The organism is Streptomyces sp. NPDC096310 (genome assembly GCF_044763125.1).
GTDB lineage: Bacteria > Actinomycetota > Actinomycetes > Streptomycetales > Streptomycetaceae > Streptomyces.
Genome location: NZ_JBIWFO010000018.1, coordinates 1 through 111,976 on the forward strand (window position 1 = coordinate 1; position 111,976 = coordinate 111,976).

Here is a 111,976-nt window from a genome sequence, read left to right on the forward strand (position 1 = left end):
CCGGCACCGGCGACGAGGACGCAGCCGTACGGGCATTCATGGACGAGATCGACGCCCAGTTCGGCACCACCCCCGAACCGCCCACGGCCGATCCGAGCACCCCGAACGATCCGCAGCACAAGCCCCCGACGCAGCGAGGGACGGGGCTGAACCTCTCCGCACTGCACGACGGCAACGGCGAGACCGGGAACGCGGGTGCCGAGGGAGGGGTGGAGTCGGGACCGGCGTGGCTGGCGGAAGCGGTCGACGCGATCGAGTCGGCCGGCGCCATGGGCATGAAGCCCTCCGCGATCGCGGACATGGTCGGCAAGGACCGCAAAACCGTCCGCGCCGCCCTGCGCGCCGCCGCCGAACGCGGCCAACTCGTCTACCGGGACAACGGACCGCACTCCGTCTACGTCCACCCCGACCACGCCTGAAACAGCCACACACAGCTACTGGGTAGTGGGTACTGGGGCCACACCCCACTAACCGCCAGAACACCCCAGTAGGCCCGCACAGGGCTTCACAGGCGGTTTTCTACTGGTGACCCCACTACCCACTACCCAGTAGCCACACCCCACTACAACCACACACCGTCACCACCAGACCCCCGCCCGGACATCCCCGGGCGGGGGTCCTCGCGTCCCGGAACGACCGGAAGGAGCACACCCATGCACCACCGCGAACCGCCCGGGAACACCCACGGGCCGACCACCCCGCACATACCCGCCGACCTCTACGACCGCGCCCGGGCCACCGGCCAGCCGATCGTCGTCATCCACACCACCGCCCCGACCGGACGCCCGGCCCGCGCCTACCTGTTCCCCATCGTCGTCATCACCACCGGCGCCATCGGCATCCTCGGCACCGTCGCCGCGATCATCGCGCTCATCGACTTCGCCGCCCGCACCGCCGCCCTCATCGCCACCACCGCAGGCCCCATCGGCATCGGCGGACTCACCCTCAAACTCGCCCGCCCCAAGAAGTAACCCCCGAGAAAGAGACCACCGTGGCCCTGACCGTCTCCCTCGTCGTCCTGCTCGGAATCATCCTCCTGCTCCTCCTCCGCTCCCGCGCCCTCGGATGGGGCTCCGCCACCGTCGCCACCATGTTCGGATTCTCCCTCGCCTCCACCGGCGCCGCCGACCCCATCAACACCCTCACCACCACACTCATCGCCGCACTCCCCAACCTGTAGAGGAGCGGATTTGCTGTTCTACCTGACGACGCACAAGCGGCATTGGGTGAGGCTCACCGACGTGCCGCTGTTCCTGAAGTCGGAGCATTTCGCCGTGGCCCGCACCTTGCCGGTCGCGATCGGCCGGTACGCGGTCGACTCCGGCGGCTTCTCAGAGCTCCAGGAACACGGCCGCTGGACCCGCACCCCGCGCCAGTACATCGATGACCTGTACCGCATCTGGGAAGGGGTCGGCCCGTTCGACTGGGCCGCCCCGCAGGACTGGATGTGTGAACCCCTCATCATCCACGGCGGGCAGGCCGGGCCCCTCACCTTCGCCGGAACCGGCCTCAGCGTCGCCGAGCATCAGCACCGGACGGTGGCCAACTACCTCGAACTGAGGGAACTCGCCCCCGACCTCCCCATCATCCCCGTGCTACAAGGCTGGGAAATCCAGGACTACGAACACTGCGTAGCCCTGTACGAGCGCGCAGGGATCGACCTCACGGCCGAACCGCTGGTGGGACTGGGCTCGGTCTGCCGACGCCAGTCCACCCGCGAAGGCGCCGCAATCGTCACCACCCTCGCCTCACACGGGCTCAAACTCCACGGGTTCGGCTTCAAAACCCTCGGCCTGGAAAAAGTCGGCCACCTCATGGCCACCGCCGACTCCCTCGCCTGGAGCTCCCACGCACGCCGCCGCCCGCCCATCACTGGCCACACCCACAAGAACTGCGCCAACTGCCTCCCCTACGCGCTCCAGTGGCGCACCCGCGTCCTGAACGCACTACCCCCGTGGCAGCAACCCGCACTCGCTTCCTGAACACGGCTGGGGCGGCCGTCTCTCACCAAAGTCACGGCCGCCCCGGTCTCCAGTCCCTACAGACCCTTGGAGGTCTCCAGCATGACATCTGAACCCCTGTCCGCGCTGCTGTGGGCAGCGCTCGACGCCGCCGAACGCGGCTGGCCCGTCTTCCCGCTCCGCCCCGGCGACAAGCGCCCCGCCCTCCACGGCGAGACCGCCTGCCCCGGCACCGGGCACTGCGCGGCCGGCCACCGCAAGTGGGAAGACCGGGCGACCACCGACCCGAACCGCATCCGCCGGGCCTGGGCCGACATCCCGTTCAACATCGGCATCGCGACCGGCCCCGCCGGCCTGGTCGTCATCGACCTGGACATGCCCAAAACCAAGAACAAGGCCAGGACCAACAGCAGTACGGACACGCCTTCCGGCGTGACGACCTTCAAGGCGCTCTGCGAGCGCACCGCCAACACCGTCCCCACCACCTACCGCACCCGGACAGCAAGCGGCGGACAGCACCTCTACTTCACCGCACCGCCCGGCATCCGTCTCGGCAACAGCGCGGGCAGGCTCGGCAAGCTGATCGACACCCGCGCGTCGGGCGGATACGTCGTCGCCGCCGGGAGTACCACCCCTGCCGGTCCCTACGCGGTCATCGACCCCACCCCGCCCGCCCCGCTCCCTGAGTGGCTGTACGTCCGCCTGACGACCCGTCAGGCAATACAGGTAACAGTCGTCGCACCGCCGTCCGGGACCTCTCGCTACGCCACGGCGGCCCTCAGGGCCGAACTGGCGAACGTCGCGGGGGCCGGTGAAGGCGTACGGAACTGGACGCTCACCAGGGCCGCGCGCGCCCTGGGACGGTTCGTCGCGTCCGGCGCCCTCACCCGCAGCGAGGTTGAAGAGCCTCTTAAGCAAGCGGGATTGGCGGCCGGCCTGCGGGAAAGCGAGTGCACGCCGGTCATCACCAGCGCCCTGAACTGGTCGATTGCCCACAATCCCAGCGGCACGGCGTCATGAGCGCGCCCCCCAATCCCCCCATTAAGAGGCAGTTCTCCCACCCCACTGACCAGCCCAGCCCCGCCGAACCGACCCCGGCCCCCTCCGGCCGTAGCGCGCCGAAAGTCGTCGCCGAAGGCGTCCTTTCTGCTGTTCGCCCTGGCCCGCAGACCGGCGGCGGACGGTACCCGGTCGCCTGGCTCCGCATCACCGCACCCAAGGGCGCCGCCCCGACCGCCGGATCGTGGTGCCGCTGCGGACGCGACCTCTTCGCCGCCGGCCACCGCCAGGTACTCGCCCTGATCGAAGACCACACCGCCCACCGCGACACCTGCCCGCTCCGGGCCCCCCAGGAAGAGAGGAACGCCGCATGACCGGCACCACCATTGACGGCGCGGCCCTGCTCAACGAGGTGGAAGCCTTCCACCGCCGCTTCAACATCTTCCCCAGGGAAGCCGCCTACGTCGCGGTCGCCCTGTGGGACGCACACGCACACCTGTTGGACTGCTTCGACTCCACCCCCCGGATCGCGTTTCTTTCCCCCGAACCGGGGTCGGGGAAGTCGAGGGCGCTGGAGGTGATGGAAACCCTCGTACCCAACCGCATGGTGGCAGCCCAGGCATCCGCCAGCGCAATGTTCCGGGCCGTGGCCGGCAACGCGCGGCCCACCATCCTCTTCGACGAGGTCGACACCGTGTTCGGCCCCAAAGCAGGGGACAACGAACCGCTGCGCGGATTCCTCAACGCCGGACACCGGCGCGGCGTGGGCATGTGGCGGTGCGTCGGTGACGGCGCCAACCAGACCGTGCAGGAATTCCCCTCATACTGCGCGGTCGCCATGGCGGGACTCGGCTCCCTGCCGGACACGATCCTCACCCGCTCCGTCATCATCCGCATGCGCAAGCGCGCCCCCAACGAAGATGTGGAGCCCTGGCGCCTACGCCTTCACGAGAAGCAGGGCAACGCCCTGCGGGACCGCCTCGCACGCTGGGCAGACAGCGTCCGAGACAATGTCGCGGGCGCCTGGCCCACCATGCCGGACGGCGTCACCGACCGGCCGGCCGACGTATGGGAACCCCTGCTGGCCGTCGCAGAGGCGGCCGGCGGGGACTGGCCCAAGCGCGCCCGCGCCGCCTGCCTCGAACTCGTCAAGGCCGCCAAGGAGAACGACAAGGCGTCGCTGGGTATCCAGTTGCTCACCGATCTCCGAGACGTAGTGTTCTGCGGCGCCGACAGGATGCCCACCGCCGTCATCCTCGAATTCCTCAACGCCATGGACGACGCGCCCTGGGGCGACATGGACGGCAAGCCCCTCTCCTCCCGCGCCCTCTCCCGGATGCTCGGGGAGTACGTCACCGGGGCCAACAAGCCCGTCAAACCCCGCCCGATCCGCACCGCCAACGGTGTGCCCAGGGGCTACTACGCCGATGACCTCACCGACGCCTGGACCCGGTACTGCCCCCCGCCCCCTCCAGAAACCGCTACATCCGCTACATCCGCTACACCCCAGGTCAACCAGGGTGCAGATGTAGCGGAAGAGCTACCCGGCATCCGCTACATCGCCAGCGAAGCCGCTACATCAGCGCCTGCCAGCCGCACCGCGTAGCGGAACCTAACCGCTACATCCCACACATCCGCTACAAAAAACAGGCCCCTGACCTGCAAAGTAGCGGATGTAGCGGATGTAGCGGACTCCTGAGAGGGGGCCAGGCCCGGCCCCGAACGGAGAGATCCCGTATGGCAACGGCGTCCGCCACGACCACGCTCCGGTCTGGCCTCCCGGACCGCTACCTCACCCCCGACGACATCGCCGCCATGTTCGACGTCCCGCTGGAGACCGTCTACGCCTGGCGCAAGAAACGCACCGGCCCACCCGGCTTCCGCATCGGCAAACACGTCCGCTACGACCCCGCCGCCGTACACGCCTGGGTCAACGACCGCATGGCCGAGACCGCCGCATAACCACCTCATCTGACGGCCGGTGGCGAGCGCCCCTCGCCACCGGCCGCCGCCATTCCCAAGGGAGCACTCACCGCATGGCCGGCCACATCCAAGACCGCTGGTACAAGACCGAGACCAGCCCCACCGGCAAGACCACCCGCGTCAAAACCGACCGCCACGGCACCGGCATGCGCTACCGCGCCCGCTACATCGGCCCCGACGGCACCGAGAAGTCCAAGAGCTTCCCCGACCGACAGAAGCGCCTCGCCGAACAGTGGCTCTCCCACATTGAGGCGGACATGTCGCGCGGGCAGTACATCGACCCTGCGGCCGGCCGGACCACGTTCCGGCAGTACGGCGAGAAGTGGATTGCCGCACAGACCACCGATATGACCACGCGCGTCCCCGTGGCGGTACAACTCCGGCTCCACGCCTTCCCGTACATGGGATCCCGCCCTCTGGATTCATTCCAGCCTGGGCACATCCGGGAATGGCTTGCGGAGTTGGAGCGTGCGGTCCCAGCGTCGTCCTATCGGCGCGTCATCTTCGCAAGCGTGTCGTCCGTGATGAGTGCCGCCGTCGATGACACCTTGCTCGCCAAGAACCCGTGCCGAGCGCGGTCGGTCCGCGCACCCGAGCGGGGAGCGCCGCGCGTGCGTCCCTGGTCGGCGGATCGCGTCTTCGCCGTACGGGCCGCCCTTCCCGAGCGCTACCAGGCCATGACGGATATCGGCGGTGGCTGTGGTCTGAGGCAGGGCGAAATTTTCGGTCTGCCGGACGACGAGGTGAATTACGAGACGGAATGGGTGCACGTCGCCAATCAAGTGAAGGTGGTGAACGGTCACCTCGTATTCGCGCCGCCAAAGCGCGGGAAGGAAAGGGATGTCCCGTTGCCTGATCGGGTAGCTCACGTTCTGAAACAGCATCGGAAGGACTTTCCGCCGGTAAAGGTGACACTCCCTTGGCTCCGCCCCGACGGACCGCCCGTAACCAAGCTTCTGTTGTTCTCCCTCACCGGGGGCGGCGCCGTTCGCCGCACCGACTTCAATACGCGACTGTGGAAACCCGCCCTCGCGACCGCAGGCGTCATCCCCCAAGCGGAGGCCGGTCAGCGGCACGAAGCGGCGCGCGAACACGGCATGCACGCGCTGAGGCACTTCTACGCGTCGGTTCTGCTGGACGCCGGAGAGAACATCAAGGCCCTGAGTACGTACCTGGGACACAGTGATCCCGGATTCACCCTCCGGACCTATACGCACCTCATGCCGAGCAGCGAGGGGCGGACCCGTAGGGCGGTGGACCGCATGTACGAAGTGGCCGACTCGACGCCCGACGGCCCACAGACGGCCCAGGGTGAGTGAGACGACGTCGGGCCCGCACCATCACGGTGCGGGCCCGGCGTGCCGCTCATTCGGAAAACTACCGCTGACCTGCGGTTACAGCACCGGCAGGTTCTTCTTCAGCTCGAACGCGGTGACCTCGGAGCGGTACTCCTCCCACTCCTGCTTCTTGTTGCGCAGGAAGAAGTCGAAGACATGCTCCCCCAGCGTCTGGGCCACCAGCTCGCTGCGCTCCATCAGGGAGATCGCCTCGCCCAGGTTCTGCGGCAGGGGCTCGATGCCCATCGCACGGCGTTCGGCGTCGGAGAGTGCCCAGACGTCGTCGTCCGCGCCCGCCGGGAGTTCGTAGCCCTCCTCGATGCCCTTGAGGCCGGCGGCGAGCAGGACCGCGTAGGTCAGGTACGGGTTGGCGCCGGAGTCGATGGAGCGGACCTCGACGCGGGCGGAGCCGGTCTTGCCGGGCTTGTACATCGGGACGCGGATCAGCGCGGAGCGGTTGTTGTGGCCCCAGCAGATGTACGAGGGGGCCTCGCCGCCCGAGCCCGCGGTGCGGGTGGAGCCGCCCCAGATGCGCTTGTAGGAGTTGACCCACTGGTTGGTGACGGCCGAGATCTCCGCCGCGTGCTTGAGCAGCCCGGCGATGAAGGAGCGGCCGACCTTCGAGAGCTGGTACTCCGCGCCGGACTCGTAGAACGCGTTCCGGTCGCCCTCGAAGAGGGAGAGGTGGGTGTGCATGCCCGAGCCCGGGTACTCCGAGAACGGCTTGGGCATGAACGTCGCCTGTACGCCCTGCTCCAGCGCGACCTGCTTCATGACCAGGCGGAAGGTCATGATGTTGTCCGCCGTGGAGAGCGCGTCCGCGTACCGCAGATCGATCTCCTGCTGGCCGGGGGCGCCCTCGTGGTGGCTGAACTCCACCGAGATGCCCATGGATTCCAGCATCGTGATCGCCTGGCGCCGGAAGTCCATCCCCACGTTCTGCGGGGTGTGGTCGAAGTAGCCGGAGCTGTCGGCCGGGGTGGGCCGGGTGCCGTCGACCGGCTTGTCCTTCAGCAGGAAGAACTCGATCTCGGGGTGGGTGTAGAAGGTGAACCCCAGATCCGAGGTCTTGGCGAGCATCCGCTTGAGGACGTACCGCGGGTCCGCGAAGGACGGCGAGCCGTCGGGCATGAGGATGTCGCAGAACATCCGGGCCGTGCCCGGGGCCTCGGCGCGCCAGGGGAGGATCTGGAAGGTGCCCGGATCGGGCTTGGCGATCATGTCGGACTCGTAGACACGGGCGAAGCCCTCGATCGCGGAGCCGTCGAAGCCCATGCCTTCGTCGAAGGCCTGCTCCAGCTCCGCGGGTGCGACGGCGACCGACTTCAGGAAGCCGAGGACATCGGTGAACCAGAGCCGCACGAAGCGGATGTCGCGCTCCTCCAGCGTACGGAGCACGAATTCCTGCTGCTTATCCATATCCTACCCATCCTTGCTGGTCAGGCCACCTGCTCCCATGTCGCGGGGCACGTTGGGGCACACGAGCATCCCACCACACGATTTCCGGCGCGTTGCGAACGCCCGTCCAACGATCCGGAACGTGCGCGTGTACGGGCACACGCCCATAGTGCCTGCCCAGGTGGTGCCCATGAAACAGGTGAGCGCAATCCCCGACGGCGAAGATCACTTCTGGCGACTGTCAGCCATCGGTTGAGCCTTCATCCGTCACGGACGGCTCCGTCGGCGCCCTCCTCGGCTCCTCCGTCCGCTCCGGGTACCGCGTATGGGTGTCGGTCCAGCCCAGCGGGTACGGCTCCCCCTCGTCGCCCGGGACGGCCGGCTCCCCGCCCGCCTCCGTGAACGCCGTCAGCGCCTCGACCAGGGCCGAGCGCTGCCCGGGGGTGAGCCGCTCGACGATCGCCGAGATCTCCCGGTGGCGTACGGCGGTGACCCGCTCGACCAGGGAGTGGCCCTCGGAGGTGAGGCGCAGCACCGTCTCGCGGCGGTTGCCGGGGTTGCTCTCGCGGGTCGCCAGGCCCGCCGCGATCAGCCGGTCGAGCATGCGCATGGCGGTGGACGGGTTCACGCCGAGCCGCTCGGCGACCGAGACGAGCTTGGCGTCGCCGTGGGTGGAGAGAACCACCAGAAGACGGAACTGGGGCAGCGTGACCCGCTCCCCCATCGCGGCGAGGGAACGGGCGGAGATGGCGACCAGCAGCCGGGACGCGGTCAGTACCGCGTGGGTCACCGCGTCGACATCGGCGGGGGGACGCCCGGACCCGCCTCTCTGTTCGGCCATGCCTCTTTGTATCGCGCCGGTGCCTGTTTCAGCGGGACCGTTTCATACCGTACCGGCGGCGGTACACACCCAGGACACAGCGGCCGGAGCGGCGGTACGCGGCGCCTTTGCCGACGCCCGGACTGCTGCTCCGGCGCGTCACGCACTACGATCTGGCCCCATGGGGGGACAGCCGCGCGGCCGCATCGGCCACATACGCACCACGCGCCCCACGGCTCTGGTCAGCGCCGTGGCGACGCTGCTGGCCGCGCTGTTCCTCTGTCTGGGCACCGACACCGAGACGGCGACGGGCCACCACCGGGACGCCGCCGCCGTCACCATCTCGGTGGCGGACACCTCCGAGGCGGGCACCTCCGCCGCCGGCGCGGCCGAAGCGCCGTACACCGGCGACTCGCGGTACGTGTGCCCGTACCGCGACGGCGACTGCGGACTCATCCCGCACCTGGGCGCGGCCGTACTCACCGTGCCGGCGCCCGCCGCGGCGCCCGATGTCGCCCTACAGCAGCCGTACCTCGAACCGCCGCGCCCGGCCGGCCGGGCGCCCCGTTCCGGAGTGTTCCCGCGCGCGCCGGACCTTCACGTCCTTCAAGTACTGCGGACGTAGCCGGGCCCGTACCCCGCACCGTGTTCCACGCTTCGCGTTCAGCATGCAGCGTTCCGTGATTCCGCAGCCATCCTCAGAAGCCAGAAGGACGAAAACATCATGGGTTCGAAGTCCCAGTCAGCCGACCGCAAGGCCCGAATAGAGGAGATGCGCCGTGCCGAGCGGGCCCGCGAGCGGCGCAGCCGCATCATCACGATCACGGTGAGCGCCGTCGTGGTGGTCGGGCTCGTCGGCTTCGGCGCATACGCGCTCAACCAGGAGTCCGACAAGAAGGAGGCGGAGAAGGCCGCCGCCGCGGCGCCGGTCAAGGAGGAGAAGTCCTGGGACGCCAAGAAGCTGGGGCGCAACCATGTCACCGAGGCCGTCACGTACCCGATGACGCCGCCGGTGGGCGGTGACCACAACCAGGTCTGGATGAACTGCGACGGTGACGTCTACAAGGAGGAGATCCCCGACGTCAACGCGGTGCACTCGCTGGAGCACGGCGCGGTGTGGGTCACGTACAACGACAAGGCGTCCGACGACGACGTGAAGACGCTCGCCGACAAGGTCGGCAAGACCCCGTACACGCTGATGAGCCCGGTCAAGGACCAGGCCGGCGCGATCATGCTGAGCGCCTGGGGCAAGCAGGTGGCGGTGGACAGCGCGTCGGACTCCCGCGTCAACCAGTTCTTCACCAAGTACGTGCAGGGTCAGCAGACCCCCGAGCCGGGCGCCGCCTGCACGGGCGGAATGGGCGCGCAGTGAGCGGGGCGGACCCGGACGGGACCCCCCGGCGGTCCATGACACGTACGCAGTGGGCGGCGCTCACCGCTGTCGTGCTGGCGCTGGTCTTCGCCGGTACGGCCACGGTCGCCTCCGCCGCGCGGGACGACGGCACGGCGGCGGCGTCCGCCGCTGCGCCGTCCTCGGACTCCGCGGACGCGGGCTTCGCCCGGGACATGGCCGTCCACCACCAGCAGGCCGTGGAGATGTCCTTCATCGTGCGGGACGGCACGGACGACGAGGACGTGCGCCGGCTGGCGTACGACATCGCCAACACCCAGGCGAACCAGCGCGGCATGCTCATGGGGTGGCTGGATCTGTGGGGGCTGCCCAAGGTCGAGGCCGGTACGGAGCCCATGGCCTGGATGGCGCAGACGGACGGCATGAAGGGGATGGAGGGCATGGACCACGGCGACGCGGGCCATGAGGCCCACGACGGTTCGCTGATGCCGGGCATGGCCACCAGGACGGAGCTGGACCAGCTCCGTAAGGCCCGCGGCAAGGCGGCCGAGATCCTCTACCTCCAGCTCATGACCGACCATCACAAGGGCGGCGTCTCCATGGCCCAGGGCTGTGTCCGGCTCTGCTCCAACGGTACGGAGAAGAGCCTCGCCGAGGGGATGGTCGCCGCGCAGCAGTCGGAGCTGTCCCTGATGGCGGACCTGCTCGCGGAGCGCGGCGCGAAGGCGCGTACCTGACGCCGGTCCGAGGGACACCTGCCGTCAGGCCGCACCGTACGGCCTGGCGGCGGGGCCACCGGCTCCCCCGTTCGGGTGACTGCGGTCGCGTCACCCGAACGTACGCACGATGATGGTTCTGGCTCGGGGTGGACAGGCAACAGCACCGTACTCAGGAGGCTGAGCACCCATGACCATGGCCAAGGACATCATGCATACCGGCGCCCGGTGGATCCCGGCGCACGAGACCCTGGACCGCGCCGCACAGCTCATGCGCGAGCTGGACGTGGGCGCGCTGCCCATCGCCGACTCCCAGGAGCGGCTGACCGGCATTCTCACGGACCGGGACATCGTGGTCGGCTGTGTGGCGCGCGGCCATGACCCCGCGCAGACCACCGCGGGCGAGATGGCGCACGGCACACCGCGCTGGATCGACTCGGACGCGGATGTGGAGGAGGTCCTGAGCGAGATGCAGAGCCACCGGATCCGCCGGCTGCCGGTGATCGAGGACAAGCGCCTCGTCGGGATGATCAGCGAGGCCGATCTGGCCCGGCATCTCACCGAGATCCAGATCGCCGCGTGGGCGGAACAGGTCTACGCGCACCGCTGACCACGGCTTTCCCTCTCCGTGAACACCGGGACGGCCACACCGGGGTGAACACCCGGGGGAACGCCCGAGTGGCCCGGCCGAGTGGCCCGCCCCACACGCGCGCCCGGGGTATCGCGTCAGACAGACGATTACACTGGGCCGCGTGCCTCAACTACGCCTCGCTCTGAATCAGATCGACTCGACCGTCGGCGATCTCGCCGCGAACGCCGAGGCGATCGTGCACTGGACCCGGCACGCCGCCGAGCAGGGAGCGCATCTCGTCGCGTTCCCCGAGATGGCGCTGACCGGCTACCCCGTCGAGGACCTGGCCCTGCGGTCGTCCTTCGTCGAGGCGTCCCGGGCCGCCGTGCGCGCGCTCGCCGGGCGCCTCGCCGAGGAGGGCTTCGGGGAGGTGCCCGTCGTCGTCGGCTATCTCGACCGCTCGGAGTCGGCGCAGCCGCGGTACGGGCAGCCCGCGGGCGCCCCGCGCAACGCCGCCGCCGTACTGCACCGAGGTGAGGTCGTACTCAACTTCGCCAAGCACCATCTGCCCAACTACGGCGTCTTCGACGAGTTCCGGTACTTCGTGCCGGGCGACACGATGCCCGTCCTCCGGGTGCACGGCGTGGATGTCGCGCTCGCCATCTGCGAGGACCTGTGGCAGGAGGGCGGGCGCGTGCCGGCCGCCCGGTCCGCCGGGGCGGGGCTGCTGCTGTCGATCAACGCCTCGCCGTACGAGCGCGAGAAGGACGACACCCGCCTGGAGCTGGTCCGCAAGCGCGCCCAGGAGGCCGGCTGCACCACCGCGTACCTCGCGATGATCGGCGGCCAGGACGAGCTGGTCTTCGACGGCGACTCGATCGTCGTCGACAAGGACGGCGAGGTCGTGGCCCGCGCCCCGCAGTTCGCGGAGGGCTCGGTGATCCTGGACCTCGATCTGCCGGCCGCCGCGGCGGAGCCGGTGGAGGGCGGCGGCGCGGCCGCTCAGGGAAGCATCGTGGGCGACGGGCTGCGGATCGACCGGGTCGTCCTCTCCGAGGACCCGCTCCCGGCGTACGAGCCGGAGCTGACCGGCGGTTACGCGGACCGTCTGGACGACGACGAGGAGGTGTACTCGGCGCTGGTGGTGGGGCTCCGCGCGTACGCCGCCAAGAACGGCTTCCGCTCCGTCCTGATCGGGCTCTCCGGCGGGATCGACTCGGCGCTGGTGGCCGCCGTCGCGTGCGACGCGCTCGGCGCGCAGCACGTGTACGGGGTGTCCATGCCGTCCAAGTACTCCTCGGACCACTCCAGGGGCGACGCGGCCGAGCTGGCGCGCCGTACCGGACTCAACTTCCGTACGCACCCGATCGAGCCGATGTTCGATGCCTACATGGGGTCGCTCGGGCTCACCGGGCTCGCGGAGGAGAACCTTCAGGCGCGGCTGCGCGGCACGATGCTGATGGCCCTCTCCAACCAGGAGGGGCACATCGTGCTCGCGCCGGGCAACAAGTCCGAGCTGGCGGTGGGGTACTCGACGCTGTACGGCGACGCGGTCGGCGCGTACGGCCCGATCAAGGACGTCTACAAGACGTCGGTCTTCCGGCTCGCCCGGTGGCGCAACCGCGCCGCCGAGGAGCGCGGCCAGACCCCGCCGATCCCCGAGGCGTCCATCTCGAAGCCGCCCAGCGCCGAGCTGCGGCCGGGCCAGGTCGACACGGACTCGCTGCCCGACTACGACGTACTGGACCGGATCCTGGAGCTCTACGTCGACCGCGACCAGGGCATGGACGCGATCGTCGCGGCGGGCTTCGACGCGGAGCTGGTGGCGAAGACGCTGCGGATGGTGGACACGGCGGAGTACAAGCGGCGCCAGTACCCGCCGGGCACCAAGATCTCGGCCAAGGGCTTCGGCAAGGACCGACGGCTGCCGATCACGAACCACTGGCGCGAGCAGGTCTGACGCCACGCACCGGGCCGCGGCCGGCCGATTCGCCGGCCGGCGGGCCCGGTGCCGGCGGGCTCGGGGCCGGCGGGCTCGGGGCCGTCAGACGCGTTCGGCCGCCTCGGCGCCGGCCGGCTCGGTCTGCGCGCCGCCCGAGGCGACGACGCGGGAGACCTCCGGCGCCGGGTCGCGGTCGCCCCGGCCGCCCCGGTCGAGGAGCCCCGCCGTGACCGCGACCGCCAGGCCGAGGACCGCGAGAACCGCGCCGACCAGCGTCGGGGACATCCAGCCCCAGCCCGCCGCGATCGCCATACCGCCGAGCCAGGCGCCGCCCGCGTTGGCGAGGTTGAACGCCGAGTGGTTCGAGGCCGAGGCGAGGGTGGGGGCGTGCTTGGCCTTCCGCATGACCAGCATCTGGAGCGGCGTGGTCGTCATGAAGCCGACCGCGCCCAGGACGACGACGGTCACCAGCGCCGCCCACTGCACATGGACGGTGAAGCGGAACGCGACCAGCACCAGGGCGAGGGTGGCGAGCGAGCCGTACAGCGTGGGGCGCAGCGCCCGGTCGGTGAGCGGCCCGGCCGCCAGCGCGCCGAGCGTCATACCGATGCCGAAGAGGGCGAGGACGAGGGTGACGGAGGACTCTCCGAAGCCCATGACCTCGGTCGTCATCGAGGCGAGGTACGAGTAGACGGCGAAGACACCGCCGAAGCCGAGGACGGCGGTGGCGAGGCCGAGCAGCACCTGCCGGTTGCCGAGGGCGCGCACCTCGCGGCGCACGCTCTGCTGCTCGTCCACGGGTACGTACGGGACGAGCCGGGCCAGCGCCGCGAGCGCGACCAGGCCGATGACGGTGACCACGAGGAAGGTGGCGCGCCAGCCGAGGTGCTGGCCGAGCAGGGTGGCGGCGGGGACACCGACGATGTTCGCGACGGTCAGGCCGAGGAACATGGTGGCCACGGCGCGTGCCTGCCGGCCCTCGTGGACCAGCCGGGCGGCGACGACCGCGCCGACGCCGAAGAACGCGCCGTGCGGCAGCCCCGCGAGGACCCGGCCCGCCAGCAGCCAGCCGAAGCCGGGGGCGAGCGCGGAGGCGAGGTTGCCGACGATGAAGAGCCCCATCAGGAGCAGGAGCATCCGCTTGCGCGGGATGCGGGAGCCGACGGCGGTGAGCAGCGGGGCGCCGATGACGACGCCGATCGCGTAGGCCGACACGAGATAGCCGGCGGTGGGCACGGACGTTCCCAGATCGGCCGCGACATTGGGCAGGAGGCCCATCATGACGAACTCGGTGGTGCCGATGCCGAAGGCGCTCACAGCGAGGGCGAGCAGAGCCAGGGGCATGAGAGGGACAACCTTTCGAAGGGGGTTACGCGGGGTACCGGAGGATCAGTTAGTACCCCTGCGGAACAAAGTCTCTCAGGCCCGGTATTCCGGCAGGTGAACGGAGCGTTGCGTGCGATGCATCACTCGGGCATCACTCGGCCGCCGGACGGGCGGGCGCCCGGACGGCGCCCGGCTGTCCCTCCCGCCCGGCTCAGCGCAGTTCGACCCGTGCCGCTATCGGCAGATGGTCGCTGTCCGTCCTGGGCAGGGTCCACGACGAGGTCGGCTCGACGTCCTTGACCATGATCTGGTCGATCCTGGCCAGCGGGAACGCCGCAGGCCAGGAGAAGCCGTACCCGTCCCCCGCGGCGCCCTGGGTCGAGCGCATCTGGGCGGTGACGGCCTTGAGGGAGCGGTCGTTCATGGTGCCGTTGAGGTCGCCGAGCAGGATCACCTGCTTCAGCGGCTCGTGGGAGATGGCCTCGCCCAGCGCGTCGGCGCTCTTGTCACGCTGGTTGGCGGTGAACCCGGCGTGCAGTTTGACCCGTACGGACGGCAGGTGGGCCACGTAGAAGGCCACCGGGCCGTGCGGCGTGGTGACGGTGGAGCGCATCGCGCGGACCCAGCCGAGCCGGATGCCGACCGGCTTGGTGTCGGACATCGGGTACTTGCTCCAGAGCCCGACCGTGCCCTGCACCGAGTGGTACTTGTACGTGCCGGCCAGCGCCTTCACATAGGTCTTGACGGCGCCCGCCTTCAGCTCCTCCAGCGCGAGGACGTCCGCCCCCGACTGCGCGAGCGAGGCGGCGGTGCCCTCCGGGTCGGGGTTGTCCGCGTTGACGTTGTGCGTGGCGACCGTGAGGTCACCGCCGCCGCCCGACTTGTCGGTGATGAGGCCGCCGAAGAGATTGAGCCAGACTATGGCGGGCAGGAGCAGGGCGATCAGCGCGGTGGCGGAGCGGCGCACCAGGCCGAGGACGAGGACCAGCGGGACGACCAGCCCCAGCCAGGGCAGGAACGTCTCGGTGAGGCTGCCGAGGTTGCCGATGGTGTTGGGGATCTGCGCGTGAAGGATCATCAGCAGGGCGGCCAGCAGGGCGAGCAGAGCCAGCACGATGCCCCGCCGCCAGATGCCGCGGTCCCGGCGCAAGCGGTCGAGCAGGTCCCTGACGCGGGATCGGGGGCGGTGGTCCTCGCCCTCCGCCGTCACCGACTGCGCCGTGTACTCCTGCGTCATGTCCGCCCTCGCTGCCTTGCCCCGTGCACGCCCGCCCCTGACCGTAGGGCCTGTTCCGTGCCTCGCCGCGGCGTCACGACGCCGGGCACGCACGCTCGCCACAGACCCTAGGCGATGAACGGGCCCTTTCCGCGCCGTCCCGCGACGACCGTACGGAGACAGGGACGAAGGAGCCGTCGCCGTGAGTTCCTGCCGCGGACGAATGACCGGGAGCTGTGACAGAACGCTCATGGAGCGCGGCGGAGAGCAGCGGGCGGAACAGGCGCCGGAACGGGTGTGACAGGTCTCACGGCCCGGGCGTTTCGCGCCCCGGCGAGGGCGCCGCCGGCCGGGCGGAAGGGTTGAGGGAGCCGCACTTCCCGTGCGGGGCCGGGGATGCCACCATGGAGGCGGTCCGGGGACACCGTCAGGGTGCCTCGAGATGACGAAAGGGCCTTCGGCCATGACCGCTCAACTGGCGCTCTACGGCGGCAAGATCTCCCGCCGTATCTCCGTCCACGACATCACCGCTTCCAAGGAACGCGGCGAGAAGTGGCCCATGCTCACCGCGTACGACGCGACGACCGCGTCCGTCTTCGACGAGGCCGGCATCCCGGTCATGCTCGTGGGCGACTCGATGGGCAACTGCCACCTCGGGTACGAGACCACCGTGCCCGTCACCCTCGACGAGATGGCGATGCTCTCCGCCGCCGTCGTACGGGGCACCAAGCGCGCCCTGATCGTCGGCGACCTCCCGTTCGGCTCGTACCAGGAAGGCCCCGTACAGGCGCTGCGCAGCGCCACCCGGCTGGTGAAGGAGGCGGGGGTCGGCGCGGTCAAGCTGGAGGGCGGCGAGCGCTCGCACGACCAGATCGAGCTGCTGGTGCGGTCGGGCATCCCGGTGATGGGACACATCGGGCTCACCCCGCAGTCCGTCAACACCCTCGGCTACCGGGTCCAGGGCCGCGGCGAGGAGGCCGCGCAGCAGTTGCTGCGCGACGCGAAGGCCGTGCAGGACGCGGGCGCCTTCGCGGTCGTGCTGGAGCTGGTGCCGGCCGAGCTGGCCGCCGAGGTCACGCGGGTCCTGCACATCCCGACGGTCGGGATCGGCGCCGGGGCCGAGACGGACGCGCAGGTGCTCGTCTACACCGACATGGCCGGACTGACCAGCGGGAAGATGCCGCGCTTCTCGAAGCAGTACGTGAACCTGCGCAAGGCCCTCGGGGACGCGGCGAAGGAGTTTGCCGAGGAAGTCGTTGGAGGAACGTTCCCTCAGGAGGAGCACACCTTCCACTAGGCCGGTTCGGCCGGGCCGGGCCGGCCCGGCTCCGCCCCCCAGACCACTGCCCGCACGACGACAGCCCGCCGATCTTCCCCCGTCGGCGGGCTGTCGAGCGCTCGGCACCTGGTTGTCGACGAGTTATCCACAGGCTGTCGGCGGCTTGTCGGCGCGTTGTCGGTGGCGGCTGGTCTGATGGGGCACATGACGAAATTCGGCAAGAACCCCAACGGCGGCCGGGCCGGTCACGCCGTCGAGGTACGGGGGCTGGTCAAGCAGTACGGCGGACCGCAGGGCACCCGGGCCCTCGACGGCGTCGACCTCGATGTGCGCGAGGGCACCGTGCTCGGCGTGCTCGGGCCCAACGGCGCGGGCAAGACCACCCTCGTCCGCATCCTCTCCACGCTCGTCGAGCCCGACGCGGGCACGGCCATGGTCGCGGGGTACGACGTGCTGCGCCAGCCGCGCCAGTTGCGCCGCAGGATCGGCCTCACGGGCCAGTACGCCTCGGTCGACGAGAAGCTCTCCGGCTGGGAGAACCTGTACATGATCGGGCGGCTGCTGGACCTCTCCCGGTCCGACGCCCGGCGCCGCGCCGACGAGCTGCTGGAGCGCTTCTCGCTCACCGAGGCGGCGAAGAAGGCCACGATGCAGTATTCGGGCGGAATGCGGCGCAGGCTCGACCTGGCCGCGTCGATGATCGGCCGGCCCTCGGTGCTCTACCTGGACGAGCCCACGACGGGGCTCGACCCCCGTACGCGTAACGAGGTCTGGGACGAGGTGCGGCGGATGGTCGACGAGGGCGCCACCGTCCTGCTCACCACCCAGTACATGGAGGAGGCCGAGCAGCTCGCCGACGAGCTGACGGTCATCGACCGGGGCCGGGTCATCGCCAACGGCGGGGTGGACGAGCTGAAGGCGAAGGTCGGCGGCCGTACGCTCCAGATCAGGCCGGCGGATCCGGCGCAGCTCCCCGCCATGGCGCGGGCGGTCACCGAGAGCGGCCTCGACGGGATCGCCGGCGCGCAGGCCGTCGCCGACGAGGGGCTGCTGTATGTGCCGATCCTCAGCGACGGCCAACTGACCGCGGTCATCGGCCTGCTGGCCGAGCGCGGCTTCGCCATCGCCCACATAGGGACCCATCTGCCCAGCCTGGACGAGGTGTTCCTGGCCATCACCGGCCAGAAGACCTCGTCCGCGACCCCGTCCGACACCACGCCCGAGGAGGTCGCGGCATGAGCACGACCGACACCACCACCACACCCGCCGTGCCCGAGGCCGCGAAGGCCGCCCCGGCGGCCCCCGCGGGCTCCGGCGGCCCCGGCTCCCGGGCCGTTCCGCCCGCCGGTACGGACGAGGGCCGGATCGGACTGCGCTCCAATCTGCGCCACATCGGTGCGCTGGTGCGCCGCAACGCCCTACAGATCAAGCAGGACCCGGAGTCGATGTTCGACGTCCTGCTGATGCCGATCATCTTCACGCTGCTGTTCGTGTACGTCTTCGGCGGTTCCGTGGGAGCGAGCCTCGGCGGCAGCCGCGAGGACTATGTGAACTACGTGGTCCCCGGCCTGATGGCGATGATGGGCATGAACATCTCCATGGCGGTCGGCACGGGGGTGAACGACGACTTCCGCAAGGGGGTCATGGACCGCTTCCGTACGATGCCGATCGCCCGCTCCTCCGTGCTGATCGCGAAGATAGTCGTGGAGATCGGCCGGATGCTGGTCGCCATAGCGATTCTGCTCGGCATGGGTTTCCTGCTCGGCATGGAGATCAAGACGTCGGTGCTCGACCTGGGCGCCGCCATCGGTCTCTCCCTGGCGTTCGGCGCCTCGCTGATGTGGATCTTCATTCTGCTGGGACTCACCATGAAGACGGCGCAGGCCGTCCAGGGGGTGGCCATGCTCGTGCTGATGCCGATGCAGTTCGGTTCGTCGATCTTCGCCCCGCCCTCGACGATGCCCGGCTGGCTCCAGACGTTCACCGACTACAACCCGCTCTCCAACCTGGCGGACGCCGCGCGCAATCTGATCAACGGGGGCCCGGTGGCGCACTCCGTGTGGATGACGCTCGCGTGGGCGGCGGCGATCACGGTGATAACGGCTCCGCTGGCGGTGGCCAAGTTCCGCAAGAAGTCGTGACGTGCGGACGCGGCACGGATCAGACGAGGGCGGCGGCCTCCTTCAGGGAGAGGCCGGCGCCCTCGGCCCGCGCCGCGTCGTACGCGGGCCCGTCGAGCACGGCCCGGGTGGCGGCCTCGGCGGCGGCGAACTGCTCCCGCTCCAGGGTGTTCCGGAAGTGCCCGGCGGGGAGCAGCGCCTCGTACGCGCCGATCAGCCGGGCAGCGTCCCGGCCCCGGCGCCCTTCGGCGGCGGGGAGTCCGCTCAGCGCCCAGGCCGCCGTCAGCAGATGCCCCGCGCCCATGTCGGGCGCGATCACCAGCGACAGCGGGGTCAGCGCTGTCTCCAGGGCGGCGCGCACGCCCGCCAGCGCTTCCGCGAAGCGGCCTTCCTGGCAGTCCAGCCAGGCCATGCCGCTGCGTACGAACCCCTCGAAGGTGTCCAGGGACTCGTTGCGGAACGTACCGAGCAGCACCTTCATCTGTTCCCTGGCCTCGTCGCGGCGTCCGGTACGGCCCAGCCGCAGCGCGAGGAAGAGCCGGGCCGCGGCCATCACCTCCTGCCCGCCGTCCCGCTCACCGAGCAGCACCTCGCGCAGGATCCGCTCGCCCTCGTCGCCCGGGCCCGTCTCGAACATCGTCCCGGCCAGCCGGGTGCGCAGCAGGGCCACCTGGCTGAGCGCGCCGAGCCGCTCGGCATGGCCGACGGCCGCCGCGTAGTCCTCGGCGGCGAGGGCGTACTCGCCGCGTTTCTCCCGGGCCTCGCCCCGGGCGGACAGGGCCTCGGCGGTGCCCCAGCGGTCACCGAGCCGGTCGTAGATCTCCAGGCTGCGGTCGGCGTCCTCGCGCGCGTCGCCCGTCCATTCGGCGCGGTTGGAGAGCACGTTGGCCCGCATGTGCAGCACGCCGGCCAGCTCCCACTCGTATCCGGACTCCTCGCAGGCGCGCACGGTCTCGTCGAGCGCGACCCGCAGGCCATCGGAGTCCCCGGTGAGCATGATCGCAAGGAACAGGAGGTTGGCCGGGTAGCGGCAGGTCTGCGGGAGTCCCGGCCGGTAGACGGTGGCCACCACACGGAGCCAGCCGAGCCGTTCCGGGGAGAGCCAGTCGCCGTCGTCGTGGTCCATGTTGGCCATCTCGATCAACCGCACCTGGCGCCGCGCCTCCTGGAGCAGTTCGGGGGACATCGGCGGCGGCGCGTCCGTGCAGCGCGGCAGGATCGGCGGGGCGGGCTCCCCGGGCGGGGCGAACGGATCGGGCCCGAGGGCCGAGGCTGCCTGCGTCCACTGGCGCGCGTCGGAGCGCAGATCCAGCATCTGCCAGAACCAGACCAGGGAGAGGATGAGACAGAGCGCCTCCTGCTCGTCGGCGGCGGCCAGGGCGCGGCGCAGGGCGGTGCGCAGGTTCTCGTACTCCTGCTGGAGCAGCCGGATCGCGGCGCCCTGGCCGGGCCCGCGCAGCGCGACGTCCGTGGTGCGGGCCAGCTCCCGGAAGTGGACGAGATGGCGGCGCTCGGTCGCGACGCGCTCGGTGACCGCGCGCCCGGCGCCGCCACGGGCACCCTCGGGCCGGCCGGAGTCGCCCGGGGCACCGGGCCGGTCCGCCTGGTCGAGGCGTTCGGCGGTGTACTCCGCGACGGTCTCCAGCAGCCGGTAGCGCATGGTGCCGTCCGGCGTGGGGCCCGCGACGACGAGGGACTTGTCGATGAGGGAGCCGAGCAGCCCGGCGACGTCCCGGGCATCGACGACAGCCACCGCCGGGTGCCCTCCGGGGCCGGGGCCGGTGGCGGGGCCGGCCTCCGTACCGGCGCCGGGTTCCGGGCCGGTGTCGTCGGAGCAGACCGCCTCCGCGGCCGTGAGGTCGCAGCCGCCCGCGAAGACCGACAGCCGCCGCAGCACCGCGCGTTCCTGGGCGTCCAGCAGGTCCCAGGACCAGTCCACGACGGCGCGCAGGGTCTGCTGGCGGGGCAGTACGGTTCTGCTCCCGCTGGTCAGCAGCCGGAAGCGGTCGTCGAGCCGGTCCGCCACCTGACGCGGCGTCAGCATCCGCAGCCGCGCCGCCGCCAGCTCGATCGCCAGTGGCAGCCCGTCCAGCCGGCGGCAGATCTCCGCCACCGCCCCCGGGTCGTCCGCCGGGTCGAACGACGGCCGTGCCGCGCGCCCGCGCTCCGCGAACAGCCGGTGCGCCGGGTCAGGCGGCAGCGGCTCCACCGGGCGGACCACCTCTCCCGGCACCCCCAGCGCCTCCCTGCTGGTCGCCAGGATGGTCAACCCGGGGCAGTACGCGAGCAGTTCGTCGGCGAGCGAGGCCGCCGCGTCGATCACATGCTCGCAGTTGTCGAGCAGGAGCAGCATCCGGCGGCGCGCACAGTGCTCGGTCAGCCGTACGAGCGGATCGCCGGCGTGCCGGTCGGCCGCGCGCAGCTCCTCGGCCCCGGCGCCGCGCAGCACGGCCTCGCGCGCCCCGAGGGCGGTGAGTACGGTCTCGGGGACGGTCGCCGGATCGTCGACGGGGGCCAGCTCGGCCAGCCAGACCCCGTCGGGCCAGTCCCCGCCGGGCCGGTCCCCGGTCATCAGCTCGGCGGCCTCCTGCGAGAGCCGGGTCTTCCCGGCCCCGCCGGGCCCCAGCAGGGTGACGAGCCGGGCGCCGCCGAGGTCGCTCCGTATCGCCTCTATGTCCGCCTCGCGCCCGACAAAGCTGGTCAGGCGGGCGCGGAGGTTCCCGGGGCGTACGGGCCGGGGCGCGAGCGGCGGAGCGGGGGTGTCGGTGGACTCGGTGGTCCCGGTGGTGTCGGTGGACTCGGTGGGGTCAGTGGTCCCGGTGGGGCCGGTGGTGAGGGGGCCGGTGGATATCTCCGGGGGACGCGGGGCGCCGTTCGCCCGTACATCCGCGCCGCTCCCCCAGGCGCCGCCCGGCTCACCGCTCCCGCCGCGCAGCAACTCCCCGTGCAGGGCGCGCAGCTCCGGGCCCGGGTCGGTGCCCAGCCGGTCACCGAGGGCGCGCCGTACCTGCTCGTAGGCGGCCAGCGCCGCCGCCGGGCGCGCCGCGTCGCGCAGGGCCCGGATCCGGAGCGCCTGGAGGGGTTCGTCGAGCGGGAACTCACCGCAGAGCGCGGCCAGTTCGGGCAGGGCCTCGTCCGCCCTGCCCAGGGCGAGCGCGGCCGTCAGCCGGGTCCTGCGGGCCTCCATGCGGCGGGTCTCCCAGCGGGCCGCCTCCGTCCTACGGTCGGGGAGGTCGGCCAGCGCGGGCCCCCGCCAGAGCGCGAGCGCGTCGTCCAGCAGACTGGCGGCCTTGGCCGCGTCGCCCACCTCCAGCGCCCGCGCGCCCTCGCGGGCGAGGGAGCCGAAACGGTGGAGGTCCACGTCGTCCTCGTCCGCACAGAGCCGGTAGCCGCCGCTCTCCGAGGCCACGGCCGAGGCGCCGAGGGTCCGCCGCAACCGCCCGACCAGCGCCTGGAGCGCGCCGACCGCGTCGGCGGGCGGCTCGCCGTCCCAGACCTCGGCGACGAGCACACCGACCGGGACGGTACGGCCGGGCCGCAGCGCCAGCACGGTCAGCAGCGCGCGCAGCCGGGCGCCGCCGAGGGCGGCGGGGGTGCCGTCGGCGTGCTGGGCGAGGGTGGGGCCGAGGATGCGATAGCGCGGACGCATGGGCCCATTGTCAGGGACGGCACTCAGTGGGACCGCCCCGCATCCGGTGGCGTCGGACGGCGGAGGGCGGGCCGCAGAGCGGCCCGGGACTTCCGGGACTTCCGGGGCTTACGAGGCTTCCGGAGCGGGTGACGGGGCACGCACATACCGTCACCAACCCCCGCGTAGTCGGCCCCGGCCCCGGCCTTTGTCACGGCCCCGCCCCCGGGCTCCGCCCCGGGGCCGTCCTGCCACCCGTCGTCGTGCGGGATCGTCCACAGCGCCATACGCCCAGCCTCCCCGGAACCGTGCCCGGGGGCGAGACGTTTTCCGCGTGTCGGACGTTCGGTAAGAGTCGGCTGTACGGTCGGGCAGGTCTCCCGCCGAACGGTCCCGCCCTGCCCGGCCCGCCGGATCCGCCCTCCCGGGGTGCCCCACCCACGACCACGGAGCCCCACCATGAGCAGCGTCACTACCCGCAACAGCGACCGCCGGATCTCCCCCGTCTTCCTGGGCATCGTCGCCGTCACGGCGGTCGCCGGCTGGGCGGTGTGGACGGGCTTCGCCGCGGACATCAGGGTCGGCGTCTTCCTGTTCGTCACGGGCGCCTGGATCACCTCGCTCTGTCTGCACGAGTACGCGCACGCCCGCACCGCGCTGCACAGCGGTGACATCTCGATCGGCGCGAAGGGCTATCTGACGCTCAACCCGCTCAAGTACACGCACGCGCTGCTGAGCATCGTGCTGCCCGTCATCTTCGTGATCATGGGCGGGATCGGGCTGCCGGGCGGGGCGGTCTTCATCGAGCGGGGCCGTATCCAGGGCCGGTGGAAGCACAGCCTGATCTCGGCGGCGGGCCCGCTGACGAACGTGCTGTTCGCGATCGTCTGCACGGCGCCGTTCTGGCTGGACGCCCTCTCCGGTGTCCCGCTGGGCTTCCGTTACGCGCTCGGCTTCCTCGCCCTGCTCCAGGTCACTGCGGCGCTGCTGAACTTCCTGCCGGTGCCCGGCCTGGACGGATACGGGATCATCGAGCCCTGGCTTTCGTACAAGATCCGCCGCCAGGTGGAGCCGTTCGCGCCGTTCGGGCTGCTCGCCGTCTTCATCATTCTCTTCATCCCCGAGGTGAACGGCGCGTTCTTCGACGGGATCGACGCGCTGCTGCGCACGCTGGGCGTCTCGGAGCTGGAGACGTACTGTGGTCGCAACCTCTACAGCTTCTGGACGAGCCGGCAGGAATTCGTCTGCGGATCCGCCGGATAGCGCACCCGGGACGCTACGGCCGTGCCGGCGCCGCCCGGTCCGCCCTCGCCTTGCGGAGGTAGTACCAGGCCATGTTGGACGAGAGCCCCGCGAGCAGCACCCATACGACACCGAGCCAGTTGCCCTGGACGAAGGAGACCACGGCCGCGACCACGGTCAGGACACAGACGGCGAGGGCGTAGAGAGCGAGGCGGGGCATGCGGGTCGGCTCCTGTCGGGGGGGGCGTTCCCGGCCCCGGTGGGGCCAGGAGGGGCGTACGGACACCCTCGGCCCCCGTGCGGAGGGAACGGAAGGCAGAGTCCGTGGTCCTCGCGGGCAGCATACTTCGCCCCCGCGCTACCTGACGGGCGTCCCGGCACCCGCTAACGTCAGCGCGTGAGCCTCTGGACTTCTCTTGAGCCCGCGTCCACCACGGTGGCCCCTGGCGACACGACCACCGTGCGGTTGCGCCTGCGCAACACCGGTGATGTCGTCGACGAATACCACTTCGTTCCCGTCGGTGATGTTGCCCCGTACATCACCCTCGAACCCTCGTCCATCCGGCTTTTCCCGGGGACCACGGGCCTCCTCCAGCTCACCGTCGCGCCGCCCCGCACCCCGGACGCGACCGCGGGGCCGCATCCGTACGGGGTCCAGGTCGTCCCGACCGAGCAGACCGACTCGGCAACGGTCGCCGAAGGCAACGTCAGTTTCACCCCGTTCACGGAGGTACGGACCGAACTGGTCCCGCCGACCGTGAAGGGACGGTTCCGCGGCCGGCCCAAGCTGGCCATCGACAACCTCGGCAACACCCCTCTCACCGTCTCCCTCTCCGGCAACGACAACGGCGACGCGCTCTCGTACGAACTGCTGCCCGCCAGCGTGCAGATCCAGCCGGGCCGCGCCGCCTTCGTGAAGGCGAAGCTCAAGCCCCGGCAGATCATCTGGCTCGGCCAGAAACAGGAACGGCCGTACGCACTGGCTCTCCAGCGGTCGGGAACGACTCCGCTCGACACCGAGGGAACCTATGTACAGCGGGGCTTCCTGCCGCTGTGGCTCGCCACCCTGATGAGCATCCTCCTCGCGCTGGCGATCACCTTCGCCGTGCTCTGGTTCGCCTATCAGCCCTCGCTGCGCTCCCTCGCCCGCGAGCAGCCCCAGTCGGTCGCCGCCCGTGCGATACCCACGGTGGAGCCGTCGAAGCCGCCGGCGCTGCCCTCGGAACCGGCCGCGCCGGTACCCAGCGCGCCCGTGGGGGAGTCGCCGGCCGGGTCCGAGGAGGAGGGCGGCGGGGGTTCGGACGGTGAGAAGGAGAAGAAGGAGGAGGAGCCGGCCGAGCCCGTGGAGAACACCGCGGCAGTCGCCGTGACCAAGCTGAACGAGCGGTCCCCGGGCCGGCACATCTGCTACCGGGCGTATGTACGGGGCACCGGCTGGCAGGACCCGGTCTGCGACGGCATCACGTCGGGTACGGAGGGCCAGGACCGGCCCGTCGAGAGCATCAACATCGCCGTGTCCGGCACGGCCCGGGTGAGCGCCAACGGGTTCATCGAGAACACGGACTGGGAGCCGGCCTGGAAGAGCGTCGAGAACCTGAAGGACCTGTACATCGGCACCCCGGACAAGGACGTGTTCATGCGGGGCATGGCGATCAGCGTCGGTGAGGGCAGCGTCTGTGTGACCGCGCGGGTCCACAGCCAGGAGTGGCTGGAGAAGGCGTGCTCCGAGCCGGGCGGCTACAAGTTCGGCGGCACTCTGAGCAAGGATCTGGCGCTGGAAGCGTTCAAGCTCATCGTGTGACGGCGGGAAGCCGCCGCCGGCGCTCCGCCTGACGGCCCGTAGGAGCCTCACGAGAACCGAGGGCCTGGGGCCCGGCCCACCACGAGGCCGGGCACCAGGCCCTCGGTCCGTGTCCGAAGCTACGCCTCCGACTGGACGTCCGTGATCCGCAGCCCCGCGTGGGCCTTGTAACGGCGGTTCACCGAGATGAGGTTGGCCACCAGCGACTCCACCTGGTGGGCGTTGCGCAGCCGGCCCGCGAAGACCCCGCGCATCCCCGGGATCCGGCCCGCCAGCGCCTGGACCAGGTCGGTGTCCGCGCGTACCTCGCCCAGCACCATCACATCCGTCTCGATCCGCTCGACCTCCGCGTCCTGGAGGAGCACCGCGGAGAGGTGGTGGAAGGCGGCGGTCACCCGCGAGTCGGGCAGCAGGGCGGCGGCCTGCTCGGCGGCGCTGCCCTCCTCGGGCTTGAGGGCGTACGCGCCCTTCTTGTCGAAGCCCAGCGGGTTGACGCAGTCGACGACCAGCTTGCCCGCCAGCTCCTCGCGCAGCGACTCCAGCGTCTTGGCGTGCCCGTCCCACGGCACGGCGACGATGACGACGTCGCTGCGGCGCGCGCAGCCGGCGTTGTCCGCGCCCTCGATGCCGTTGCCGAGTTCGGCCGCGGCGGCCTCGGCCCGCTCGGCGGCCCGGGACCCGATGATCACTTTCTGTCCGGCGCGCGCCAGCCGGTAGGCGAGCCCCTTGCCCTGCGGCCCCGTACCGCCCAGCACGCCGACGACCAGCCCGGAGACGTCGGGGAGGTCCCACGGGTCCTTGGCGGCGGGCTTGGCCGACGGCGCGGCGCCGGGCTCGGCGCCGGGCTGTCCGGCGGGCTGGGCGGGCTGGTTCGGCGTGCTGCCACTGTCCGTTGAAGTCATGGTCAGACTCTACGGGGCGGTAACCGGGCGTCCGGCAGCCCCGTTCGGGTGAGAAGCGCCGGTACCGGCCACGCCAGGCGCCCTCCTGCGGCAGGATGCGGGCCCATGGATGCCGTACGCGTCGCACTGCTGCGCGAAGTCCTGACCGGTACGGAGTGGCCGTCGGCGACCCGGCGGTTCGCGGGGGCGCTGCGCTCCTCCGTCGTACCGCACGGCGGCGGGCTGCTGCTCGTCGGGACCGAGGCGTACGAACCGTGGCATCTCGCCGCGCACCTGGTGGACGAGGCGGCCTGGTCCGGCCAGCCCGAGCTGAACCCCACCCTCGTACGCCACCGGGTGCGGCCCGGCGATCCGGCGCATCTCGCCGTCGGGCTGGGCCGTCTGGAGACGGCGGGCCGGGGCGAGACGCTGCTCGTCGTGGCGCCGGAACGCCCCGACGGCGGGCTGCTGGAGCGGGTGCACGACGCGCGGCGCGCCGGGGCGACGGTGCTGTCGCTGGACGGCGGCGACGCGGAGGTACAGGGGCTCGCGCACGACGCGCTGACGGTGGCCGCGGCGGACGCGGCACAGGGTGTGGACCTGGACACCGTGCAGCATCTCGTGGCCGCCGCCACCGGCGAGAACACCCTCCCGGCGCCACGCGGCCGGCGCCGCTTCCGGGACCGGTTGTCGCGGCTGGCGGACCAGTTGACGGCGCCGCCGCCAGCCCGCTGGTGAGCCGCGCGGGGCTGCCCGATGACGGGGTACGGCCTGCCCGGTGGCGGGGTACGGCCTGCCCGGTGAACAGGTTCCGGCCTCCGCACAGTCGGCTTGCCGTGACGCCCCCGCGCCACGCAGCATGGCCTCTCGTGACCACAGGCCCCCTCCGTTCGACGCACTCGATCCTGCCGGATCTCTCCCCGCTCCGCTCCTCCCGGGATTTCCGGCTGCTCTGGGTGCAGGGGCTGGTGACGACCTTCGGCAGCTTCATGGCGATGATCGCGCTGCCGCTCCAGATCAAGGACCTCACCGGATCCCCGCTCGCCGTCGGCGCGATGGGGGCCGTGGAGCTGGTGCCGCTGATCGTCTTCGGGCTGTACGGCGGGGCCCTCGCCGACGCCGTCGACCGGCGCCGCGTCATCCTGCTCACCGAGGCGGGGCTCGGTCTGCTGGCCGCCGTCCTGCTGCTGAACGCCCTGCTGCCGCGGCCCCTGCTCTGGCCGCTGTACGTGGTGGCGGCCGGGGTCTCCGCGCTCGCCGGGCTCCAACGGCCCGCGCTGGACTCGCTGATGGCCCGTATCGTCCCGCACGACCAGCTCACCGCGGCGGCGGCGCTCAACGCGGCACGCTGGCAGCTCGGGGTGCGCAGGGCGGGGCCGAGCGGGGCGACGGGACAGCGGGAGCGAGGCCCGTATGCGGTCCGGTCACCCCCGCCGCCGGCCCGTCAGGCCGGTTCGGAGCCGTCCGATCCGCTCTTCCCGCTCTTCGACGGGTCGTGCCAGCGCGGGTCCGTCTCCCACTCCAGATTGCGCTCCCGGGCCGTCTGCATCGCGTGTTCCGCCTCCTGGCGGGTGGCGTAAGGACCGAAGCGGTCCTTGGCGGGACAGTCCGGCCCTTCCTCGACCTTCTGGTGCCGCAGGCAGTAGAACCACTCGCCGGGCTTGCCGACCGTACGCTTCTTGAACAGGGCCATCATCGGCTCCTTCCTCTGGCGCCTGGCGCCTCACGCCCGACGCCTCTCCCGTCATGCTGCCCCACCTGGGCCGGTTGAGCCCTGCCATAGACTCGCCGGTATGTCTGGCCAGTCGCTGCTCGTACCAGGGGAGATCTCTCCCGCCCGTTCCGTCCCCGGAAAGATCCGGCGCCCCGAGTACGTCGGGAAGCCCGCTCCCACCCCGTACACCGGGCCGGAAGCGCAGACCGCCGAAACGATCGAGCTGATGCGGATCGCCGGGCGCATCGCCGCCCAGGCGATGGAGGAGGCCGCGAAACTCATCGCGCCGGGCGTGACCACGGACGAGCTGGACCGGGTCGCGCACGAGTTCATGTGCGACCACGGGGCCTACCCCTCGACGCTCGGTTACCGGGGGTTCCCCAAGTCGCTGTGCACCTCCGTGAACGAGGTCATCTGCCACGGGATCCCGGACTCGACCGTGCTCCAGGACGGCGACATCGTCAACCTCGACGTCACGGCGTACATCAACGGGGTGCACGGCGACAACAACGCCACCTATCTGTGCGGGAACGTCGACGAGGAGTCGAAGCTCCTGGTGGAGCGGACGCGCGAGGCGCTGAACCGCGCCATCAAGGCGGTTCGGCCGGGGCGCAGGATCAATGTGATCGGGCGGGTCATCGAGTCGTACGCCAAACGGTTCGGCTACGGCGTGGTCCGGGACTTCACCGGGCACGGGATCAACTCGTCCTTCCACTCCGGGCTGATCATCCCGCACTACGACAGCCCGCACGCCACCACGCTCATCGAGCGGGGCATGACGTTCACGATCGAGCCGATGCTCACCCTCGGCACGTACGAGCACGACATGTGGGCCGACGGCTGGACCGTCGTGACGAAGGACCACAAGCGGACCGCGCAGTTCGAGCACACGCTCGTGGTGACGGAGACGGGCGCGGAGATCCTGACGCTGCCGTGACCCTCGCGGGCGGCTGACCACGCGAAACCCCGGGATTGCCATCTGGCGGTCCCGGGGTAACGTTTTTACCGACAGGAAGTCGGGAACCATTGACTTAGGTAAGCCTAAGTAAGAGTATCGATCAGGGCGGCCGTACGTGTGTACGCCCGCATCCGCTGCTGTACGCCCGTATCCGCCGCCAGTCCGTCCTTCCCGTCCCCCTCGGTCTCCGGAGGCCCGCCTTGGACGCATCCGCCACCACCGCCACCCCCTTCTCCACGCTGATCCGGGTCGCCTCGCACGAGAAGCACGACGAGGCGAACGCGGCTCCGTTCATGAGCAACCTGCTCGGCGGCCGGCTCGGTGTGGAGGCGTACACGCGCTACACGGAGCAGCTCTGGTTCGTGTACCGCACGATGGAGGACGCGTCGGAGACACTGAGAGAGGACCCGGTCGCCGGACCCTTCCTCCGGGGCGAGCTGGCCCGCACCCCGGAGCTGGAGCGCGATCTGGCGCATCTGCGGGGCGCCGACTGGCGTACGGGGCTCGCACCGCTGCCCGCGACGGCCGCGTACGCCGCGCGGGTGGAGGAGTGCGCGCGCGAGTGGCCCGGCGGGTTCGTGGCGCACCACTACACGCGGTACATGGGGGACCTCTCCGGCGGCCAGATAGTCCGCGACAAGGCGGAGAAGACCTACGGCTTCGCGCGCAAGAGCGACGGCGTACGGTTCTACGTCTTCGAGGGGATCGCCAACCCGGCGGCCTTCAAGCGCGGCTACCGGGAGCTGCTGGACACGATCGCGGCGGACGACCTGGAGAAGCAGCGGATCATCGACGAGTGCAAGCGCGCCTTCGACTTCAACGCGGCGGTGTTCGAGGAGCTGAGCACGGAGTTCCCGCTGAGCGCGTAGGGGTACGGGCGGGGCCGGGCCCGGACCCAGGGGCTCAGGACCGAGGGCTCGGCGCCCAGGGCTCAGGGCTCAGCGGGCGTGCTCCGTGATCAGCCGCACGCGCCCGCCGAGCTCGATCGAGCCGTCGGGTCCGGGGGCGGTGATGAGCTGCGAACCCCGGCCCTGCGTGATGTTGAGCGCCCGGCCGAGCCGCGCCGTGAGCAGCAGCGCGGCGGCCCCGGTCGCCTCGTCCTCCACGATGCCGTCGCCTCGGCGCGGAAAGGCCCGCGCCCTGACCCGTCCCGCCGCCTCGTCCTCCCAGGCCCACGCGTACAGCCACCCCTCGCCGGGCGGTGGCGCGGGCAGCGCGTCGACCTCGGCGGCGGAGGCGTACTGCTCCAGCGTGCGCGGCGGAGCCCACTCGGGGCGCGCGGTGATCCAGGTGAACTCGCCGTCCTGACGCACCCAGACCTCCCCGGCGGGCGGGTTCACGGCCTCCAGATCGAGCAGCCAGGCCGCGCCGACGAGCGGATGCCCGGCGAACGGCAGCCGCAGCCCGGGGGTGTAGATGTCGACCACGCCCCGGTCGGGGTCGTCCACGAACACGGTCTCGCTGTAACCGAACTTCGCGGCGATGGCCTGCCGGTCCGCCCGGTCGGGGTGATGCCGCCCCTCGCGGACGACACCGAGCAGATTGCCGTGCCGGCCGTCGGCGCCGCAGAAGACGCTGAGTACGTCGATGTCAGTCACGTTCACCCGGGCATTCAAACATCACTCACCTTTCACGACGGTCACCACGGCGAGAGCGAGAATCCCGAGGACGGCTCCCAGGGTGACGGCGAGCGCTTCGAGCCACGAGGGTCCCCCTTTCCCCGCCCTCGTACGCGCGTGCCGCCCACCGGAGCGGTGGACCCGCCGAAAGGGCCACCACCAACGGCGCCGGGGCGCCCCGCTGTGCCGCTGGACGGCGGAGGCGGCCGGTTGGGCGGTGAGCGTGTACCGCCCCGAGTCGTCGGCCGCACCGATCACCACCCGCTCACCGGTGACGAGCCGCCCCAGGGCGAGGGACTGCTGCCGGTGGTCGTCGCACCAGGAGCGCAGCGCCGTGGGCACGTCCGGTACGTACGAGGCCACCGGCACCAGCACACCCCGCCCCGGCCCGGGTGCGGGCAACCAGGCGGCGGCCGGGTCGGGGTCGAGCCCGTCCGCCACCCGGTGGGCCTGATCCCGTAACCAACTCAGGGCGCCCTCGGACGTGTACATCCGCCGGGCACCGAGTACGACGCGTACCCGGGCCCCGTTCACCGGCCCCTCCGCGACGACGGTCACCACGTACACCGTCACCCCTGCCCGCAACACGGCGGCCCGAGCCGCCTGCGGTGCGGGTGCGCGGCGATCTGCCGGTCGCACTCCTCGACGGTCGCCTCCCCGATCCCCCGCCGGGCGTTCTCCCGGCGCTTCGCCCACCAGCCGCACACATCGCAGCCGACTACGGGCAGTGGCGTGGGGGCCCGGCGGGGCGGGGCGGCCCCCGGAGGCACGTACAACAATGCCGCAGGAACCTCCTGGTTACGCGTCATCGGACACCTGTCTACTTGTCGCCATCCACCTGTTGCGGAGGCGGAGGGTGGATTACCGTGCGTACTCGGACAGCTACGAGAATGCACCCGGAAACTGGCTCAAATGCCGCTGGCGGGAGGTAAGTCGCCGCCACATTCCGGTAATTCCACACCTTCGACGAGAGGTCGGTGCGATGCCCCCCAGGCGGATCATCACGGGACGAAGCCAGGAGCCGCGCAAGCGGTTCGTGGAGGAACTCACTCGACTACGCGCGGAGAAGGGCCACAGCCTGCGCAAACTCGGCGACACGCTGGGCTGGGACCCGTCCCTGTTCGGCAAGATGGAGAGCGGCGACACCCTCGGCGGCCCGGAGGTCGCCCAGGCGCTGGACCACCACTACAAGACACCGGGCCTGCTACTGACCCTGTGGGAACTGGCCATGGCGGATCCAGGACAGTTCAAGGAGCGCTACCGCAGGTACATGACCCTGGAGGCGGACGCGGTGAGCCTCTGGCACTTCGGAGTCAGCCTCCTGCCCGGGCTGCTCCAGACGGAGGGGTACGCGCGTGAAGTGCTCGCGGTGGGCGGCATCGAGGGCGAGTTGGAGATGGAGCGGCAGGTCATGGCGCGCATAGGGCGTCGTGTTCTGCTGGAGGGCGAGAATCCGCCGCGCTTCCGCACGATCCTCTCCGAAGCGGTGCTGCGCACCCCGCTGCTGGATGCCGAGGAGTGGCGGAAGCAGCTTCAGTATCTGATCGAGATGACCGAACTCCCGCACATCGCACTCCAGGTCCTTCCGTTCACCGTCGGACCGCACGGCTTGAACAGCACCCACGTAATGTTCCTGCGGGCGCCGAACGGCTCCACCGTGGCCTACACGGAGAACGCGCTGCGAGGCGATCTGATCGAGGAACCGAAACCGGTTGAGCAGCTTCAACTCGCGTACGATGCGATGCGCGACCACGCGCTGTCCCCGGTCGAGTCACGGAAGCTGATCACGCAGATGTTGGAGGAGGTCTCGTGGGACCCAATGACCTGAGCCCCGTTGTCTGGCGCAAGAGTTCGTACAGCAACCCGGACGGCGGCCAGTGCGTCGTAGCCGCAGCCGCGTGGCGCAAGAGTTCCTACAGCAACTCGGACGGCGGCGAGTGCGTCGAAGCCGCCCTCAACCTCCCCGGCACCGTTCCCGTACGCGACTCCAAGAACCCAGAAGGCCCCGCGCTCCTCTTCCCGGCGACGGCCTTCACCTCGTTCGTCCAGGCGCTCCGCTCGGACACGCTCGACGCGCGCTGAACAGCCCCGGGCAGGAGCCCGCACGGGTGAAAAAGTGGTGCCCCATGGGTCCCGCCCTGCCGCCCTCAGGAGGCACAGTGAAGTTCATGATCCGCCCGGCCCGTGCGGAGGACGCCGGGGCGGTCAGTGAGATCGTGCTCGCCCGGTCTGCCTGGCTGGTAGAGCGTGGACTGCCCAGTTGGCGCGCGGACGTGGAGAGCGTCAGCGTGCAGGCGGAGAACCCCGATGGGGCCATGTACGTACTGGAAGCGGACGGCAGGCCGATCGGGTGCACGACCGTGACGGAATCGACTCCACCCATGGCCTGGACCGACGAGGAACTGGCCGAACCGGCGCTCTACCTCTACACCACGGTCACTCACCCCGAGACCGTCCCGTGGAAGCCGGGAACCCTCATCGCGCTGTGGGCGGTGGACCGGGCAGCGAAGGAGGAAAAGCTGTGGGTACGCCGTGGATGTAGGTTCCCGGGACTTGTGTCGTACTACCAGCGACAGAAATTCACCGTGATCCACGAGCTGCAAAAAACTCACGGCCCGATGTATCTGATGGGCCGCCGCGCTGAGCGCATCACGGACTTGGAGGACCGCTTCAACGGGCTCTTCAAGCCTTCCGCATAGCCGACCGGTGCCTGCGCTCTCCCCGGTAACGAGTCACAAGTACGCCGCCGTGGCCAGGTGCAGGTGAATAACCTCAATGAGTTGCGAGTGCCGCATTTCGTCGTACCCAACATGATTCAACTCCTCCAGCCCCGCGCGCAGGCCGTCCGGGTCGACCAGGCCGGCTTCGAAAAGGGCCGAACCTGACCTCAACATGCCACGCATCAGCCCTGTGCCGTGCCCGATCAGGGCATGTTCGACGACTTCGGCAAAGCTCTCCCGTTCTGTCGGCAGCGTCACGTCGTTGCTCATGCCCAGCGACGCAAGACGTCGTCGCTGAAGCTGCTTGAGTTCACGCCAGTCCATGGGCAGGGCCTCGCCAAAAGCCACCATGTCGGCATCCGCAAACGGATGCAGTGGCCAGAGGCCCGCCCGCAGCAGAACCGGCGCGGCGCTCTCCAAGGAGAGCAGCGTCATGCTGTTCACAGCGGCCGGCGGCGCGATCCCGTCGTCGCCGAACTCGGAGAGCCACCTGACCTGATGGCCTGTCCACGGCAAGGATTCGGCGTCCTCCATCGATCCTGCCGCACGGTGCGGATACTCCTCCTGTGTCAGCGCGACCATCTCATCACCGCCAAGCCCGGTGACCACGGTGTGGGCGCCTACGGCTGCGATCCGGGCCGTCAGAAGAGCGAAGGGATAATGGAGCGGGTCCTCATACGGGCTGATCGCCGCGCCCTTCACCCGCAGACAGGCAGGGTGCAGAGGAAGGCTGGTCATGGCATCGACCAACTCGTCCACAGCTCCGAACGGCACTGCGGCTCGCAACTCCGCGCGACGCCGGATCTGCTGCTCCCTGCCGGCCCCACCGATCAACAGAGCGGCGGTATTGAGGCGCCCAGGGAAGCGTTCGGCGGCTCGTGTCGCCACGGTGCCCGAGTCGAAACCCGCCCGTGAGGTGGAACAGAGTACGGTCCGGGTCTATGGGGCGCGAGTCCAAAGCGTCGTCGAGCACCCGGATAAATGCGCCCAGCACGTCGGCCCCCGGCACAAGCTCACGGGAACCAGTGTGGAGTGCCGGCGTGGGATAGCGGACAAAAAGATGGCCACCGAAATAGGCACAGGACCGCTCCGTGAGCCGGTGGATTCCGGTGAACAGGGTGTCGGTGGTGTAGCGCGGCCGGTACAACAAGAGCCGCGCCGCCTCCCTGAGGTTGACGCCGTGCGCGTAGGACCGAAGGTCCGCCATGTCCCAGGGACCATGGAGGCTGTCAGCATCATGACTGAGGTACAGCGGGGTGGTGCGACAGGCTCCCGCAGTGACCTGCACCGGCTCGTCCGGGGCGGTTTCCACCAGGATGTAGTCCCCCTGCCGCTGATCGGCCAACTCTCGGGCGCGATCGTACTCGCGGGCGGAAGCCTCCCGAACCGCCGACTCACAACGAGGCCGACCGGCAGCGCGTTCCCGCACCACCAGCAATGAGCGTTCCCCATCGGTCACCGCCAGGTGCTCAACCATCGGGTGCCGATAGGGGGTTACCTCACTCCGTCGATCTCCGGTCCGGTACCGATCCCCGACCCACTGCCACTTGGTTTCCGCGTACGGAGTGAGACGCAGTTTGAGCACGATCTCTCCAGCCAATGGGATCGGGGGGCAACGCCAGACTGCGGGAGCTCCGTTCGATCAAACCTTGGTCGTGTCGTAGGTGTGTCCACCATCCGAGGAGCCTTGCTCCTTCTTGTATTCGTGAGTCTCGGCCGGACTCTGGACGCGGCGCACCGCTTTTGTGGCAAACAGATCCTCGAACGTCCGACGTCGTCGCGGAGGAGGAGTGAAATCACGGGTCATCTCGGTCACTCTTTCGGCACCATTGAAACATAACCCCACAGCAATCAAGAGACTACTGAAGGTAGCCAAGGCTGACCAGAGGGCCTGTCTGGACGCAGGCTTGTCGGCTCGGCCGAATAACGTCGGCAGACGGGGCCGGCGGCACCCCCGTCTCCGAGGTGGCCCGGGCGTATGTGGAGGCGGTCGAAGGCACCGCGCGCGGCCGGACCGTACGTCCGTAACCGCCGGACGCGGGGTCCGACGGGCTGAGCAGCGTTGTCCGGCGCGGGAGTTCGTACGGCCACCGCGCCGCGCGGCCCGTCCCGGGTGCTTCTCCCCCGGCGCCGCCCGGCGTCAGCTCCGGAGCGTGGCGACCGCTTCGTCGAAGAGGCGCACGGGATCTCTCTCCCCGCCCGAGCGGTACCACTCGTCGACGGCCGCGTCGAGACAGGCGAGCGCCGCCGCGACGAACGCGCGGGCCCGGGGGTCGGGGACGCGGGGAGGCCTAGGCGGCGCTGCGCCTCGGGGGCGAGCAGTTCCTGCCAGTGGAGGTGTTTCTCCAGGTGCCGGGCGCGCAGGGAGGGCGCCTCGTGGTGCAGCCGGGCGAGGGTGAACTGCTCCGCCTGCGTGCCACCGACCGTTGGGAGCGTCAGGAAGGCGCCCCGGATGGCCTCCCAGGCCGACTCCTCGGCCGGACGGGCCTCCCTACCCGTACCGAATTCTTCGACGCTCTCCCGGGCGGGGCTACCAGGGCAATTACCAGACCGCGCGGCCCGCCACCGGATGCCGATGGTGGAGCTCGACGGGACGGTCGAGTCGTCGGAGCCGACGGCCCGGTCCCGTTCACCGACCTGTTTCAGGGCCGCGACGAGCTGATGGTCTACCAGCACATGTGGTACGACGGCGCACCGCACCAGGGGCAGTGCGAGGGCTGCACCACCACGGCCTGGCATCTGAGGGACGCCGTCTATCTCAACGCCCGCGGCGTCTCGTTCGCCATCCTGACGACGGGACGCTGGGACGAGGTGGCCTCATACGTCGCGTTCATGGGCTGCACGCAGCCCTGGTACTCGGTGCGCGATGTGGCGGCGCCGATCGGCGGCACCATGGGCCACCTCGCCTGCTTCCTGCGTGACGGCGACCGCGTGTTCCTCACGTACGCGACAACGAGCCGCGGCAACGAGCGGGTCAACGGCTCACTCGGCCTGCTGGACAGGACCCCCTACGGGCGCGGCGAGGCGTGGGAGGACAACCCGGAGGGCCGGCCCGCGGGGCGCGACGCGTGCTGGTACTGGCGCTCAGACGCGAACGGGAACGCCACCTGGGGCCCGACCAGCCGCCCCGTACCGCAGTGGACCCGCCCCGGCGCGGCCCCGGTGGAGACCCTCAGCCGGCACGGCCACCACCACTGAGGGGCCCGGCGGCGCCAGGAGAGCATGGCCGGTCCGAAGAACCGGACGCGCCGAAGGAGGGCGCGGGCCGCGAAGGGGGGCTGCCGGGTGGGGTGGGCCGGTGGTGGTTCATGGCGGGCCCGCCCCCTCCCAGGGTCGATGTTCGCGGTTCCGGGCCGTGCGTCAAGGGCGCTCCTTCGTCGCGTCGCTGCGCGATGGCCTGCGGCCACCCCTGACCCACGTCCCTCCACCGCTGGTAAAGCAGTGGGGAGGGGGCGGGGGGAAGGGTCCCCTGGAAAGCCTGTTTGTTGCGGAGGCCGGACCCAGGCTGCCGGGTCGGTTCGCCCTGCGGGGCACGCGGTCGTGGAGTGGGGTGGCCCGGCTCTCGTCAAGCGGCTCTCCACCGGGTGTGGGTGGGGGGTACATGCCCCGCTGGTCACTGACGGTGGGTGGGGACGGTGGCGATCGGACCGGGTGAGGAATGATCGGGCAGGAAGGGCGGCGCGGGGGGCCGGTCAGGGGCAGGGCGGCCCTGAATCTCCCCGTCGGTGCCAAAAACTGCCCAGGACGGGACTTCCGGTACACGACTCTCCCGAAAGACGCCCCCCACGTCACACCAGTTCACACACGTCACTCCGCTTACGCCTTACGCCACCGGACCCCGCCCGACATCCCTTCCACCCACCATGAGTGACCAGCGGGGCATGAAGCCCGGCCAACAACCGGTCGGCAGACGCTTGACGAGAGCCCAGCCACCCCACACGACAACCGCGCACCCCCACGGCGAGTGACCAGCGGGGCATGTACCCCCCACCCACACCCGGTGGAGAGCCGCTTGACGAGAGCCCAGCTACCCCACTGCACGACCGCGTGCCCCGCAGGGCGAACCGACCCGGCAGCCTGGGTCCGGCCTCGACAACAAACAGGCTTTCCAGGGGACCCTTCCCCCCCCCCGCCCCCTCCCCACTGCTTTACCAGCGGTGGAGGGACGTGGGTCAGGGGTGGCCGCAGGCCATCGCGCAGCGACGCGACGAAGGAGCGCCCTTGACGCACGGCCCGGAACCGCGAACATCGACCCTGGGAGGGGGCGGGCCCGCCATGAACCACCACCGGCCCACCCCACCCGGCAGCCCCCCTTCGCCCGGCGGCCGCACCCCGCACCCCCGCACCCCCGGCCCCGCACCCCGGCCCCGGCGCAGGGCGCGGGCGTCAGGCTTGGCGGGAGTCGTAGGCGTCGTGGCTGCGTTCGATGTCGGGGTTGTGCTCGACGGCCCATTCGGCCAGGGTCACGGCGGGTTCGATCAGCGTGCGGCCCATCGGGGTGAGTTCGTACTCGACCCGTGGCGGCACCTCGGCGAAGACCGTGCGTCCGATGAGGCCGTCACGTTCCAGGTGCCGCAGCGTCAGCGTCAGCATCCGTTGCGAGATGCCGGGGATGCGGCGCAGCAGTTCGGTGAAGCGCATGCGCTCCCCGTGGAGGGTCGCCACCACGAGGAGCGTCCACTTGTCGCCGATGCGGTCGAGGATGCCCCGGATGGCGCGTCCGCCGTCGCCCCGGATCAAACAGGTCTTCTCGTACTGCGACATGGTGCTCCCGGTGCCGGCAGGGCGGTCAGGGCGGTCAGGCACAGGGATGTGCCTTTTGTAAGCCCTTCGACGGTGACTCATCATGGCTCTACTCACAAGTGGTAACCATGGGAGGTTGCGTCGTGATCATCGCGTACTGGATCGTCGCCGGGCTGCTGGGTCTGCTGTATCTCTTCGCCGGCGGTAAGAAGCTCACCCAGAGCCAGGAGCAGTTGGCGCCGATGATGGGGTGGGTCGACACGGTCCCCATGCCGGCCGTACGGCTCATCGGCGCCGTGGAGATACTCGGGGCGGCCGGACTGATCCTGCCGCCCCTGACCGGCATCGCGCCGGTCCTCGCGATCGCGGCAGCGGCCGGTTTCGCGGTCCTCCAGATCCTGGCGGCGGCTCTTCATCTGTCGCGCGGGGAGGTCAAGGAGACCGGCATGAACGTACCGCTGATCATCCTCGCCGTGGTCGCGGCCTGGCTGGCCACCGCCTTCTGACACGATGTTCAGGCCAGGGCCTCTCCTGTCATCGTGACGACGACCTTTCCGGCCCTGGCGCTGCCCTTCTCGACGTACTCCAACGCCTCCCGGGTCTGATCGAACGGGAAGACACGATCGACGACGGGACGGATCGTTCCGGCGTCGATGAGCGGGGTGAGTGCGCGCAGTTGGTCGCCGTCCGCCTTCATGAACAGGAACGAGTACGTCACGCCACGGCGTGCGGCGTGGCGCCGGGTCCGGAAACTCAGCGCGCTCATCGCCAGCCGGAGGAAGGCGTTGGCACCGAGCTCGCGGGCGAAGGCCGCGTCGGGAGGGCCTGCGACGCTGATGACCTTCCCGCCGGGCTTGAGCACCCGCAGGGACTTCTCCAGCGTTTCGCCGCCGAGGGTGTCCAGGACGACGTCGTAGCCGTCGAGGACCGACTCGAAGGTCTGCTTCGTGTAGTCCACCACCTCGTCCGCGCCCAGGTCCTTCACCACACTGGTCTTGGCCGTGCTCGCGGTGGTGGCCACGTACGCGCCCAGGTGCTTCGCGAGCTGGATGGCGATGGTGCCGACGCCGCCGGAGCCCGCGTGGATGAGGACCTTCTGCCCTGGCCGCACCTGCGCCCGTTCGACCAGGGCCTGCCATGCGGTCAGGGCGACCAGGGGAAGGGACGCGGCCTCCGCCATGGTGAGCGTGGCCGGTTTGAGCGCGATGTCGTCCTGGTGGACGGCGATGAGTTCGGCGAAGGTGCCGATGCGGTCCTTGCCGGGCCGCGCGTAGACCTCGTCGCCCACCGCGAACCGGGTCACGGCCGAACCGACTTCGATCACGACCCCGGCGAGGTCGTTGCCCAGGATGAGCGGGAGACGGTACGGGAGGATCGCCTTGAACTCTCCGTCGCTGATCTTGTGGTCGAGCGGGTTGACGCCCGCCGCGTGGATCCGGACCAGCACATCGTCGGCGCCCACCCGTGGATCCGGAGTCTCGGTGTGGTGTCCGCCGCCCTTGTCTCCGTACCGCTCGATGGTGAAGGCTCTCATCGCCGTCTCCTCCAACCATCCCGTCCGCGACGGGGTTTCTTGTTCATCCTCAGGCCACCGGTGGGGCCGGGGCGATGACGCGGCCGGGATCGCCGCCCTGGATGTTGGGCAGGGAGTCGGCGACCTTTTCGTGCGGAGCGCCGAGCGGTACCGCGCTGACCTCGGAGAGGCGGGCGAACTGCTCGGGCTCCAGCCGGATGTCGAGAGCGCCCAGGTAGCCGTCGAGCTGGGTGAGGCTGCGCGGTCCGATGATCGGGACGAGCGGGGTCGCGGAGCGTGCGGCACGCTCCCGTACCCAGGCCACCGCCACCTGGGCGGGCGTCACGCCGGTCTCCTCCGCGATGGCCAGGACGGTGTCGACGACGGCGGTCTTCTGGCCGGTGCTCTCCGTGTGGACGACCCTGCCCCAGTCATTCAGCCGTCCCTCGGCGCTGCGCCGGTACTTTCCGGTGAGCAGTCCGCCGCCGAGCGGGGACCACAGGGCGGCGCCGAGTCCGAGGCTTTCGGCCATCGGCAGCAGCTCACGGTCGGCGGTCCGCTCGACGAGGCTGTACTCGTGCTGGATGCCCACGACGGGCGCCCAGTTCCTCAGCTCCGTGAGCGTCACGGCGCGGGAGACGCGCCAGGCGGGGAAGTTGGACAGACCGGCGTGGTGGATCTTGCCCGCGCTCACCAGGTCGTCGAGCCCGCGCAGGATCTCCTCGATGGGGGTGAGTTCGTCGGGGAAGTGCACCCAGAGCAGGTCGATGGAGTCGGTGCCCAGGCGCTTCAGGCTCGCCTCCACCGAGGCGACCATGTTCTTGCGGCTGTTGCCCGTCGTGGAGATGCCCGGCTGCGGCGCGGCCCCCAGGGTGAACTTGGTGGCCAGGACGAAGTGGTCCCGGTCGGCGGCGATGAACTTCCCCGTCAGCTCCTCCGACTCGCCGAACTGGTAGGCGTCCGCGGTGTCCAGGAAGGTGCCGCCGGCCTCGGCGAAGCGGTCGAAGATACGGCGCGCCTCGTCGGGCTCGGCCCCGGCGCCCCAGCGGGTGCCGAAGTTCCCCGCGCCGAGCGCGTACTCGGACACGCGCAGTCCGGTCCGGTGCCCGAAGGTGGTGTAACGCATCAGATCTCCTCATTCATGAAATCAACAGGCAGACACATTGGCGCATCGCGGGGTGTTCCTCACGCCGCGTTCGGTGAGGCGGCCAGGCTCTGCTTGACGGTCCGGCTGACCTCGTCGGCGAGGATCTCCGGCAGGCCCTTCTCGACGCCGTACAGGGCCTGGGCCGCGACATCGGCCGGGTCGGCCTTCTGATCGGCGGGAACGCCCTCGGCCATGTCGGTGTCCATCCATCCGACGTGCAGCGCCGAGACCGTGATGCCGCGCGGGGCCAGTTCCTCGCGGGCCGCGTCGGTCAGCGCCCAGGCCGCCGCCTTGGCCGCGGCGTAGGAGCCGAGGCCCGCCGGGTGCAGCCAGGACAGGGCGGACAGGACGTTGAGCACGGCGCCGCCGCCGTTGCCCTCGATGACGGGGGCGAAGGCCCGCGTCACATGGAGCGGCCCGAAGTAGTTCGTCTCCATCTCCAGCCGCACCGCGTCCAGGGCGCCCGCGATCAGCGGCGTGGCGGTGGAGATCCCCGCGTTGTTCACCAGCAGTGTCGCGTCGGACGCGATGCGTGCGGCGGCCCGTATCGACTCCTCGTCCGTCACGTCCAGCCGCAGCGGGGTGACGCCCGGCAGATCCACCGTCTCGGGCCGGCGGGCCGCCGCGTACACGCGCGCTCCGTGCTCCACGAGCTGGGCGGCGAGATGGCGGCCCAGTCCCCGGTTGGCTCCGGTGACCACGGCGACCGCGTCCTTCAGTTCCATGTCCCTCTCCTTTTTGGATTACGGTCACAATCTAAACACGGGCGTACGATAGATGCCAGCCGACATCCAAAGAAGGGGGTGGCCGATGGGCCGCGTATCGCAGGCGCAGGCGCGGGAGAACCGCAGACGGGTCGTGGAAACCGCCTCCCGGCTGTTCCGGGAGCGAGGAACCCATGTCAGCGTCGCCGATCTGATGAAGGCGTCCGGCCTGACCCACGGCGGCTTCTACAAGCAGTTCGCCTCGAAGGAGGCACTCATCGACGAAGCCACCGCCCACGCGTTCGACGAACTCCGCCAGCTCTACACCGCCGGCCTCGAACAGCAGGCCGGGCAGCGGGACGCCGCCCGGCAGGCGCTGATCGACTCGTATCTCTCCGTCCGGCACCGCGACACCCCCGGGGACGGCTGCCCCGTCGCGGGGCTCGTCACCGACATGGCGAGGGAACCGGGCGATCACGAGGCCCACCGCGTCTTCGCCCAGGGGGTGAGCGACTTCGCCGAACGACTCGGCACCGAGGACCAGGACGGCATCGCCCGGCTGTGCACCATGGTCGGCGCACTCGTCCTGGCCCGCGCCACCAGGGACTCCGCCCTCTCCGAGGAAATCCTCGACGCCGCGCACGCGGCCGTGAGGTAGCCCTCGGATCCCGATGTCAGTGGGACGATTAATAGGTCCGATGTGTCGAGGTGAGTTTCGATCCGGGCAACCCCAGAGTGCCACCGTATCCATTGACAGGTACAGACCTAGACCGTAACTTCCCGCAATACACCCGATGTATTGACGGTCTATCAGGCATGGAGGGCACACGCATGACCTCACAGCCGAGAAAGGTCTTATCGACGCGCAGAGCCGTACTGGGCTCCGCGCTGGGCGGCGCCGCGCTCGCGTCGCTGCCCGGGGTCGCCCGGGCGGAGGAGCAGCCCGCCGGGGGCGCCACGGGGGCGGAGGCGGTGCGGGCGCGGCCGTGGAAGTTGACCAACCGTATGTCCGGCAGCGGCGACTGGGCCGATTTCCTGCGCAAGCAGGACCTGGTCTGGAACCGGCTGCCCGCACTGTGGCACGAGGGGCCGTTCCTGGGCGACGGGCTGCTGGGCAGCATGGTCTACCAGGAGCCGGACGCCAACAAGATCCGCTTCACCGTCCAGCACGGGCGGGTGCAGGATCACCGTCCCGCGCTCGGCAGCGGCTGGGGCACCTGCCGGCTGCCGGTGGGGCATCTGACGCTCGACCCGGTCGGCACCATCACGGCGGTCGACTGGCGGCTGAGCCTGTGGAACGCGGAGCTGAGCGGTACGGTCACCACCTCGTCCGGCACGCTGACACTCACCGCCTTCATCCACGACGAGACCCTTGTCGCCCGGGCGCGGGCGGGCGGCGGCGAGCGGGTCCGCTGGACGTTCCACCCCGAGGAGGCCATGAGCCCCCGGCAGATCAGCGAGGAGCCGCCCGCCGACTACGTCGCCAACCCCGCCTGGTCCACCCGTACCACCAGCGGGGTCGAGCAGGTGCTCCAGCCGCTCACCGGTGGCGGTCAGACCGCGACGGCCTACCGCCGGACCGGTGACGTGTTCCTGCTCAGCGTCGCGCACAGCTACCCGTCCACGAGCGAGGCGGCGGCCGTCTCGCTCCGGAAGATCCAGCGGGCCGAGGCGTACGGAACCCTCCGCGACCGGCATACCCGCTGGTGGCACGAGTTCTACCGGAAGAGCTTCGTCTCCCTCCCCGACGAGCGGTTGCAGAGCTTCTACTGGATCCAGCTCTACAAGGTCGCCTGCGCCACCCGGGCGGGTGCCCCGGTGATGGCCACCTCGGGGCCGTGGCTGGAGCCCACCCCCTGGCCGGCGGTGTGGTGGAACCTCAACGTCCAGTTGGAGTACTGGCTCATCCACGGCTCCAACCACCTGGAACTCGACTCGCTGACCGCCACCCTCCGCCAGAACCAGGAGCGGCTGACCGCCAATGTGCCGGCCGCGTACCGCTCCGACAGCGCGGGGGTGGGCCGCAGTTCGGACATGTTCGCCACCCGGAGCGTCGGAACCCCGGGCAGCGGCGCCGAAGTCGGGGACCTCACCTGGGCGTTGCACAACGTGTGGCTGAGCTACCGCCACACCATGGACGAGACACTGCTGCGGGACACACTCTTCCCGCTGCTGCGCCGCGCGATCAACTACTACCTGCACTTCCTCACACCGGGCAGCGACGGCAAGCTCCATCTGCCCAGCACGCTCTCCCCCGAGTATCCGGTCGTGCCGCCGCAGGACACCAACTACGATCTCGCGCTGATCCGTTGGGGCTGCCAGACCCTCCTCGACGCCTCCGCGCACCTCGGCGTCGACGATCCGCTGAAGGCGCGGTGGCAGGAGGTGCTGGCGCGGCTCACGCCGTACCCGACCGACAAGAACGGCTTCATGATCGGCGCGGACACACCGTACGCCCAGTCGCACCGGCACTACTCGCACCTGCTGATGGTGTACCCCCTCTACCTGGTCAACTGGGACCAGCCGGAGAACCGTGAGCTGATCGAGAAGTCGCTCGTCCACTGGCACGCACTGACCGGCGCACACCGGGGGTACAGCTACACCGGCGCCGCCTCGCTGTACGCGATGGCGGGACGGGGGAACACCGCGCTCGACTATCTGAAGCTGTTCTTCGACCCCACCACCCGGTTCCCCTGCCGCGCCAACACCCACTACACCGAGGCAGGACCGGTCATCGAGACGCCGCTGTCGGCCTCGCAGTCGGTGCACGACATGGTCTGCCAGAGCTGGGGCGGCACCGTCCGGGTCTTCCCCGCCGTCCCGGACGCCTGGCAGGACGTCACCCTGCACGACTTCCGGACCCAGGGCGCGTTCCTCGTCAGCGCGGTGCGCAAGGGGGGCGTCACCCGGTTCATCCGGGTCAGGAGCCTGGCGGGCGAACCGCTCAGGCTCAAGCACGGGCTGACCGGCACCCTCACCGTACTGCTCGACGACGGTACGCCGGCCAGGACGGAGGACCTGGGCAACGGCACGCTGGCCATCACCGTGCCCAAGGGCCGTGAGGTACTGGTCCACTCCGGGGCACGGCCGGACCTGGTCGTCGCACCGGTCGCCGTCTCGGAACCGGGCGCCGCCTGGGGACTCCCGTAGCCGCGGACAGGAGCAGGCGGCAAGCAGGGAGTCGGGAGTAGCACGTAGCGGTACGCGGGAAACACCGGGCACGGCTCGGGCCCCCGGGACGCAAGGCCGGTCCCGGGGGCCTTTCCCTGTGCGGCCCTTCTTGACCCCGGCTTTGCCCTGTCGTGGGGCGGCCGAGGGGCGGCTGTGACCTGCCTGTGTCCGGGCGTCACTCCGGGGCGGGAGTGAGAGCTGAATCACTGGACGAAGGGGTACCACTCAGGTAAGCCTAAGTTAAGTTGATCCCGCCGCATTCTCCTGTCATGTCTCCAATACCGCCCCGCATCCCCTTTGCTCCCTTGCCTGTTGGCGTTACCCGTTGCCCGCTGCCGCTGCCGTTGTCCTGTTCGGATCCCATCCGTTTCCCGCCCCTCGTGGAGCCCCGTATGCGACCTGCCCGTCTCTCCGTCGTCACCGCCACCGCCGCGGTGGTGGCCCTGACCGCCGTCACGGGGTGCGCCGAGAAAAGCGAGTCCAAGGGCGGCGCGGGCGCCGTCCAGGTCACCGCGAAGGACGACGCCTGCGAGGTCTCCACCAAGGAGTTCCCGGCCGGCCATCTCGAACTGGCCGTCGAGAACAAGGGGTCCAAGGTCACCGAGGTCTACCTCCTCTTCCCCGACGACCGGATCGTCACCGAGCGCGAGAACATCGGCCCCGGCACGAAGGCGAAGATCACCGCCGAGGTGAAGTCCGGTTCGTACGAGATCGCCTGCAAGCCCGGCATGAAGGGTGACGGCATCCGGCAGAAGGTCACCGTGACCGGCGGGACCGCCGCCGGGCGCAGCCCGGAGATGGACGCCGCGGTCGCCGCGTACCGGAAGTACGTCCAGGCCCAGGCCGACGGAACGCTGCCGAAGGTGAAGGTCTTCACCGACGCCGTGCGCGCCGGTGACCTGGAGGCCGCGAAGAAGGCGTACGCCCCGTCGCGGATCGGCTGGGAGCGTACGGAGCCGGTCGCCGAGTCCTTCGGGGACATCGACCCGAAGGTGGACGTGCGCGCCGACGGCCTGGAGCCGGGCCAGAAGTGGACGGGCTGGCACCGGCTGGAGAAGGAGCTCTGGCAGGACAGGAAGCTCGGCCCGGACGCGAAGTCCCTCGCCGACGCCCTCGACAAGGACCTGCTGGACTGGCAGAAGCGGGTGGGCCGCGCCGAGATCACCCCGACGTCCATGGCCAACGGCGCGAAGGAACTTCTCGACGAGGTCGCCTCCGGCAAGGTGACCGGCGAGGAGGAGCGGTACAGCCATACCGACCTCGTCGACTTCAAGGCCAATGTCGAGGGCGCGGAGCACTCCTACGAGCTGCTGAAGCCGGTGGCCGCGAAGAACGACCCGGCACTGGTGACGGAGCTGGACAAGCGGTTCGCCGCGCTCAACACGCTGCTGGACACGTACCGGGAGGGCGCGGACGCGACCGGCTCGACGGACGCGACCGGTTCGCCGGACTCGTACGCGTTCACGTCGTACGAGAAGGTCGGCAAGGCGGAGCGCAAGGAGCTGTCGGACGGCGTCAACGCACTGGCAGAGCCGCTCTCGAAGCTCGCCGCCGCCGTGGTCAAGTAGGAACGCGCGCGATGTCAGCCATCGAGGAGACGAACGAAGCGAAGGGCGGGGCCCCGGCCGTCCCGTCCCGGCGCGCCCTGCTCGGCTGGGGCGGTGCCGGGCTCGCGCTCGGGGCCGCCGCGACCGGCGGCGCCGTGGCCGCGGTCCGGGGCGGGGACACCGCCGGGCCGCCCGCCGACAGCGGCGCGGCAGTGCCCTTCCGGGGCGCGCACCAGGCGGGTATCGCCACGCCCGTCCAGGACCGGCTGCACTTCGCGGCGTTCGACGTGACGACCGACGACCGTGCGGAACTGGTCCAGTTGCTCAAGGACTGGACGCGGGCCGCCGAGCGGATGACGGCGGGGCACGCGGTCGGGGAGGGCGCGTACGGCGGTCTCGCCGAGGCGCCGCCGGACGACACGGGCGAGGCGCTGGGGCTCAGGCCCTCCCGGCTCACCCTGACCGTGGGCTTCGGCCCCGGGCTCTTCGCGCACGGCACGGCGCGCGAGGACCGGTTCGGGCTGGCGGCGCACCGGCCCGACGCCCTGGTCGACCTGCCGAAGTTCCCCGGCGACAACCTCGACCCGGCGCGCGGCGGCGGCGATCTCTGCGTCCAGGCATGTGCGGACGATCCGCAGGTCGCGGTGCACGCGATCCGCAATCTGGCCAGGATCGGCTTCGGGAAGGTCGCGGTGCGCTGGTCGCAGCTCGGCTTCGGCAAGACGTCGTCGACGACGCCCGGCGCGCAGACCCCGCGCAATCTGTTCGGCTTCAAGGACGGCACCAGCAACATCGCCGTCACCGAGACCGACGCGCTGGACCGGTATGTCTGGGTGGGCTCGAAGGAGGGCCCCGGCTGGCTCGCGGGCGGCTCGTATCTCGTCGCCCGCAGGATCTCGATGCGGATCGAGAGCTGGGACCGCACCTCGCTCAAGGAGCAGGAGGACGTCTTCGGCCGGGACAAGGGCGAGGGCGCGGCGGTCGGCAGGGCGCGCGAGCACGACAAGCCCCGCCTCGCGGCGATGCTGCCGACCTCGCATGTACGGCTGGCCCATCCGGAGTCGCATCACGGGGTACGGATGCTGCGCCGCGGCTACTCCTTCACCGACGGTACGGACGGGCTCGGCCGGCTCGACGCGGGGCTGTTCTTCCTGGCGTACCAGCGGGACGTGCGGGACGCGTTCATCCCCGTACAGCGGTCACTGGCGCGATCCGACGCGCTCAACGAGTACATCCAGCACGTGGGTTCAGCGGTCTTCGCGATCCCGCCGGGCGTCCGGGACAAGGACGACTGGTGGGGCCGGGCCCTGCTCACCTGACCCGTGCACCATCGCAAAGGAGTTCCGACATGTTCGGAAACTATCTGATCGGCCTGCGCGAGGGGCTGGAGGCGAGCCTTGTCGTCTGCATCCTGATCGCGTATCTGGTCAAGACGGAGCGGCGCGACGCGCTGCGGCCCATCTGGACCGGTATCGGGGTCGCCGCCGTGCTCGCGCTGGGCTTCGGCTTCGGGCTCGAATTCGGCTCGCAGGAGCTGACGTTCGAGGCGCAGGAGGCGCTGGGCGGCTCCCTGTCGATCCTCGCGGTGGGGCTGGTGACCTGGATGGTCTTCTGGATGCGCCGTACGGCGCGCCATCTCAAGGCCGAGCTGCACGGGAGGCTGGACGCGGCGCTGCGGATGGGGACGGGCGCGCTGGTCGCGACGGCGTTCCTGGCGGTGGGCCGGGAGGGGCTGGAGACGGCGCTGTTCGTGTGGGCGTCGGTGCGCGCCTCGTCGGACGGTACGCACGCCCCGCTGATCGGAGTGCTGCTCGGGATCGCCACCGCGGTCCTCCTGGGGTGGCTCTTCTACCGGGGCGCGCTGCGGATCGATCTGGCCCGGTTCTTCACCTGGACCGGCGGGATGCTGGTGGTCGTGGCGGCGGGGGTGCTCGCGTACGGCGTCCACGACCTCCAGGAGGCGCGCTTCCTGGGCGGGCTGTCGGACAAGGCCTTCGACATCAGTACGACGATCCCGCCGGACAGTTGGTACGGCACGCTGCTGAAGGGCGTCCTCAACTTCCAGCCGGACCCGACGGTCCTTCAGGTCACCGTCTGGTTCCTGTATCTGGTCCCGACGCTCGCGCTCTTCCTGGCCCCGGTAGGGTGGCGATCCGTTCGTACGGGTCTTGGTAGGCGTCAAGGAGCAGAGGCGGCCGATGAGCAGGCGGGGAAGGCCGATGCGGGGAACGGGCCGGACGGCGGGACGCACGACGCGCCGTACGGTGGCGGCCCTCGCGGCGGTGACGGTGCTGTCGCTGACGGCGAGCGGGTGCGTGACGGTGCACGGGGAGCTGGCGGTCCTGCCGTCGGCGGACCGGAGTGAGGCCGAGCGGGCCCTGAAGGATTTCACCGACGCGTACAACGCGGCGGACAAGGCGTACGATCCGGCGCTCGACGCGGACCGGGTCACCGGCGCGCTCGGCGCGATCAACCAGGCCGGTCTGAAGGCGCGTTCCATCACCTCCCCGAACGGGAACCCCCAGCACCAGCCGCTGGAGCTGGCGGACGCGAAGTTCACGATCCCGAAGAAGGCCGGCTGGCCGCGCTGGTTCGTGGCGGACACCGACAGCAACCGGGACCAGGACAACGGCGGTGAGCAGGACACCCGCTGGGTGCTGGTGTTCCTGCGCAACGGGCCCGGCCAGAGGTGGGAGGTCCCGTATCTGACGATCCTCGCGGCGGACGCGGTCCCGGAGTTCCGGACGGACGGCGAAGGCTGGGGCGAGGCGGTGGAGCCGGGCAGCAAGGGGCTCTCGGTGGCGCCGAAGGATCTGAGCGCGGAGTACGCCTCGTATCTGGAGGACGGCGAACCGGACCGCTTCGCGGACGGACCGCACACCAGCGGATGGCGGGAGACCCGCAGGCAGAAGGAGCGGCTGCCGGGTCTGACGACGCAGTACATCGACCAGGCGGCCAGCAGCGGCGACTTCGATCCGCTGGGGCTCGCGACGGAGGACGGCGGCGCGCTGGTCTTCTTCGCCACGCGCTACTTCGAGCGGCTGACGGGCGCGAAGGGCGTCAAGCCGCAGGTGAACGCGGACGTGAAGGCGCTGACGACGGGCGAGGTGACCAGCACCCTCACCAAGGAGTGGATCTCCAGCCAGGCCGTCCTGGTCCCGCCGGCCGACGCGGGCGACCCGAAGGTGACGGTGGCGGGACGGCTCCAGGGCGTCATCGCGGCGAAGGGCTCGTAGGCGGGGGGCGTAGGCGGGGCTCCGTAGGGCTCGTAGGCGCGGGGCCGCAGGCGCGGTGGTCGCAGGCGCGGCAGTCGTGGGCAGGGGTTCGCGCGGGGCTCGCGGGCGCGGGCCATCCGGGCGAGGCGCCGGGACCGTACGGCATGGTGCCCGGGGGCGCGGCGCCCCGCGGCGGATGCTGGGGCCTCCCCCCGCAGGAGAGCCCCGTGAGAGATCCCCGCCCGCGCCCGGCCCCGAGGCCGGTATCCGCCGGGGCACACGACCTCCCCGTCCCCGGGGTCATCGGTATCGGACTCGCCGCGGTGCTGACCTTCGCGCTCGCCCAGGGTTCGTGGCAGTGGTTCGCCACGTTCATCGGGGTGACGCTCCTCGCGGTGATGTTCGCCTTCCAGCAGCGCGCGGCGTGGACACCGGGCCTCCGCTCGGCCTACACGCGCGGCCTGATCGCGTACGCGCTGGTCGCCGGGTTGTGCGTGGCGATCGCGCTGGCTCCCCTGCTGCAACGCGAGGCCTGGCTGTTCCCCATGCCGGGCACGCGCGGCGAGTGCGAACTGGCGGGACGGTACGCGGCGCTCCAGACGAGGGCCGCGCTGGGGAACCTGGCCGGCGGCGACGGTGCCGCCCTGGCCTTCGCGCAGCAGGTCGAGGCCCGCAAGGCCGTCGCCGAGTGCCTGTCCGCCACGACGACGTTGTGGCTGCCCGTGTACGGGCTGGGAGCGGCGCTGCTGGTGGGGGCGGTCGTGTGGTGCGGCGACCGGGCCGGGGCGCGGCGACAGCGGCCCTAACGACCCAGGGGCCAGGCCACGGCGTGCGGGTCCAGTTCGCCGTTCTCGCCCGCGTACCGCGCGCACGCGTCGGTCAGCGTCTCCAGGAGGGTCAGCGGGTCGGGGAGCGGCTGCTCGGGGCCGCGCAGCCAGCGGACCGCCAGCTCACCGGGGAGCCGCGCCGGGGGTACGAGGACGTAGCTGCCCCGGCAGTGCCAGCGCAGCCCGGGGTGTTCGTCCATCGTCTCGGGGTGGCAGTCCAGTTCGCAGGGCCACCACTCGTCCTCGTCCTCCGGGGTGCCGCGCGTCGCGGTGAAGAAGAGCATGCGGTCGCCGCCGGAGTCGGCCACGGGGCCGACGTCGATGCCCTGCTCCAGCAGGCGTTCCAGGGCGCGGCTGCCCGCTTCGAGGGGGACGTCGAGGACGTCGTGGACCATGCCCGTCGCGGTGATGAAGTTCGCCTCGGGCTGGTTGCGCGCCCAGCGCTCGATCTGCGCCGGGTCGGTGGTGGACTGGGTCTGCCAGGCGAAGGAGAGGGGGTGTCTGGCCGGGGTGGGACAGCCGATGCGTTCGCACGAACACCGGTAGCCGACCGGGTGGGCGGCGGGCGAGACGGGCATTCCCGCTTCGGCCACGGCGAGCAGCAGCGCCTCACGGCCCGCCGTGTCCCCTTCGAGCGTGGAATCGCCGACGCTCTTCCTGGGTCGCCTGCGCAGCCACTGGGGAATCCTGCTCTCCGTGCCGCGGTAGCGGCCGAAATCGTCGCCCATCTATCCCCTCACCCTCAAGCTCGTCCCTGTGGACTTCTTTCCATGGTCGCACCATCCTGCGCCTCGGGTGGCCGCGCTCCCGCACCGGGGGCGGAGGGCTCATCCCTCACAAGCGGGAGAATCGCGGCTTATGTGGCGTTACGAGGGGGTGATCGGCGGCTCCGGGGCGGCTCAGGCGCCCGGTGGTCTTCACCACACCCGCCCCAGATGCCTCCACGCGCCCCCGCGCGCCCCCGGGGCGCCGGTCCTCGCCCGCGGCCGGTTCAGCTCCGGGGGGCCAGTCCGTGGAGCGCGTACTCGACGATCGTGTCCGCGTACTCGTGCGTCAGCGGGAGCGTCCGCAGCAGCCAGCGGTGGGCGACCGGTCCGACCAGCAGCTCCAGCGCGATCCGCAGGTCGAGGTCGCGCCGTACGGCACCGGCGTCCTGCCCGGCGGCCAGGCGCCGTACGTAGAGCCTGAGTTGCGGTTCGAGCAGCTTGCGCGCGAACTCGGCGCCCAGCTCCGCGTCGATGACCCCCTCGGCGGCGAGCGCCCTGGACGGCACGTCGTAGACGGGGGTGTTCATCTGGTCCACCGTGGCACGCAGCACCAGCTTGAGGTCGGTCTCCAGGTCACCGGTGTCGGGGATCTCGTACTCCGCCCCGTCCCCGCCGCCCGCCTCGCGCGCCGCCTGCTCGCCGAGGTCGAGGAAGGCCTCCATCAGGACGGCGGCCTTGGAGGGCCACCAGCGGTAGATCGTCTGCTTGCCGACGCCCGCGCGGGCCGCGATGCCCTCGATGGTGGTCCGCGCGTAGCCGGCCTCCGTGACCAGGGCGAGAGCGGCGTCGTAGATGGCGCGGCGCGACCGCTCGCTGCGGCGGGAGGGGTCGGGTGCCTTGCTCTCAGCCATGGCGGTCAATGTAGCAACCAGGCCGTGCGCCGGGAGGGGCGCGGGGAGGTTGGGCGAGGCGGTACGTACCGTCTCGTACACCCGTCTGACGTGCGCGAAGAACCACCCGAACGGTGCACAGCGCGAAGACCGCGCGCGGCGGACCATGACTCTCACGCACACATCGTGCGCACCGCCGCTCGTGAGGAGCCTCCGTTGCCTCGTGACGCCTCGCCCCGCAGCTATCTCATGTGTCCGCCGGAGCACTTCCGGGTGACGTACTCGATCAACCCCTGGATGGACCCGACCAAGCCCGTGGACCAGGCCCTGGCGCTCGTCCAGTGGGAGGATCTGCGCGACCGCTACCGGGCGCTCGGCCACACCGTCTCCGTACTCGCCCCGGAGCCCGACCTGCCCGACATGGTGTTCGCGGCGAACGGCGCGACGGTGGTCGACGGCCGGGTCCTGGGGGCGCGTTTCGCGCACGAGGAGCGGTACGGGGAGGCGGAGGCGCATCGGGACTGGTTCCGGACCCATGGCTACCCGGACATCAGCGAGCCCGTGCACATCAACGAGGGCGAGGGCGACTTCGCGGTCACCGCCTCGTATCTGCTGGCCGGGCGCGGCTTCCGGTCGAGCCCGCTCTCCCACGGCGAGGCGCAGGAGTTCTTCGGCCGGCCGGTGGTCGGCCTGGACCTGGTCGACCCGCGCTTCTACCACCTGGACACGGCGCTCTGCGTACTGGACGACACGGCCGACGAGATCATGTATTACCCGGACGCGTTCTCCCCCGGCAGCCGCTCCGTCCTCGGCCGCCTCTTCCCCGGCGCCCTGATCGCCGACATCGCCGACGCCGCCAGGCTCGGCCTGAACGCGGTGAGCGACGGGCTCCACGTCCTGCTGCCGCAGTCCGCCACAGGACTCTTCGAGCCGCTGCGGGAGCGGGGGTTCGAGCCGATCGGCATGGACCTCGGGGAACTGCTCAAGGGCGGCGGCAGCGTGAAGTGCTGCACGCAGGAGCTGCGCGGCCCGCGCGGCTCCTGAACGCGGGCGCGCGGCCCAAAGGTCCAAAGGCCCCGAGGCGGCGGCCAGAAGCGGCGGCCCACGGCAAAGGCGAGGAGATTCACTCTCCTCGCCACTTTCAAGGTATAGCGCAGTAGGGGGCTTGCGGCAAGACCCCGGGGGTGACGCAAAATCGTCGGCCGAGGCCATCACCTGCTGATTTTGGGGGCACGACGTGCGTGTGTTGTCGACGTATGGGGGACGCGGTGACGTCGGACCATCGAGGGACTACGTGTGGGATCTGAGCGAGGCCGACGAGACGCGGGGCGCGGTCGTCGGCGGTAAGGGCGCGCATCTGGGCGGGCTGGCGCGGATCGAGGGCGTCCGTGTGCCCGAAGGCTTCTGTGTGACGACGGATGCCTTCCGGCGGATCATGGCGGAGGCGCCGTCGCTCGACGAACCGCTCGACCGACTGGCGCGGCTGGACCCGGACGACCGGGAGGCGATCCGTACGCTCAGCGCGCGGATCCGCCGGACCATCGAGGAGATCACCGTGCCCGCCGATCTCGCGGCGGCGATCACCGGCGCGTACGCGCGGCTCGGCGAGGGGGCCGCCTGCGCCGTCCGGTCCAGCGCGACGGCGGAGGACCTGCCGACGGCCTCCTTCGCCGGGCAGCAGGACACGTACCTGAACGTGGTGGGGGCGGAGGCGGTCCTCCGGCACATCAGCCGGTGCTGGGCCTCACTGTTCACCGAGCGGGCCGTGACCTACCGCCGGCGGGGCGGCATCGACCACCGTACGGTCCACATGGCCGTGGTCGTACAGCGGATGGTCCTCCCCCACGCGGCCGGTGTCCTGTTCACGGCCGACCCCGTCACGGGCAACCGGAAGGCCGCCACCGTGGACGCCGGCTTCGGCCTCGGTGAGGCGCTGGTCTCCGGGCTGGTGAACCCGGACGTCTTCACGGTGCGGCAGGGTGAGGTCGTCGCCAGGACGATCGCCGTCAAACAGCGTGCCCTGCACGCCCTGCCGGCCGGCGGTACGCGGGAGGTGGCGATCGACCCGCGGCGGCAGGAGCAGCCGTCACTGACGGATGCGCAGGTGATACGGCTCGTGGGGCTCGGGCGGCGGATCGAGGCGCACTTCGGCAGCCCGCAGGACATCGAATGGTGTCTGGACGACGAGGGTTTCCAGATCGTCCAGAGCCGGCCGATCACCACGCTGTTCCCCATCCCGGACGCCGGTGACCAGGAGAATCACGTCTATGTCTCCGTCGGTCACGGGCAGATGATGACCGACCCCATGAAGCCCCTGGGGCTCTCCATGTGGCGGCTGACGGCCATGGTGCCGATGCACGAGGCCGGCGGGAGGCTGTTCGTCGATGTCACCCGGCGCCTGGCCGCGCCCACGAGCCGCGCCGCCCTCCTGGACGCCATGGGCCGAGGCGATCCGCTGGTCAGGGACGCGCTGGAGACCGTACTCGACAGCGAGGGTTTCGTCCCGTCGCTCCCGGACGCGGGTCCCGGCGGCCCGCCGCCGGGCGGGCGCTCCACCCCGGCCGAGATCGATCCGGCCCTCGTCCCCGGACTGATCGAGCGCGGCCGGGCGTCCGTCGCCGCCCTGGAGCGCGAGATCCGGACGAAGACCGGACCGGCGCTGTTCGACTTCCTGCTGGAGGCTTTCGAGGAGCACAAACGGGTCCTCGGTGATCCGCGGAGCATTCAGGCGATCATGGCGGGAATGGAAGCCACATGGTGGCTGGGCGACGCGCTGTGGGAGTGGCTGGGCGAGAAGAACGCGGCGGACACGCTCACACTGTCCGCCCCCGACAACATCACGTCGGAGATGGGGCTGGCGCTGCTCGACGTCGCGGACGTGATCCGTCCGTGGCCGGAGGTGGTGGCGTTCCTGCGAGGAACCGAGGACGACGGCTTCCTGGACGAACTGGCGGAACTCCCGGGCGGGAGCGAGGCGCGTGACGCCATCGAGGGCTATCTCGACCGGTACGGCATGCGCTGCGTCGGCGAGATCGACATCACCAGGCCGCGGTGGCGCGAGCGCCCCACCACGCTTCTCCCCCTGATCCTCGACAACGTCAGGAACTTCGAACCGGGCGGGGCCGAACGGCGCTTCGAGGAAGGGCGGCGGAAGGCGCGGGAGAAGGAACAGGACGTGCTGTCGCGCCTGCGGGCCCTGCCGGACGGGGAGCGGAAGGCCGACGAGACCAAGCGGATGATCGACCAGGTACGGGCCTTCATCGGGTACCGGGAGTACCCCAAGTACATCATCGTCAGCCGCTACTTCGTCTACAAGCGGGCGCTGCTGGCGGAGGGCGAGCGGCTGGTGCGGGCCGGCGTGGTCCCTGAGAAGGAGGACATCTTCTACCTCACGTTCCAGGAGCTGCACCAGGCCGTGCGCTCGAACCAGGTGGACGACCAGCTCGTCCGGCAGCGGAAGGACGCGTTCCGCTCGTACCACGCGCTCACCCCGCCCCGGGTCCTCACCTCGGACGGCGAGGCCGTCACCGGGGCGTACCGGCGCGACGACGTACCGGCCGGTGCCCTGGTCGGTCTGCCGGTCTCCGCCGGGACCGTCGAGGGGAGGGCCCGCGTCATCCTCGACCTGGCGGAGGCCGACCTTGAGGCGGGCGACATCCTTGTCACGACCTATACGGACCCGAGCTGGTCGCCGCTGTTCGTCGGTATCGCGGGCCTGGTCACGGAGGTGGGCGGCCTGATGACCCATGGCTCGGTGATCGCCCGGGAGTACGGTCTGCCGGCCGTCGTGGGCGTGGACCGGGCCACTCGGCTGATCCGGGACGGGCAGCGGATCCGTGTGCACGGAACCGACGGATACGTCGAGATCCTGCCATGACCGGCCGCACCGGGAACGCGCGGCGGAAGGCTTCGTGAGCGCCCGGCCCCGGCTCCTGACCGTCGCAACGGCGTCGGTCGGGGGCCGGGGCGGCCCAGAACGACCCGGAGCTGCTCGACACGGTGACCACGGTCGGGTTCGAGGACTGCCGATCAGGGGCAGCGCCGCCTCCGTGACGCGTACGATTCCCACCGCGTTGGTGTCGAAGACGCGGAGGGCCGTTGACCCGCGCTTGGTGCCCGTGATCGGCGTCCGGTGCCCGGAGGTCAGCCGGTCAGCTGCCGGAGCAGTTCCGCGGCGTCGTGCAGGGCCGTCATATGGACGAACCGCCCCTCGCGGACCTGGTAGATGGCGTACTCGGTGATCTCGAACGAGGCGCCGGTGGGAGCCACCCCCGGCCACTCCCGGGAGCGGTTCCAGCGGGCCGTCGACGAGGGCGGCCTGCCGGCGGCGACCGATCCGGGGCTACTGGCACGCTACGTCACCACCTTCGCGTTCGGCCTCGCCGTGCAGGCCGCGACCGGTGTCTGCCGCGATGAACTCCAGGCGCTGGCGGACGCCGCGCCGCGCAACCGGCCGTTTCCCTGAGAACCGCCGGTCAGCGACGGGCCACCGAGGGGCCGATGGCCTGCCAGGCCGCCTCGATCATCCGGAAGATCTCGGCGACGGCGCCCTCGTCGACCTGTTCAGCGGAACAGCCGGGCGCCGAGCGGGTGCCGCTGGTCGAAGCCGGGGAGGATGAGGAAGGTCGCGCCTGCGGTGGTGGTGGTGAATCGCAGCAGTGCGTCGGAACCATCCATATGGGCAAGGGTGTTGGTGAAGGTGCGCAGGTCGTTCTGGAAGCTGATGAAGAGCAGGCCGGGCGTGGGCTCGTCGGTGCTGTAGGAGCGGCGGAGCATGAGGCCGACGCCGACCACGTTGGGGTGGGCCCGGCGGAGGTGGGCGTCTGCCGGTATGAGGTAGCGCCCGTCCGGTGTTTTGGCGCCGAGGTTCGGGTCCGAGGCTATGGTGCCGCCGGAGAGAGGCACGCCGGTGGATCGGCGTCGGCCGAAGACCGCCTCCTGGTCGGCGACGGAGAGCGCGGCGAACCGCGGCAGGTCGAGTTCCATGCGCCGTAGTACGGCAAGGGTGCCGCCGGCGACCGGAGCCGGCCCGGCCAGCCACAGGTGGCGCTGTTCTTCGGCCGTCGTGTGCGGTCCCACGATGCCGTCGATGAAACCGAGCGGGTTTCGTGGCGCGGAAAGGCCCTGATCCACGGGGATGTTCGCGCCGCGGCGCCCGGACTGGCGCCAGCGTACGCGGAGCCGGTCACCGGCCTGCGCCAGGAGCGCGGCGGTGACGACCGGTAGCAGCAGGGCATCGCCGGCGCAGATCTGTATCAACAGGTCGCCGCCGCGCGCCTGGGAGGCGATCCGCTCGCGGGAGAACCGGGGGAGGTCCGCCGCGCCCGGCAGAGAGGGATCGGCCATGCGCACCAGGCGGGGGCCCACTCCGATCGTCACGGTGAGATCGCCCGGCGGCAGGCCCAGCAGCCGTGGATCGGTCCCCGCGGTGAGCGTGTCAATGGCCTTACCGAGTTCGGCCAGCAGCGGGCCGACGGCGACGGCGTCGCCGAGGTCGGCGACCACCGCCAGGAGGTTCGGCTGGGCCGGTTGCGGGAGCGTGATGCCGGCCTGGTGACGACCGGTCGGCGACACCCGTGCGGTTGACGCGGGGGAAGGGGGCCGGCTCGGCTGTGCGGGCGATTCGCACCCGGCGGTGAGCCCGGTGGCCGCCACGGCCCCGGTGGCGCCGATGAACGCGCGGCGTGACGGACGGGGTTCGGCTCGGCTCACGGTGCGAAGAATGCCATATCCCCTCCGGCGGCGGCGAATTGGGCAGCTTCCGCGCCGGGGATGACTTCATGCCAGGATGAGGCCATGCCTCGTCCCCGTCTTCGCGTGATGGCCGCGTCATTGAGCACCCTGGCCTGTGTACTGGCGGGCTGCGGGTCCGGCGATGACGGGTCGGGCGACGGCCGGCGACCGTCCGGCACGCAGGTGACGATCAGAGTGCCGGCCGACGCCCCGAGTATCTCGGACGCGGTGTCTCTCGCTCGCCCCGGCGATCTGGTGCTGGTCGCGCCGGGCACGTACCACGAGTCGGTGAAGGTCTCCACGCCTCGCGTGACTCTTCGTGGTGAGTCCCGGGACAAGGTGGTCATCGACGGGCGGTTGCGGCAGCCGAACGGCGTCGTCGTCTCGGCGCCCGGGGTGGCCGTGGAGAACCTGACCGTGGAGAACAACACGCAGAACGGGGTCCTGGTCACCGGTTCGGCGAAGGCGGCCGCCGGTCTGCCGGGGGGAAGCGGTGGCTACGACACCGGCGACGAGCCCGTCACCTTCCTGAAGTCGTTCCTGGTTTCCCACGTGACCGCGACCCGCAACGGTCTGTACGGCATCTACGCGTTCTCCGCCCAGAACGGTGTCATCGCGCACTCGTACGCGTCGGGCGGCGCCGACTCGGGGATCTATGTCGGCCAGTGCAAGCCCTGCAACATCGTGGTGCGGGACAACGTCGCCGAACTCAACGCGGTCGGTTACGAAGGCACCAACGCCAGCGAGAACATGTACGTGGTCGGCAACCGCCTGGTCGGCAACCGGGTCGGACTCACCACCAACTCCAACCACCAGGAGAAACTGCTCCCGCAGAAGGGCTCCGTCATCGCGGGCAATCTGATCGCCGCCAACCAGCAGACGGCCACCCCGGAGCAGGCCGACGGCGGGTGGGGCATCGGCGTCGGCATCGACGGCGGCAGCGACAACCGGTTCCTCCGCAACCGCGTCGCCGACAACCGCAACGCCGGGCTGGTGATCACCGCGACCGTCGACATACCTCCGGTCGGCAACCAGATCGTGGACAACACCTTCACCGGCAACGGAGTTGACGTCGGCTGGACCTTCCCCACCGCCGCACGAGGACGGGGCAACTGCCTGCGGGGCAACGATCTGCGTACCACCGTGCCGGACCGGCTCGCGACGACTTCGGCCTGCCCTCTTCCGGCCGGGTCGTCCTCGCCCGCCGGTACGTGGTCGGCGCCGACGGCACCCGGTGGCATCCCGTTCACCGACGTCGCGGCGCCTGCTCCGCAGCCGCAGTTCCCCGACGCCGCCACCGCGGGCGCCACCACTGTCCCGACCGTCCCGGCTCTGCCGAGGACGGAGGGCATCCGGCTGCCGCCGACGACCCTGCTCGCCGCGAACGCCCGGGTGCGGACGCCCTGAACAGCGGCTACCCGTTCGGGGTGGTTCCGGGCACCGGCTGGACCGGAACGTACGTGTGGGTGGCGAAATCGATGACCACCGGCTCGGGCTGCGAATCCACGCTGACCCGGACCCGGTACATGGTGCCGTCGGAGCCGACCCAGTAGCGCACGTTGCCCGCCGTACCGGAGCGGCCGGGGGAGGAAGGCCCGGTCATGACGTCCACCCGGCGCCCGTCCACCTGCTCCCGCCCCCACCAGGCGGCGCCGTTCTGCGGCAGCAGTTCGGCGTTGTCCGGCCGGTTGCCGCCGAGACCGAGCGCGATGGACAGTGAGGTGTCCAGCGCGCTGCCGGAGGACAGCAGCGGACGGTCGTGCCAGCCAGAAGAGGGCGGCGACGCGGGTGCGTGCGCCGGGGCGTCCGTCATCGGGCGGACGTGCACCGAGGTGGGCGTCCACTGGATCAGCCCGTCGCTGGACTTGGCGCGCCCGGTGCCGTGCACCACGCCGTAACCCACCTTGCGCCGATAGTCGACGGATCCGGTGACGGTCAGCTCGCCGGCGGTGCCCGGCACGGTGATCGTCACCGCGCGGCCCTGCGCCTGGTAGTTACGGAATCGCGTGATCGCCAGCCGGTTCGCCTCATCCGACGTCAGCGGGCGCGGGCCGCCGTCGCCGGAGCCGTCGCCGGCGATCAGGAACGCGGCCACCGCGACCACCCCGGCGGCCGCGATGCCGATGACGGCCGCGGCCCGGCGCGACCGCGGCCATCGGCGCCGGTCAGCCGGACGACCCGGTGGGGCTTGCCGGATTCTCACGCTCCGCACGCGGTTCGACGCTGACACTCTCCGGTTCATCCTTTCGATCGCCACACCGGCCGGCCGCCGCGGGCTCGCGACGGCGCTCGGCAGTCCGGTGGCAGACGACACCAAGGCCGGCCCTTGTGGACCGGCCGAGAGGTGAACTGCCCGTCCGCGCCGTACGGATCGCGGACGGGCAGATCACCGTTGTGCGGTTCCGTCAGTGTTGCCCGGCGCGACGATTCCGGGTCACGAACGCGATGACCAGGCCCGCACCCACCAGCAGACCGACGAGGCCGATCATCTCCGCCAGCCCGGACGTACCGGTGTGCGCCAGCGAACCCCCGCCTCCACCGGCCGGGGCCGGGTGGTTGGCAGGCGGCGCGTGCGGCGACGGCGGCGTGGAGGCCGCGGGCGGCGTCGGAGTCGGGGTCGGGGTCGGGGTGGGAGTCGGCGTCGGGGTCGGCGATTCCTTCGGGATGTACACCCCGGCGTCGATCGTGTGATCGACCCCGCCCGGCTTGTCCGGCGCCGTGACCGGCGCGTAGCCGTTGCACAACGGTCCGGTGGTCGGCGGGGTCACATTGGAGTCGTGCGCATGGTGGGCACCGGCACGTGGGAGCGTGAACCTCAGCTCGCTCGCCGCGGGCTGCTCGGGCACCTGGCTGGTGTCCGCGGTGCACACGTCGAACTGCACCGTGTACTTCGCGCCCCGCGTGAGCTCGTACTCGGCGCCGACACCGCCGAAGTAGTACTCGCCGGCGGCATCGGTCGTGGTCGTGGCGACCTGTTCGCCGTCCGCGTCCAGCAGGTTGATCGTCGCCCCCGGCAGCAGCACGTGCCCCGGGTCCTGGATCCCGTTGTGGTCGCCGTCGAACCACACGACGTTGCCGATCTGGATCGGCGCGTTCGCCGCAGCGTACGCGATGTCACCGAGCCCGCCGGCCTTGCCGAACCCGCCCTGTTGCCGGCTGACGAACTGGAACCCGTTGGCCTTCGGGTTGTTGCCCGGTCCCTCACCGGTCTCGATGTGGTGGTACCCGGTCCCTGAGGCCGCGACGTCGACGACCGGGTCGAACTCCGTGCTGACGACCCACTGCTGCTGCGGGATATAGGCCACCGACCCCAGCGCGGTCTCCTGGTGCGCGTTGGCGTAGGAGTCGCCCGGGAAGTATTCGACGACATCGGCGTCCTGGCCACCGTTGTTGGCGGGGGTGGCGTTGTTGGGGCAGCTCCCGGTTCCTTCCCACTGGTATTCACCGGTGGGAGTGGCGCAGACCATGGTGATGTCACCACCGGACATGCCGTTTTCCGGCGTGTCGTTCCCCGGGCGGGGGTCCAGCCCTCCCCAACTGAGCACGTCCATGAACCGGTCGCGGAAACCGAGGATCATCGAGCCGTCGCGGCCGAAGGCGAGAGAGGACAACTCCGGCTGCGGATCGATGAAGACGTTGCCCGTATTGCGGTCGTCCCACGTGTCCAGGCTGGTGTTCCACGGGTTCCAGTGGGTGGCCTTGTCGCCGGAACCGAAGACGCTGCCGCGTTTGTCCGTGAGCGGCTGGCTCAGCACCGTGGTGAACCGCTTGCCGTCGTAGGTGGAGACGAAGGCCTTCAGGTCCGCGCGCTGCTGGGTGCTCTCCGCGCTGCACACGCCGCCGACGTACAGCGTGTTGTTGTGGGACTGGAGACCGAACGGCCGCCAGTCGTCGGGGCTCGCGCACCCCGGGTCCGGGATCCGGACGGTCGACCTGGGCGCCGCGGCGGTGTCCCCTGTCGCGTCGAAGCTCACCAGGCTGCGGGTCCGCAGGTTCACCGCGTACAGCGTGGAGCCGTCCCCCGAGAGGGCCAGGCCTCCTATGCTCTCCTTGCCCGGTGCGTCGGTGAACCCGGGATCCTTGATCATGTTGGCGGTGTCGTGTCGCGTCACCGCGGCGTCCGGCACCCGCGCGAACAGCTCCGGCGCGGCCGAGCCGTCGACCGGCACCGTGTAGATCGCGCCCCCGCCCTGCGGCCCGTACGGGGCGTACCGGCGGGCGAACGCGCTCTGGAACAGCCGGGTCCGGTCCTTGTCGTACGCCAGCCCGAACGTCGTGCCCACCTGGTCCTGTGTGGCCAGCGTGGTCGGGCACGCCACATCGGTGGGACACGTGCCCCGGGTCTGCGTCCCGAAGGCCACCAAGGCCCGGTTGTCGGTCCCGTTGGCGCCGTTGTGGATCGGTACGAAGTACCGCGAGTCCGGCAGCGTGTAGTCGGCCGGGTCCCACACCCCCGTCACCACCGAGTCGTTCTTTCCCTCCGACACGTCCACGAACGACGTGAAGCTGTCGAAGTGGTTCCCCTCCGTCGACGCGGGCGCCGCCCGCAGATAGTCGCCGTACGGTGCCGGGATGCTGACGTCGACGCGGTACTGGCCGCCGCTCAGCACGGTCGACTGCGACACCACGACCTTTCCGGTGGCATCCGTGACGCCGGTGACCTTGTGCCCGGTGGGGTCGGAGACCTCCACCTTCATGCCCCGCTGCGGCACGTCCATCGCCGCGTTGATCACGCCGGTGCCGAAGAAGTCACGCAGCACCTCAACCGTCAGCGTGCCATCGGCGGTCGAAGCGGCGGCTGGTCCGGCCGTCGCCCCGATGGCACCGCCTGCCAGCAAAAGACCGGCCAACCCCATGCGCGCCAGCGGCTCCACAAAGCCTAAAGCCGACCGGCGCGCGTCTCTGCCGACTCGGTTCATGGCATCACACTCCACACTTCTCTTGTCATGAAAACGAAGCACCCGCTTCTCTCTGTACGTCCACTTCGTGGCCCCGGCGAGGATGCCGACCGCGAACACCCACGGAAATGCGAAAGGGTCCACTGCTCTCGCGTGGACCGCTTTGTGGTGATCGCTTGAGGAAATTGTGGTCGAGTTGTAAGCGTCGCAGGTCAGGAAAAGCGAACGCGCGTTCAGAACCTCGGGCGGGACAGCCCCGGGTTACCTGTTTCTGGAACTCGATCACAGCGTTTTCGCCCCCACCGCCGACCTCGCCGACCGCCGTCGCGAGCCATACTCTATCCGCTGGATTCTCGCCTTCACCAGCCGAACCCCTGGTATCCATCGGGATACGCGACAGCCCCCTCGACGAGCACCAAAATAGTGACCGGTGGGAAACGCGTCAGGGGCCGGGCGGCGGCCAGGGGTCGCCCCAGTCCGTGTCCCTCGCCGCTCGGTAGAGGGGGCCGTGGCGCTTGGTGACGGTTTCGCGGCGGAGGGCGTCGTCCGCCGTGCACAGTTCCAGGAGTACCTGGCCCTTGCGGATCTGCGGTCTGCGGGTCACACGTGCCCGGACCGGGTCCGGGGTGAAGCGGACCGCCGCGACATAGCTGAACTTCTCGTCCTCGTACGGGAGTGAGCCGCCCTTCACCTGGCGGTGCAGGGACGATCTGCTGACCCGGGCCGAGAAGTGGCACCAGTCCGTGCCCGGGATGATCGGGCAGGCGCGGTCGTGGGGGCAGGGGGCCGCCACGTGGAAGCCCGCGCCGATCAGCACGTCCCGGGCCTCGATGACGCGCAGATAGCCGTCGGGGGTGCCCGGTTCCACGACCACCACGGCCTGGGCGGCGCGTGCCGCCTCCGTGACCAGTGCCGTGCGGTCCCGAGCGGCCAGTTCCTTCAGGACGTACGAGACCGTCACGAGGTCGCTCCCGGCCAGCTTCAGGGCCTCCTCGATCCGGCCGCCGCGCCATTCGGCGGCGCGCAGCGCGGGGATGCCCGAGGACAGGGCCAGTTCGCGGCCGAGGGCGAGCGCCGGTTCGGCCCAGTCCAGGACCGTGGTGGCGCGCGGCGCGTCCGGGGCGTCGTCCCAGACCGCGTCCGCCGCCCACACCGCCGCGCCCGTCCCGCCGCCCACGTCGAGATGGCTGCCCGGCGTCCAGCCGGGCGCCGCGTCCGCCAGGGCCTCCAGCGCGCACCGTACGGCCTCGAAGGTCGCGGGCATCCGGTACGCGGCGTACGCGGCGACGTCGGAGCGGTCCCGGAGTACGGGCGCGTCCGTCGGGGTGGTCCCGCGGTAGTTGGCGATCAGCCGGTCGACGGCCTGAGTGGCCTGCTTGGGCGGCAGCCCGTCGAGCAGGCGGCCGAGCTGGGCGCGCAGGGTTTCCGCGGTGGAGAGGGTGGCGTTCACCGGCCGAATTGTAGGCAACCGGGGCAACCCGCGGCGTCGCCCCCTGTCACCCCGGAGCGAACGCCGATGGCCCGATGGCCTGTTGCTACGCTGACGGCCTTGTCAGGCGGGGCGGGGGCTCTCACGGGAGGACCACGGGGACCATGGGGACCATGTGGCAGCGGATCCGGCTCAAAGCCTTCGGGCCCACAGGGACCTTCAGGCCCATGCGGCGCATGCGGCCCCTGGGGGAAGTCCCGACCAGGAGGGAGCGGATCGTCCGCGCGGCCCTGGTGGCCGGAGTGATCGTACTCGCGCTGCTGCTTCTGCTCGCCACCTGCGGCGGACCGGCGGCCAAGACCGGGAGCGGCCGGGAAGGCAAGGCCACGACCACCACCGGCACCAAGGCCACGGTGCCGTCGGCGAGCAGTGCGCCACGGCTCCCGCAGCTCCCCGTGCCGGCCACGTACGACACGGCGCGCGGCTGGGACATCATCGACGGCTCCCCGGGCTACGCGGTCGCCGAGGACACCGGGCTCGTCGCCTATCTGGACCGGACCGACGACGACCGGTATCTGATCCGTACGGTCGATCCCGCCACCGGGAAGCCCGGCTGGAGCGGTGAGCCCCGGCGCACCCTGTTCCCGCCCGACCGCTTCCCCCGGCTGCTCCCCGTGACGACCGGCGACAACCGGGAGTACTTCGTCACCTGGTCGTACGGGCGGATCAACCGGGGTCCGGGGCAGCCCTCGGACGCCATCGTCTCCCTGGACATCTACAGCGCGACCGACGGCTCCGCGCGCCGGGTCGAACTCCCCTGGGCCGACGCGCCGAAGGTCACCACGTGGGGGCCCGGCGTGCTGATCAGCGACGGCAAGGCCACGAGCACCGTGGTGGACCCGGTGAGCGGGGACGTGGTCAGTGTTCCGCCGGGCGCGCTCGGCTACCCCAAGGGGTGTACGGAGTGCCGCAAGCTGACACAGGTGCGCGGGACGACCGACAAGGGCCTGCTCGTCAGCGGTGCCAAGGAGTTCTGGGTGCGCGGCGGCTGGTACAGCAGGAAGGTCGCGCCGAAGGACACGGACGCGGCGTCCGGGGTGCCGGCCTCGATGGCGGGCGGGTACATCCTCGCCACGTGGCAGAAGAAGAAGGGTGCGAAGGACGCCCGTACGCATGAGGTGTGGGCGCTGCACGACGCGGCGACGGGCAAGGCGGTGCTCCAGGTCGGCTGCCGCAAGCCCGCGATCACCCCGGCGGACGAGCCGCAGCTCGTCGTCTCGCCGAAGGGTGACCATCTGGTCGCCGGGCGGCTCGCCTTCGACCTGGCGGGCAAGCGCGCGTACTGCTTCGAGGAGGAGGACGGTACGCGCCCGCTGACGCTGGCCACGGTCGCGGACGACGGCACGGCGTACGGGGCGCGCAGCGCCCGCAACGCGGCGGACGCGCTGGCGGGCGGGGGCAGCGCCCCGGTCACCGTGGATCTGACGACGGCGACGCCGGAGACGCTGGCCCTCAATGTCCGGCTGCCCGGCGCGGAGATCGCCGGAGTCGGACTCTTCCGCTGGACGGACGGCAGGGACCGGTCCCATCTGACCGGGTATCCGCACCGCGACGACTGGAGCTGACGGGGCGAGCGGGCCGAGGAGCCTCAGGCCGCCGGACGGTCCATGGGGCGCTGGTGGCGCCACGGCCGTACGAGCGCCACGAACGCGATCAGCGCGCCCACCGCGCACACCAGTTGGACGACGGCCATCGGTACGGCCGTCTCCTCGCCCGCGATCCCCACCAGCGGCGAGGCGACGGCCCCGATCAGGAACGACGCCGTGCCGATGAGCGCGGACGCCGAGCCCGCCGCGTGCGGGGCGCGCATCAGCGCGGAGGCGTTGGTGTTGGGCATCGCGAGGCCCATCGCGGACATCAGGACGAAGAGGCCCGCCGCGACCGGGAAGAGACCGACGTCACCGAAGACCCCGGAGGTCATCAGCAGCAGCGCCAGCGCGGCACCCGCGATGACGAGCAGCCCGAAGCCGAGCACCCGGTCCAGGGAGACCCGGCCGACCAGCACCTTGCCGTTGATCTGGCCGACCGCGATCAGACCGACGGAGTTGACGCCGAAGAGCAGGCTGAAGGTCTGGGGCGAGGCGCCGTAGATCTCCTGCACGACGAACGGCGAGGCGGCGACGTACGCGAAGAGCGCGGCGAAGGCGAGCCCGCCCGCGAGGGTGTAGCCGGTGAAGACCCGGTCGGCGAGGAGGCCGCGCATGGTGCGCAGCGCCTGGCCGACGCCGCCGCTGTGGCGCCGCTCCGGGGGCAGCGTCTCGTGCAGCCACTTCCAGACGACGAGGGTGAGGAGGACGCCGACCACGGTGAGGACGGCGAAGATGCCGCGCCAGTCCGTGAGGCGCAGCACCTGGCCGCCGATCACGGGCGCGATGACCGGGGCGACACCGGAGATCAGCATCAGGGTGGAGAAGAAGCGGGCCATCTCCACGCCGTCGTACAGGTCGCGCACGACGGCGCGGGCGATCACGATGCCCGCCGCGCCCGCCAGGCCCTGGAGCAGCCGGAAGCCGATGAGGAGTTCGACGGTGGGGGCGAAGGCGCAGATGGCCGTGGCGATGACGTAGACGACCATGCCGGCCATCAGCGGCCTGCGCCGCCCGAACTTGTCGCTCATCGGGCCGACGACGATCTGGCCGAGCGCCATGCCGGCGAGGCAGGCGGTCAGGGTGAGCTGGGCGGTGGCGGCGGCCGTGCCGAGGGAGCGGGTGACCTCCGGGAGGGCCGGGAGGTACATGTCCATGGAGAGCGGGGGCAGCGCGGTGAGCCCGCCGAGGACGAGGGTGACCAGCAGCCCGGCGCGGCGCGCGGCGACCACGGCGGCGGGCACGGCCGCCGGGCCGGGGACGGGCATGGGAGGGGGTACGGGGGCGGAGCCGGCCGTGGGGGTGGGAGTGGGGGTGGAAATGGCTTCGGGGGTGGGTACCGAGCGGCGCTGCTCGGGTCGTATGTGTGCGGTGCTTCCTTCGGTGGTGCGGCCGCCGTCCGGCATCCATATCTCCATGTCGTTGAAATCCTTACCTATGCTCTCAGCTCTGGCGGAGTGGTCGGGACCTATTGATCAGGCATCGAGCGGGCAGCGAGCGAACAGTGAGTGAGGCGGCTATGACAGCAGGGCGGATCGCGGACGACCGTGCCGTGCGCTGGGGCGTACTGGCGACGGGGGGCATCGCGCAACGGTTCACCTCCGACCTACGGGAACTGGCGGGCGCCGAGGTCGTCGCGGTGGCCTCGCGGCACGCATCGTCGGCGAAGGAGTTCGCGGACCGGTTCGGGATACCGCGCGCGTACGGCGACTGGGCGGCGCTGGTGGCCGACGAGGAGGTGGATGTCGTGTACGTCGCGACCCCGCACTCCGCGCACCGGGCCGCCGCCGGGGTGGCGCTGGCGGCGGGCAAGCCGGTGCTGTGCGAGAAGGCGTTCACGCTCAACGCCCGGGAGGCCGGGGAGCTGGTCGCCCTCGCCCGGGAGCGCGGCGTCTTCCTGATGGAGGCGATGTGGACGTACTGCAACCCGGTCGTCCTGCGGCTGGCGGAGCTGGTACGGGACGGGGCGATCGGTGAGATCCGCACCGTCCAGGCGGACTTCGGCATCCAGGGCCCCTTCGCGGCCGGCCACCGGCTGCGGGACCCGGCGCTCGGCGGGGGCGCCGTACTGGACCTGGGGGTGTACCCGGTCTCCTTCGCGCACCTTCTGCTGGGCGAGCCCGACCGTGTCCAGGCCGATGCCCTGCTCTCCCCCGAGGGCGTCGACCTGAACACCGGCATGCTGCTGGGCTGGGAGTCGGGGGCGACGGCGCTGCTGTCGTGCTCGATCACGGCGGGGACCCCGGCGACGGCCACGGTGACGGGGACGGCGGGGCGGATCGATGTGCCGTCCGGATTCTTCCACGCGGACCGGTTCGTGCTGCGCCGGGACGGCGCCGAGCCCGAGGAGATCACGGCGGGACCGGAGGCGACGCTGCACGGCCTCCAGTACGAGGCGGCCGAGGTGGCGCGCTGCCTGCGGGCGGGCGAGACGGAGTCACCGCTGGTGCCGCTGGACGGGACGCTCGCGGTGATGCGGACGCTCGACGCGATACGGGAGCGCATCGGCGTCCGCTACCCGGTTGACCTGGAGGGGTAGCGGGTACGCTCCGGGGCCATGGATGTCATGCGCGGCGGTGAGGATCAGGGCGGTGGGCGGCGCGTCGCCGTCGTGACCGGGGCGGGCTCGGGCATCGGCCGGGCCGTGGCGGTGGCGCTGCGCGGCGCGGGCTGGTCGGTGGTGCTCGCGGGCCGGCGCGAGGCGGCGCTGGCGGAGACCGCGGCGGCGGCGGAGACGGCCGGGGCGACGGGGCCGGGCCCCGATGGCGGTGGCGCGCTGGCCGTACGGACCGACGTGTCCCAACCGGCGGACGTGGACGCGCTGTTCGCGGCGGTGAGCGAGCGGTACGGCCGGCTCGACCTGCTCTTCAACAACGCGGGCACCTTCGGCCCCGGCGGCATCAAGGTGGAGGACCTGCCGTACTCGGCCTGGAGGAAGGTCGTCGACACCAATCTGACCGGGACGTTCCTCTGCGCGCAGGCGGCGTTCCGGCTGATGAAGACGCAGGACCCGCAAGGAGGCCGGATCATCAACAACGGCTCGGTCTCGGCGCACGCGCCGCGCCCCGACTCGGTCGCGTACACCGCCACGAAGCACGGCATGACCGGCCTCACCAAGTCGCTCTCGCTGGACGGCCGTCCGTACCGGATCGCCTGCGGTCAGATCGACATCGGCAACGCGGCGACGGACATGACGGAACGGATGCGGCAGGGCGTGCCGCAGGCCAACGGGGAACTCGCGGTGGAGCCGGTCATGGACGTGACGGATGTGGCGCGGACGGTACTGCACATGGCGGAGCTGCCGCTGGAGGCGAACGTCCAGTTCGCGACGGTGCTGGCGACGTCGATGCCGTTCGTGGGCCGGGGCTGACGGCTTCTGGCTTGTGGCTCACGGCTTTGGGGGAGGAGGGGGCGTGGTCAGGAGGCGCCCCGGGTGCCCGGTCCGTGGGTGACGCGGATCTTGGACTGGCCGTGCGCCAACTCCTCCCAGTCGGCCATGAACCGGGCCGACAGGCCGTACTTCCCGGCCAGCGCGACGAGCGTCTCCGTACGGTAGTAGAAGTCCTCCCGCAGCACCTGGTGCTCCTCGCCTTCCGTACGGTCGAAGGTGAAGTCGAACCAGCCGCCGGGAGCGAGCACACGGCCGACGTTGGCCAGGCACTCCTCGATGACCGGGAGCGGGGAGTGGGAGAAGACACTGTGCGCGTGCACGACGTCGAACCGGGCGTCGGGCAGGAACGTCAGCTTCAGGTCACGGACCGGCGTCAGGGTGGGGAGCCGCTCCTGGAGTTCCTTGGCCACCACGGTGTCCTGGGCCGCGGCGAGAATATCGGGCGATATGTCGATGCCGTAGTAGTGCGCGGGCTCCAGGTGGCCGATGAAGCGCCAGCCCGCCCGCAGATTGCCGCAGCCGATCTCCAGCATCCGGTGCTCGGGGCGGAGACCGTGGCCGACCAGGTAGTCGAACTGCATCGCCCCGAGCGCCAGCCACCGCTCGTGACTGGCGCTGCCGACCGCCGCGTCCGGGTCGGCACGGGTGTCGGAGCGCATCACGGCGCGGTAGTACGCGATGTGGTCCGGCGAACGGTGGCGCAGCCAGGTGTCCCTGGCCGCACGGGCCAGAAAGCCGGGCACCCGTCCGGGGTGGCGCAGGGCGTAGCCGACGCGGTGCCCGAGGGAGGCGCGGTTGACGGTGAGATTCTTGGCAGGCATGTGGATTCCCTGGTGTGTGCCGGCGCCGCGGCCGGTGCCGTTCTTGCTGGTACCAGCGTCCGTACGGGGACGGGGTGCCGGGGTCGGCGGACCGGCCCCCGTCCGCGGGCGGCACGGGTGACGTCCGTATCGGCCGATCGGTTGATGCGGCGCGGCGGCGGAGAGGCCGGGACCGGTGCGGAGGGACGGAACGAGACGATGTGGAGGTCCTCGGTGGTACGGCACGGTGAGGCGGAGGGCGGGGTACGGACCGATCCCGGGATATCCGCCGACCCCGGCGGGCGGACCGATCCCGGCGGAGGCGCCGATCACGGCGGGCGGACCGGTCACGAGGGGCGGGCCGATCCCGGCGCGCGGACGGGTCACGCGGGGCGGGCCGATCCCGGCGCGCGGACCGGTCACGCGGGGCGGGCCGATCCCGACGGGCGCTGGCTGCCCCTCGTCCTGCACGCCGCGTTCTTCCTGCTGCTGGGCTCCTCGCTCCTGCGCCATCTGCTGCTGCACGGGGGCGGGCCGGGGGCCGGGTGGGTCGTCGCCCTCTTCGTCCTCTTCGGGGTGCTGTACGCGCTCGGCGGGGTCCTCGCGCCGGCGCCGCGCCCCGGCGCCCGCCCCACCGTCCGGTACGTGGTCCGGCTGGGGGCGGTGCTGGCGGTCTGGGTCGCCCTCCTCGTCGTCGCGCCGAGCTCCGCGTGGTGCGCCATGCCGCTCTTCTTCACCGGGCTGCACACCCTGCCCACCCGGACGGCGGTGGCGCTGGCGTCCGTGCTGACGGCGCTGGTCGTGGCCTCCAAACTACGGTTCGCGGAAGGGATGTTCGACCCCAACGCGGTGATCGTGCCGCCTGCCGTCGCCGCCGTCGGCACCGCCGTCCTGATCGCCCTCCAGCGCCAGGCGGCCCGGCAGCGCGTCCTGATCGAGGACCTGGTCCGCACCCGCCGCGACCTGGCCGCCACCGAGCGGCGCGCGGGGATCCTCGCCGAGCGGCAGCGGCTCTCCACCGAGATCCACGACACGCTCGCGCAGGGCCTGTCCAGCCAGCAGATGCTGCTCCAGGCGGCCGACCGGCTCTGGCGCACGGACCCCGGCGCGGCCCGTGGACATCTGCGGGAGGCGGCCGAGACCGGGGCCCGCGGACTCGCCGAGGCCCGCAGGTTCGTCCAGGACCTGGCCCCCGCCGACCTCGCGGAACGCACCCTCGTCCAGGCGCTGGGCGCGCTCGCCGACCGCGAGAGCGGCCCGGAGCTGCGGGTGGACCTCCGCGTCGACGGCACCCCGGGACCACTGCCGGAGCGGACCGAGGCGGCGCTGCTGCGTATCGCGCAGGGCGCGCTGGCCAATGTGCGCGAGCACGCCGGGGCGACCCGGGCCGCGCTGACCCTGAGCTGGCTGGGCGACCAGGTCTCGCTGGACGTCGCCGACGACGGACGCGGCTTCGCCCCGGACACCGGGGCCGCCCCCGGCGCCGGCTCGGGGCGCGGACACGGGCTGCCGGCCATGCGGGTCCGTGCTCTCGGCTCGGGCGGCACACTCACCGTGGAGTCCGAGCCGGGCGGAGGCACCGTCGTGACCGCCGCCCTGCCTCTCACCACCCCCGAACTCCGCGAAAAGGCCGCCCGATGAGCCCTTCCGACGCCCTGCCGCCCGGACCCGTACCGGCCGGGTCCGTACCGCCCGTGCGACTGCTCCTGTGCGACGACCACGCCGTCGTACGGGCCGGGCTGCGCGCGCTGCTCTCCAGCACGGACGGCATCGAGGTGGTCGGCGAGGCCGGTGGCGGCGAGGAGGCCCTGGCCGTGGCCGCGCGGGTGCGGCCCGATGTCGTACTGATGGATCTCCAGCTCGGCGACGGCATGGACGGTGTGACGGCCACGCGCCGGCTCGTCTCGGGCGCGGCGCCCGGTGCGGCCGCGCCACGCGTACTGGTGCTCACCATGTTCGACACCGACGCCGACATCACCCGCGCCATCGAGGCGGGCGCCACCGGCTATCTGCTCAAGGCGGAGCGCCCGGAGGAGCTGTTCGCCGCGATCCGGGACGCGGCGTCCGGGCGTACGGCGCTGTCGGCGCCGGTCGCGGACCGGGTGCTGGCCCAGATGCGCAGCCCCCGCCCCGCGCTCTCCGAACGGGAGCGCGACATCCTCCAGCAGTTGGCCCGCGGCCTGGGCAACCGGGAGATCGCCCGCGCCCTGTTCATCAGCGAGGCCACGGTCAAGACCCATCTCGGCCGGATCTACGGGAAGTTGGGGGTGGACACCCGGTCGGGGGCCGTGGCCGTCGCCAACGAGCGGCGGCTGCTGCCATGAGGCGGTGACCGGGGAGCCGGAGGAGTGAGGAGGGCCGGAGGAGTGAGGAGGGCCGGAATAGGTCGCCCCGCGGTGCGGTTGGGCAGTGGCATGACCGCTGACGCCTCACCCGTATCCGGGTCCCCCTCGGCCCCCGCCGTCCTCCGGTACACCGCCTTCTCGGCCGATCCCCTGGGCGGGAACCCCGCCGGGGTCGTCCTGGACGCGACGGGGCTCGACGACGCGGGGATGCTCGCGATCGCGGCGGAACTCGGCTACAGCGAGACGGCGTTCCTGACCGCCCTCCCGGAGGAGAGCCCGGCGGGCGGCGGCCGGGGGTTCGCCGTCCGCTATTTCAGCCCCAAGGCCGAGGTCCCCTTCTGCGGACACGCCACCGTCGCGTCCGCCGTGGCCCTGGCCGAGCGCACAGGCCCGGGCGACCTGGTCTTCGAGACCCGCGCCGGGACGGTGCCCGTGACCGTCACCGAGGAGAACGGCACGCTGCGGGCCACGCTCACCAGCGTCGAGCCGCAGGTCACCGATGTGGCGGAGGACGACGTACGGGAGGCGCTGGCCGCCCTCGGCTGGCCGGCCGCCGATCTGGACCCGGCCCTGCCGCCCCGTATTTCCTTCGCCGGCGCCCGCCATCTCGTGCTGGCCGCCGCGAGCCGGGCCCGGCTCGCGGATCTCGCCTACGACTTCGACCGGCTCGAAGCGCTGATGCGCCGACTGGACCTGACCACGGTCCAGCTCGTGTGGCGGGCGTCCGCCGGGGTCTTCCATGTCCGCGACCCGTTCCCGGTGGGCGGCGTGGTCGAGGACCCCGCGACCGGCGCCGCCGCGCTGGCCTTCGGGGCGTATCTGCGCGCCCTGGGGGCCGTGACCGGGAGCGCCGTCCTCACCCTGCACCAGGGTGAGGACATGGGCCGCCCCGGTGTGCTGACCGTGGAGCTGCGGGAGGGCGACCCGCGCGTCCGGGTGAGCGGCGCGGGCGCCCGTATCCCCGACGCGGGCTGAGCCGCCCTGGGCCGCTCAGCCCGCGGTTGCCGCCAGGAGCGCGGCGATCTCCTTCATCTCGCCCTCGCCGAGGGGCCCGTACCGCAGCGCCCCCGCGTTCTCCTCGGCCTGGGCGACCGAGCGGATGCCCGGGATCGGGACGGCGTGCGGGCTGCGGGCCCAGAGCCAGGCCAGCGCCCCCTGGGCCAGGGTGCGGCCGCCGGAGGTGAGGAGGTCGCGTACGGCGGCGACCCGCGCCGCCTGTTCCGGTACCGGCAGCCCGCCCTCGCCGAACCAGTGCAGCCACACCGGCGGTACGGTGCGGATGTCCCCGGAGCCGCGCGTCCAGCCGGTCCCCGCGTCCGCCCCGGCGCCGGGGTCCCGTGCGAGCAGGCCCATCGCGAGCGGGCTGCGCACCACGCTCGCGAGCCCGTGTTCCGCGCACAGCTCCAGCATCTCCGGCGCGTCCTGGAGCACATTGCACGTGTGCTGGACGGCCGCGCAGTGCTCCCCGGGCGCGAACAGCGCCGCGCGCTCCGGGTCGTCGGTGCTCCACGCGTATGCGCGGATCAGCCCCTCCCGTACGAACTCCTCGCAGGCGTCGCGGAGTTCGGCGGCGGCGTCGAGGGGCGCGTCGGAGATGTGGAGCTGGTAGAGGTCCACGTACTCGGTGCCGAGGCGGCGCAGCGAGGCGGTCAGTGCCCGCCGGGCGTGGCCGGGGGTGGCGTCCTGGCCGTCCGCGGTGCGGGTCGCCTCGTCGAAGAGGTTGCCCCATTTGGTGGCGAGGACGACCTCGTCGCGGTGGCCGCGCAGCGCCCGGCCGAGGATCTTCTCGCTGTGGCCCGTCCCGTACACGTCGGCCGTGTCGAAGAACGTGATCCCCAGTTCGAGCGCCCGCCGGATCGCGTCGACGGACTCGTCGTCGTCGACGGCGCCCCAGCCGAGCGGGTTTCCGTCGGGCCTCTGCCACTCGCCGCCGATCGCCCAGCACCCGAAACCGAGTGCGCCGACGCCGATCCCGCTGTCTCCCAGGGTCCTGCCCTGCATCTCAACCATGGTCGGCACCCTAGGAGTTGGAGCGCACCCGAAGGCAAGGGCCTCACCGCGGACCTCACCACCAGATCGTCAACTTCGGGTTGACGGTTCCACCATCGTCAACCTAAGGTTGACGGCATGGAGCTTCCCGAGAAATCCAGTCAGCAGCCCGTCCGGATCACCAACCCCGTCCGCCTCGACGACCTGATCGAAGGCATCAAGAAGGTCCACTCCGACACACTCGACCAGCTCTCCAGCGCGGTCGTGGCCGCCGACCACCTCGGCGAGGTGGCCGACCACCTCATCGGCCACTTCGTGGACCAGGCCCGGCGCTCCGGCGCCTCCTGGACCGACATCGGCCGCAGCATGGGCGTCACCAAGCAGGCCGCCCAGAAGCGCTTCGTACCGAAGACCCCCGGCGAGCCGTCCACCCTCGACCCGAACGAGGGGTTCGGCCGGTTCACCCCGGGCGCGAAGAGCGCCGTGGTGGCCGCGCAGAACGAGGCGCACGCCGCCGGGAACGACGAGATCGGCACCGCACACCTCACGCTCGGCCTGGTCAGCCTGCCGGACACCCTCGCCGCACGGGCGATCGTCGCCCAGGGCGTACTGCTGGACACCGTCCGCCAGGCGGCGACGGCGGCGCTGCCGGCCCGGGCGGAGTCGATGCCCGCCCTGGTGCCGTTCGACGCGGGGGCGAAGAAGGTGCTGGAGCTGACCTTCCGCGAGGCGCTGCGGCTCGGCCACAACTTCGTCGGGACCGAGCACATCCTGCTGGCGCTGCTGGAGTTCGAGGACGGTACGGGGGTCCTCCACGAGGCGGGCGTCGACAAGACCGCCTCGGAGACCGAGATCACCGAGGCGCTGGCCGCTATCGTCGCGGCCCGCGCCGGGCAGGCCGAAGAGCCGCAGCAGTAGGAGGCGGAAGCAGGAGGGGGCGCAAGGAGGAGAGGGCGCAAGGAGGAGAGGGCGGGGGAGGCGGAAGGCCTCCCCGGGGGTTGCCGTCGCGCCGTCGGAACTTTCCCGACACGGGGCGGCAACCTTTTCCGTACCGGCGGCGACCAGAGAGCACAGGGGCCCCACCCCCCACCCCCTCTGGAGGATTCCGTGCGGTTCAGACCCCCACCCCCGGACAGTTCACGCCCGCGCGCCGGCGGCTGGAAGCTGCTGGGCGTGCTCGCTCCGGCCGGCGCGGTCGTCGCCGCCCTCATGTCCCCCGTGGCGCCGCCCGCCCAGGCCGCCGACGCACCGCCGTCCACCCAACTCGCCGCCGCCGCACGCATGGAGCGGCTGGACCGCGGGCTGGTGAGCGTGCACACCGGCAACGACAACCTGGTGAGCTGGCGCTGGCTGGCGACCGACGCCGACAACGTCACGTTCAACCTCTACCGCGGCGCGCTCAAGGTCAACACCGAGCCGATCACCACCACGAACTACCTGCACAAGGACGCGCCCAACTCGGCGGACTACACCGTGCGGGCCGTCGTGAACGGTACGGAGCAGGCCGCCTCGCCCAGCGCGACGCAGTTCCGTCCCGGCTATCTCGACGTGCCGATCTCGGTACCGCCGGGCGGCTCCGACTACACGTACGAGGCCAACGACGCCTCTGTCGGCGACCTCGACGGCGACGGCGACCTCGACATCGTCCTGAAGTGGCAGCCCACCAACGCCAAGGACAACTCGCAGTCCGGTGTCACCGGCAACACGATCGTCGACGGCTACACGCTCCAGGGCCAGCGGCTGTGGCGGATCGACCTCGGCCGCAACATCCGCTCCGGGGCGCACTACACGCAGTTCCAGGTCTTCGACTACGACGGCGACGGCAAGGCCGAGGTCGCCATGAAGACCGCCGACGGCACGGTCGACGGCACGGGCAAGGTCATCGGCAGCGCCTCGGCCGACCACCGCAACTCCTCCGGCTACGTACTGGCCGGACCCGAGTACCTGACCGTGTTCAACGGCCAGACGGGCGCGGTGCGTTCGACCGTCGACTACGTGCCGCCGCGCGGCACCGTCTCCTCGTGGGGCGACTCGTACGGCAACCGCGTCGACCGCTTCCTGGCCGGCACCGCCTATCTGGACGGGGCCACCCCCTCCCTGATCATGGCGCGCGGCTACTACACCCGTACCGTCATCAGCGCCTGGAGCTTCACCGGCGGGCAGCTCACCCGCAAGTGGACATTCGACACCAACAGCTCCACCAACACCGGCAAGGGGTACGACGGCCAGGGCAACCACGCCCTGACCATCGGTGACGTGGACGGCGACGGCCGGGACGAGATCGTCTACGGCTCGATGGCCGTCGACGACAACGGCTCGGGGCTGTGGACGAACAAGAACGGCCACGGCGACGCGGCCCACCTCGGCGACCTGGACCCGTCCCGCCCGGGGCTGGAGTACTTCAAGGTGGACGAGGACTCCTCGAAGCCGTCGTCGTACTTCGCGGACGCCAGGACCGGACAGGTCCTCTGGTCGACCCCGGCCTCCGGTGACAACGGCCGTGGTGTGTCGGGCGACATCTGGGCCGGCAGCCCCGGCGCCGAATCGTGGTCGTCGGCCGACGGCTCGCTGCGCGGCACCACCGGCGCCGCGCTGGGCCGCAAGCCGTCCTCGGCCAACTTCCTGGCCTGGTGGGACGGCGACCCGGTGCGCGAACTGGTCGACGCCACCCGCATCGACAAGTACGGCACCTCCGGCGACACCCGGCTGCTGACCGCCTCCGGTGTGCACTCCAACAACGGTACGAAGGCGACCCCTTCGCTCTCCGGCGACATCCTCGGCGACTGGCGCGAGGAGGTCATCTGGCCCACCGCCGACAACACGGCGCTGCGGATCTACTCCACACCGCACCTGACCGACCGGAAGATCACCACCCTGCTCCACGACCGGATGTACCGGACGGCGCTGGCCTGGCAGAACACGGCGTACAACCAGCCGCCGCACCCCAGTTTCTTCATCGGCAACAACATGCCGACGCCGCCCCGCCCGGTCATCACCACCCCCTGACCTCTCTCCCCGCACCTCCCCCGCTGAGGAACCCGAAGAACCGAAAGAACCCAAGGATCCCAAGAACCCGAGGAGACCTCTCCGTATGACTGACCAGCAGCACGGCACGCAACTCGGTATCAGGAAGCGCCGGATGATCGTCGGTGGCCTCGGCGCCGTCGCCCTCACCGTCGGCGCGCTGACCTCCGGCCTGACCCTGCCGTCCGCGATGGCCGCCACCTGGCCGTCCGCCAACGGCAGCGAGGCCGTGGGCACCCCCAAGCCGATCAGCGGCACCGTCGACGGCGGCATGAAGCGCTACTACGGCACCGGCGACCTCGGCTCGGGCGGCCAGGACGAGAACCAGGAACCGCTGTTCAAGCTCGCCGACGGCGCGACCCTGAAGAACGTCATCATCGGCGCGCCCGCCTCCGACGGCATCCACTGCGCCGGGAGCTGCACGCTCCAGAACGTCTGGTGGGAGGATGTCGGCGAGGACGCGGCCACCTTCCGCGGCACCGGCAAGACGTTCAACGTCGTCGGCGGCGGCGCGCGCAAGGCCGCGGACAAGATCTTCCAGTTCAACGGCAGCGGCACGCTGAACATCTCCAACTTCGCCGGGCAGGACTTCAAGACGTTCGTCCGCTCGTGCGGGAACTGCTCCTCGCAGTACAAGCGCACGATCAACGTCACCAACACGGAGATCACCGCGCCCGGCGGGGTCATCGGCGGTATCAACACCAACTACGGTGACTCGCTGACCCTGCGCTCCATCACCATCGTCGGGGACAGCGGCAAGAAGATCGTGCCGTGCCAGAAGTACATCGGCAACAACACCGGTGCCGAGCCGACGAAGAACGGCACGGGACCGGACAGCACGTACTGCAAGTACTCCTCCTCCGACCTCACCTACAGGTAACGGGGAGGCCGGTCCCTCAGGGGCCGTAGACGTCTTCTCCGGTGCTGGTCCCGGTCCCCGTACCGTTACCGGTGCCGGAGGAGGCGTAGCCTTCGCCCTCCTCGACCGAGCCGCCGAGCTTGCTCCTGGCGGTCTCGACATGCCGCTTCTCGTTGGTGCCGATCACCCACCGCGTGCCGATCAGATAGGCACCGCCGTACATCTGCGCGTAGTCGACCCACTCGCGCTTGCCCTTGTCGGTGGTGAAGCTGATGAGGGTGTAGGCCGTCCCGCCTTTCTCGCAGACCCCTTGGCGGTAGTCCTCCACCGTCATCCTGATCTGGGCCTCGCAGCCGACGGCGGCGGCCAGTTGCTCCACCGTGGCGGGCCGGGGGGACGGTGCGACGGAGGCGGCGGGCCGCTCGGGGGCCGCCCTGTTCCCGCCCTGGTCCCTGCCCTGCCCCTGCTCTGTACTCCGGTCCTTGCCTTCGTCCTTGTCCTGGCCGGTGCCGCCGCCCCCGCATCCGGCGAGCAGCAGCACCCCCGCGGCGATCAGCCCGGCCACCGCGGGACGGGGGCCGGGGCGCGAGGTGTACAGCGGTTGCGGCCTGTGCCGCCGGTGCGGAAGAAGGCGTATCACGCCCACGGATACGCAGCCGGCGGCGCGCGCGTTCAGGCGCGTGCGTCCAACCGCCGCGCCTTCAACGGCCGTACGGCACGTTGTCGAGATACGTGAGGACCGCCTGCACCCGCCGGTGCCCGCTGTCGCTCGGCGGCAGCCCCAGCTTCAGGAACACATTGCCGATGTGTTTGCTCACGGCCCGTTCCGTGACGACCAGGGTGGCGGCCATGGTCGTGTTGTCATGGCCCTCGGCCATCAGCTTCAGGACCTCGCGCTCACGCGGTGTCAGCGAGTCGAGGGGCGAGTCCCGGCGGCGGGTGAGGAGTTCGGTCACCACCTCGGGGTCCAGCGCCGTACCACCGGCCGCCACCCGGTCCAGGGCGTCGAGGAACTCGTCCACCCGGCCCACCCGGTCCTTGAGCAGATAGCCGACGCCCTTCGCCCCGCCGCTCAGGAGTTCGGCGGCGTACGACTCCTCGACGTACTGCGAGAGGACCAGCACCGGCAGCCCGGGGATCTCCTCGCGCGCCGCGAGCGCCGCGCGCAGGCCCTCGTCGCGGAAGCCCGGTGGCATCCGCACGTCGAGCACGGCCACGTCCGGACGGTGCCGGAGCAGCGCCGGCACCACCTCGGGCCCACTGCCCGCCACGGCCACGACCTCGTGCCCGGCGGAGGAGAGCAGCAGGACGAGCCCTTCCCGCAGCAGGGCGTGGTCCTCGGCGATCACCACACGCACGGCAACTCCACTTCGATCAGGGTCGGGCCCCCGGCGGGGCTCGTCACAGCGACGGTTCCATCCAGCGCGGCGACCCGGCGCCGCAGTCCCAGCAGCCCCGACCCGCCCGGCTCCAGACCGGAACCGTGCACGGAGCCGGGCACCGGGCCGGAACCGGGCACCGGGCCGTCGAGGGCGCGTTCCGCGCCGCCCTCGCCCTCGTCTCGCACCCGCACGCGCAGCCCCGTCGCCGTACGGTCGAGCCGGACCTCGGCCCGGTCGGAGCCGCTGTGCCGGGCCACGTTGGTCAGGGTCTCCGCGACGACGAAGTAGGCGGCGGCCTCGACCGCCGCCGGGGCGCGGGCCCCGTCGCGCGCGTCGTCCCCGTCGTCCCCGTCCGCCAGGCCGGTCACCGTGACGGTCACGTCGAGTCCGCTGCTCGCGGCGAGGGCCCGTACGGCTCCGGCGAGGCCGCGGTCGGTGAGGATCGGCGGGTGGATGCCGCGTACGACGTGGCGCAGTTCCGTCAGCGCCTCCTCCGCCTGGTCCTGCGCGTCGTCCAGGAGCTTGCGGGCGGCCACCGGGTCGCCGTCGTACATCCGCTTCGCGAGGCCGATCCGCAGGGAGAGTGAGACCAGGCGGGCCTGGGTGCCGTCGTGCAGGTCGCGTTCGATACGGCGCAGTTCGGCGCCGTGCGCGGCGATCGCGCCCGCCCGGGTCTCGGTCAGCTCCTCGACGCGCTCGGCGAGGCGGGCCTTCGGCGAGGGCTTGAGCAGTGCGGTCGACCAGGCGGCGTCGAGGTCAGCGAGCCAGCTGATCAGCGGCAGCACGACCGCCTTCCGGCGCAGCAGCCCGCACCCCACACCGTCGACGGCCAGACCGGCCACCCACAGCGGCACCGCCAGGCAGACGAGCATGCCGTACACGTAGTGGGCGACCATCCAGCGCAGGTCGGCGTAGGTGCCGGGGTCACGGACGACCGCCCGCAGCCGCTGCCGGAGGGTCCCGGTGATGGGGAGGTACACCTCGGGGATCTCCCGGCCCGTCCAGGCGGCCACCCGGCGCCGTTTGGCCCCGGCCATCCGGCGCACCAGCAGCACCGTCTCGGGCAGTATCCCGGCGCCGACCAGCAGGACGGTGACGGCGGCCGTGAACAGCAGCACGCTGATGAAGAGGTACGAGCCGAAGGCCAGCGCCGCGGCCCTGGCGAGCTGGAGCGTGGCCCGCGCCGCCTCTCGCACCGTCGTCCACATGGGGCTCATCTCAGAGGTCTCCTCCAGATCCGGGGCAGGGCACGGCGGCTCAGTGGCCGAGCCAGTAGCCGAAGCCCTTACGGGTGTGGATCAGCGGTGGATCCTCCTGGTCGACCTTGCGCCGCAGACGGGAGACCAGCTTCTCGATGGCGTTGTCGGCGCGGTCCTCGCCCCAGACGTGCCGGCGGATCTGCTCCTTCGAGAGGACCTGTTCCGCGTGGACGAGGAGATGGCGCAGCAGCCGGTACTCGGCGGGGGTGAGATCGAGGGTACGCCGGCCGCGGCGGGCCCGGCATGTGGTGTCGTCCAGGGTGAGGTCCCCGTAGCGCGGCGCCCCGGTCCGCGAGCCCTCGCCGCGGGTGCGCAGCAGGGTCTCGGCCCTGGCCAGGACCTCGGCGATACGGAACGGCTTGGTGACGTAGTCGGCGACGCCGGTGCCGACCCCGGCGGCCAGGGAGTCGAGGTTGTCCAGGGCGGCGAGGAAGAGCAGGGGCGGACGGTCGGCGGCGGGCATGCTGGGGTAGCCGCTGCCGTGTCCCAGGTCGCGCGTGGTCAGGTCGACGACGACGAGATCGGCGGGCTGCTCCCCGAGCCGGAACAGCGCCTCCTGGCCGGAGCCGGCCGTTCCGGTGCGGAAGCCCGCGAGTTCCATGGTGGTCGAGAGGAGTTCGACCGTGCCGGGGTCGTCGCCGACGATGAGGACGCGGCGCCCGGCCCCACGCGTCGGCAACGGTTTCTCGCTGAGGTTCCCGTACATGGACCGACCGTTCGTGTAGGGCTGGGGCTGGGGCCAGGGCTCGTGGGCCACCGTCCGGTTCGCCGCCATGGGTACGTTCCGCCTGTTCAGGCGGTGGGCGGGGCCCCGGCGTCGTCCTCGTCGGCGGCGCTGCTGAGGAAGTCGTCGACCATCCGGTGGAAGAGGGTGGCGAGCTGGTGCAGCTCCTCGGGCGACCACTCCCCCAGGGCCATCTCCATGCCCCGGCGGCTCGCGCCACGGATCCGGCCGATCGCGTCCCGGCCGGCCGGGGTGAGCTGGACGTGCTGGGCCCGGCGGTCGTCGGGGTCCGGGACGCGGGTCACGTAACCGGACTTCTGCAACTGCTGCACCTGGCGGGTGATGTGCGACGCCTCGACGCCGAGCCGCACGGCCAGCTCGCCGGGGCGCAGGGCGTCCGAGTCGGCCATCGCCCGCAGGAGGGCGACGGCGGCGCGGTCCAGTGAGACCCCGGCCAGCGCCATCAGGCGCTCGTGCTGGCGGACCCGGTTGGTCAGGTACGAGATGTGGGTGAGGGCACGCTCGATCTCGATGATGTCGGCCGAGACGGGGACGTCGGTGCGCGGCGGTGTGGGCATGTGCCCCACTTTATCATCTGCTTGCTTGACTCAAGTAAGTCAAATATGTTTGCCTGACTCAACCAAGCGGGCGCTCACCGTACCGCGCGCCCGCCCAGGACCACCCGACTCTATCGGCAGGAAGAAAGCGGGCACCTCCATGAGCACCACTGGCCTTCAGGGACGCAGTGTCGTCGTCACCGGAGCGGGATCGGGGATCGGCCGCGCCGCGGCCCTCCACTTCGCCCGGGAGGGCGCCCGGGTCCTGGTCGCCGACCTGGATCAGGAAGGCGCCGACGCGACCGTCGAGTCGATAACGGGCGCGGGCGGCACGGCCGTCGCGGTCGTCGGCGACCTGAGCGACCGGAAGGTCGCGGACCGGGTCGTCGCCACGGCCGTGGAGCACTTCGGCGGGCTGGACGTGCTGGCGAACAACGCCGGGGTCATGGACCGCATGTCGGCACTGGGCGAGACCGACGACGCCGAGTGGGAACGGGTCATCGGGGTCAACCTGACGGCCCCCTTCGTACTGACCCGGGCCGCCCTGCCGCACCTGCTGGCCTCGGGCAAGGGCGCGATCGTCTTCACCGCGTCCGAGGCCGGTCTGCGCGGCAGCGCCGCCGGAGCCGCGTACACCGCCTCCAAGCACGGTGTCGTCGGGCTGACGAAGTCGCTCGCGGTGATGTACCGGACGCGGGGCATCCGTACCAACGCCATCGCACCCGGCGGCACCGCGACGGGGATCCGGGTCGACGCGCGGCGCGAGGCCGAGGGGCCGGCCGCCCTCGCCCCGTACCTCGGTCTCGTGGGCAAGGTGGCGGAGGCCGAGGAGCAGGCCGCGGCCATCGTCTTCCTCGCCTCGGACGCGGCGAGCAACATCAACGGGGCCATCCTGCCCGTGGACAACGGCTGGTCCGCCATCTGAGTCCGCTCCGACGGGCGCCCGGCGGGGGCAAGGGCGAGCGGCGGGGACGTCCGAACCGGACGTCCCCTGCCCCGGCTCACCGGGCCCGGGTCGCCCGATCCGGCTCACCGGGCCCGCGCGAGCCACCGGGGCTCACCGGGCCCAGGGGGAGCCGCCCGGGCTCAGTCGCTCCCCGTCAGCGCGATCGCGCCGGCCGGGCAGACCGTGGCCGCCTCCCGTACCGTCGGCCACAGCTCCGCGGCCGGCCGGGGTTCGCGCAGGACCACGACGCCGTCGTCGTCCCGCTGGTCGAACACCGCGGGCTCCAGCAGCACACAGGTGCCGGCGCCGCAGCACCTGTCCTCGTCGACCGTCACCCTCATGTCGTTCCTCCCTCCGGCTACGGGCGGTGCGTGGTGGGCGCCAGCCACATGCCGACGAGCGCGTCGACCATGCCGGCGGCGGCGTCGTACCAGCAGGAGCGGACCGTGTCCGCCCCCTCGGCCAGCGCCCGTTCACGCTCCGCGCACATGTGGACCATCAGATGCCGTGCCATCAGAGCGCGCTCGGCCTGGACCTCGGCGGGCAGGTCGGGCAGGGCGCGGTGGAAGCCCTCCACGATGCGCTGGAGCGCCGGGGATGTCAGCGACTCGTCGATCATGGTGGCGCGCAGCGCGGGGTCGGTCATCGCCTGCGCGCAGAACCGGGCGTACCAGGTGGGGCTGCCCAGCGCCTCCAGATGCTCGGTCAGCGGGGTGACCAGGCAGGTCACCCAGACCCGGACGTCGGTGGAGTCACCGGCCTCGGCCAGCCGCTCCTCCCTGATCCGCTCGATCTGCCGGGCGTGTTTCCGGGCGATCGCCCGGACCAGATCGGCCTTGGTGCCGAAGTGGTAGCCGACCGCGGCGTTGTTGCCCTGGCCCGCGGCCTCGCTGACCTGCCGGTTGGAGACCGCGTACACCCCGCGCTCGGCGAACAGCCGCTCCGCCGTGGTCAGGATCGACTCCCGTGTCGCGCTGACCTGTTCGGCCCGCACCGTCCTGCCTGCCATGTTCACCATCTCACCGGTACTTCGCGCAGCCCGCCGACCATCAGGCCTTCGAGCTTGGGCAATTCCTCCACCGTGACAGCGAGGCGCAGCGTGGGCAGCCGGCGCAGCAGAACGTCCAGGACGGCCTGCAACTCGGTGCGGGCCAGCGCCTGCCCCAGGCACGCGTGCGCCCCGGAGCCGAACGCCAGATGGACGTTGGGGGTGCGGCCCAGCTCCATCGTCCCGGCGTTGTCGAAGGCCCGCTCGTCCCGGTTGGCCGCGCTCATGTTGCACATCACGGTGGTACCGCGCGGCACCAGAACCCCGCCGATCTCGGTGTCCTCGCCAATGTATCGCGGCAGGCCGAGTCCCCCGCTGGCGTCCAGCCGCAGCGCCTCCTCCACCGCCGAGCGCACCAGCGACCGGTCGGCGAGCAGCCGCTCCCACAGCCGCCGGTCGCCCAGCAGCATGGCGACCATCTTGCCGATCTGGTTGGCCGTCGTCTCATGGCCGGCGAGCAGCAGTCCCAGTCCGGTGGCGACCAGTTCCTCGTCGGACATCCGGTAGCCGTCGGCGCCGGTGGCCACGATCAGCTCGCCGAGCAGGTCGTCGCTCGGCTCGGCCCGCTTGGCGTCGACATGGGCCGCCATGTAGTCGGTGAACTCGCGGTGCGCCGTCGCGACCTCCTCCTCCGTGTAGCGGGTGAGGTTGAGCAGCGAGTCGGACCAGTGGGAGAACCGGTCCCGGTCCGTCTCGGGCACTCCGAGCAGATCGCAGATCACCCACACCGGCAGCGGGAAGCCGAGTGCGGCCTTCAGGTCGGCGGGCTGCCCGCTCGCCACCATCTCGTCGATGAGCCGGTCGGCCATCGCCTCGATGCCGGGGCGGAGCGCGGCCATCCGCTTGGCCGTGAACCACTTCCCGACCAGCCGCCGCCACTGCTGGTGCCCCGTTCCGCTCTGCGGGATCGTGGCCGACATATCGCTGTTGAAGAGCCCGCCCGACTCGGTGTCGGAGATCCGGGCCGCGTCCTCGGCGTCGAGCCGTCGGCTGAACCGCGGGTCGGCCAGCACCTGTTTGACGTCGTCGTACCGCGTCAGCAGCGCCGCCTCGTCCCCGCTGGGCAGCTTCACCCGGGCCACGGGGCACCCCTGGCGCAGCCGCGCCCACTCGGCGGGCGGGTCCAGCGGCGCGTCGTTGGGGATGGGGTAGCTGAGGGCCTGGTCGGCTTCGCTGTGGCTCATCGTGTCTCCTCGGTCAGGGAAGAACGGTCGGGGGGAGGAGGCGGGTCACCAGGCCACGGGGAGTTCGTACACGCCGTAGACGGACCCGTCGTGCTTGAACGGGACCTTGTCGATCCCGCCGGCCAGGCGCAGCCCGGGGACGCGCCGGTAGAGGGTGCTGTACGCGACCCGCAGCTCCATCCGGGCCAGTGTCTGGCCCAGGCACTGGTGGACGCCGAAGCCGAAGGCCAGGTGGCGGCGGGCATCGCGGCGGATGTCGAGCCGGTCGGGGTCCTCGAACACCTCGGGGTCCCGGTTGGCGATGTCGTTGGGCACGATGACCCCCTCGCCCGCGCGGATCACCTCCCCGGCGATCTCGATGTCCTCCAGCGCGACCCTGCGGCGCCCGTTGTGCGTGATGTTGAGGTAGCGCAGCAGCTCGTCCACGGCCGTGGCGACCAGCGCCGGATCGTCCGTGTCCCGCAACAGGGCGAGCTGGTCGGGGTGTTCCAGCAGGGCGAGCGTGCCGAGCGCGATCATGTTCGCGGTCGTCTCGTGCCCGGCGATCAGCAGGAGGACGCCCATCTGGGCCACCTCGGAGCGGGTCAGCTCACCGGCCTCGACCTTCGCGACCAGCCCGGAGAGCAGGTCGTCGGCGGGGCGGGCGGTCTTCTCGCTCATCAGCTCGTCGAGATAGCCGACCAGCGCGCCGGACGCGGCGGCCCGCTCCTGCGGCGTCACATCCCGGTTGATGAGGACCTTGCTGTTGTCCTGGAAGAACTCGTGGTCGCCGTACGGCACTCCGAGCAGTTCCGAGATCACCAGCGAGGGCAGCGGCAGGGCGAACGCCTGGACGAGATCGACCGGTGCGGGACCGGCGAGCATGCTGTCGATCAGGTCGTCCGTGATCTTCTGTACGGCGGGGCGCATCGCCTCCACGCGCTTGAAGGCGAACGGCGCCGCGACCATGCGCCGCAGCCGGGCGTGCTCGGGGTCGTCCATGAGGATGAACCCGATCGAGGCGTTGCCGGTGACCGGCGCGCTGCTCGGATAGCCGGGCCGGGTGATGTCGGCGCTGAGCCGCGCGTCGCCGAGCAGGGTGCGCTGGTCCGCGTAACGGGTCACCAGCCAGGGTGTGCTGCCGTCCCACAGCCGCACTCTCGCGAGCGGCCCCTCCCGCTGTGTCTCCCGCAGCTCGGGGGGCGGGTCGAACGGGCAGCGCGCGGCGCGCTCCATCGGAAATTCCGGTACGGCGGCCAGGTGTCCGTCCGCCGGGTTCAGGATGCTGGTCATCGGTCCTCAGCTCTTCTCGGAACCGGTCCTTCCGGTGTGGTCAGGCAAGCCCATCCCGTAATCCAAGTCAAGCACGTGACTTAAATTCGCGCGCGTCACCCGTCTGAACCGGCCACCGGGCCGGACCGCGGGATGCCGGCCGAGGAGTCGTCCGGGCCGGAGGGGGCACCTGGTGCACGATGGGGCGAGGTCCGGCGAGCGCCCGCCGCGCGGCGGCTGAGGTCACCGGCGCGGCTTCGGACACGAGGCGGAGGAGGCCGGGGTGGCCAGGCACGAGGACGGTACGGGCGACACACCCAACCGGGGACGGGCGGAAACGGAGGACGAGCGGGCGGACCGGCAGTGGCATGAACTCATCCAGGAGATCAGAGTCACCCAGACCGGCGTCCAGATCCTCTTCGGATTCCTGCTCACGGTGGTCTTCACCCCGCACTTCCAGGAGCTGGGGGCGACGGACAAGAACACGTACCTGATCACCGTCGTCTGCGGCGCCCTGGCCACCGGCGCGCTGATCGGCCCGGTCGCCCTGCACCGGATCGTCTCGGGGCGCCGTATCAAGCCGCAGGCCGTCGTCTGGGCCTCCCGGCTCACCTTCGCCGGCATACTGCTCCTGCTCGCGACGCTGACCTGCGCGCTCTTCCTGGTCCTCCGCGTGGCCGGCCATGACCCGTACGTGCCGTGGCTCGTCTCCGGGGTGGTCGCCTGGTATCTGCTCTGCTGGTTCGTCCTGCCGCTCTGGGTCCGCCTGCGCCACACCGCACAGCCCTGACGAGGACCGCCGAGGGGGCAGCCTCTCCGGCCGGTGCGCCGAAACCCTCCCGCGCCAGGCGGACGCGCCCGTTCGCCGCGCGAGGTTTCCGTTCCGGGGGAACCGGCTAAACGCCTCGCATGGCGCAATTCGGATACACGATGATGACGGAGCAGGCGGGCCCGCGCGCGCTCGTGGACCATGTGGTCGGTGCCGAGCGGGCCGGGTTCGACTTCTCCGTGACCTCGGACCACTCCTCCCCCTGGCTGGACTCCCAAGGCCACGCCCCCTACGCCTGGAGCGTCCTGGGAGCCGCGGCCCAGGCCACCTCCCGTATCCCCCTGATGACGTACGTGACCTGCCCGACCAGGCGCTACCACCCGGCGGTGATCGCGCAGAAGGCCGCGACGACGCAGTTGCTGTCCGAAGGCCGCTTCCGCCTCGGACTGGGCTCGGGCGAACAGCTCAACGAGCATGTGGTCGGCGGCGGCTGGCCCGCCGCCCCGACCAGGATCGACATGCTCGAAGAAGCCGTCGAGATCATCCGGGCCCTGTTCGCCGGCGGCACCGTGAACCACCGGGGCACCCACTTCGAGGTGGACAACGCGAAACTGTGGGACCTCCCGGACGAGCCGCCGCCCCTGGGCATCGCGGTCTCCGGAGAGCGCTCCTGCTCACTCGCCGGGCGGCTGGCCGATCTGGTGATCGCCACCGAACCCAAGCGCGAACTGCTCACGGCGTTCGACGCGCACGGCGGTACGGGAAAACCCCGGATCGGCCAACTCCCCGTCTGCTACGACACCGACAGGCACGCGGCCGTCGCCCGCGCCCACGACCAGTTCCGCTGGTCGGTCGGCCCCTGGCCGGTGAACTCGGAGCTGCCGAACCCGGCGGCGTTCGCCGGCGCCACCGCCCACGTCCGCCCGGAGGACATCGCCGAGGCCATCCCGTGCGGCAGCGACCCGGACGACTTCGCCGCGGCGGTCCAGCCATACATCGAGGCGGGCTTCACGGAGATCGCACTGATCCAGATCGGCGGCGACCACCAGGAGCCGTTCCTCGACTGGTCGGAGAAGACACTGCTGCCCGCGCTGCGCGCACTCTGAGGCTCCGAATCACTCGGCACATGCACCCGTTTACAGTCTCTGATCTGCGCTCTTCTCCGCCTTGCGTCGGTGATGGCCTGGGCGAAGCTGCCGGCCCCGTCCCGGCACACCACCTCGAATCCCGCATGCTTGCGCAGCCAGGTGGCGACCGGCTCCTTCACACGGTCCGCGAGCACGTCGGCACGCGCGCCCGTGGCGGCGTCGATGACGACCGTGGCGTAACGGTGGCCCCGGCGCAGGGCGAACTCGTCGATGCCCAGCACGCGCGGGACTGCCGCCGACGGCACGGGGACGCGCATCAGGCAGTTCAGGACGGTAGCCCAGGACAGCCCGCAGCGCGGCACGGCCAGCAGCCGGGCCCCGGCCGATCCCGCCGGCGCCGCCGCCACCGCCGCATGTACCGGGAGTGCACCCGGTCCGACTCCGACCCGCACCCTGGGTCGGACATCTGCGGCATCGTCCCGGGTGTCCGGGCCGCGATCCGCCGCAGATCACCACTGGCCTCCACACGCTCGACCCGTACCGCGGCCAGCTGCGGTAACAGGTCTTCCGGCCGTATCGCACACACCACCAGGATGGCCCAGCCAACCAGCCGACACCGCAGGCCAGTTGGCCCGATCACCAGCTACGAAAATCTTGGAAGACCCGGTGAGCGTACAGACCCCATGCGTGTGTCGGCGCGGTCAGTCTGTGGTGAAGCTGGACAGTACGGCCGCCGGGAGGCGGCTGCCTGCCGAGCCGCGGGGAAGGATCTCAGTGATGCGGGCCAGATCGGCGGCGGAGAGCTGGACGTCAGTGGCGCCGGCGTTCTCCTCAAGGCGCTTGGTGCTGCGGGTGCCGGGAATGGGCGCGATGTCCTCGCCCTGGGCGAGCAGCCAGGCCAGTGCGAGTTGGGCGGTGGTGATGCCCCTGGTGTCGGCCAGATTCTTGAGCTGTTCGGTGGCGTGCAGGTTGTACGTGTAGTTCTCGCCCTGCCAGCGCTCGTCCCAGCTGCGCATGTCGTCCGCGGGGTACTCGCTCGCGGGCTTGACCTGGCCGGTGAGGAAGCCGCGGCCGAGCGGGGAGTAGGGCACCAGGCCGATGCCGAGTTCCCGCAGGACGGGAAGGATCTTCTCCTCGACCTCCCGCTCGAAGAGCGAGTACTCGTACTGGAGCACGGAGACCGGGGTGACGGCGTGGGCGCGGCGGATGTACTGGGGGCCGACGTTGCTCAGGCCGAAGTACTTCACCTTGCCTTGGGTGATCAGTTCGCCGACCACGCCGGCGACCTCCTCGACCGGAATGTCGGGGTCGGAGATGTGCTGGTAGAAGAGGTCGATGTGGTCGCTCTGCAGGTAGCGCAGGCTGTTCTCGGCGACCTTGCGGATGTTTTCCGGGCGGCTGTCGAAGGCGGGGCTGATCGCCGGGGCGGTCATGTCGAAGCCGAACTTGGTGGCAAGGACCACCTCGTCGCGGAAGTCCTTGACTGCCTTGCCCAGGAGGATCTCGTTGCTGCCGGTACCGGCGCCATACAGCTCGGCGGTGTCGAAGAAGTCGATACCGAGTTCGTGGGCGCGGCGGATGGTCGCGATGCCCTCGTCGTCGTTCGAGGCGCCGTAGGCCATGGACATGCCCATGGTCCCCAGGCCGAGCGCCGAGACGCGCAGACCCTGAGAGCCCAGATTGCGGTGCTGCATGAGTTCACTCCCTGAGTGGTTCGCCGGCTTCACCCGCAGAGGTCAAACCGAACTGTTCCGTTTGACTCTACACGTCGATCGCCCGGCTGCCAAACCAAACGGTTCGGTGCTCTATCCTGGGGCCATGCCCCAGTCCCGCGACTCCGGCCAGACCGCAGCGCCCGCCGCCGGCGACACCACGCGCGAGCGCGTCCTTACCGCTGCCATGGAGGAGTTCGCCCGCCATGGCATCGCCGGCGCCCGCGTGGACCGCATCGCCAAGCTCGCCAGGACCAGCAAAGAACGCGTCTACGCCCACTTCCGCGGCAAAGACGCGCTCTATGCCGACGTTGCCGCACGGGAGTACGTCGTCATCGCCGAGGCCACCCAGATGGACCCGTCCGACCTCCCCGGCTACGCGGGCCGCCTGTTCGACTACTTCGTCGCCCGTCCGGACCACCACCGCCTGATCGCCTGGGGCCGCCTCGAACTGCCGCGCGCCGCAGCCGTTGCCGACGATCCCGACCAGGCAGTGATCGCCCGCAAAATCGACCAGCTCCGCCAGGTGCAACAGGCCGGACAGCTCGACCCCGCCTGGGACCCGGCCGACGTCCTCGCCCTGGTCAATCAGATCGCCATGACCTGGGCGTCGCAACCCGAACTCAGCGAGGCCGCCGCCGTACACGCCGTGGACCCCACCACCGCCGCCCGCCGCGCCGCAGTGGTGACCGCCGTCGAGCAGCTTTTCCCTCGAGCGCGCTGAGGTCCCCGGACCGGCGGCAGTCCTGCTCGAACACTGGCCGGGGGCGACGGTCCGCGTGACGTGGTCGACGTCGTACCGCAGCTCACCCTCGGTGACTGCGATGAGGTGGTGGAAGGTGGCGCGGCCCGGACGGGGCGGGTTCACGGCCAGTCGTCGTGCTGGGCGAAGAAGTCCTCGACGGTACTCACCTCAAGCCCGTACGGAGTGCCGACCGGGGGCTGGAAACCGTACAGCGGAACCGCGACCGGTCCGGCCGCGGTTCCGCTCGCATCGATGTGTCGCTTGCCGACCATCAGGTGTCCGCAGTCCACCGCCCTCTTTGCCGGCTTCGAGGGAAGGATGAGACGTGCCGCCTCGACCGCCCGCGCGCCCTCCGCGTTCTTCGATGCCGCACGTCACTACCTGAGGAAGGCAACGCCCCATGAACGGATCGGCTTTGCGCCCCACGAAGCTGGAAGGCATCGTCGGGCAGGACCACCTCTTGGCCGCGGACGCCGCCGCTGGGCCCGCGCGGTCGCCCAGCAGCGCGTCAGCTCCACCATTCCGCGGACGCCGCCCGGCGTCGGGAGAACCACCATCACCCGGCCCCTCGCGGACGGCAGCGACATGGTCTTCATGCCGGTGTCGGCCCACCTTCTCCGGCGTGGCCGAACCGCTCCAGGGCATTTTGTAAGTGCATCGACTTGCCTTAACGGCGACTCAGGAGCTACCTTCAAGTGGTGAGTCCATCGACTTACCTAACACCTCGGCAAGGAACAATGAACATGAATCGTCTTGCGGGCAAGCGTGCCCTCATCACCGGCGGCACGAGCGGGATCGGCCTGGAGACCGCGCGGCGTTTCATCGCGGAGGGGGCCGACGTACTGGTCACGGGCGTCACCCCGGCCAGCATCGACAAGGCGCGGCAGATCCTCGGGGACAAGGTGCCGGTGGTGCGGGCCGATGCGCGCGATCTCGATGCGCAGCGCGGCCTGGCGGAGCGGGTGCGGGAGCATTTCGGGGAGCTGGACGTGGCGTTCCTGAACGCCGGTGTCTCGGACTGGCGGCCGTTCGAGGACCACACGGAGGACAGTTTCGACCGGCTCTTCGACATCAACGTCAAGAGCGTCTTCTTTCTCACCCAAGCCCTGGTGCCCGTGCTGGCCAACCCGTCCTCGGTCATCCTCAACGCGTCCAACAGCGCGCACGGGGGCTACGGCGGGTCGAATGCCTATGCCGCGACGAAGGCGGCTGTCGGCTCGCTGATGCGGTCGTGGAACGCGGACCTGCTCAGGTCGCACGGCATCCGGTTCAACGCGATCAGCCCCGGCCCGGTGGACACCCCGCTGTACTCCGGCTCCAAGCTCGGGATCGAGGACCCCGCGCAGCAGAAGGCGGTTCTGGAGGCGATCAGCTCCACCATCCCGCTGGGGCGCATGGGCATGCCCGAGGAGGTCGCGGAAGCCGTCGTGTACCTGGCCTCCGATGCCGCCGCCTTCACCGTGGGCCAGGACCTTATCCTGGACGGCGGCCAGACCGTCCTCTGACAGCGAGGATGCGGCCGGGAGACGGGCAAGGGGCGTGGGTATGTCGGTGGCGGACCGAGCGGAGACCGGTGGCGATACGTGCCAGGCCGGGTATGACGCGCAGACCAAAGCCGGGTATCACGCGCAGATCAAAGAGGAGAACCGCGCGCGCATCATCCGCGCCGCCCGCGACCTCTTCCTCGCCCGGGGATACGACAAGACCTCCCTGGCCCAGATCGCCAAGGAGGCCAGCGTCTCCACCGGCACCCTCTTCAAGCGGTACCCCTCCAAGGCCGCGCTGTTCGCGGCCGTCACCTCCGAACAGTGGCAGCTGGCTGTGGAGTACGCCGAACCGCCCCCGCCCGGTGATCCTCGATACGGTCTGGACCACATCGGCCGCGACTACGCCTGCCTGGTCGCGCGGCCCGGAACGGCCGCGCTGTGCCGCCTCATCATCACCGAGCTTCCCCAGATGCCGGAACTCGCCGACATCGTCGGCACCGGCTTCGCCATCGACCGCGGACCCTTCTTCGAACGGCTCCGCGACTACCTGGACGCCGAAGCACAGGCCGGCACACTCGACTTCCGCGCGGCCGACGGACAGCCACAATCGGCATCGACAGTCGCCGAACAGTTCCTCGGCATGATCTGCGGCCAGTTCCTGTGGCCCCAACTCGTACGGACGGACTTCGTCCCACCCAACCCCACCGACGCCGCCATCGTGGACGAAGCCGTCGCCCTCATGCTCACCCGCTACAGCACCGGATCCTGAACTCCGGACCACCAGTTCAACTGCCAGGACCCCGACACGTCACCCTCCAGGGACAAGTGCAGGTAGGGGTGACCCGACCGACGGCGCGTACGGGCGAACGCGACCGTTCCTTCCAGCTACCGACAGCGGCCGACAGCGGCCGACAGCTGAGCTGGGACCGTGGCCTGCTGGCACTGCCGGCGTGCGCCCCGGCGTTGCGCCCGGTGGCGCGACCACCGACCAGTGCTCGACGACATCCTCCAGCACGTGCGCACCCGGGGCGATGTCGGCCCCGATGCGACGGTGTTGGCCTTCTGCAGCGCCGACCACCGTGGCCGTACCGGCTACTCAGCTCCACCCGCAAACAGCGCGTGACCTGAAAAAGATCATCATCCGCGAGCGTCGCGAAGCAGACACAGCGTTTCAGGCCAGAGCCCTCTGGTCCTGTCCCATGTGCCTGATGGCGCCCCCTCAAGAGAACGAGCCCACGGGCGAACCGGAGGAATGACACGGTGGAGATCGAGCTGCGGATCAACGGGTCCGCCCAGCGGCTGGACGTCTCACCACAGGTGAGCCTGCTCGACGCGCTGCGCGAGTACCTGGGCCTGACCGGTACCAAGAAGGGCTGCGATCAGGGCGCGTGCGGTGCCTGCACGGTGCTGGTCGACGGCCGGCGGATCAACGCCTGCCTGGCGCTGGCGGTGCAGTACCAGGGCCGTGAGATCACGACCATCGAAGGCGTCGACCACCCGTTGCAGACGGCGTTCGTCCGCGCCGACGGATTCCAGTGCGGCTACTGCACGCCCGGCCAGATCTGCTCGGCGATCGGCATGCTCGCCGAGCACAAGGAAGGCGCGCCCAGCGCGGCGACCGAGCACCTCGCCGGCACCGGCGGAGAGCTGGACGAGACGGAGATCCGGGAGCGGATGAGCGGCAACCTGTGCCGCTGCGGCGCCTACAACGGCATCGTCTCGGCGATCAAGGAGGTCGTGAAGTGAAGTCGTTCTCCTACCTCAGCGCACCGGACACGGCCACGGCGCTGCGCACGGTCACGGACGGCGAGGACGTGAAGTTCCTCGCGGGCGGGACGAATCTCGTCGACCTCATGCGGGAGGGCATCGAACAGCCGTCGACGGTCGTGGACATCACCCGCCTGCCGCTGACCGGCATCGAGGAACTGCCAGAGGGCGGGATCCGCGTCGGCGCGCTGGTGACCAACAGTCGGCTCGCCGCGGCCCCATTGATCAGGACCCGCTATCCGGTGCTGGCGCAGGCGATCCTGCTGGGGGCCTCGGCCCAGTTGCGGAACATGGCGACCGTGGGCGGGAACCTGCTGCAGCGCACCCGCTGCATGTACTTCTACGACGAGGCCTCCGCGTGCAACAAGCGCGAACCCGGCAGCGGCTGTGACGCGATCGGCGGGTTTTCCCGCGGCAGTGCGGTGCTGGGGGCGAGCGAGCACTGCATCGCCACCCATCCCTCGGACATGGCGGTGGCGTTGGTGATGCTCGACGCGGTCGTCGAGGTGGAGAGCGTGCGGGGCGTGCGCCGTATCCCGGTCGTCGAGTTCCACCGGCTGCCCGGCGACACCCCTCACATCGAGACGGTGCTGGCCGCCGACGAGCTGATCACGGCCATCGAGCTGCCGCCGGTGCCGGTGGCGGCGCACTCGCGTTACCGCAAGGTGCGCGACCGCGCGTCCTACGCGTTCGCCCTGGTCTCCGTCGCCGCCGCGCTGGCCGTCGAGGACGGCGTGGTCACCGAGGTCCGGCTCGCTCTGGGCGGCGTCGGCACCAAACCCTGGCGCGCCACCGAGGCCGAACGCGCGCTCCTTGGCCGACCGGCGACCGAGGAAGCCTTCCGGCAGGCGGCGGAAGCCGAACTCGCCGCCGCGGTGGGCGGGCCGCAGAACACATTCAAGATCGAACTCTCGCAGCGCACGATCGTGGCGACCCTGCGGCAGCTGACCGACGGGAGCGCCGCCTGATGCCGAACTCAACTCCCGCGTCAGGAGCGACCGGGCCGAACGGAAGCGGGCAGGGAGGCATGACCACGATCGGACAACCGCTCGACCGCGTCGACGGCATCGTCAAGACGACCGGTGCGGCCAAGTTCGCCGCCGAGCACTTCTGTCCCGGCCTCACGCACGCCGTACTCGTGCACGCGACCGTCAGCCGCGGCCGGATCACCGCCCTGCACACCGACGAGGCGAGCGCGGTGCCGGGCGTGATCGCCGTCCTCACCCACCTCAACGCGCCCCCCATGAAACCGGCGCCGAAGCGCGGAACGTTCAACCTCACCTCATTGTTCTCCGGCACGTCCGTGAACTATCTACAGAGCGACGAGGTGCACTGGGAGGGTCAGCCGATCGCGGTGGTCGTCGCGGAGACCTCCGCCGCCGCCCGCGAGGCAGCCGCGCTCGTGCACGCCGAGTACATGGTGACCAAGTCCGTGGTCGACTTCGAAGGAGCCGAGCAAGACGCACAGCCGCAACCGGACGACCCGTTCTTCCCCCGGGAGGCAAAGAGGGGCGATGCGGAGGCGGCGCTGGCCACCGCGCAGGTGGTGCTGGACCTGCGGTACACCACCCCGCCGCACAACCACAACGCGCTGGAGCCGCACGCCACCACCGCCGTCTGGGACGGCGACCGGCTCACCGTCCACGACGCGACGCAGTCGATCGACTGGTTCCGCACCCACCTCGCGCTGCGGTTCTCCGTGCCCATGACGAACGTACGGGTGCTGGCGCCCTTCGTCGGCGGCGCCTTCGGCGGCAAGTTCGCGATGTGGCCCGGCACGATCCTCGCGGTGCTGGCGGCCCGGGCGACGAGCAGGCCGGTGCGGCTGTCGCTGTCGCGGGAGGCGGTCTACCGGACGGTGGGCGGGCGCACCCCGTCCATCCAGCGGGTCGCGCTGGGCGCGGACCGCGACGGCAGGCTGACCTCGCTGGTGCACACCAGCGTCACCCGCACCGGCAAGGTCGGCGGCCATTTCGAGCAGGTCACCTCCCCTTCGAGTCATCTCTACGCGTCCGAGAACATCCTCGCGCGGCATGACATCGTGCGGCTCGACCTGGTGCCGAACCACTTCATGCGGGCGCCGGGCGAGTCGATCGGCACCTTCGCGCTGGAGTCCGCGATCGACGAGTTGGCGTACGAACTGGGCATGGACCCGATCGAGTTGCGGCTGCGCAACGAGACCGCGGTCGACCCGATCGACGGCAAGAAGAAGTTCTCCCACCGCAAGCTGCCCGAGCTGTACGCGCTGGGCGCGGAGCGGTTCGGCTGGCACGACCGGAACCCCGAGCCGCGTTCGACGCGCGAGGGGCGGTGGCTGGTCGGGACGGGCGTGGCAACGGCGTTCCACCCGGGGTTGTCGATGCCGGTCAACGTCACGGTCCGTCTGTCGGCCGACGGCAGCGTGCTGGTGCGCTGCGGCTTCCAGGAGATGGGCATGGGCGCCGCCACGGCCCAGGCCCAGATCACGGCGGACGCGCTGGGTGTGCCGTTCGACGCGGTCCGCGTGGAGTACGGCGATTCCGATCTGCCGATGGGGCCGGCCGCCGGTGTGTCCGTTCAGACCGCGAGCACCGCCGCCAGTGTGCTGCGGGCGTGCGAGGAGCTGAAGCAGACGCTGGCGTCCATGGCCCGCAAGACGGGCGGCGGCAGCAACGAGGAGATTCTCCGGCGCGCGAAGGTGCCGCACGTCGAGGCTGTCATCGGATCGGAGACGCGGCTGGGCCGGATCGCCGGGCGAGCACGGTTCCTCCCGAAATTCATGAGTGACGGCCGGCAGTGGATCAAGGCCGCCTCCGGGGTGCAGTTCTGCGAGGTGCGCGTGGATGCCGAGACCGGTGAGACGCGGGTGTCGAGGTGGGTCGGCGTGTTCGACATCGGCAGGGTGATCAACGCGAAGACGGCGGCCAGCCAGGTGCGCGGCGGCATCGTGATGGGCCTGGGCCTGGCGATGGCCGAGGAGACCCTCGTCGACCCGCGCACCGGGCGGATCATGAACCCCAGCCTGGCCGAATACCACGTCCCCGTGCACGCCGACATCCCGCCGATCGACGTGTCCTTCCTGGACGACCCGGACCCGACCACACCGCTCGGCATCCTCGGCGCGGGCGAGGTGGGTGTCGTGGGTGTCGGTGCGGCCGTGGCGAACGCCGTGTATCACGCGACCGGCAAGCGGGTGCGGGACCTGCCGATCACGCTGGACAAACTGCTCTGAGGCCACGGCAGTTCGAGCCGCCCTACAACAAGAAAGGCATGCACGTGCTGGACCTCGCGGACGAGTTGAACCGGTGGCTCGAGGAGGGACGGGACTTCGCCGTCGCCACGGTCGTGGCCGTCAGCGGCAGCGCACCGCGCGGGCCGGGCGCCGCGCTCGCCGTCGACGCCGACGGCACCGCCATCGGATCGGTCTCCGGCGGCTGTGTGGAAGGCGCGGTATACGACCTGTGCGCCCAGGCGCTCAAGGACGGCCGGGCGGTGCGCGAGCGGTTCGGCTACAGCGACGAGGACGCCTTCGCCGTCGGACTGACCTGCGGCGGCGTCCTCGACATCCTGATCACGCCCATACCGGCCGACCCGCCCGGCAGGAAGACATTCCAGACGGCGCTGTCGGCCGCCGCCCACGGTGGGGCGGCGGCACTCGCCCGCGTGGTGAGAGGCCCGGCAGAGCTCCTCGGCCGGGCTCTGGCAGTGCACCAGGACGGATCGTACGAAGGCGAACTCGGCGGACACCCGGACCTGGACCGCGCCGTCGTCAACGAAACCCGCCCCCTGCTGAACGCCGGCCGCACCGCCACCTTCGACATCGCGGCGAGCGGAGCGAGATGGGGGTCCCCCCGGACGGAGTCTGGGGGAGGATCCCACTGCGAGCCGGATCTGACCCTGTTCGTCGAGTCGAGCGTGCCGCCGCCCCGCATGCTCGTCTTCGGCGCCATCGACTTCGCCGCGGCGCTGGTGCGCATGGGCAAGTTCCTCGGCTACCAGGTCACCGTGTGCGACGCCCGACCCGTCTTCGCCACCCGATCACGCTTTCCCGAGGCCGACGACATCGTCGTCGACTGGCCACACCGCTACCTGAACCGAACCCAAACCGACGACCGCACCGTGGTGTGCGTCCTCACCCACGACGCCAAGTTCGACCTACCTCTCCTGGCAGCGGCCCTGCGACTGCCGGCCGCCTACATCGGCGCGATGGGCTCACGCCGCACCCACGAAGACCGCGACCGCAGACTCCGCGAAATCGGCCTCACCGAAGCCGAACTGACCCGGCTCCACTCACCCATCGGCCTCGATCTCGGCGCCCGCACGCCCGAGGAGACCGCCCTGTCCATCGCCGCAGAGATCGTCGCCGCCCGACAGGGCGGAACGGGTCTCCCGCTGAGGGACTCGCACACACCGATCCACACCGACCCATACCGATACCGAAGGGGGGTCTGTACGCTCGCAGACCCTCACAGCGGGTGACGAGAATCGAACTTACGCTCTGAGTTTGGGAATCACTCATCATATTGCGGCCGCCATGGTACCTGACCTGCGGAAATACCTGCTGATGAAGCAGTGATGCGGCTACCGACGTGCCCCCTGGTGGCCGCTGTTCACCGCCCCCACTGGCACGTTGTGGCACGAGGTCCCGTCAGCCGTCTCCACCAGCTGCCGGCCCGCCCCACGATGTCGGACAGGGATCCTTGGTAGGTGGTGGTGCCGAGCTTGTTGCCCAGGCCCACGGTGGGGCCTGGGCCATTCTTGAGACGGCTCACGTAATTCTCGGGGAGGAGTACGCGGTCGCCGACTTCGAGTGGATCGCTCCCGCGCCAGCGGTATCCATACCCGCCAACCTCCACGAGCTGGCAGCCGTTGACCTCGTGCACGCGCCGTGTACTGTCCAGCTGCTCCTCAGGCTCAATGATGCGCTGCTCCAGCCGCTCGATGCGGGACTTGGAGAAGCTCGCACTGCTTTCGCTTCCCGACTTGTGGCCCTCGCTCCACCCGCGCCGGTGGGCCTCGGCCACGGCTCTGTCCTGCTCCGTGGCATGCGTGCTGCACGCCAAGTCGGAACCCGATATCCGGACCCTGCACGGGCTGCCCGAGCGGGTGGGTCGCCCACAGGTTCGGTCCGGCCGGTAGGTCATGCGTAGCAGTCCTCTCGGTTGTCCCTACTGCGTTTCGTCGCAACCCCTGTAGCGGCTCACGGCAGCCCGCTCGGCGTTTCCCTGCGTGGCACAGAGCGGGACGTGGGCAGGGCTGATCGGCCCTGCCCACGCAGCCGTTAGGCTTGGCCTCCAGCTGGCTTTTGGCCTTCTCGCGGCAAGAAGGGCGAACCGGTACTTCAGCTGAGAAGCGCCTCGATCGCACTTCGAAGCGGTTCGGCGAGCGAGGCCAGGGACGCAGCAGAACCGAGCGCGAGGCTCAGCACCTCCAGGGTCTCGGTGTGTGAGGTTCCCCCGAGATGCGGAATTCGTTGACAGCAAGTCAGATGGCCTTCATAAGAGAAACATCGACCACGGCTACACCCCGGAAATGCTCGTTGGAGTTGCGTGAGCGTGCGGTGCGGATGTATCGCACTACCGAGCCGAAGCCCCAGATCACGAAGCTGGCCGTCGACCTCGGTGTGCATCCCGAGGCCCTGTGCGGCTGGATCCGCCAGGCCGAGGCGGACGCCGGCGAGTGCGACGACCGGCTCACCCCGGACGAACGCGCCGAGCTTGCGGCCCTGCGCAAGGAGAACGCTCAGCTCAAGCGGGCCAACGATGTCCTGCGGACGGCCGCGGCGTTTTTCGCGGCGCAACTTCGACCTGCCCCGCCCAGGCGACGGCGCTCGTTGACGAGCATCCCCGTCTGGGAGTCGAGTGCGTACTTCGGGAACTGCACATCCCCTCCGCCACCTACTACCGGTGGCGCCGCACCGAAAAGGAGCCCTGCGAACGCAAGCGTCGCGACGTCGCCTGCACCCTCATCTGCTATCGCAGACTCACTAAATGAGATGATTTCTCAGCCGCGCGGCGGCTGTTCAGCTTCACGGGCGAATAGCCGCCGTCAGCGCGGCGGTGGTAGGTGGCCAACCTGCGAAGAGACTAGTTTCCCGGCGCGGTGTGAGAGACCTCTGAAAAGTTACTGTGTGAGATTTCCGGGCGGATCGATGGCGACTGACTTTCGGTCAGTCGTGCCAGCTTTGCCAGGCGACGGCGTGCCAGTCGGCGCAGGACGGGCGCGGGCAGGCAGGGAAGGAACCGCGTGCTGTCGCTCGTAAGAAACGCGGGGAGCACGGAAAGCAGCGTGTGCCGCGGCATGCGGTTCAATTCGAGGTGCATGTCGGCCACGATGCCCCGATGGATTTCATGGAGTTTGTCAAGTGCTGCCTGTTCTCCGTGACTCCATACCTCCAGCCGCAGCAGATTGAATGCGTCGTCGTCGAAGTCTTCGGCGTAGGTGTGCAGGTCTTGCGCGATCTCGAAACGGGCGCAAGCGTGCCGTCCCAGGCGGAAGAAGTTCTCGTCGTAGGGGCGCTCGACAGCGAGGTGCCAGGCGCGCAGCAGCATGCGGAAGTGGGATGAACGGCGGTAACACAGGTCACGGATGGTGTCGGCGTCCAGTGGTGGCCGGTGGAGCATGACGTGGGTCTCGCGGGCGTAGTAGTCGTGCAGTTCGTCAAGTTCCGCGAGGACCGCGGTGTCAGCCAGACCGGCGGAGTGCAGGATCTGCGTGATCGCCTGATGCCAGGAGGAGTCGGTGCTGTGGCGGCCTTCTCGCTGGTGGTGTTCGGTTTCGAGGTCTCCGCGGTAGACCAGTGCTTCGATGTAATGCAGGACGGGGTCGGCGTACTTCATTTCCTCGTGCCGTACGCCGGAGCGCTGCATGATGAAGTAGCAGATACGGGACGCAGCCACAGCTTTGACCTGATGTTTGTAGTTGATTGCTGCCGCGGCGGAGTCGACTTCATCGGCCCTGTTTTTGATGGTCAGGTGCCTGCTGAAGGCTGTCCGCGTACTGGTGGCGGCGTGGCGGCGTGGAGCCCGTTTCATTTATACGAAGAACCTTTCGCGCACAATCATATTGGCAGGGATCAACGGAAACCGGTGGTGCGGCCCACAGAACCTGCCCGGCCTCGCCGACAGCCACACCCCGGACGCCCAGGCCCATACGGATGAATCTGCGACCGAAGGCTTGAGCTGCACGGTCAGCATAAGTTCTCATGCTCGGTGACAGGAGATGAAGCACAGATGCTTGATCTCGGGCAACAATTCAAGGAGGAATGATGGGTTCAAACCCCCAGACTACCCCGTACGACCACTCGCGGTCGTTGGACAAGGCGACGCAGGAACTCACCGCCGATGAGCAGGCTCGGCTCTCCGAGGCCGGTTTGTGTGTAACGGCAAAGGGTGAAGTCCAGGAGGACTGACGCCGCCGGACACCATGTGGGGGTGAGTGTTGGCGGGTACGCCCACACTCACCCCCCATGCTTCACAAAACCGCACGCCAGGAAATTCAGGAGGAGCACGGGATGACAGCGGGGACATCGTCGGATTCCGGCATCGGTTCATGGGTGGAACGGGAGATCGGTCTGACCGAGGCAGGCCACCGTGCCCACGCGGCCCTGGGGCGCCTCGGTTTGCGTGCGATCCTCACCGAAGCCCCTGTGGGAGAGCCGCTCAGCATGTGGACATGCAAGCTGCGCACCGACGCCGACGAGGCTGTCCCGTACGGGTCGGGGTCGGGGAAGGGCAGCGGTGAGGAGGCGAAAGTCGGCGCCCTGTTCGAGGCATTGGAGCACCATCTGACGGGCCCGGCCGCGTTCGAACCGCAGCAGGTGCAGTGGTGCTCCGGGGGCGAGTTGCTCGACGGCCCGCTGGAGGGCGACGCCTGTGCGCCTCTGCTGCGCCATGCCGAGCGGCTGGCATGCCAGCAGTACACGCCCCTGAACGGCCCGGCCAGGTCGCCCCTGCCGGTCCCGTTGATCATGTCCACCAGCTGGTACTACGACCATCCCGAGGTGCGGCAGGCCGTCGGCGACCACACGGACTACCGGCAGTTGGCCCGCTACGGCAGCAACAACGGCTCAGCCATCGGCAGCAGTCTCGCCGAGGCACTGGTGCACGCGCTCAACGAGTGCGTCGAACGCGACGCCCTGTCCCTGCTGCTGGCCCGCGCGTGGCCGGGCGCGGGAACCTACCGGCCGCGGCTGATCGACACCGCAGCGCTGCCGCCGGCCTTCGCGGCAGCACACCGACAGGCCGAGCAGCTGCGCGGTAGCGCCGTGCACCTGATCGAGATCACCACGGACCTCGGCGTACCCACCTACGTCGCGTGCGCGGAGGGCACCGGCTCTTTCGAGGGCCGTTTCGGTTGTGGCACCTCGCTGTCACCGCGCTATGCCGCCTGGCGCGCCCTGGGCGAGTTCGTCCAGTGCTCGTCCTCCCCCAGCAAGCCGTTTCCCGAGTACCTGCTCGATGGACTGGACCGCTATCCGGCGCTGCGCGCCTGCGCCACCCTCAATCCCGCGTCCCACCTGGAGCAGGCGCGGCCCGTCGGCCTGCCGGCCGAAGCGGTGCCGCTGCCGTCCCCGCAGGAGCAGCTGGGGCAGTTGACCGCGCGGCTGTCCGCGCGCGGGTATCAGGCGTACTACCGCGTCACGGCCACCGCACCCGAGGGCATCACGGCGGTGCACGTCGTCGTGCCCGCACTGGAGCGTTTCATGGTCGTCACCAGCGGGATGGTCGTCATTCCCGGCCCCCGCGCCCGCGCGCAGATCACCGAGGCCGCATGACCACCGCTTCGTCCCCCGTCCGTACGACGACTTTGCAGGCGGCCGCGGCCCCGGGACACGCACGGCTGCGACGCGCCCGCTGCCTGGTCTGCTACTGGGCCGACGACGGCACCGTCCTGATCGGCCACCCCTACCCCGACGGCACTCCCGTCGCCCTCCCCGGCGACGCCATCGACGTCCTGGCGGCCTTCGAGGAGTGGAGCAGCCCGCACGACGCGGTGAGCCACCTGGCCGAGCGCCACGAGGAGCCTGCGGTCCTGGAGGCCGTGCGCTTCCTGGCCGACCACGCGCTGCTGGTAAGCGAAGGCAGCCGGCGCGCCCTTCGCGACGCCGACATCGGCCGCCACTGGGGCCCCTGGGCACCGCAGGCTCCCTTCCTGCACTACACCACCGACTTCACCCCACACGACACCCCCACCGGCCCCCGCGCGGCGCCCACCGCGTCCACGCCGCTGTTCACCAGTTACCCCGACGCCGACCGCGTGCTGCTCCCGCGGCACCCAGCGGACCTGGACGCGCGCTTCGGCCAAGTCCTCCACCAGCGGCGCACAACCTACTCCTTCAGCCCCGAACCCCTGCCGCTGCCCGCGCTGGCCGCACTGCTGCACACCGTCTTCGCACCCGTCGACTTCATCGACACGGGCCCGAGCGGTGCCCGGTACCGCCGTACCAGCCCGAGCGCGGGCGCCTGCCAGGAGCTGGAGGCGTACCTGGCCGCCGTCAACGTGCACGGACTCGCCCCGGGTTGGTACCACTACAACGCCATCGAGCACTCCCTCGAACTCCTCGCCCAAGGCTGCACCGGCGAGGAGGTCACCGACCTGTGCGCCGGCCAGCAGCATGCCGGCCGAGCCGCGTTCCTCCTCGTACTGACCTCCGTCATCGGCCGGCTGAACGACCATCGCGCTACCGCGCGCTCGTACCGGGTTGGCCTCCTGAACGCAGGACACCTGGGCCAGACGTTCGTTCTGACCGCCACCGCCCTCGGCCTCGGCTCGATGCAGCTCTCCGCCTGCCACGACGGCGCTCTGGCGGAGCGTTTTGGACTCGACGCGGTGACCCACGTGCCCGTACACGTCCTCGGAGCGGGCCTGTCCGACCACACTGCTGAGCCGATCGCTTCCCCAGCAGGACTCGACGCCTTCCGCCGCACGGCCCTTGCCTGACCAGCCCACGAACCACCCGCACCATCCGACGCCCGAGCCCCCACGGTGGTGGAGTCCACGCACACCACCGGCTGGCCGACCTGCCGTCGGCATGCGACTACTGCTGGACATGGCCAGTAGACGGTCCCAGGTCCCATCCGCTGACCAGTGGCGGAAACGCTCGTAGACCGCCTTCCACGAGCCGTAACGTTCGGGTGGAGCCCGCCAGGTCGCTCCAGTGGACAGCTTCCACAAGATCCTCGTTGACCACCTGACGCCGCTCCCGCACCGCACGACCCATCCACGAAAGGAACCAGCCGCAGCTCGATCACCACCCGCGCCTCACTGTCTTTCTTGACGAGCACCCTTCGAGCATCTCCTCCCTGGTCTTCGGGAACAGCCAGCTCCTCTTCGCATTGAAGACGAAGATGGCGTTCTCCAGCACCGCAGCGTGGATGCTCTTATATTGCTTCGAAAGGAATGTCGCACTCAGAACACCGAGCGTCGAGTATCTACCGCGCTGGTCATGACTGTTCTCCTCGGGTCTCGACTGAACTGCCGAGGCGTAACTCCCAGACCGGCGACAGAGAAACTCCCGAGACTTCGCCATCACCTGTTCGAGTGGCCTTCAGCTCATTCCGACCACACTCGCCTGTTACGTGCGCATCGACGCGGGACGCCCAACCTCCTGCACCCCTCCGGACACGGACTCGTCTGAACACACCAACTTGGCAAGGAATCACCATGATGCGGATCGACTCACTCGTAGGAATGCCGGAGAAGATCGCATGTTCAATACTGGAGCGCGTTGCGAAATCTCTTGGCTGGGTGGGACTGTGTGCGGCTGTGCCTGGGCAAGTACCCGGCCATGAGCAGAGGAGCAATGGAGAAGTGGGCATGCGCTGTGGCGGAGGCGGAGCTGAGTGAGTCGCTTCCTCGCAGGTGGGCGCCCGGCGCGCGGCCGAAGTGGCCGGGATTCTGGGAGACGACGCGGAACTGCTGACTTCCGCGGCCGTCCTGCACGATGTGGGCTACGCGCCGAGGCTTGCCCTGACCGGGTTTCATCCCTTGGACGGCGCCCGGTTTCTTCGTGACATCCACGCTGCCGATGACCGGCTGGTCCGGTTGGTGGCGAACCACTCGATGGCCTTGCTGGAGGCCGAGGAGCGGGGACTGCAAGACGTGCTGGAGGCGGAGTTTCCGCTGCTCGACGATCAGCGCCTGGTGGACGCCCTCGTCTACTGCGACATGACGACGACCCCCGATGGCGAAGAGACCTCCTCGACGCCCGTCTGGCGGAGATCACCAGCCGCTACGGCTCCGACAGCCTGGTGGGGCGGTTCATCCGGCGGGCATCGCCGGGCATCCGCGCTGCTGTGGGCCGGGTGGAGTCGGCTCTGGTAGCTCAGCCCAGGTAGGGGTAGGTGCCGGCGAGGTAGTCGCCGATCTGCTGGCGCATGCTGGGGTGGATGTCGTACTGGTCCAGGTCGGATGGCTGGATGTAACGGACGCCGTCCGCTTCGTCGTTGATGGTCGGCTCGCCTCCCACTGGACGGCCGATGTAGGTGTTCTCGTACTGCTGGCGGATCTCGCCGTCGGTGTACGCCACGATGTGGTGGGGGTTCGTATAGACCCCCAGGAACCCGGTGACCTCGGCGATGATGCCGGTCTCTTCCTGGCATTCGCGCACCGCGCACTGCGCTGCTGTCTCACCGATGTCCTGGGCGCCGCCCGGCAAGGCCCACTGGCCGGTGTCCCGGCGGCGCTGGAGCAGGATGGCGCCGTTGTCGTCGACGACGAGCAGGTTGTTCGCGGGAATGAGCGTGTTCGCCTTGGGGGCTTGGGGATCGTTGTAGTACTCAGTCCTGCCCATGTGACGAGGGTACCTGGGGCCTGTCGGCGTCGGGGTAGGCGGAAGGAGCGCACGAAGAGTAGGCGAGGGGGCTGGAAAACGTCGGTGCAGTGGTAGGCAGTATTGACCAGAGAGGTGTCCGGCGTCGGTACCCTTGAGCGCATGTCTACTGCCCCGGTTCGCGTTCGTTTCGCCCCGTCTCCGACCGGCATGTTCCATGTCGGCGGTGCGCGGTCCGCTCTCTACAACTGGGCCGTGGCGCGACAGTCCGGCGGCACGTTCGTCCTGAGGATCGAGGACACCGACGCAGCCCGGAACAAGCCCGAGTGGATCGACGGCATCATCAACGCGCTGGCGGCGATCGGTATCCACGGTGAGGACACGGCCTTCGAGGGGCCCTACTTCCAGTCGCATAACGCCGACCGGCACCGGGAGGCCGCTCAGCAGCTCTACGCGGCAGGGCGGGCGTATTACTGTGACTGCACCCGGGAGCAGCTGAAGGAACGCACGGGGTCGGAGCACCTCGGATACGACAGGTTCTGCCGGGAGCGGGGGCTTGCCTTCGAGGAAGGCCGTGCTCTGCGATTCCGGACGCCGGACGAGGGCGAGACCGTCGTGCTCGACCTGATCCGCGGGGAGCCGGCGTTCCCGAACAGCGCGATCGAGGACTTCGTGATCGCCCGCGGTGACGGGTCCCCCGTCTTCCTGATCGCGAACGTGGTCGACGACCTGGACGAGGGCATCACACAGGTCATCCGAGGCGAGGAGCACCTGTCGAACACGCCGAAGCAGCAGCTGCTGTGGGAGGCGCTCGGCGCCGAGCCGCCAGTGTGGGCGCACCTGCCCGTGATCGTGAACGAGAAGCGGCAGAAGCTGTCCAAGCGCCGGGACAAGGTGGCGCTGGAGGACTATCTTGCCGAGGGCTTCCTCCCCGAGGCGATGGTGAACTACCTGATGCTCCTCGGCTGGGGCCCCGGCGGTGACCGGGAGATCTTGCCGTACGAGGAGCTGGAGCAGCTCTTCCGGATCGAGGACGTGAACACTGCCCCGGCGTTCTTCGACGTGAAGAAGCTGACGGCGTTCAACGGTGACTACATCCGCGCTCTGGCGCCCGAGCAGTTCGCCGCCGCCTGTGCTCCCTGGCTTGTCGCCCCGTACGCGTCGTGGCTGCCGGAGGCGTTCGACCAGGCCGTCTTCGAGGCGGTGGCACCGCTGGCCCAGACGCGTCTGGCGTTGCTGTCCGAGATCACCAGCAACGTGGATTTCCTGTTCCTCGACGCGCCTGTCGAGGACGAGGCGTCGTGGAACAAGGCGATGAAGCCGGGCGCCGACGGCATCCTGGCCGACGTCCGCGCCGAGTTTGCAACCATCGCGGACTGGGAGGCGGATGGCTTGAAGGCCGTGGCGCTTGCCGTGGGAGAGAAGCACGGGCTGAAGCTGGGCAAGGCCCAGGCGCCCATCCGGGTCGCGGTCACCGGCCGGACGATTGGGCTCCCGTTGTTCGAGTCCATGGAGTTGCTAGGCAGGGACCGCGTGCTGGCCCGTCTGGACGCGGCGGCCGAGAAGCTGGCCGCCGCGCAGGCGTAGCGGCCTGTCAGGGGACCTTTGCGAGAAGGTCGCCCCAGGCGTTCCCGAAGTAGTTCAGGTCGAACCGGGCCGGGGCCTCATATGCCGCCTTGGTCTCGGTTCGGCGTGCGGCTGCGTGTTCCCGGATCTGCGCCGACAGGCGGCCGAGGTCCGGGGCCGGCTGTCCGGTCAGGGAGGCGAGGTCGCTGAGGCCCGCGATCGGGCGGATCAGGCAGGGCAGGCCGAGCAGCAGGGCCAGCTCCGGCAGATGGCGCCGGAGCAGGTCGGCGGCGGCCAGGGTCTCCAGCGTGGGGACGTCCCCGGCGCAGGCCAGCACCACGTCCGGCTCGCGGGAGCCGTCCTCCGTACCGGCCCACGGCCAGACGCCCGCGCCCCGCGCACAGTGCGCGCGGGCCTCGTCCAGGGTGAGCCAGTCGAAGCCGGGCTGTTTGCCCGCCACGATCACATTGACGTGGTCACGGCTGCGCAGCGCGTGGTCGGCGACGGAGAGCAGCGTGTTGGTGTCCGGCGGCAGGTAGACCCGTACGACCTCGGGGCTCTTGTTCAGGACGTGGTCGACGAAGCCGGGGTCCTGGTGGGAGAAACCGTTGTGGTCCTGGCGCCAGACATGGGACGTCAGAAGGTAGTTGAGCGAGGCGATCGGGCGGCGCCAGGGCAGCCGCCGCGAGGTCCGCAGCCACTTGATGTGCTGGTTGACCATGGAGTCGACGATATGGGCGAACGCCTCGTAGCTGGAGAACAGCCCGTGGCGGCCGGTGAGGAGATATCCCTCCAGCCAGCCCTGACAGAGATGTTCGGAGAGCACCTCCATCACCCGCCCGTCGCGGGCGAGATGCTCGTCCGTGTCGAGCGTTCCGGCCTCCCACGCCTTGGACGTGGCGTCGTAGAGCGCGTCCAGCCGGTTCGAGGCGGTCTCGTCGGGGCCCACGACCCGGAAGTCCCGCCGTCCCTTGGTGGCCTCCATGATGTCCCGCAGCAGGAAACCGAGCACCCGGGTCGGTTCGTGCAGGACCGTACCGGGCCGGTCCACCTCCACCGCGTACCGCTCCAGGGGCGGGACCGGCAGTTCCCGCAGCAGCAGACCGCCGTTGGCGTACGGGGTCGCGCCCAGCCTGCGGGACCCCTCGGGGACGCACTCCAGTACGGAGGGGGTGGGGGCGCCCGTCGCGTCGAACAGCTCCTCGGGGCGGTACGAGCGCAGCCACGCCTCCAGTTGCGCCAGATGGTCGGGGTTGTCCCTGACCCCGCTCAACGGGACCTGATGGGCGCGCCAGGTCCCCTCGACGGGCTGCCCGTCGACCTCGGCGGGGCCCGTCCACCCCTTGGGCGTACGGAGCACGATCACGGGCCAGACGGGCCGCTCGGTCGCCGTGCCCGCACGGGCGGCCCGCTGGATCCCGGCGATCCGGTCGGCGGCGAGGTCCATCGCCGCGGCCATGGCTCCGTGGACCGCCGCCGGCCGGTCGCCGGTGACATGGAGCGGTTCGTGTCCGTACCCGCGCAGCAGGGAGTCGAGTTCGGCCTCCGGCAGCCGGGCGAGCACGGTCGGGTTGGCGATCTTGTACCCGTTGAGGTGCAGGACCGGCAGGACCGCGCCGTCGTGCACCGGGTCGAGGAACTTGTTCGCGTGCCAGGAACCGGCGAGCGGGCCGGTCTCCGCCTCCCCGTCGCCGATCACACAGGCGACCAGCAGATCGGGGTGGTCCAGCGCGGCTCCGTAGGCGTGGGCGAGGGAGTAGCCCAGTTCGCCGCCCTCGTGGATGGAGCCCGGGGTCTCGGGGGCGACATGGCTGGGCACGCCTCCGGGGAACGAGAACTGCCGGAACAGCCGCTCCATGCCCGCACGGTCCCGGCTCACATCCGGATACGTCTCGGAGTACGTGCCCTCCAGCCAGGAGTTGGCCAGGACCGCGGGGCCTCCGTGGCCGGGACCCCAGACGCACAGCGCGTCGATGTCCCGGGCCTTGATCAGCCGGTTGAGGTGGGTGTGCACGAGGTTGAGACCGGGGGAAGTCCCCCAGTGGCCGAGCAGCCGGGGCTTGATGTGCTCCGGCGCCAGCGGCTCCAGGAGCAGCGGGTTCGCCATGAGGTAGATCTGGCCGACGGCCAGGTAGTTCGCGGCGCGCCAGTGTGCGTCGAGCGCCGCCAGTTCCCCGGCCGTCAGCTCGCCGACCACCTGCTCGCGGGCCTGCCGGCCCCCGGCCGCCGGTTCACCGGCGATCCGTTCCCCGGCCGTCCGGTCACCGGCCGTCCGGTCACCGGCCGCCTGGTCCCCGGTGCTCACGCTGTCCTCGTGCATGCTCATCTCTCCCGCTGGGGCCGGAGGCCGGAAGGCCGCGGTTTCGGTCAGGGCCTGCGGAGTGCTCGCCTGCCCGCCGCCTCGGCGGCGGCGACCTCGGTGGTCTCGCTCCGGGTGCTCAGCCCGCCACCGGCGTTCTCCAGGTGCGCCCGGATGAACCACTGGAAGAGCTCCAGGCTGCGGAGGTGCTGGATCAGCATGTCCTGGCTGACCGGATCCAGTTTGTCGACCGCGTCGACCGCCCGCCGGTGATCGGCGACGATGCCGGAGTACACGACGTCCAGCGCCCCGAGATGCTCGATGGCCTCGGCGCGGCCGACGGAGTAGTCGTCCCAACCGCGCTCCTTGACCAGGGCGCCCGGGGTCCCGGCGGGCGAGCCGCCGAGGGTGGAGATGCGCTCCGCCGTCTCGTCCACCATGCCGCGGACGGCGTCCACCTGCGGGTCCAGCATCTCGTGCACCGCGATGAAGTGCGGCCCGACGACGTTCCAGTGGACATGCTTGAGGGTCAGGGCGAGATCGTTGAGCGCGTGCAGCCGCATCCTCAGCAACTGGATGGTCTCCCCGCCCTCCGAGGCCGTCATCCCCGGAACGGTGTACCGCGGGTCGTTCTCCGATGTCATGGGGTTTCCCTTCTTGTCGGCCTCCATCGGTTCCGCCCCATCGGGTACCACCGGTTCGACCGCCCAAACACCGCGTACGGTCACAGCCCCGGCACCGGCCGGGCCCCGCACCGGTCCCGGCCGGTGCCCGCGCGTGGCAGCCGTACCGGGACCGTCTGCCGGAACACCCCCAGGTCAGCGGCCGAGCGCCCGGGCGAGCTGCTGCTTGGTCATCGAGGAACGGCCCTCGACACCACGCTTCCTGGCCTCGGCGTAGAGCTGGTCCTTCGTCGGCCCCTGGGCCCCGCTGTGCGAGCGCTGACCGCCGCGCTGCGAAGCCGACTTGGGGTCGCGCAGGGACGTCCTGCTCGCGGTCCTGGACTCCCCCGACCTGGCCCGTTCCTTGTTCACCGTCCGGGCCGCGATCTCCTTCGCACGTCCGGTGGAGGTGCCGCGCTTCTCGGCGCCCTCCTTGATGTGCTCGTACTGGCGCTCGCGCTTGGAGCTGGAACCACTCGGCATGACACTTCTCCTCACGGTCGGGCGGCCCGTGCGCGGGCTCGCCTGTGGTGGTCCGGATCCCCTCCCGGCGTCGTGACTCCGGGACGTGACTCCGGCGTCCGCGACGCGTACCCACTGCGCGCGGGTTCTCCCCTCACGGGCAGCACGGACGGGGCCCGACGGGGTCCTGCCACCACTCCACGCGCCTGGACCCGGATACGCCACAGGGAGACGGCCGGACGAGTCAGCGCCCGAGCGGGGCCGAGACATTCCGGGAGGCTGAGTGCGGGATTCGCGGGTAGCCGGTCGCCATGAACAGCGACACACTGTCCATGACGTACGCCGCCTCGTCCGGAGCCGCGGCGTTTCTTCCGCTCGTCTTCGGCGTCGTGGTGGTCGGCGTCCTCATCGGTGCGTTCGTGCTGGGCCGGCGCGTCCGGGCCCGCCAACCCCGCCCACCCAGGCCCGACGAACAGCCGACGCGGCCCCCGGGCGGCGGACCCGCGGAGGGCGGCAGGTAGCCACGGTCCGCTCGATGCGCACGAAGATGTCCGGGTCCCAGCGGATCGCGACGAAGCGACCCTTCTGCTCGCGGGTGAGGCGCGTGGCGTGCCCTTCGCTGATCTGAATGAAGTCGCGCACCTGTACGCACGCGGTCGCGCCTGTCCGGCTCTGACCTGTGTTTTCGCCGGCCAGAGGACCTGGGCGGCAGACGAGTCGGGCTGTACGCCGGATTTTGTCGCCCGGTCGCCTCGCGGCGGCCGGGGAGACGGCCATCCATCTAGGACCGGCGTTGCCGCCGGTCTCGTGCGGTCTACCCGCGGACTCGGGCGGGCAGCCCTCGATCGTCCGCGCAGGGACGCCGTTCCTCGCGGAACGACGACCCCTCTTGACCTTGCTCCGGGTGGGGTTTACCGAGCCGTCCGAGTCACCTCGGACGCTGGTGGTCTCTTACACCACCGTTTCACCCTTACCGGGGACCGAGGCCCCCGGCGGTCTGTTTTCTGTGGCACTGTCCCGCGGGTCACCCCGGGTGGGCGTTACCCACCACCCTGCCGTGTGGAGTCCGGACGTTCCTCGGCAAGATCGAAGATCTTGACGCGGCCGTCCGCCCGGCTCGTCTGCCGTGCTGGCCATGGTACCCGGCCGGGCCACC

100 protein-coding genes, 1 other RNA gene and 9 pseudogenes are annotated in these 111,976 nt (G+C 70.7%); 65 read left to right on the forward strand and 45 right to left on the reverse strand.

Annotated features, from left to right (window positions below):
- The 8 genes and pseudogenes from ACIQ7D_RS27035 to ACIQ7D_RS27070 all read left to right on the forward strand — a co-directional run.
- Positions 1-419 (forward strand): annotated as a pseudogene (locus ACIQ7D_RS27035) (hypothetical protein); the annotation flags it as partial.
- Between the two features lie 234 nt (positions 420-653).
- On the forward strand, positions 654-971 hold the full coding sequence (locus ACIQ7D_RS27040; protein ID WP_403941694.1) for a hypothetical protein: 318 nt from the start codon (positions 654-656) through the stop codon (positions 969-971).
- Between the two features lie 20 nt (positions 972-991).
- Positions 992-1,180 carry a hypothetical protein gene (locus tag ACIQ7D_RS27045; protein WP_403941696.1) on the forward strand — a complete coding sequence of 63 codons (189 nt, stop codon included), beginning with the start codon at positions 992-994 and terminating at the stop codon, positions 1,178-1,180.
- Positions 1,181-1,190: 10 nt separating this feature from the next.
- Positions 1,191-1,982, forward strand: a complete 792-nt coding sequence (locus tag ACIQ7D_RS27050) for a hypothetical protein (RefSeq protein WP_403941697.1) — start codon at positions 1,191-1,193, stop codon at positions 1,980-1,982.
- An 81-nt stretch (positions 1,983-2,063) separates the two neighbouring features.
- Positions 2,064-2,981, forward strand: coding sequence for a bifunctional DNA primase/polymerase (locus ACIQ7D_RS27055; RefSeq protein ID WP_403941699.1), 918 nt, complete (start codon positions 2,064-2,066; stop codon positions 2,979-2,981).
- 349 nt (positions 2,982-3,330) lie between these two features.
- Positions 3,331-4,566 carry a DUF3631 domain-containing protein gene (locus ACIQ7D_RS27060; RefSeq protein WP_403941700.1) on the forward strand — a complete coding sequence of 412 codons (1,236 nt, stop codon included), beginning with the start codon at positions 3,331-3,333 and terminating at the stop codon, positions 4,564-4,566.
- A gap of 131 nt (positions 4,567-4,697) precedes the next feature.
- A complete protein-coding gene (locus ACIQ7D_RS27065) occupies positions 4,698-4,922 on the forward strand; it encodes a helix-turn-helix transcriptional regulator (protein ID WP_403941702.1) in 225 nt (74 codons plus the stop codon).
- 74 nt (positions 4,923-4,996) lie between these two features.
- Complete coding sequence (locus tag ACIQ7D_RS27070) at positions 4,997-6,262, forward strand: tyrosine-type recombinase/integrase (RefSeq protein ID WP_403941704.1); 1,266 nt, start codon at positions 4,997-4,999, stop codon at positions 6,260-6,262.
- A gap of 75 nt (positions 6,263-6,337) precedes the next feature.
- Here the strand turns inward: ACIQ7D_RS27070 and ACIQ7D_RS27075 are convergent, their stop codons facing one another.
- Positions 6,338-7,699, reverse strand: coding sequence for a glutamine synthetase family protein (locus tag ACIQ7D_RS27075; RefSeq protein WP_403941705.1), 1,362 nt, complete (start codon positions 7,697-7,699; stop codon positions 6,338-6,340).
- A 220-nt stretch (positions 7,700-7,919) separates the two neighbouring features.
- The gene (locus ACIQ7D_RS27080) at positions 7,920-8,519 is read right to left on the reverse strand and encodes a MarR family winged helix-turn-helix transcriptional regulator (RefSeq protein ID WP_403941707.1); all 600 of its coding nucleotides are present in this window, start codon (positions 8,517-8,519) and stop codon (positions 7,920-7,922) included.
- Positions 8,520-8,679: 160 nt separating this feature from the next.
- On the opposite strand from ACIQ7D_RS27080, the gene ACIQ7D_RS27085 reads away from it, so the two are divergent.
- From ACIQ7D_RS27085 to ACIQ7D_RS27105, 5 genes are all read left to right on the forward strand, one after another.
- Positions 8,680-9,123: a hypothetical protein gene (locus ACIQ7D_RS27085; protein ID WP_403941709.1), complete on the forward strand. Its 444-nt coding sequence runs from the start codon at positions 8,680-8,682 to the stop codon at positions 9,121-9,123.
- 99 nt (positions 9,124-9,222) lie between these two features.
- Complete coding sequence (locus ACIQ7D_RS27090) at positions 9,223-9,870, forward strand: DUF3105 domain-containing protein (protein ID WP_403941710.1); 648 nt, start codon at positions 9,223-9,225, stop codon at positions 9,868-9,870.
- 35 nt (positions 9,871-9,905) lie between these two features.
- Positions 9,906-10,586, forward strand: coding sequence for a DUF305 domain-containing protein (locus tag ACIQ7D_RS27095; protein WP_403941712.1), 681 nt, complete (start codon positions 9,906-9,908; stop codon positions 10,584-10,586).
- 169 nt (positions 10,587-10,755) lie between these two features.
- Positions 10,756-11,175 carry a CBS domain-containing protein gene (locus tag ACIQ7D_RS27100; RefSeq protein ID WP_403941714.1) on the forward strand — a complete coding sequence of 140 codons (420 nt, stop codon included), beginning with the start codon at positions 10,756-10,758 and terminating at the stop codon, positions 11,173-11,175.
- 142 nt (positions 11,176-11,317) lie between these two features.
- Positions 11,318-13,096, forward strand: coding sequence for an NAD+ synthase (locus ACIQ7D_RS27105; protein ID WP_403941716.1), 1,779 nt, complete (start codon positions 11,318-11,320; stop codon positions 13,094-13,096).
- Between the two features lie 84 nt (positions 13,097-13,180).
- Here ACIQ7D_RS27105 and ACIQ7D_RS27110 read toward each other — a convergent pair whose 3' ends face one another.
- Together ACIQ7D_RS27110 and ACIQ7D_RS27115 are read right to left on the reverse strand one after the other, a co-directional pair.
- Positions 13,181-14,422 (reverse strand): MFS transporter, encoded by a 1,242-nt coding sequence (locus ACIQ7D_RS27110; protein WP_403941718.1) that lies wholly within the window; start codon positions 14,420-14,422, stop codon positions 13,181-13,183.
- 193 nt (positions 14,423-14,615) lie between these two features.
- A complete protein-coding gene (locus tag ACIQ7D_RS27115; RefSeq protein ID WP_403941719.1) occupies positions 14,616-15,641 on the reverse strand; it encodes an endonuclease/exonuclease/phosphatase family protein in 1,026 nt (341 codons plus the stop codon).
- A 442-nt stretch (positions 15,642-16,083) separates the two neighbouring features.
- Here ACIQ7D_RS27115 and panB point away from each other — a divergent pair, with 442 nt between their 5' ends.
- From panB to ACIQ7D_RS27130, 3 genes are all read left to right on the forward strand, one after another.
- Positions 16,084-16,917, forward strand: a complete 834-nt coding sequence (panB, locus tag ACIQ7D_RS27120; RefSeq protein ID WP_403941721.1) for a 3-methyl-2-oxobutanoate hydroxymethyltransferase — start codon at positions 16,084-16,086, stop codon at positions 16,915-16,917.
- Between the two features lie 177 nt (positions 16,918-17,094).
- Positions 17,095-18,138: an ATP-binding cassette domain-containing protein gene (locus ACIQ7D_RS27125; RefSeq protein ID WP_403941723.1), complete on the forward strand. Its 1,044-nt coding sequence runs from the start codon at positions 17,095-17,097 to the stop codon at positions 18,136-18,138.
- Positions 18,135-19,040, forward strand: coding sequence for an ABC transporter permease (locus ACIQ7D_RS27130; protein WP_403941724.1), 906 nt, complete (start codon positions 18,135-18,137; stop codon positions 19,038-19,040). The genes ACIQ7D_RS27125 and ACIQ7D_RS27130 overlap by 4 nt, the downstream gene beginning before the upstream one ends.
- A 19-nt stretch (positions 19,041-19,059) precedes the next feature.
- Here the strand turns inward: ACIQ7D_RS27130 and ACIQ7D_RS27135 are convergent, their stop codons facing one another.
- Positions 19,060-22,668 (reverse strand): AfsR/SARP family transcriptional regulator, encoded by a 3,609-nt coding sequence (locus tag ACIQ7D_RS27135; RefSeq protein ID WP_403941726.1) that lies wholly within the window; start codon positions 22,666-22,668, stop codon positions 19,060-19,062.
- A 438-nt stretch (positions 22,669-23,106) separates the two neighbouring features.
- On the opposite strand from ACIQ7D_RS27135, the gene ACIQ7D_RS27140 reads away from it, so the two are divergent.
- Positions 23,107-23,910 carry a site-2 protease family protein gene (locus ACIQ7D_RS27140; RefSeq protein WP_403941728.1) on the forward strand — a complete coding sequence of 268 codons (804 nt, stop codon included), beginning with the start codon at positions 23,107-23,109 and terminating at the stop codon, positions 23,908-23,910.
- 13 nt (positions 23,911-23,923) lie between these two features.
- Here ACIQ7D_RS27140 and ACIQ7D_RS27145 read toward each other — a convergent pair whose 3' ends face one another.
- Positions 23,924-24,109 (reverse strand): hypothetical protein, encoded by a 186-nt coding sequence (locus ACIQ7D_RS27145; protein WP_403941730.1) that lies wholly within the window; start codon positions 24,107-24,109, stop codon positions 23,924-23,926.
- A 177-nt stretch (positions 24,110-24,286) separates the two neighbouring features.
- Between ACIQ7D_RS27145 and ACIQ7D_RS27150 the strand changes: the two genes are divergently transcribed.
- Complete coding sequence (locus ACIQ7D_RS27150) at positions 24,287-25,690, forward strand: hydrolase (protein ID WP_403941732.1); 1,404 nt, start codon at positions 24,287-24,289, stop codon at positions 25,688-25,690.
- Positions 25,691-25,809: 119 nt separating this feature from the next.
- Here the strand turns inward: ACIQ7D_RS27150 and npdG are convergent, their stop codons facing one another.
- Entirely contained in the window at positions 25,810-26,592 is a 783-nt protein-coding gene (npdG, locus tag ACIQ7D_RS27155) for an NADPH-dependent F420 reductase (RefSeq protein ID WP_403941734.1), read from the reverse strand.
- Between the two features lie 105 nt (positions 26,593-26,697).
- Here npdG and ACIQ7D_RS27160 point away from each other — a divergent pair, with 105 nt between their 5' ends.
- Together ACIQ7D_RS27160 and ACIQ7D_RS27165 are read left to right on the forward strand one after the other, a co-directional pair.
- A complete protein-coding gene (locus ACIQ7D_RS27160) occupies positions 26,698-27,309 on the forward strand; it encodes a hypothetical protein (RefSeq protein ID WP_403941735.1) in 612 nt (203 codons plus the stop codon).
- Positions 27,310-27,440: 131 nt separating this feature from the next.
- A pseudogene (locus tag ACIQ7D_RS27165) lies at positions 27,441-27,953 on the forward strand (MFS transporter); the annotation flags it as partial.
- 62 nt (positions 27,954-28,015) lie between these two features.
- Here the strand turns inward: ACIQ7D_RS27165 and ACIQ7D_RS27170 are convergent.
- A complete protein-coding gene (locus tag ACIQ7D_RS27170; RefSeq protein WP_403941737.1) occupies positions 28,016-28,264 on the reverse strand; it encodes a hypothetical protein in 249 nt (82 codons plus the stop codon).
- Positions 28,265-28,364: 100 nt separating this feature from the next.
- Between ACIQ7D_RS27170 and map the strand changes: the two genes are divergently transcribed.
- Both map and ACIQ7D_RS27180 read left to right on the forward strand, forming a co-directional pair.
- Positions 28,365-29,222 carry a type I methionyl aminopeptidase gene (gene map, locus ACIQ7D_RS27175; RefSeq protein WP_403941739.1) on the forward strand — a complete coding sequence of 286 codons (858 nt, stop codon included), beginning with the start codon at positions 28,365-28,367 and terminating at the stop codon, positions 29,220-29,222.
- Between the two features lie 221 nt (positions 29,223-29,443).
- Entirely contained in the window at positions 29,444-30,112 is a 669-nt protein-coding gene (locus tag ACIQ7D_RS27180; RefSeq protein WP_403941740.1) for a heme oxygenase (biliverdin-producing), read from the forward strand.
- Between the two features lie 69 nt (positions 30,113-30,181).
- Here the strand turns inward: ACIQ7D_RS27180 and ACIQ7D_RS27185 are convergent, their stop codons facing one another.
- Both ACIQ7D_RS27185 and ACIQ7D_RS27190 read right to left on the reverse strand, forming a co-directional pair.
- Positions 30,182-30,841 carry a PhzF family phenazine biosynthesis protein gene (locus ACIQ7D_RS27185; protein ID WP_403941940.1) on the reverse strand — a complete coding sequence of 220 codons (660 nt, stop codon included), beginning with the start codon at positions 30,839-30,841 and terminating at the stop codon, positions 30,182-30,184.
- A 21-nt stretch (positions 30,842-30,862) separates the two neighbouring features.
- A complete protein-coding gene (locus ACIQ7D_RS27190) occupies positions 30,863-31,501 on the reverse strand; it encodes a hypothetical protein (protein ID WP_403941741.1) in 639 nt (212 codons plus the stop codon).
- A 343-nt stretch (positions 31,502-31,844) separates the two neighbouring features.
- Here ACIQ7D_RS27190 and ACIQ7D_RS27195 point away from each other — a divergent pair, with 343 nt between their 5' ends.
- The 3 genes from ACIQ7D_RS27195 to ACIQ7D_RS27205 all read left to right on the forward strand — a co-directional run bounded on the left by ACIQ7D_RS27195 (position 31,845) and on the right by ACIQ7D_RS27205 (position 33,561).
- The gene (locus ACIQ7D_RS27195) at positions 31,845-32,690 is read left to right on the forward strand and encodes a helix-turn-helix transcriptional regulator (RefSeq protein WP_403941743.1); all 846 of its coding nucleotides are present in this window, start codon (positions 31,845-31,847) and stop codon (positions 32,688-32,690) included.
- Positions 32,672-32,944, forward strand: coding sequence for a DUF397 domain-containing protein (locus tag ACIQ7D_RS27200; protein WP_403941745.1), 273 nt, complete (start codon positions 32,672-32,674; stop codon positions 32,942-32,944). The genes ACIQ7D_RS27195 and ACIQ7D_RS27200 overlap by 19 nt, the downstream gene beginning before the upstream one ends.
- An 86-nt stretch (positions 32,945-33,030) precedes the next feature.
- On the forward strand, positions 33,031-33,561 hold the full coding sequence (locus tag ACIQ7D_RS27205; RefSeq protein ID WP_403941747.1) for a GNAT family N-acetyltransferase: 531 nt from the start codon (positions 33,031-33,033) through the stop codon (positions 33,559-33,561).
- 33 nt (positions 33,562-33,594) lie between these two features.
- Here the strand turns inward: ACIQ7D_RS27205 and ACIQ7D_RS27210 are convergent, their stop codons facing one another.
- Both ACIQ7D_RS27210 and ACIQ7D_RS27215 read right to left on the reverse strand, forming a co-directional pair.
- Complete coding sequence (locus tag ACIQ7D_RS27210; protein ID WP_403941749.1) at positions 33,595-34,341, reverse strand: hypothetical protein; 747 nt, start codon at positions 34,339-34,341, stop codon at positions 33,595-33,597.
- An 883-nt stretch (positions 34,342-35,224) separates the two neighbouring features.
- Entirely contained in the window at positions 35,225-35,398 is a 174-nt protein-coding gene (locus ACIQ7D_RS27215; RefSeq protein WP_403941969.1) for a hypothetical protein, read from the reverse strand.
- Between the two features lie 738 nt (positions 35,399-36,136).
- On the opposite strand from ACIQ7D_RS27215, the pseudogene ACIQ7D_RS27220 reads away from it, so the two are divergent.
- Positions 36,137-36,780, forward strand: a pseudogene (locus ACIQ7D_RS27220) (DUF899 family protein); the annotation flags it as partial.
- Between the two features lie 1,188 nt (positions 36,781-37,968).
- On the opposite strand, the gene ACIQ7D_RS27225 reads toward ACIQ7D_RS27220, so the two are convergent.
- On the reverse strand, positions 37,969-38,346 hold the full coding sequence (locus ACIQ7D_RS27225) for a winged helix-turn-helix transcriptional regulator (protein ID WP_403941751.1): 378 nt from the start codon (positions 38,344-38,346) through the stop codon (positions 37,969-37,971).
- A gap of 122 nt (positions 38,347-38,468) precedes the next feature.
- On the opposite strand from ACIQ7D_RS27225, the gene ACIQ7D_RS27230 reads away from it, so the two are divergent.
- A complete protein-coding gene (locus tag ACIQ7D_RS27230) occupies positions 38,469-38,831 on the forward strand; it encodes a DoxX family protein (protein ID WP_403941753.1) in 363 nt (120 codons plus the stop codon).
- Positions 38,832-38,839: 8 nt separating this feature from the next.
- Here the strand turns inward: ACIQ7D_RS27230 and ACIQ7D_RS27235 are convergent, their stop codons facing one another.
- The 3 genes from ACIQ7D_RS27235 to ACIQ7D_RS27245 are packed head-to-tail and all read right to left on the reverse strand — an operon-like array spanning position 38,840 to position 41,710.
- The gene (locus ACIQ7D_RS27235) at positions 38,840-39,859 is read right to left on the reverse strand and encodes an NADP-dependent oxidoreductase (protein ID WP_403941755.1); all 1,020 of its coding nucleotides are present in this window, start codon (positions 39,857-39,859) and stop codon (positions 38,840-38,842) included.
- A gap of 49 nt (positions 39,860-39,908) precedes the next feature.
- On the reverse strand, positions 39,909-40,964 hold the full coding sequence (locus tag ACIQ7D_RS27240) for an aldo/keto reductase (RefSeq protein WP_403941757.1): 1,056 nt from the start codon (positions 40,962-40,964) through the stop codon (positions 39,909-39,911).
- A 59-nt stretch (positions 40,965-41,023) separates the two neighbouring features.
- On the reverse strand, positions 41,024-41,710 hold the full coding sequence (locus tag ACIQ7D_RS27245) for an SDR family oxidoreductase (RefSeq protein ID WP_403941759.1): 687 nt from the start codon (positions 41,708-41,710) through the stop codon (positions 41,024-41,026).
- An 85-nt stretch (positions 41,711-41,795) separates the two neighbouring features.
- Here ACIQ7D_RS27245 and ACIQ7D_RS27250 point away from each other — a divergent pair, with 85 nt between their 5' ends.
- The 7 genes from ACIQ7D_RS27250 (at position 41,796) to ACIQ7D_RS27280 (ending at position 50,428) form a co-directional block, all read left to right on the forward strand.
- A complete protein-coding gene (locus tag ACIQ7D_RS27250) occupies positions 41,796-42,347 on the forward strand; it encodes a TetR/AcrR family transcriptional regulator (RefSeq protein WP_403941761.1) in 552 nt (183 codons plus the stop codon).
- A gap of 173 nt (positions 42,348-42,520) precedes the next feature.
- Positions 42,521-44,839 (forward strand): glycosyl hydrolase family 95 catalytic domain-containing protein, encoded by a 2,319-nt coding sequence (locus tag ACIQ7D_RS27255; protein WP_403941763.1) that lies wholly within the window; start codon positions 42,521-42,523, stop codon positions 44,837-44,839.
- Positions 44,840-45,252: 413 nt separating this feature from the next.
- A complete protein-coding gene (efeO, locus tag ACIQ7D_RS27260) occupies positions 45,253-46,428 on the forward strand; it encodes an iron uptake system protein EfeO (RefSeq protein WP_403941765.1) in 1,176 nt (391 codons plus the stop codon).
- An 11-nt stretch (positions 46,429-46,439) separates the two neighbouring features.
- Positions 46,440-47,726 carry an iron uptake transporter deferrochelatase/peroxidase subunit gene (gene efeB / locus ACIQ7D_RS27265; protein ID WP_403941767.1) on the forward strand — a complete coding sequence of 429 codons (1,287 nt, stop codon included), beginning with the start codon at positions 46,440-46,442 and terminating at the stop codon, positions 47,724-47,726.
- A gap of 29 nt (positions 47,727-47,755) precedes the next feature.
- Entirely contained in the window at positions 47,756-48,772 is a 1,017-nt protein-coding gene (gene efeU, locus ACIQ7D_RS27270) for an iron uptake transporter permease EfeU (protein ID WP_403941769.1), read from the forward strand.
- Positions 48,690-49,643: a hypothetical protein gene (locus ACIQ7D_RS27275; RefSeq protein WP_403941942.1), complete on the forward strand. Its 954-nt coding sequence runs from the start codon at positions 48,690-48,692 to the stop codon at positions 49,641-49,643. The genes efeU and ACIQ7D_RS27275 overlap by 83 nt, the downstream gene beginning before the upstream one ends.
- Positions 49,644-49,849: 206 nt before the next feature.
- On the forward strand, positions 49,850-50,428 hold the full coding sequence (locus tag ACIQ7D_RS27280; RefSeq protein ID WP_403941771.1) for a hypothetical protein: 579 nt from the start codon (positions 49,850-49,852) through the stop codon (positions 50,426-50,428).
- On the opposite strand, the gene ACIQ7D_RS27285 is transcribed toward ACIQ7D_RS27280, so the two are convergent.
- On the reverse strand, positions 50,425-51,177 hold the full coding sequence (locus ACIQ7D_RS27285; RefSeq protein ID WP_403941773.1) for a bifunctional DNA primase/polymerase: 753 nt from the start codon (positions 51,175-51,177) through the stop codon (positions 50,425-50,427). The two genes, ACIQ7D_RS27280 and ACIQ7D_RS27285, sit on opposite strands and share 4 nt — an antisense overlap.
- A gap of 263 nt (positions 51,178-51,440) precedes the next feature.
- Complete coding sequence (locus ACIQ7D_RS27290; RefSeq protein WP_403941775.1) at positions 51,441-52,067, reverse strand: TetR/AcrR family transcriptional regulator; 627 nt, start codon at positions 52,065-52,067, stop codon at positions 51,441-51,443.
- 162 nt (positions 52,068-52,229) lie between these two features.
- Here ACIQ7D_RS27290 and ddaH point away from each other — a divergent pair, with 162 nt between their 5' ends.
- Both ddaH and rph read left to right on the forward strand, forming a co-directional pair.
- Positions 52,230-53,090, forward strand: coding sequence for a dimethylargininase (ddaH, locus tag ACIQ7D_RS27295; protein WP_403941945.1), 861 nt, complete (start codon positions 52,230-52,232; stop codon positions 53,088-53,090).
- 250 nt (positions 53,091-53,340) lie between these two features.
- Positions 53,341-55,923, forward strand: coding sequence for a rifamycin-inactivating phosphotransferase (rph, locus tag ACIQ7D_RS27300; RefSeq protein ID WP_403941777.1), 2,583 nt, complete (start codon positions 53,341-53,343; stop codon positions 55,921-55,923).
- Positions 55,924-56,189: 266 nt separating this feature from the next.
- Here the strand turns inward: rph and ACIQ7D_RS27305 are convergent, their stop codons facing one another.
- On the reverse strand, positions 56,190-56,315 hold the full coding sequence (locus ACIQ7D_RS27305) for a hypothetical protein (protein WP_403941779.1): 126 nt from the start codon (positions 56,313-56,315) through the stop codon (positions 56,190-56,192).
- On the opposite strand from ACIQ7D_RS27305, the gene ACIQ7D_RS27310 reads away from it, so the two are divergent.
- A complete protein-coding gene (locus ACIQ7D_RS27310; RefSeq protein WP_403941781.1) occupies positions 56,305-56,511 on the forward strand; it encodes a hypothetical protein in 207 nt (68 codons plus the stop codon). The genes ACIQ7D_RS27305 and ACIQ7D_RS27310 overlap by 11 nt on opposite strands.
- 98 nt (positions 56,512-56,609) lie before the next feature.
- On the opposite strand, the gene ACIQ7D_RS27315 is transcribed toward ACIQ7D_RS27310, so the two are convergent.
- Positions 56,610-57,758 (reverse strand): Dyp-type peroxidase, encoded by a 1,149-nt coding sequence (locus tag ACIQ7D_RS27315; protein WP_403941782.1) that lies wholly within the window; start codon positions 57,756-57,758, stop codon positions 56,610-56,612.
- Between the two features lie 216 nt (positions 57,759-57,974).
- On the opposite strand from ACIQ7D_RS27315, the gene ACIQ7D_RS27320 reads away from it, so the two are divergent.
- On the forward strand, positions 57,975-59,186 hold the full coding sequence (locus tag ACIQ7D_RS27320) for a nitrous oxide reductase family maturation protein NosD (protein ID WP_403941946.1): 1,212 nt from the start codon (positions 57,975-57,977) through the stop codon (positions 59,184-59,186).
- Between the two features lie 7 nt (positions 59,187-59,193).
- Here the strand turns inward: ACIQ7D_RS27320 and ACIQ7D_RS27325 are convergent, their stop codons facing one another.
- The 3 genes from ACIQ7D_RS27325 to ACIQ7D_RS27335 form a co-directional block, all read right to left on the reverse strand.
- Positions 59,194-59,874, reverse strand: a complete 681-nt coding sequence (locus ACIQ7D_RS27325; protein ID WP_403941784.1) for a hypothetical protein — start codon at positions 59,872-59,874, stop codon at positions 59,194-59,196.
- A 310-nt stretch (positions 59,875-60,184) separates the two neighbouring features.
- Positions 60,185-62,635 (reverse strand): SdrD B-like domain-containing protein, encoded by a 2,451-nt coding sequence (locus tag ACIQ7D_RS27330; protein WP_403941786.1) that lies wholly within the window; start codon positions 62,633-62,635, stop codon positions 60,185-60,187.
- A gap of 484 nt (positions 62,636-63,119) precedes the next feature.
- Entirely contained in the window at positions 63,120-64,127 is a 1,008-nt protein-coding gene (locus tag ACIQ7D_RS27335; protein WP_403941787.1) for a small ribosomal subunit Rsm22 family protein, read from the reverse strand.
- A gap of 206 nt (positions 64,128-64,333) precedes the next feature.
- On the opposite strand from ACIQ7D_RS27335, the gene ACIQ7D_RS27340 reads away from it, so the two are divergent.
- Positions 64,334-65,731 carry a hypothetical protein gene (locus ACIQ7D_RS27340; protein WP_403941789.1) on the forward strand — a complete coding sequence of 466 codons (1,398 nt, stop codon included), beginning with the start codon at positions 64,334-64,336 and terminating at the stop codon, positions 65,729-65,731.
- Positions 65,732-65,754: 23 nt separating this feature from the next.
- Here ACIQ7D_RS27340 and ACIQ7D_RS27345 read toward each other — a convergent pair whose 3' ends face one another.
- Entirely contained in the window at positions 65,755-67,158 is a 1,404-nt protein-coding gene (locus ACIQ7D_RS27345) for a multidrug effflux MFS transporter (RefSeq protein WP_403941947.1), read from the reverse strand.
- 113 nt (positions 67,159-67,271) lie between these two features.
- Here ACIQ7D_RS27345 and ACIQ7D_RS27350 point away from each other — a divergent pair, with 113 nt between their 5' ends.
- On the forward strand, positions 67,272-68,291 hold the full coding sequence (locus ACIQ7D_RS27350) for a Gfo/Idh/MocA family protein (protein ID WP_403941791.1): 1,020 nt from the start codon (positions 67,272-67,274) through the stop codon (positions 68,289-68,291).
- A gap of 18 nt (positions 68,292-68,309) precedes the next feature.
- Positions 68,310-69,122 (forward strand): SDR family oxidoreductase, encoded by an 813-nt coding sequence (locus ACIQ7D_RS27355; protein ID WP_403941793.1) that lies wholly within the window; start codon positions 68,310-68,312, stop codon positions 69,120-69,122.
- A gap of 47 nt (positions 69,123-69,169) precedes the next feature.
- On the opposite strand, the gene ACIQ7D_RS27360 is transcribed toward ACIQ7D_RS27355, so the two are convergent.
- Positions 69,170-69,964, reverse strand: a complete 795-nt coding sequence (locus ACIQ7D_RS27360) for a class I SAM-dependent methyltransferase (RefSeq protein ID WP_403941795.1) — start codon at positions 69,962-69,964, stop codon at positions 69,170-69,172.
- A 198-nt stretch (positions 69,965-70,162) separates the two neighbouring features.
- Here ACIQ7D_RS27360 and ACIQ7D_RS27365 point away from each other — a divergent pair, with 198 nt between their 5' ends.
- From ACIQ7D_RS27365 to ACIQ7D_RS27375, 3 genes are all read left to right on the forward strand, one after another.
- On the forward strand, positions 70,163-71,584 hold the full coding sequence (locus ACIQ7D_RS27365) for a sensor histidine kinase (protein ID WP_403941797.1): 1,422 nt from the start codon (positions 70,163-70,165) through the stop codon (positions 71,582-71,584).
- Entirely contained in the window at positions 71,581-72,267 is a 687-nt protein-coding gene (locus ACIQ7D_RS27370) for a response regulator (protein ID WP_403941799.1), read from the forward strand. Before ACIQ7D_RS27365 ends, ACIQ7D_RS27370 begins: the two co-directional genes overlap by 4 nt.
- A 90-nt stretch (positions 72,268-72,357) precedes the next feature.
- A complete protein-coding gene (locus tag ACIQ7D_RS27375; RefSeq protein ID WP_403941801.1) occupies positions 72,358-73,263 on the forward strand; it encodes a PhzF family phenazine biosynthesis protein in 906 nt (301 codons plus the stop codon).
- A 15-nt stretch (positions 73,264-73,278) separates the two neighbouring features.
- Here ACIQ7D_RS27375 and ACIQ7D_RS27380 read toward each other — a convergent pair whose 3' ends face one another.
- The gene (locus ACIQ7D_RS27380; protein ID WP_403941803.1) at positions 73,279-74,298 is read right to left on the reverse strand and encodes an aldo/keto reductase; all 1,020 of its coding nucleotides are present in this window, start codon (positions 74,296-74,298) and stop codon (positions 73,279-73,281) included.
- Between the two features lie 117 nt (positions 74,299-74,415).
- Here ACIQ7D_RS27380 and ACIQ7D_RS27385 point away from each other — a divergent pair, with 117 nt between their 5' ends.
- From ACIQ7D_RS27385 to ACIQ7D_RS27395, 3 genes are all read left to right on the forward strand, one after another.
- The gene (locus ACIQ7D_RS27385; protein ID WP_403941805.1) at positions 74,416-75,195 is read left to right on the forward strand and encodes a Clp protease N-terminal domain-containing protein; all 780 of its coding nucleotides are present in this window, start codon (positions 74,416-74,418) and stop codon (positions 75,193-75,195) included.
- A gap of 291 nt (positions 75,196-75,486) precedes the next feature.
- Entirely contained in the window at positions 75,487-77,283 is a 1,797-nt protein-coding gene (locus ACIQ7D_RS27390; RefSeq protein ID WP_403941948.1) for a rhamnogalacturonan lyase, read from the forward strand.
- 85 nt (positions 77,284-77,368) lie between these two features.
- Positions 77,369-78,181: a pectate lyase gene (locus ACIQ7D_RS27395; RefSeq protein WP_403941807.1), complete on the forward strand. Its 813-nt coding sequence runs from the start codon at positions 77,369-77,371 to the stop codon at positions 78,179-78,181.
- A gap of 16 nt (positions 78,182-78,197) precedes the next feature.
- Here the strand turns inward: ACIQ7D_RS27395 and ACIQ7D_RS27400 are convergent, their stop codons facing one another.
- The 5 genes from ACIQ7D_RS27400 to ACIQ7D_RS27420 all read right to left on the reverse strand — a co-directional run bounded on the left by ACIQ7D_RS27400 (position 78,198) and on the right by ACIQ7D_RS27420 (position 82,103).
- A complete protein-coding gene (locus tag ACIQ7D_RS27400; protein WP_403941809.1) occupies positions 78,198-78,725 on the reverse strand; it encodes a hypothetical protein in 528 nt (175 codons plus the stop codon).
- 136 nt (positions 78,726-78,861) lie between these two features.
- On the reverse strand, positions 78,862-79,518 hold the full coding sequence (locus ACIQ7D_RS27405) for a response regulator (protein ID WP_403941811.1): 657 nt from the start codon (positions 79,516-79,518) through the stop codon (positions 78,862-78,864).
- Positions 79,506-80,750 carry a histidine kinase gene (locus tag ACIQ7D_RS27410; RefSeq protein ID WP_403941950.1) on the reverse strand — a complete coding sequence of 415 codons (1,245 nt, stop codon included), beginning with the start codon at positions 80,748-80,750 and terminating at the stop codon, positions 79,506-79,508. The genes ACIQ7D_RS27405 and ACIQ7D_RS27410 overlap by 13 nt, the downstream gene beginning before the upstream one ends.
- A 49-nt stretch (positions 80,751-80,799) precedes the next feature.
- Entirely contained in the window at positions 80,800-81,507 is a 708-nt protein-coding gene (locus ACIQ7D_RS27415) for a response regulator transcription factor (protein WP_403941952.1), read from the reverse strand.
- An 86-nt stretch (positions 81,508-81,593) separates the two neighbouring features.
- Complete coding sequence (locus ACIQ7D_RS27420) at positions 81,594-82,103, reverse strand: MarR family winged helix-turn-helix transcriptional regulator (RefSeq protein WP_403941813.1); 510 nt, start codon at positions 82,101-82,103, stop codon at positions 81,594-81,596.
- A gap of 139 nt (positions 82,104-82,242) precedes the next feature.
- On the opposite strand from ACIQ7D_RS27420, the gene ACIQ7D_RS27425 reads away from it, so the two are divergent.
- Positions 82,243-83,007: an SDR family NAD(P)-dependent oxidoreductase gene (locus ACIQ7D_RS27425; protein WP_403941815.1), complete on the forward strand. Its 765-nt coding sequence runs from the start codon at positions 82,243-82,245 to the stop codon at positions 83,005-83,007.
- Between the two features lie 161 nt (positions 83,008-83,168).
- Here the strand turns inward: ACIQ7D_RS27425 and ACIQ7D_RS27430 are convergent, their stop codons facing one another.
- The 4 genes from ACIQ7D_RS27430 to ACIQ7D_RS27445 are packed head-to-tail and all read right to left on the reverse strand — an operon-like array spanning position 83,169 to position 86,532.
- The gene (locus tag ACIQ7D_RS27430; RefSeq protein ID WP_403941816.1) at positions 83,169-83,369 is read right to left on the reverse strand and encodes a ferredoxin; all 201 of its coding nucleotides are present in this window, start codon (positions 83,367-83,369) and stop codon (positions 83,169-83,171) included.
- 17 nt (positions 83,370-83,386) lie between these two features.
- On the reverse strand, positions 83,387-84,037 hold the full coding sequence (locus ACIQ7D_RS27435; RefSeq protein ID WP_403941818.1) for a TetR/AcrR family transcriptional regulator: 651 nt from the start codon (positions 84,035-84,037) through the stop codon (positions 83,387-83,389).
- Positions 84,038-84,039: 2 nt separating this feature from the next.
- Entirely contained in the window at positions 84,040-85,260 is a 1,221-nt protein-coding gene (locus tag ACIQ7D_RS27440; RefSeq protein WP_403941820.1) for a cytochrome P450, read from the reverse strand.
- Between the two features lie 45 nt (positions 85,261-85,305).
- The gene (locus ACIQ7D_RS27445; RefSeq protein ID WP_403941822.1) at positions 85,306-86,532 is read right to left on the reverse strand and encodes a cytochrome P450; all 1,227 of its coding nucleotides are present in this window, start codon (positions 86,530-86,532) and stop codon (positions 85,306-85,308) included.
- A 262-nt stretch (positions 86,533-86,794) separates the two neighbouring features.
- Between ACIQ7D_RS27445 and ACIQ7D_RS27450 the strand changes: the two genes are divergently transcribed.
- Both ACIQ7D_RS27450 and ACIQ7D_RS27455 read left to right on the forward strand, forming a co-directional pair.
- Positions 86,795-87,301: a DUF6328 family protein gene (locus ACIQ7D_RS27450; RefSeq protein ID WP_403941824.1), complete on the forward strand. Its 507-nt coding sequence runs from the start codon at positions 86,795-86,797 to the stop codon at positions 87,299-87,301.
- Between the two features lie 119 nt (positions 87,302-87,420).
- The gene (locus tag ACIQ7D_RS27455; RefSeq protein WP_403941825.1) at positions 87,421-88,386 is read left to right on the forward strand and encodes an LLM class F420-dependent oxidoreductase; all 966 of its coding nucleotides are present in this window, start codon (positions 87,421-87,423) and stop codon (positions 88,384-88,386) included.
- A gap of 77 nt (positions 88,387-88,463) precedes the next feature.
- On the opposite strand, the pseudogene ACIQ7D_RS27460 reads toward ACIQ7D_RS27455, so the two are convergent.
- Together ACIQ7D_RS27460 and ACIQ7D_RS27465 are read right to left on the reverse strand one after the other, a co-directional pair.
- A pseudogene (locus tag ACIQ7D_RS27460) lies at positions 88,464-88,685 on the reverse strand (transposase); the annotation flags it as partial.
- A 384-nt stretch (positions 88,686-89,069) separates the two neighbouring features.
- Entirely contained in the window at positions 89,070-90,062 is a 993-nt protein-coding gene (locus tag ACIQ7D_RS27465) for an aldo/keto reductase (protein WP_403941826.1), read from the reverse strand.
- Positions 90,063-90,186: 124 nt separating this feature from the next.
- On the opposite strand from ACIQ7D_RS27465, the gene ACIQ7D_RS27470 reads away from it, so the two are divergent.
- Positions 90,187-90,804: a TetR family transcriptional regulator gene (locus ACIQ7D_RS27470; RefSeq protein WP_403941829.1), complete on the forward strand. Its 618-nt coding sequence runs from the start codon at positions 90,187-90,189 to the stop codon at positions 90,802-90,804.
- Between the two features lie 33 nt (positions 90,805-90,837).
- Here ACIQ7D_RS27470 and ACIQ7D_RS27475 read toward each other — a convergent pair.
- Positions 90,838-91,100 (reverse strand): annotated as a pseudogene (locus tag ACIQ7D_RS27475) (AraC family transcriptional regulator); the annotation flags it as partial.
- 468 nt (positions 91,101-91,568) lie between these two features.
- Between ACIQ7D_RS27475 and ACIQ7D_RS27480 the strand changes: the two are divergent.
- The 6 genes from ACIQ7D_RS27480 (at position 91,569) to ACIQ7D_RS27505 (ending at position 98,537) form a co-directional block, all read left to right on the forward strand.
- Complete coding sequence (locus tag ACIQ7D_RS27480) at positions 91,569-92,330, forward strand: SDR family oxidoreductase (RefSeq protein WP_403941831.1); 762 nt, start codon at positions 91,569-91,571, stop codon at positions 92,328-92,330.
- A gap of 40 nt (positions 92,331-92,370) precedes the next feature.
- A complete protein-coding gene (locus ACIQ7D_RS27485) occupies positions 92,371-93,081 on the forward strand; it encodes a TetR/AcrR family transcriptional regulator (protein ID WP_403941833.1) in 711 nt (236 codons plus the stop codon).
- A gap of 491 nt (positions 93,082-93,572) precedes the next feature.
- Positions 93,573-94,058, forward strand: coding sequence for a (2Fe-2S)-binding protein (locus ACIQ7D_RS27490; RefSeq protein WP_403941836.1), 486 nt, complete (start codon positions 93,573-93,575; stop codon positions 94,056-94,058).
- The gene (locus ACIQ7D_RS27495; protein ID WP_403941838.1) at positions 94,055-95,047 is read left to right on the forward strand and encodes an FAD binding domain-containing protein; all 993 of its coding nucleotides are present in this window, start codon (positions 94,055-94,057) and stop codon (positions 95,045-95,047) included. The genes ACIQ7D_RS27490 and ACIQ7D_RS27495 overlap by 4 nt, the downstream gene beginning before the upstream one ends.
- Positions 95,048-95,106: 59 nt before the next feature.
- A complete protein-coding gene (locus ACIQ7D_RS27500; protein WP_403941840.1) occupies positions 95,107-97,290 on the forward strand; it encodes a xanthine dehydrogenase family protein molybdopterin-binding subunit in 2,184 nt (727 codons plus the stop codon).
- Positions 97,291-97,334: 44 nt separating this feature from the next.
- Positions 97,335-98,537 carry an XdhC family protein gene (locus ACIQ7D_RS27505; protein ID WP_403941954.1) on the forward strand — a complete coding sequence of 401 codons (1,203 nt, stop codon included), beginning with the start codon at positions 97,335-97,337 and terminating at the stop codon, positions 98,535-98,537.
- A gap of 131 nt (positions 98,538-98,668) precedes the next feature.
- Here the strand turns inward: ACIQ7D_RS27505 and ACIQ7D_RS27510 are convergent, their stop codons facing one another.
- Positions 98,669-99,082, reverse strand: a complete 414-nt coding sequence (locus ACIQ7D_RS27510) for a hypothetical protein (RefSeq protein WP_403941842.1) — start codon at positions 99,080-99,082, stop codon at positions 98,669-98,671.
- 542 nt (positions 99,083-99,624) lie between these two features.
- Here ACIQ7D_RS27510 and ACIQ7D_RS27515 point away from each other — a divergent pair.
- From ACIQ7D_RS27515 to ACIQ7D_RS27535, 5 genes and pseudogenes are all read left to right on the forward strand, one after another.
- A pseudogene (locus ACIQ7D_RS27515) lies at positions 99,625-99,759 on the forward strand (transposase); the annotation flags it as partial.
- A 640-nt stretch (positions 99,760-100,399) separates the two neighbouring features.
- Positions 100,400-100,624 (forward strand): hypothetical protein, encoded by a 225-nt coding sequence (locus ACIQ7D_RS27520; RefSeq protein ID WP_403941844.1) that lies wholly within the window; start codon positions 100,400-100,402, stop codon positions 100,622-100,624.
- Positions 100,625-100,672: 48 nt separating this feature from the next.
- The gene (locus tag ACIQ7D_RS27525) at positions 100,673-101,218 is read left to right on the forward strand and encodes a hypothetical protein (RefSeq protein WP_403941846.1); all 546 of its coding nucleotides are present in this window, start codon (positions 100,673-100,675) and stop codon (positions 101,216-101,218) included.
- Between the two features lie 353 nt (positions 101,219-101,571).
- The gene (locus ACIQ7D_RS27530; protein ID WP_403941848.1) at positions 101,572-102,834 is read left to right on the forward strand and encodes a YcaO-like family protein; all 1,263 of its coding nucleotides are present in this window, start codon (positions 101,572-101,574) and stop codon (positions 102,832-102,834) included.
- Positions 102,831-104,000 carry a SagB/ThcOx family dehydrogenase gene (locus ACIQ7D_RS27535; RefSeq protein ID WP_403941851.1) on the forward strand — a complete coding sequence of 390 codons (1,170 nt, stop codon included), beginning with the start codon at positions 102,831-102,833 and terminating at the stop codon, positions 103,998-104,000. The genes ACIQ7D_RS27530 and ACIQ7D_RS27535 overlap by 4 nt, the downstream gene beginning before the upstream one ends.
- Here the strand turns inward: ACIQ7D_RS27535 and ACIQ7D_RS27540 are convergent.
- A pseudogene (locus tag ACIQ7D_RS27540) lies at positions 103,946-104,280 on the reverse strand (transposase); the annotation flags it as partial. The gene ACIQ7D_RS27535 and the pseudogene ACIQ7D_RS27540 sit on opposite strands and share 55 nt — an antisense overlap.
- 567 nt (positions 104,281-104,847) lie before the next feature.
- Here ACIQ7D_RS27540 and ACIQ7D_RS27545 point away from each other — a divergent pair.
- A pseudogene (locus tag ACIQ7D_RS27545) lies at positions 104,848-105,397 on the forward strand (HD domain-containing protein).
- Here ACIQ7D_RS27545 and ACIQ7D_RS27550 read toward each other — a convergent pair.
- Positions 105,385-105,852: an NUDIX hydrolase gene (locus ACIQ7D_RS27550; RefSeq protein WP_403941853.1), complete on the reverse strand. Its 468-nt coding sequence runs from the start codon at positions 105,850-105,852 to the stop codon at positions 105,385-105,387. The pseudogene ACIQ7D_RS27545 and the gene ACIQ7D_RS27550 overlap by 13 nt on opposite strands.
- Positions 105,853-106,041: 189 nt before the next feature.
- Here ACIQ7D_RS27550 and gltX point away from each other — a divergent pair, with 189 nt between their 5' ends.
- Entirely contained in the window at positions 106,042-107,418 is a 1,377-nt protein-coding gene (gene gltX, locus ACIQ7D_RS27555; RefSeq protein WP_403941956.1) for a glutamate--tRNA ligase, read from the forward strand.
- A 229-nt stretch (positions 107,419-107,647) separates the two neighbouring features.
- On the opposite strand, the pseudogene ACIQ7D_RS27560 reads toward gltX, so the two are convergent.
- The 3 genes and pseudogenes from ACIQ7D_RS27560 to ACIQ7D_RS27570 form a co-directional block, all read right to left on the reverse strand.
- Positions 107,648-109,717, reverse strand: a pseudogene (locus tag ACIQ7D_RS27560) (phosphoketolase); the annotation flags it as partial.
- A gap of 47 nt (positions 109,718-109,764) precedes the next feature.
- Positions 109,765-110,340, reverse strand: coding sequence for a Dps family protein (locus tag ACIQ7D_RS27565; RefSeq protein ID WP_403941855.1), 576 nt, complete (start codon positions 110,338-110,340; stop codon positions 109,765-109,767).
- Positions 110,341-110,514: 174 nt separating this feature from the next.
- Entirely contained in the window at positions 110,515-110,841 is a 327-nt protein-coding gene (locus tag ACIQ7D_RS27570) for a plasmid stabilization protein (protein ID WP_403941857.1), read from the reverse strand.
- A 290-nt stretch (positions 110,842-111,131) separates the two neighbouring features.
- On the opposite strand from ACIQ7D_RS27570, the gene ACIQ7D_RS27575 reads away from it, so the two are divergent.
- Positions 111,132-111,341, forward strand: coding sequence for a DUF6479 family protein (locus ACIQ7D_RS27575; RefSeq protein WP_403941859.1), 210 nt, complete (start codon positions 111,132-111,134; stop codon positions 111,339-111,341).
- Between the two features lie 188 nt (positions 111,342-111,529).
- Here the strand turns inward: ACIQ7D_RS27575 and rnpB are convergent.
- An RNA gene (gene rnpB / locus ACIQ7D_RS27580) (RNase P RNA component class A) lies at positions 111,530-111,940 on the reverse strand.
- Positions 111,941-111,976: the final 36 nt, after the last annotated feature.

Coding starts and splice junctions, on each gene's coding strand:
- ACIQ7D_RS27485 (WP_403941833.1), top strand. CDS start 92,371: ATGTCGGTGGCGGACCGAGCGGAGACCGGTGGCGATACGTGCCAGGCC.
- ACIQ7D_RS27040 (WP_403941694.1), top strand. CDS start 654: ATGCACCACCGCGAACCGCCCGGGAACACCCACGGGCCGACCACCCCG.
- ACIQ7D_RS27385 (WP_403941805.1), top strand. CDS start 74,416: ATGGAGCTTCCCGAGAAATCCAGTCAGCAGCCCGTCCGGATCACCAAC.
- ACIQ7D_RS27365 (WP_403941797.1), top strand. CDS start 70,163: ATGTGGAGGTCCTCGGTGGTACGGCACGGTGAGGCGGAGGGCGGGGTA.
- ACIQ7D_RS27410 (WP_403941950.1), bottom strand. CDS start 80,750: ATGTGGACGACGGTGCGAGAGGCGGCGCGGGCCACGCTCCAGCTCGCC.
- ACIQ7D_RS27085 (WP_403941709.1), top strand. CDS start 8,680: ATGGGGGGACAGCCGCGCGGCCGCATCGGCCACATACGCACCACGCGC.
- ACIQ7D_RS27375 (WP_403941801.1), top strand. CDS start 72,358: ATGACCGCTGACGCCTCACCCGTATCCGGGTCCCCCTCGGCCCCCGCC.
- ACIQ7D_RS27440 (WP_403941820.1), bottom strand. CDS start 85,260: ATGAGCCACAGCGAAGCCGACCAGGCCCTCAGCTACCCCATCCCCAAC.
- efeO (WP_403941765.1), top strand. CDS start 45,253: ATGCGACCTGCCCGTCTCTCCGTCGTCACCGCCACCGCCGCGGTGGTG.
- ACIQ7D_RS27160 (WP_403941735.1), top strand. CDS start 26,698: ATGGATGCCGTACGCGTCGCACTGCTGCGCGAAGTCCTGACCGGTACG.
- ACIQ7D_RS27350 (WP_403941791.1), top strand. CDS start 67,272: ATGACAGCAGGGCGGATCGCGGACGACCGTGCCGTGCGCTGGGGCGTA.
- ACIQ7D_RS27445 (WP_403941822.1), bottom strand. CDS start 86,532: ATGACCAGCATCCTGAACCCGGCGGACGGACACCTGGCCGCCGTACCG.
- panB (WP_403941721.1), top strand. CDS start 16,084: ATGACCGCTCAACTGGCGCTCTACGGCGGCAAGATCTCCCGCCGTATC.
- ACIQ7D_RS27330 (WP_403941786.1), bottom strand. CDS start 62,635: ATGGGGTTGGCCGGTCTTTTGCTGGCAGGCGGTGCCATCGGGGCGACG.
- ACIQ7D_RS27075 (WP_403941705.1), bottom strand. CDS start 7,699: ATGGATAAGCAGCAGGAATTCGTGCTCCGTACGCTGGAGGAGCGCGAC.
- ACIQ7D_RS27425 (WP_403941815.1), top strand. CDS start 82,243: ATGAGCACCACTGGCCTTCAGGGACGCAGTGTCGTCGTCACCGGAGCG.
- map (WP_403941739.1), top strand. CDS start 28,365: ATGTCTGGCCAGTCGCTGCTCGTACCAGGGGAGATCTCTCCCGCCCGT.
- ACIQ7D_RS27125 (WP_403941723.1), top strand. CDS start 17,095: ATGGGGCACATGACGAAATTCGGCAAGAACCCCAACGGCGGCCGGGCC.
- ACIQ7D_RS27430 (WP_403941816.1), bottom strand. CDS start 83,369: ATGAGGGTGACGGTCGACGAGGACAGGTGCTGCGGCGCCGGCACCTGT.
- ACIQ7D_RS27240 (WP_403941757.1), bottom strand. CDS start 40,964: ATGCGTTACACCACCTTCGGGCACCGGACCGGACTGCGCGTGTCCGAG.
- ACIQ7D_RS27115 (WP_403941719.1), bottom strand. CDS start 15,641: ATGACGCAGGAGTACACGGCGCAGTCGGTGACGGCGGAGGGCGAGGAC.
- ACIQ7D_RS27100 (WP_403941714.1), top strand. CDS start 10,756: ATGACCATGGCCAAGGACATCATGCATACCGGCGCCCGGTGGATCCCG.
- ACIQ7D_RS27470 (WP_403941829.1), top strand. CDS start 90,187: ATGCCCCAGTCCCGCGACTCCGGCCAGACCGCAGCGCCCGCCGCCGGC.
- gltX (WP_403941956.1), top strand. CDS start 106,042: ATGTTCCATGTCGGCGGTGCGCGGTCCGCTCTCTACAACTGGGCCGTG.
- ACIQ7D_RS27060 (WP_403941700.1), top strand. CDS start 3,331: ATGACCGGCACCACCATTGACGGCGCGGCCCTGCTCAACGAGGTGGAA.
- ACIQ7D_RS27575 (WP_403941859.1), top strand. CDS start 111,132: ATGAACAGCGACACACTGTCCATGACGTACGCCGCCTCGTCCGGAGCC.
- efeU (WP_403941769.1), top strand. CDS start 47,756: ATGTTCGGAAACTATCTGATCGGCCTGCGCGAGGGGCTGGAGGCGAGC.
- ACIQ7D_RS27550 (WP_403941853.1), bottom strand. CDS start 105,852: ATGGGCAGGACTGAGTACTACAACGATCCCCAAGCCCCCAAGGCGAAC.
- ACIQ7D_RS27235 (WP_403941755.1), bottom strand. CDS start 39,859: ATGAGAGCCTTCACCATCGAGCGGTACGGAGACAAGGGCGGCGGACAC.
- ACIQ7D_RS27435 (WP_403941818.1), bottom strand. CDS start 84,037: ATGGCAGGCAGGACGGTGCGGGCCGAACAGGTCAGCGCGACACGGGAG.
- ACIQ7D_RS27135 (WP_403941726.1), bottom strand. CDS start 22,668: ATGCGTCCGCGCTATCGCATCCTCGGCCCCACCCTCGCCCAGCACGCC.
- ACIQ7D_RS27345 (WP_403941947.1), bottom strand. CDS start 67,158: ATGCCGGACGGCGGCCGCACCACCGAAGGAAGCACCGCACACATACGA.
- ACIQ7D_RS27130 (WP_403941724.1), top strand. CDS start 18,135: ATGAGCACGACCGACACCACCACCACACCCGCCGTGCCCGAGGCCGCG.
- ACIQ7D_RS27170 (WP_403941737.1), bottom strand. CDS start 28,264: ATGGCCCTGTTCAAGAAGCGTACGGTCGGCAAGCCCGGCGAGTGGTTC.
- ACIQ7D_RS27355 (WP_403941793.1), top strand. CDS start 68,310: ATGGATGTCATGCGCGGCGGTGAGGATCAGGGCGGTGGGCGGCGCGTC.
- ACIQ7D_RS27255 (WP_403941763.1), top strand. CDS start 42,521: ATGACCTCACAGCCGAGAAAGGTCTTATCGACGCGCAGAGCCGTACTG.
- ACIQ7D_RS27415 (WP_403941952.1), bottom strand. CDS start 81,507: ATGTACGGGAACCTCAGCGAGAAACCGTTGCCGACGCGTGGGGCCGGG.
- npdG (WP_403941734.1), bottom strand. CDS start 26,592: ATGACTTCAACGGACAGTGGCAGCACGCCGAACCAGCCCGCCCAGCCC.
- ACIQ7D_RS27055 (WP_403941699.1), top strand. CDS start 2,064: ATGACATCTGAACCCCTGTCCGCGCTGCTGTGGGCAGCGCTCGACGCC.
- ACIQ7D_RS27285 (WP_403941773.1), bottom strand. CDS start 51,177: ATGGGCGACGATTTCGGCCGCTACCGCGGCACGGAGAGCAGGATTCCC.
- ACIQ7D_RS27360 (WP_403941795.1), bottom strand. CDS start 69,964: ATGCCTGCCAAGAATCTCACCGTCAACCGCGCCTCCCTCGGGCACCGC.
- ACIQ7D_RS27420 (WP_403941813.1), bottom strand. CDS start 82,103: ATGCCCACACCGCCGCGCACCGACGTCCCCGTCTCGGCCGACATCATC.
- ACIQ7D_RS27070 (WP_403941704.1), top strand. CDS start 4,997: ATGGCCGGCCACATCCAAGACCGCTGGTACAAGACCGAGACCAGCCCC.
- ACIQ7D_RS27225 (WP_403941751.1), bottom strand. CDS start 38,346: ATGTCGCAGTACGAGAAGACCTGTTTGATCCGGGGCGACGGCGGACGC.
- ACIQ7D_RS27245 (WP_403941759.1), bottom strand. CDS start 41,710: ATGGAACTGAAGGACGCGGTCGCCGTGGTCACCGGAGCCAACCGGGGA.
- ACIQ7D_RS27520 (WP_403941844.1), top strand. CDS start 100,400: ATGGATTTCATGGAGTTTGTCAAGTGCTGCCTGTTCTCCGTGACTCCA.
- ACIQ7D_RS27205 (WP_403941747.1), top strand. CDS start 33,031: ATGATCCGCCCGGCCCGTGCGGAGGACGCCGGGGCGGTCAGTGAGATC.
- ACIQ7D_RS27395 (WP_403941807.1), top strand. CDS start 77,369: ATGACTGACCAGCAGCACGGCACGCAACTCGGTATCAGGAAGCGCCGG.
- ACIQ7D_RS27290 (WP_403941775.1), bottom strand. CDS start 52,067: ATGGCTGAGAGCAAGGCACCCGACCCCTCCCGCCGCAGCGAGCGGTCG.
- ACIQ7D_RS27380 (WP_403941803.1), bottom strand. CDS start 74,298: ATGGTTGAGATGCAGGGCAGGACCCTGGGAGACAGCGGGATCGGCGTC.
- ACIQ7D_RS27080 (WP_403941707.1), bottom strand. CDS start 8,519: ATGGCCGAACAGAGAGGCGGGTCCGGGCGTCCCCCCGCCGATGTCGAC.
- ACIQ7D_RS27140 (WP_403941728.1), top strand. CDS start 23,107: ATGAGCAGCGTCACTACCCGCAACAGCGACCGCCGGATCTCCCCCGTC.
- ACIQ7D_RS27390 (WP_403941948.1), top strand. CDS start 75,487: ATGTCCCCCGTGGCGCCGCCCGCCCAGGCCGCCGACGCACCGCCGTCC.
- ACIQ7D_RS27480 (WP_403941831.1), top strand. CDS start 91,569: ATGAATCGTCTTGCGGGCAAGCGTGCCCTCATCACCGGCGGCACGAGC.
- ACIQ7D_RS27090 (WP_403941710.1), top strand. CDS start 9,223: ATGGGTTCGAAGTCCCAGTCAGCCGACCGCAAGGCCCGAATAGAGGAG.
- efeB (WP_403941767.1), top strand. CDS start 46,440: ATGTCAGCCATCGAGGAGACGAACGAAGCGAAGGGCGGGGCCCCGGCC.
- ACIQ7D_RS27195 (WP_403941743.1), top strand. CDS start 31,845: ATGCCCCCCAGGCGGATCATCACGGGACGAAGCCAGGAGCCGCGCAAG.
- ACIQ7D_RS27455 (WP_403941825.1), top strand. CDS start 87,421: ATGGCGCAATTCGGATACACGATGATGACGGAGCAGGCGGGCCCGCGC.
- ACIQ7D_RS27570 (WP_403941857.1), bottom strand. CDS start 110,841: ATGCCGAGTGGTTCCAGCTCCAAGCGCGAGCGCCAGTACGAGCACATC.
- ACIQ7D_RS27145 (WP_403941730.1), bottom strand. CDS start 24,109: ATGCCCCGCCTCGCTCTCTACGCCCTCGCCGTCTGTGTCCTGACCGTG.
- ACIQ7D_RS27250 (WP_403941761.1), top strand. CDS start 41,796: ATGGGCCGCGTATCGCAGGCGCAGGCGCGGGAGAACCGCAGACGGGTC.
- ACIQ7D_RS27500 (WP_403941840.1), top strand. CDS start 95,107: ATGACCACGATCGGACAACCGCTCGACCGCGTCGACGGCATCGTCAAG.
- ACIQ7D_RS27340 (WP_403941789.1), top strand. CDS start 64,334: ATGCGGCGCATGCGGCCCCTGGGGGAAGTCCCGACCAGGAGGGAGCGG.
- ACIQ7D_RS27370 (WP_403941799.1), top strand. CDS start 71,581: ATGAGCCCTTCCGACGCCCTGCCGCCCGGACCCGTACCGGCCGGGTCC.
- ACIQ7D_RS27110 (WP_403941718.1), bottom strand. CDS start 14,422: ATGCCCCTGGCTCTGCTCGCCCTCGCTGTGAGCGCCTTCGGCATCGGC.
- ACIQ7D_RS27465 (WP_403941826.1), bottom strand. CDS start 90,062: ATGCAGCACCGCAATCTGGGCTCTCAGGGTCTGCGCGTCTCGGCGCTC.
- ACIQ7D_RS27095 (WP_403941712.1), top strand. CDS start 9,906: ATGACACGTACGCAGTGGGCGGCGCTCACCGCTGTCGTGCTGGCGCTG.
- ACIQ7D_RS27565 (WP_403941855.1), bottom strand. CDS start 110,340: ATGACATCGGAGAACGACCCGCGGTACACCGTTCCGGGGATGACGGCC.
- ACIQ7D_RS27535 (WP_403941851.1), top strand. CDS start 102,831: ATGACCACCGCTTCGTCCCCCGTCCGTACGACGACTTTGCAGGCGGCC.
- ACIQ7D_RS27530 (WP_403941848.1), top strand. CDS start 101,572: ATGACAGCGGGGACATCGTCGGATTCCGGCATCGGTTCATGGGTGGAA.
- ACIQ7D_RS27065 (WP_403941702.1), top strand. CDS start 4,698: ATGGCAACGGCGTCCGCCACGACCACGCTCCGGTCTGGCCTCCCGGAC.